Annotated in this window: 113 protein-coding genes and 1 tRNA gene (1 of these 114 running past the window's edge); 40 read left to right on the forward strand and 74 right to left on the reverse strand. The window is 40.3% G+C overall.

Annotated elements, in window-relative coordinates; genetic code table 11:
• Nucleotides 1-167: 167 nt before the first annotated feature.
• Nucleotides 168-962 (reverse strand): CDP-diacylglycerol--serine O-phosphatidyltransferase, encoded by a 795-nt coding sequence (gene pssA / locus J3L16_RS00005; protein WP_207610818.1) that lies wholly within the window; start codon nt 960-962, stop codon nt 168-170.
• 228 nt (nt 963-1,190) lie between these two features.
• Here pssA and J3L16_RS00010 point away from each other — a divergent pair, with 228 nt between their 5' ends.
• A complete protein-coding gene (locus J3L16_RS00010) occupies nt 1,191-2,048 on the forward strand; it encodes a hypothetical protein (RefSeq protein WP_207610819.1) in 858 nt (285 codons plus the stop codon).
• An 85-nt stretch (nt 2,049-2,133) separates the two neighbouring features.
• A complete protein-coding gene (gene prsT, locus J3L16_RS00015) occupies nt 2,134-4,908 on the forward strand; it encodes an XrtA/PEP-CTERM system TPR-repeat protein PrsT (RefSeq protein ID WP_207610820.1) in 2,775 nt (924 codons plus the stop codon).
• On the opposite strand, the gene clpB is transcribed toward prsT, so the two are convergent.
• Nucleotides 4,905-7,472, reverse strand: a complete 2,568-nt coding sequence (clpB, locus tag J3L16_RS00020; protein ID WP_207610821.1) for an ATP-dependent chaperone ClpB — start codon at nt 7,470-7,472, stop codon at nt 4,905-4,907. The two genes, prsT and clpB, sit on opposite strands and share 4 nt — an antisense overlap.
• 214 nt (nt 7,473-7,686) lie before the next feature.
• Here clpB and J3L16_RS00025 point away from each other — a divergent pair, with 214 nt between their 5' ends.
• The 5 genes from J3L16_RS00025 to J3L16_RS00045 all read left to right on the forward strand — a co-directional run bounded on the left by J3L16_RS00025 (nt 7,687) and on the right by J3L16_RS00045 (nt 12,367).
• Complete coding sequence (locus J3L16_RS00025) at nt 7,687-8,997, forward strand: response regulator (RefSeq protein WP_207610822.1); 1,311 nt, start codon at nt 7,687-7,689, stop codon at nt 8,995-8,997.
• Between the two features lie 18 nt (nt 8,998-9,015).
• A complete protein-coding gene (locus J3L16_RS00030; RefSeq protein ID WP_207610823.1) occupies nt 9,016-9,561 on the forward strand; it encodes a heme NO-binding domain-containing protein in 546 nt (181 codons plus the stop codon).
• A 3-nt stretch (nt 9,562-9,564) separates the two neighbouring features.
• Complete coding sequence (locus tag J3L16_RS00035) at nt 9,565-10,494, forward strand: ATP-binding protein (protein ID WP_207610824.1); 930 nt, start codon at nt 9,565-9,567, stop codon at nt 10,492-10,494.
• Between the two features lie 162 nt (nt 10,495-10,656).
• Entirely contained in the window at nt 10,657-11,526 is an 870-nt protein-coding gene (locus J3L16_RS00040) for an SDR family NAD(P)-dependent oxidoreductase (RefSeq protein WP_207610825.1), read from the forward strand.
• A 115-nt stretch (nt 11,527-11,641) separates the two neighbouring features.
• Nucleotides 11,642-12,367 (forward strand): helix-turn-helix transcriptional regulator, encoded by a 726-nt coding sequence (locus J3L16_RS00045; RefSeq protein ID WP_207610826.1) that lies wholly within the window; start codon nt 11,642-11,644, stop codon nt 12,365-12,367.
• Here the strand turns inward: J3L16_RS00045 and pgeF are convergent.
• Nucleotides 12,347-13,105, reverse strand: coding sequence for a peptidoglycan editing factor PgeF (gene pgeF, locus J3L16_RS00050; RefSeq protein ID WP_207610827.1), 759 nt, complete (start codon nt 13,103-13,105; stop codon nt 12,347-12,349). The genes J3L16_RS00045 and pgeF overlap by 21 nt on opposite strands.
• Nucleotides 13,083-14,069 carry a 23S rRNA pseudouridine(1911/1915/1917) synthase RluD gene (gene rluD, locus J3L16_RS00055; protein WP_207610828.1) on the reverse strand — a complete coding sequence of 329 codons (987 nt, stop codon included), beginning with the start codon at nt 14,067-14,069 and terminating at the stop codon, nt 13,083-13,085. The genes pgeF and rluD overlap by 23 nt, the downstream gene beginning before the upstream one ends.
• 157 nt (nt 14,070-14,226) lie before the next feature.
• On the opposite strand from rluD, the gene J3L16_RS00060 reads away from it, so the two are divergent.
• Nucleotides 14,227-14,991, forward strand: coding sequence for an outer membrane protein assembly factor BamD (locus J3L16_RS00060; protein WP_207610829.1), 765 nt, complete (start codon nt 14,227-14,229; stop codon nt 14,989-14,991).
• Nucleotides 14,992-15,072: 81 nt separating this feature from the next.
• On the opposite strand, the gene flgE is transcribed toward J3L16_RS00060, so the two are convergent.
• The 6 genes from flgE to J3L16_RS00090 form a co-directional block, all read right to left on the reverse strand.
• Entirely contained in the window at nt 15,073-16,464 is a 1,392-nt protein-coding gene (gene flgE, locus J3L16_RS00065) for a flagellar hook protein FlgE (RefSeq protein WP_207610830.1), read from the reverse strand.
• 13 nt (nt 16,465-16,477) lie between these two features.
• Nucleotides 16,478-17,164: a flagellar hook assembly protein FlgD gene (locus J3L16_RS00070; protein ID WP_347564619.1), complete on the reverse strand. Its 687-nt coding sequence runs from the start codon at nt 17,162-17,164 to the stop codon at nt 16,478-16,480.
• A gap of 25 nt (nt 17,165-17,189) precedes the next feature.
• Nucleotides 17,190-17,612 (reverse strand): flagellar basal body rod protein FlgC, encoded by a 423-nt coding sequence (gene flgC, locus J3L16_RS00075; protein WP_207610831.1) that lies wholly within the window; start codon nt 17,610-17,612, stop codon nt 17,190-17,192.
• A gap of 2 nt (nt 17,613-17,614) precedes the next feature.
• Nucleotides 17,615-18,013 (reverse strand): flagellar basal body rod protein FlgB, encoded by a 399-nt coding sequence (gene flgB / locus J3L16_RS00080; protein WP_207610832.1) that lies wholly within the window; start codon nt 18,011-18,013, stop codon nt 17,615-17,617.
• A gap of 92 nt (nt 18,014-18,105) precedes the next feature.
• Nucleotides 18,106-18,939, reverse strand: coding sequence for a CheR family methyltransferase (locus J3L16_RS00085; RefSeq protein ID WP_207610833.1), 834 nt, complete (start codon nt 18,937-18,939; stop codon nt 18,106-18,108).
• A gap of 9 nt (nt 18,940-18,948) precedes the next feature.
• On the reverse strand, nt 18,949-19,869 hold the full coding sequence (locus J3L16_RS00090; protein WP_207610834.1) for a chemotaxis protein CheV: 921 nt from the start codon (nt 19,867-19,869) through the stop codon (nt 18,949-18,951).
• Between the two features lie 177 nt (nt 19,870-20,046).
• Between J3L16_RS00090 and flgA the strand changes: the two genes are divergently transcribed.
• The 3 genes from flgA to flgN all read left to right on the forward strand — a co-directional run bounded on the left by flgA (nt 20,047) and on the right by flgN (nt 21,623).
• Nucleotides 20,047-20,745, forward strand: a complete 699-nt coding sequence (flgA, locus tag J3L16_RS00095) for a flagellar basal body P-ring formation chaperone FlgA (RefSeq protein ID WP_207610835.1) — start codon at nt 20,047-20,049, stop codon at nt 20,743-20,745.
• Between the two features lie 103 nt (nt 20,746-20,848).
• Nucleotides 20,849-21,178, forward strand: a complete 330-nt coding sequence (flgM, locus tag J3L16_RS00100) for a flagellar biosynthesis anti-sigma factor FlgM (RefSeq protein ID WP_207610836.1) — start codon at nt 20,849-20,851, stop codon at nt 21,176-21,178.
• Nucleotides 21,179-21,197: 19 nt separating this feature from the next.
• On the forward strand, nt 21,198-21,623 hold the full coding sequence (gene flgN, locus J3L16_RS00105) for a flagellar export chaperone FlgN (RefSeq protein WP_207610837.1): 426 nt from the start codon (nt 21,198-21,200) through the stop codon (nt 21,621-21,623).
• A gap of 23 nt (nt 21,624-21,646) precedes the next feature.
• On the opposite strand, the gene J3L16_RS00110 is transcribed toward flgN, so the two are convergent.
• Entirely contained in the window at nt 21,647-22,129 is a 483-nt protein-coding gene (locus J3L16_RS00110) for an LPP20 family lipoprotein (protein WP_207610838.1), read from the reverse strand.
• A gap of 149 nt (nt 22,130-22,278) precedes the next feature.
• Here J3L16_RS00110 and J3L16_RS00115 point away from each other — a divergent pair, with 149 nt between their 5' ends.
• From J3L16_RS00115 to smrA, 3 genes are all read left to right on the forward strand, one after another.
• The gene (locus J3L16_RS00115; RefSeq protein ID WP_207610839.1) at nt 22,279-23,445 is read left to right on the forward strand and encodes a flagellar assembly protein T N-terminal domain-containing protein; all 1,167 of its coding nucleotides are present in this window, start codon (nt 22,279-22,281) and stop codon (nt 23,443-23,445) included.
• 40 nt (nt 23,446-23,485) lie between these two features.
• Nucleotides 23,486-23,561: transfer RNA gene (locus J3L16_RS00120), tRNA-Arg, on the forward strand.
• Nucleotides 23,562-23,581: 20 nt separating this feature from the next.
• Entirely contained in the window at nt 23,582-24,163 is a 582-nt protein-coding gene (smrA, locus tag J3L16_RS00125) for a DNA endonuclease SmrA (RefSeq protein WP_207610840.1), read from the forward strand.
• Between the two features lie 29 nt (nt 24,164-24,192).
• Here the strand turns inward: smrA and J3L16_RS16365 are convergent, their stop codons facing one another.
• Complete coding sequence (locus J3L16_RS16365; RefSeq protein WP_278252724.1) at nt 24,193-24,327, reverse strand: hypothetical protein; 135 nt, start codon at nt 24,325-24,327, stop codon at nt 24,193-24,195.
• 152 nt (nt 24,328-24,479) lie between these two features.
• Nucleotides 24,480-28,379 (reverse strand): phosphoribosylformylglycinamidine synthase, encoded by a 3,900-nt coding sequence (gene purL / locus J3L16_RS00130; RefSeq protein WP_207610841.1) that lies wholly within the window; start codon nt 28,377-28,379, stop codon nt 24,480-24,482.
• Between the two features lie 53 nt (nt 28,380-28,432).
• Between purL and mltF the strand changes: the two genes are divergently transcribed.
• A complete protein-coding gene (gene mltF, locus J3L16_RS00135; RefSeq protein WP_207610842.1) occupies nt 28,433-29,806 on the forward strand; it encodes a membrane-bound lytic murein transglycosylase MltF in 1,374 nt (457 codons plus the stop codon).
• A 226-nt stretch (nt 29,807-30,032) separates the two neighbouring features.
• Here the strand turns inward: mltF and tadA are convergent, their stop codons facing one another.
• Nucleotides 30,033-30,545, reverse strand: a complete 513-nt coding sequence (gene tadA, locus J3L16_RS00140) for a tRNA adenosine(34) deaminase TadA (protein ID WP_207610843.1) — start codon at nt 30,543-30,545, stop codon at nt 30,033-30,035.
• A gap of 160 nt (nt 30,546-30,705) precedes the next feature.
• On the opposite strand from tadA, the gene J3L16_RS00145 reads away from it, so the two are divergent.
• A complete protein-coding gene (locus tag J3L16_RS00145) occupies nt 30,706-31,632 on the forward strand; it encodes a GGDEF domain-containing protein (RefSeq protein WP_207610844.1) in 927 nt (308 codons plus the stop codon).
• Here J3L16_RS00145 and tilS read toward each other — a convergent pair.
• The 20 genes from tilS to J3L16_RS00240 all read right to left on the reverse strand — a co-directional run bounded on the left by tilS (nt 31,541) and on the right by J3L16_RS00240 (nt 53,657).
• Entirely contained in the window at nt 31,541-32,977 is a 1,437-nt protein-coding gene (gene tilS / locus J3L16_RS00150) for a tRNA lysidine(34) synthetase TilS (protein WP_207610845.1), read from the reverse strand. The genes J3L16_RS00145 and tilS overlap by 92 nt on opposite strands.
• Entirely contained in the window at nt 32,964-33,920 is a 957-nt protein-coding gene (gene accA, locus J3L16_RS00155; protein WP_207610846.1) for an acetyl-CoA carboxylase carboxyl transferase subunit alpha, read from the reverse strand. The genes tilS and accA overlap by 14 nt, the downstream gene beginning before the upstream one ends.
• A gap of 34 nt (nt 33,921-33,954) precedes the next feature.
• Nucleotides 33,955-37,419 (reverse strand): DNA polymerase III subunit alpha, encoded by a 3,465-nt coding sequence (gene dnaE / locus J3L16_RS00160; RefSeq protein WP_207610847.1) that lies wholly within the window; start codon nt 37,417-37,419, stop codon nt 33,955-33,957.
• 5 nt (nt 37,420-37,424) lie between these two features.
• Nucleotides 37,425-37,997: a ribonuclease HII gene (rnhB, locus tag J3L16_RS00165; protein ID WP_207610848.1), complete on the reverse strand. Its 573-nt coding sequence runs from the start codon at nt 37,995-37,997 to the stop codon at nt 37,425-37,427.
• Nucleotides 37,991-39,166 carry a lipid-A-disaccharide synthase gene (gene lpxB, locus J3L16_RS00170; protein WP_347564627.1) on the reverse strand — a complete coding sequence of 392 codons (1,176 nt, stop codon included), beginning with the start codon at nt 39,164-39,166 and terminating at the stop codon, nt 37,991-37,993. Before lpxB ends, rnhB begins: the two co-directional genes overlap by 7 nt.
• Nucleotides 39,166-39,936 (reverse strand): acyl-ACP--UDP-N-acetylglucosamine O-acyltransferase, encoded by a 771-nt coding sequence (gene lpxA / locus J3L16_RS00175; protein ID WP_207610850.1) that lies wholly within the window; start codon nt 39,934-39,936, stop codon nt 39,166-39,168. Before lpxA ends, lpxB begins: the two co-directional genes overlap by 1 nt.
• A gap of 1 nt (nt 39,937) precedes the next feature.
• Entirely contained in the window at nt 39,938-40,387 is a 450-nt protein-coding gene (fabZ, locus tag J3L16_RS00180) for a 3-hydroxyacyl-ACP dehydratase FabZ (protein ID WP_207610851.1), read from the reverse strand.
• 141 nt (nt 40,388-40,528) lie between these two features.
• Nucleotides 40,529-41,038 (reverse strand): OmpH family outer membrane protein, encoded by a 510-nt coding sequence (locus tag J3L16_RS00185; protein WP_207610852.1) that lies wholly within the window; start codon nt 41,036-41,038, stop codon nt 40,529-40,531.
• Nucleotides 41,039-41,065: 27 nt separating this feature from the next.
• Entirely contained in the window at nt 41,066-43,537 is a 2,472-nt protein-coding gene (bamA, locus tag J3L16_RS00190) for an outer membrane protein assembly factor BamA (RefSeq protein ID WP_207610853.1), read from the reverse strand.
• Nucleotides 43,538-43,594: 57 nt separating this feature from the next.
• The gene (gene rseP / locus J3L16_RS00195) at nt 43,595-44,932 is read right to left on the reverse strand and encodes a sigma E protease regulator RseP (RefSeq protein ID WP_207610854.1); all 1,338 of its coding nucleotides are present in this window, start codon (nt 44,930-44,932) and stop codon (nt 43,595-43,597) included.
• The gene (gene ispC / locus J3L16_RS00200; protein ID WP_242698572.1) at nt 44,925-46,127 is read right to left on the reverse strand and encodes a 1-deoxy-D-xylulose-5-phosphate reductoisomerase; all 1,203 of its coding nucleotides are present in this window, start codon (nt 46,125-46,127) and stop codon (nt 44,925-44,927) included. Before ispC ends, rseP begins: the two co-directional genes overlap by 8 nt.
• Before the next feature lie 2 nt (nt 46,128-46,129).
• Nucleotides 46,130-46,999, reverse strand: coding sequence for a phosphatidate cytidylyltransferase (locus J3L16_RS00205; RefSeq protein ID WP_207610856.1), 870 nt, complete (start codon nt 46,997-46,999; stop codon nt 46,130-46,132).
• A 6-nt stretch (nt 47,000-47,005) separates the two neighbouring features.
• A complete protein-coding gene (uppS, locus tag J3L16_RS00210) occupies nt 47,006-47,776 on the reverse strand; it encodes a polyprenyl diphosphate synthase (protein WP_207610857.1) in 771 nt (256 codons plus the stop codon).
• Between the two features lie 6 nt (nt 47,777-47,782).
• The gene (gene frr, locus J3L16_RS00215) at nt 47,783-48,340 is read right to left on the reverse strand and encodes a ribosome recycling factor (protein ID WP_207610858.1); all 558 of its coding nucleotides are present in this window, start codon (nt 48,338-48,340) and stop codon (nt 47,783-47,785) included.
• A 15-nt stretch (nt 48,341-48,355) separates the two neighbouring features.
• Nucleotides 48,356-49,093, reverse strand: coding sequence for a UMP kinase (gene pyrH / locus J3L16_RS00220; RefSeq protein WP_207610859.1), 738 nt, complete (start codon nt 49,091-49,093; stop codon nt 48,356-48,358).
• Nucleotides 49,094-49,208: 115 nt separating this feature from the next.
• Nucleotides 49,209-50,081, reverse strand: a complete 873-nt coding sequence (gene tsf, locus J3L16_RS00225; protein WP_207610860.1) for a translation elongation factor Ts — start codon at nt 50,079-50,081, stop codon at nt 49,209-49,211.
• Nucleotides 50,082-50,109: 28 nt separating this feature from the next.
• On the reverse strand, nt 50,110-50,841 hold the full coding sequence (gene rpsB / locus J3L16_RS00230; RefSeq protein WP_207610861.1) for a 30S ribosomal protein S2: 732 nt from the start codon (nt 50,839-50,841) through the stop codon (nt 50,110-50,112).
• A gap of 265 nt (nt 50,842-51,106) precedes the next feature.
• A complete protein-coding gene (locus J3L16_RS16370; RefSeq protein WP_278252725.1) occupies nt 51,107-51,235 on the reverse strand; it encodes a hypothetical protein in 129 nt (42 codons plus the stop codon).
• A 126-nt stretch (nt 51,236-51,361) separates the two neighbouring features.
• A complete protein-coding gene (locus J3L16_RS00235; protein ID WP_207610862.1) occupies nt 51,362-51,826 on the reverse strand; it encodes a hypothetical protein in 465 nt (154 codons plus the stop codon).
• A gap of 124 nt (nt 51,827-51,950) precedes the next feature.
• A complete protein-coding gene (locus tag J3L16_RS00240) occupies nt 51,951-53,657 on the reverse strand; it encodes a hypothetical protein (protein ID WP_207610863.1) in 1,707 nt (568 codons plus the stop codon).
• Nucleotides 53,658-54,040: 383 nt separating this feature from the next.
• Here J3L16_RS00240 and J3L16_RS00245 point away from each other — a divergent pair, with 383 nt between their 5' ends.
• The 6 genes from J3L16_RS00245 (at nt 54,041) to dapD (ending at nt 60,864) form a co-directional block, all read left to right on the forward strand.
• A complete protein-coding gene (locus tag J3L16_RS00245; protein ID WP_207610864.1) occupies nt 54,041-54,196 on the forward strand; it encodes a hypothetical protein in 156 nt (51 codons plus the stop codon).
• A 140-nt stretch (nt 54,197-54,336) separates the two neighbouring features.
• Nucleotides 54,337-55,743 (forward strand): molecular chaperone, encoded by a 1,407-nt coding sequence (gene yegD / locus J3L16_RS00250; RefSeq protein ID WP_207610865.1) that lies wholly within the window; start codon nt 54,337-54,339, stop codon nt 55,741-55,743.
• Between the two features lie 109 nt (nt 55,744-55,852).
• A complete protein-coding gene (locus J3L16_RS00255) occupies nt 55,853-56,464 on the forward strand; it encodes a flavin reductase family protein (RefSeq protein WP_207610866.1) in 612 nt (203 codons plus the stop codon).
• Between the two features lie 118 nt (nt 56,465-56,582).
• The gene (gene map / locus J3L16_RS00260) at nt 56,583-57,377 is read left to right on the forward strand and encodes a type I methionyl aminopeptidase (RefSeq protein WP_207610867.1); all 795 of its coding nucleotides are present in this window, start codon (nt 56,583-56,585) and stop codon (nt 57,375-57,377) included.
• A 26-nt stretch (nt 57,378-57,403) separates the two neighbouring features.
• Nucleotides 57,404-60,043, forward strand: coding sequence for a [protein-PII] uridylyltransferase (gene glnD / locus J3L16_RS00265; RefSeq protein ID WP_207610868.1), 2,640 nt, complete (start codon nt 57,404-57,406; stop codon nt 60,041-60,043).
• Nucleotides 60,040-60,864, forward strand: a complete 825-nt coding sequence (gene dapD, locus J3L16_RS00270; protein ID WP_207610869.1) for a 2,3,4,5-tetrahydropyridine-2,6-dicarboxylate N-succinyltransferase — start codon at nt 60,040-60,042, stop codon at nt 60,862-60,864. The genes glnD and dapD overlap by 4 nt, the downstream gene beginning before the upstream one ends.
• 55 nt (nt 60,865-60,919) lie before the next feature.
• On the opposite strand, the gene J3L16_RS00275 is transcribed toward dapD, so the two are convergent.
• Nucleotides 60,920-61,363 (reverse strand): flavodoxin domain-containing protein, encoded by a 444-nt coding sequence (locus tag J3L16_RS00275; RefSeq protein ID WP_207610870.1) that lies wholly within the window; start codon nt 61,361-61,363, stop codon nt 60,920-60,922.
• Between the two features lie 2 nt (nt 61,364-61,365).
• Nucleotides 61,366-62,112, reverse strand: a complete 747-nt coding sequence (locus J3L16_RS00280; RefSeq protein ID WP_242698573.1) for a pseudouridine synthase — start codon at nt 62,110-62,112, stop codon at nt 61,366-61,368.
• Nucleotides 62,113-62,146: 34 nt separating this feature from the next.
• Here J3L16_RS00280 and J3L16_RS00285 point away from each other — a divergent pair, with 34 nt between their 5' ends.
• Nucleotides 62,147-63,145 carry a DUF3549 family protein gene (locus tag J3L16_RS00285; RefSeq protein ID WP_207610872.1) on the forward strand — a complete coding sequence of 333 codons (999 nt, stop codon included), beginning with the start codon at nt 62,147-62,149 and terminating at the stop codon, nt 63,143-63,145.
• Nucleotides 63,142-63,447, forward strand: coding sequence for a DUF3301 domain-containing protein (locus J3L16_RS00290; RefSeq protein WP_207610873.1), 306 nt, complete (start codon nt 63,142-63,144; stop codon nt 63,445-63,447). Before J3L16_RS00285 ends, J3L16_RS00290 begins: the two co-directional genes overlap by 4 nt.
• 593 nt (nt 63,448-64,040) lie before the next feature.
• On the opposite strand, the gene J3L16_RS00295 is transcribed toward J3L16_RS00290, so the two are convergent.
• Entirely contained in the window at nt 64,041-64,403 is a 363-nt protein-coding gene (locus J3L16_RS00295) for a DUF3192 domain-containing protein (protein ID WP_207610874.1), read from the reverse strand.
• Between the two features lie 184 nt (nt 64,404-64,587).
• Between J3L16_RS00295 and J3L16_RS00300 the strand changes: the two genes are divergently transcribed.
• Nucleotides 64,588-64,917, forward strand: a complete 330-nt coding sequence (locus J3L16_RS00300) for a hypothetical protein (protein WP_207610875.1) — start codon at nt 64,588-64,590, stop codon at nt 64,915-64,917.
• On the opposite strand, the gene syd is transcribed toward J3L16_RS00300, so the two are convergent.
• Nucleotides 64,892-65,428: a SecY-interacting protein gene (gene syd / locus J3L16_RS00305; RefSeq protein WP_207610876.1), complete on the reverse strand. Its 537-nt coding sequence runs from the start codon at nt 65,426-65,428 to the stop codon at nt 64,892-64,894. The two genes, J3L16_RS00300 and syd, sit on opposite strands and share 26 nt — an antisense overlap.
• Nucleotides 65,429-65,484: 56 nt before the next feature.
• On the opposite strand from syd, the gene queF reads away from it, so the two are divergent.
• From queF to J3L16_RS00335, 6 genes are all read left to right on the forward strand, one after another.
• Nucleotides 65,485-66,330 (forward strand): NADPH-dependent 7-cyano-7-deazaguanine reductase QueF, encoded by an 846-nt coding sequence (queF, locus tag J3L16_RS00310; RefSeq protein ID WP_207610877.1) that lies wholly within the window; start codon nt 65,485-65,487, stop codon nt 66,328-66,330.
• A 13-nt stretch (nt 66,331-66,343) separates the two neighbouring features.
• Nucleotides 66,344-67,858: a GGDEF domain-containing protein gene (locus tag J3L16_RS16495; protein ID WP_207610878.1), complete on the forward strand. Its 1,515-nt coding sequence runs from the start codon at nt 66,344-66,346 to the stop codon at nt 67,856-67,858.
• On the forward strand, nt 67,855-69,219 hold the full coding sequence (gene ppnN / locus J3L16_RS00320; protein WP_207610879.1) for a nucleotide 5'-monophosphate nucleosidase PpnN: 1,365 nt from the start codon (nt 67,855-67,857) through the stop codon (nt 69,217-69,219). The genes J3L16_RS16495 and ppnN overlap by 4 nt, the downstream gene beginning before the upstream one ends.
• Nucleotides 69,220-69,600 carry a DUF3192 domain-containing protein gene (locus tag J3L16_RS00325; RefSeq protein WP_242698574.1) on the forward strand — a complete coding sequence of 127 codons (381 nt, stop codon included), beginning with the start codon at nt 69,220-69,222 and terminating at the stop codon, nt 69,598-69,600.
• A gap of 13 nt (nt 69,601-69,613) precedes the next feature.
• A complete protein-coding gene (locus J3L16_RS16500) occupies nt 69,614-71,212 on the forward strand; it encodes an HDOD domain-containing protein (protein WP_207610880.1) in 1,599 nt (532 codons plus the stop codon).
• A 98-nt stretch (nt 71,213-71,310) separates the two neighbouring features.
• Entirely contained in the window at nt 71,311-71,619 is a 309-nt protein-coding gene (locus tag J3L16_RS00335; protein WP_207610881.1) for a ComEA family DNA-binding protein, read from the forward strand.
• A 29-nt stretch (nt 71,620-71,648) separates the two neighbouring features.
• Here J3L16_RS00335 and galU read toward each other — a convergent pair whose 3' ends face one another.
• From galU to J3L16_RS00375, 8 genes are all read right to left on the reverse strand, one after another.
• The gene (gene galU, locus J3L16_RS00340; RefSeq protein WP_207610882.1) at nt 71,649-72,536 is read right to left on the reverse strand and encodes a UTP--glucose-1-phosphate uridylyltransferase GalU; all 888 of its coding nucleotides are present in this window, start codon (nt 72,534-72,536) and stop codon (nt 71,649-71,651) included.
• On the reverse strand, nt 72,536-73,879 hold the full coding sequence (locus tag J3L16_RS00345) for a UDP-glucose/GDP-mannose dehydrogenase family protein (RefSeq protein WP_207610883.1): 1,344 nt from the start codon (nt 73,877-73,879) through the stop codon (nt 72,536-72,538). The genes galU and J3L16_RS00345 overlap by 1 nt, the downstream gene beginning before the upstream one ends.
• 16 nt (nt 73,880-73,895) lie before the next feature.
• Nucleotides 73,896-74,795, reverse strand: coding sequence for a glycosyltransferase family 2 protein (locus J3L16_RS00350; protein WP_207610884.1), 900 nt, complete (start codon nt 74,793-74,795; stop codon nt 73,896-73,898).
• Entirely contained in the window at nt 74,771-75,757 is a 987-nt protein-coding gene (locus J3L16_RS00355; protein ID WP_242698575.1) for a glycosyltransferase, read from the reverse strand. Before J3L16_RS00355 ends, J3L16_RS00350 begins: the two co-directional genes overlap by 25 nt.
• A gap of 205 nt (nt 75,758-75,962) precedes the next feature.
• Nucleotides 75,963-76,943: a hypothetical protein gene (locus J3L16_RS00360; protein WP_207610885.1), complete on the reverse strand. Its 981-nt coding sequence runs from the start codon at nt 76,941-76,943 to the stop codon at nt 75,963-75,965.
• A gap of 20 nt (nt 76,944-76,963) precedes the next feature.
• Nucleotides 76,964-78,970 carry a rhamnan synthesis F family protein gene (locus tag J3L16_RS00365; protein ID WP_207610886.1) on the reverse strand — a complete coding sequence of 669 codons (2,007 nt, stop codon included), beginning with the start codon at nt 78,968-78,970 and terminating at the stop codon, nt 76,964-76,966.
• 7 nt (nt 78,971-78,977) lie between these two features.
• Nucleotides 78,978-80,036, reverse strand: coding sequence for a hypothetical protein (locus J3L16_RS00370; RefSeq protein WP_207610887.1), 1,059 nt, complete (start codon nt 80,034-80,036; stop codon nt 78,978-78,980).
• Between the two features lie 166 nt (nt 80,037-80,202).
• A complete protein-coding gene (locus J3L16_RS00375) occupies nt 80,203-81,120 on the reverse strand; it encodes a glycosyltransferase (RefSeq protein WP_207610888.1) in 918 nt (305 codons plus the stop codon).
• Between the two features lie 95 nt (nt 81,121-81,215).
• Between J3L16_RS00375 and J3L16_RS00380 the strand changes: the two genes are divergently transcribed.
• Nucleotides 81,216-81,935 (forward strand): sulfotransferase domain-containing protein, encoded by a 720-nt coding sequence (locus tag J3L16_RS00380; RefSeq protein ID WP_207610889.1) that lies wholly within the window; start codon nt 81,216-81,218, stop codon nt 81,933-81,935.
• A gap of 11 nt (nt 81,936-81,946) precedes the next feature.
• On the opposite strand, the gene J3L16_RS00385 is transcribed toward J3L16_RS00380, so the two are convergent.
• From J3L16_RS00385 to J3L16_RS00430, 10 genes are all read right to left on the reverse strand, one after another.
• The gene (locus tag J3L16_RS00385; protein ID WP_207610890.1) at nt 81,947-84,646 is read right to left on the reverse strand and encodes a hypothetical protein; all 2,700 of its coding nucleotides are present in this window, start codon (nt 84,644-84,646) and stop codon (nt 81,947-81,949) included.
• Nucleotides 84,647-84,662: 16 nt separating this feature from the next.
• Nucleotides 84,663-85,502, reverse strand: a complete 840-nt coding sequence (locus J3L16_RS00390) for a sulfotransferase domain-containing protein (protein ID WP_207610891.1) — start codon at nt 85,500-85,502, stop codon at nt 84,663-84,665.
• A gap of 80 nt (nt 85,503-85,582) precedes the next feature.
• A complete protein-coding gene (locus J3L16_RS00395; protein ID WP_207610892.1) occupies nt 85,583-87,031 on the reverse strand; it encodes a hypothetical protein in 1,449 nt (482 codons plus the stop codon).
• A 395-nt stretch (nt 87,032-87,426) separates the two neighbouring features.
• On the reverse strand, nt 87,427-88,332 hold the full coding sequence (locus tag J3L16_RS00400) for a hypothetical protein (RefSeq protein WP_207610893.1): 906 nt from the start codon (nt 88,330-88,332) through the stop codon (nt 87,427-87,429).
• A 37-nt stretch (nt 88,333-88,369) separates the two neighbouring features.
• On the reverse strand, nt 88,370-88,963 hold the full coding sequence (locus J3L16_RS00405) for a prepilin-type N-terminal cleavage/methylation domain-containing protein (protein ID WP_207610894.1): 594 nt from the start codon (nt 88,961-88,963) through the stop codon (nt 88,370-88,372).
• A gap of 3 nt (nt 88,964-88,966) precedes the next feature.
• The gene (locus J3L16_RS00410) at nt 88,967-89,440 is read right to left on the reverse strand and encodes a prepilin-type N-terminal cleavage/methylation domain-containing protein (RefSeq protein ID WP_207610895.1); all 474 of its coding nucleotides are present in this window, start codon (nt 89,438-89,440) and stop codon (nt 88,967-88,969) included.
• Complete coding sequence (locus tag J3L16_RS00415) at nt 89,385-89,768, reverse strand: prepilin-type N-terminal cleavage/methylation domain-containing protein (protein WP_278252728.1); 384 nt, start codon at nt 89,766-89,768, stop codon at nt 89,385-89,387. The genes J3L16_RS00410 and J3L16_RS00415 overlap by 56 nt, the downstream gene beginning before the upstream one ends.
• Nucleotides 89,752-90,171 (reverse strand): type II secretion system major pseudopilin GspG, encoded by a 420-nt coding sequence (gene gspG / locus J3L16_RS00420; RefSeq protein WP_207610897.1) that lies wholly within the window; start codon nt 90,169-90,171, stop codon nt 89,752-89,754. Before gspG ends, J3L16_RS00415 begins: the two co-directional genes overlap by 17 nt.
• Nucleotides 90,172-90,186: 15 nt before the next feature.
• Entirely contained in the window at nt 90,187-91,377 is a 1,191-nt protein-coding gene (locus J3L16_RS00425; RefSeq protein WP_207610898.1) for a type II secretion system F family protein, read from the reverse strand.
• On the reverse strand, nt 91,374-93,059 hold the full coding sequence (locus J3L16_RS00430) for a GspE/PulE family protein (protein WP_242698576.1): 1,686 nt from the start codon (nt 93,057-93,059) through the stop codon (nt 91,374-91,376). The genes J3L16_RS00425 and J3L16_RS00430 overlap by 4 nt, the downstream gene beginning before the upstream one ends.
• A 112-nt stretch (nt 93,060-93,171) precedes the next feature.
• Here J3L16_RS00430 and J3L16_RS00435 point away from each other — a divergent pair, with 112 nt between their 5' ends.
• The 5 genes from J3L16_RS00435 to J3L16_RS00455 are packed head-to-tail and all read left to right on the forward strand — an operon-like array spanning nt 93,172 to nt 97,778.
• A complete protein-coding gene (locus tag J3L16_RS00435; RefSeq protein WP_207610899.1) occupies nt 93,172-94,104 on the forward strand; it encodes a hypothetical protein in 933 nt (310 codons plus the stop codon).
• Nucleotides 94,101-94,682: a hypothetical protein gene (locus J3L16_RS00440; protein ID WP_207610900.1), complete on the forward strand. Its 582-nt coding sequence runs from the start codon at nt 94,101-94,103 to the stop codon at nt 94,680-94,682. Before J3L16_RS00435 ends, J3L16_RS00440 begins: the two co-directional genes overlap by 4 nt.
• Entirely contained in the window at nt 94,675-95,127 is a 453-nt protein-coding gene (locus tag J3L16_RS00445; protein WP_207610901.1) for a hypothetical protein, read from the forward strand. The genes J3L16_RS00440 and J3L16_RS00445 overlap by 8 nt, the downstream gene beginning before the upstream one ends.
• Nucleotides 95,128-95,177: 50 nt before the next feature.
• Nucleotides 95,178-97,322, forward strand: a complete 2,145-nt coding sequence (locus J3L16_RS00450) for a secretin N-terminal domain-containing protein (protein ID WP_207610902.1) — start codon at nt 95,178-95,180, stop codon at nt 97,320-97,322.
• Nucleotides 97,323-97,328: 6 nt separating this feature from the next.
• The gene (locus tag J3L16_RS00455) at nt 97,329-97,778 is read left to right on the forward strand and encodes a hypothetical protein (protein ID WP_207610903.1); all 450 of its coding nucleotides are present in this window, start codon (nt 97,329-97,331) and stop codon (nt 97,776-97,778) included.
• Between the two features lie 12 nt (nt 97,779-97,790).
• Here J3L16_RS00455 and J3L16_RS00460 read toward each other — a convergent pair whose 3' ends face one another.
• The 6 genes from J3L16_RS00460 to wecA form a co-directional block, all read right to left on the reverse strand.
• Nucleotides 97,791-98,915, reverse strand: coding sequence for a lipopolysaccharide biosynthesis protein (locus J3L16_RS00460; protein WP_207610904.1), 1,125 nt, complete (start codon nt 98,913-98,915; stop codon nt 97,791-97,793).
• Nucleotides 98,916-98,968: 53 nt separating this feature from the next.
• Nucleotides 98,969-99,619, reverse strand: a complete 651-nt coding sequence (locus tag J3L16_RS00465; protein ID WP_207610905.1) for an ABC transporter ATP-binding protein — start codon at nt 99,617-99,619, stop codon at nt 98,969-98,971.
• Nucleotides 99,616-100,401, reverse strand: coding sequence for an ABC transporter permease (locus tag J3L16_RS00470; RefSeq protein ID WP_207610906.1), 786 nt, complete (start codon nt 100,399-100,401; stop codon nt 99,616-99,618). Before J3L16_RS00470 ends, J3L16_RS00465 begins: the two co-directional genes overlap by 4 nt.
• 29 nt (nt 100,402-100,430) lie before the next feature.
• On the reverse strand, nt 100,431-102,101 hold the full coding sequence (locus tag J3L16_RS00475; RefSeq protein WP_242698577.1) for a polysaccharide biosynthesis/export family protein: 1,671 nt from the start codon (nt 102,099-102,101) through the stop codon (nt 100,431-100,433).
• Nucleotides 102,102-102,195: 94 nt separating this feature from the next.
• The gene (locus tag J3L16_RS00480; protein WP_207610907.1) at nt 102,196-102,537 is read right to left on the reverse strand and encodes a hypothetical protein; all 342 of its coding nucleotides are present in this window, start codon (nt 102,535-102,537) and stop codon (nt 102,196-102,198) included.
• Nucleotides 102,538-102,549: 12 nt separating this feature from the next.
• Nucleotides 102,550-103,614 carry a UDP-N-acetylglucosamine--undecaprenyl-phosphate N-acetylglucosaminephosphotransferase gene (wecA, locus tag J3L16_RS00485; RefSeq protein ID WP_207610908.1) on the reverse strand — a complete coding sequence of 355 codons (1,065 nt, stop codon included), beginning with the start codon at nt 103,612-103,614 and terminating at the stop codon, nt 102,550-102,552.
• 412 nt (nt 103,615-104,026) lie between these two features.
• On the opposite strand from wecA, the gene J3L16_RS16130 reads away from it, so the two are divergent.
• Together J3L16_RS16130 and galE are read left to right on the forward strand one after the other, a co-directional pair.
• Entirely contained in the window at nt 104,027-104,302 is a 276-nt protein-coding gene (locus J3L16_RS16130) for a DUF6170 family protein (RefSeq protein WP_242698578.1), read from the forward strand.
• 11 nt (nt 104,303-104,313) lie between these two features.
• The gene (galE, locus tag J3L16_RS00490) at nt 104,314-105,333 is read left to right on the forward strand and encodes a UDP-glucose 4-epimerase GalE (protein ID WP_207610909.1); all 1,020 of its coding nucleotides are present in this window, start codon (nt 104,314-104,316) and stop codon (nt 105,331-105,333) included.
• 36 nt (nt 105,334-105,369) lie between these two features.
• On the opposite strand, the gene J3L16_RS00495 is transcribed toward galE, so the two are convergent.
• The 12 genes from J3L16_RS00495 to J3L16_RS00550 form a co-directional block, all read right to left on the reverse strand.
• Nucleotides 105,370-106,176 carry a VacJ family lipoprotein gene (locus J3L16_RS00495; RefSeq protein ID WP_207610910.1) on the reverse strand — a complete coding sequence of 269 codons (807 nt, stop codon included), beginning with the start codon at nt 106,174-106,176 and terminating at the stop codon, nt 105,370-105,372.
• Complete coding sequence (ccmI, locus tag J3L16_RS00500; protein ID WP_207610911.1) at nt 106,173-107,396, reverse strand: c-type cytochrome biogenesis protein CcmI; 1,224 nt, start codon at nt 107,394-107,396, stop codon at nt 106,173-106,175. Before ccmI ends, J3L16_RS00495 begins: the two co-directional genes overlap by 4 nt.
• Nucleotides 107,393-107,869, reverse strand: a complete 477-nt coding sequence (locus J3L16_RS00505; RefSeq protein ID WP_207610912.1) for a cytochrome c-type biogenesis protein — start codon at nt 107,867-107,869, stop codon at nt 107,393-107,395. Before J3L16_RS00505 ends, ccmI begins: the two co-directional genes overlap by 4 nt.
• Before the next feature lie 13 nt (nt 107,870-107,882).
• Nucleotides 107,883-108,458, reverse strand: a complete 576-nt coding sequence (locus J3L16_RS00510; RefSeq protein WP_207610913.1) for a redoxin family protein — start codon at nt 108,456-108,458, stop codon at nt 107,883-107,885.
• Nucleotides 108,455-110,452, reverse strand: coding sequence for a heme lyase CcmF/NrfE family subunit (locus tag J3L16_RS00515; RefSeq protein ID WP_207610914.1), 1,998 nt, complete (start codon nt 110,450-110,452; stop codon nt 108,455-108,457). Before J3L16_RS00515 ends, J3L16_RS00510 begins: the two co-directional genes overlap by 4 nt.
• A 3-nt stretch (nt 110,453-110,455) precedes the next feature.
• Nucleotides 110,456-110,932 (reverse strand): cytochrome c maturation protein CcmE, encoded by a 477-nt coding sequence (gene ccmE / locus J3L16_RS00520; protein WP_207610915.1) that lies wholly within the window; start codon nt 110,930-110,932, stop codon nt 110,456-110,458.
• A complete protein-coding gene (gene ccmD / locus J3L16_RS00525; RefSeq protein WP_207610916.1) occupies nt 110,929-111,153 on the reverse strand; it encodes a heme exporter protein CcmD in 225 nt (74 codons plus the stop codon). Before ccmD ends, ccmE begins: the two co-directional genes overlap by 4 nt.
• A gap of 1 nt (nt 111,154) precedes the next feature.
• A complete protein-coding gene (locus J3L16_RS00530) occupies nt 111,155-111,898 on the reverse strand; it encodes a heme ABC transporter permease (protein WP_207610917.1) in 744 nt (247 codons plus the stop codon).
• Complete coding sequence (gene ccmB, locus J3L16_RS00535; protein ID WP_242698579.1) at nt 111,898-112,575, reverse strand: heme exporter protein CcmB; 678 nt, start codon at nt 112,573-112,575, stop codon at nt 111,898-111,900. The genes J3L16_RS00530 and ccmB overlap by 1 nt, the downstream gene beginning before the upstream one ends.
• Complete coding sequence (gene ccmA, locus J3L16_RS00540; protein ID WP_207610918.1) at nt 112,572-113,201, reverse strand: cytochrome c biogenesis heme-transporting ATPase CcmA; 630 nt, start codon at nt 113,199-113,201, stop codon at nt 112,572-112,574. Before ccmA ends, ccmB begins: the two co-directional genes overlap by 4 nt.
• 111 nt (nt 113,202-113,312) lie before the next feature.
• A complete protein-coding gene (recA, locus tag J3L16_RS00545) occupies nt 113,313-114,338 on the reverse strand; it encodes a recombinase RecA (RefSeq protein ID WP_207610919.1) in 1,026 nt (341 codons plus the stop codon).
• A 125-nt stretch (nt 114,339-114,463) separates the two neighbouring features.
• Nucleotides 114,464-114,964, reverse strand: coding sequence for a CinA family protein (locus tag J3L16_RS00550; RefSeq protein ID WP_347564620.1), 501 nt, complete (start codon nt 114,962-114,964; stop codon nt 114,464-114,466).
• 80 nt (nt 114,965-115,044) lie between these two features.
• Between J3L16_RS00550 and mutS the strand changes: the two genes are divergently transcribed.
• Nucleotides 115,045-115,343, forward strand: the 5' portion of a protein-coding gene (gene mutS, locus J3L16_RS00555) for a DNA mismatch repair protein MutS (RefSeq protein WP_242698580.1). The gene runs 2,290 nt beyond the window's last position; only the first 299 of its 2,589 coding nucleotides appear in the window; its start codon is at nt 115,045-115,047; its stop codon lies beyond the right edge, outside the window.

The following is a 115,343-nucleotide window of genomic DNA, read 5'->3' on the forward strand; positions in this document are numbered from 1 at the left end:
TAAACCCAACTCGTTGAGTCATTTACCTGTCGAAGCGGAGGCGCATTCTACAGAATATATGGGAGGCGTCAACGGCTATTTAAGAAATAAATGACCAATTACGTTCAACCGCTCATTTGCTATACAATACGTGGGAAAAACGCCCAAAAAAGCCTCTAAATGCCTATTTATTTTAAATCGCTATCGTTTTCATCTGAAGAAACCGTCGTGCAGTCTACGTCTGATCCCTCTTCGTGATCGCCTACTACATCTTCTAAGGTTACTTTATCGACGGTTCTAAATGTATTAATGGGGCCCGCAAGTGCATATAAAGAGAAGACCAAGAATAAAACAAGCGCAGGTTCTGTTGCTACTATTACAAATATCAACATAACCACTAAAATAGCAACGAAGGGGACTTTCCCATTCCAATTCACTTCTTTAAATGAGTTGTATTTAAAATTACTCACCATAAGAAGGCCAGACACACAGGTAACAAGTGCAACTATATAGCTTACAGATAACGAATGTATGTCGTATTCAACGCCTACCCATACAATTCCGGATACTACCCCTGCAGCAGCCGGACTCGCTAACCCCTGGAAAAACCGTTTATCTTCGATCCCCACTTGGGTATTAAAACGAGCAAGTCGCAAAGCTGCCCCTGCTACGTAAACAAATGCTGCTAACCAACCTAACTTACCTAATTCAGCTAATCCCCAGTTATATACAACTAAAGCAGGTGCAACACCAAAAGACACCATATCGGCCATTGAGTCGTATTCAGCACCAAAATCACTTTGCGTATTAGTAATACGAGCGACTCTACCATCTAGTCCGTCGAACACCATTGCAATAAACACAGCTACAGCCGCAGCTTCAAATTGTCCATTCATAGACGACACAACAGCGAAGAAGCCACTGAATAACCCACCAGTGGTTAGTAGGTTTGGAAGAAGATAGATGCCTTTTCTTGATTGCATGAAATGTAATTCTTCAGTTGGTTAATATTCAAGGCGAAATATAACATAAGTTAAAACAGTAAACATTTGTTCAAGGCATTCTTTACTTTGTCAGTTTTTTTTACACACAATAACAATATTTTTTACAAAAAGTACATATCCAACTGATATAACTACATTAAATATTTGGGCGTAATTTTTGCTTATACTCTGCCAAATATACTATTCATTACTTAAATGGACCCCCCCATGCTGTTAAAAAATACGATAAAAGCTATCGCTTTTACATTGTCCACGGCTAGCTTTATGGCAAACAGTGCTGTTCGCGTTATTGATTTCGACACCGATAGTAACGGCAACGCTATTATAGCTGGTCAAGTCATTGATAATGAGTATCAAGATTTTGGCGTAACGATAAGTAGTTGCAACTATAATGATTCAGATCCTGACTCAGTAGTTGAAGGATGCTCAGCTGAGAACAGTGAGGTTGGAGAACAAACCCAAATCACCTACGATACAGTAGGTAATACCCGCATTGATCCTGACTTAGAATTTATCTTTGTTGATGGTGAATATGTTAGTAGAAGATCCAGAGAGGTTTATGACACTGACGGTTTACCCGACTCATTTAGCTCGCGTACAAATCCAGGTAACGTGCTTATTTTGAGTGAAGAAGAAAATGAGAGCTCAGAAGATTTTCTTACTGGAGATGCTATCAATGATCAAGGAAGCAGAGCAGCAGGTTATTTTACTTTTGATTTCGATTTCGCAGTTAACTTGGAATCTATAGACTTTTTTGATGTGGAAGACCAGTTAAATCAGAACATCGCTTTTTATGCCATTCAATTCTTCGACCAAAATGGCAATGAAATATTAGAAGATGAAGCGAATACTATCCCAATCTTAGAGGATGGTGAGTGGGTAAGAGTTCAATATGACATTATGGGCGTATTTTCTATTCGTGTTAATCTACCTGGTTCTGGTGCAATAGATAACCTAGCATTTAGCCCTAGTGAGCTTACACCGCCTTCAGAAGTTAGCGCGCCTTCGGCTGTAGTCTTGTTAATGGGTGCTTTTTTACTCATTTGGCGCCGTAAGCGCATTTAGGCAATAAGAGAAATGTAATAAAAGCGACGTGACCACGTCGCTTTTTTGTTTAAAATAGTAAAAATGAACCAAATAGAGCTCCGTTATGTCCCGCTATAAAACAAGCCTTCTTACCTTTTTATTTTTTACGTCTTTAGTATTTTCACAAGAAGCAGAGCATTATGAGACAGCACTGAATAGCTACAATCAAGGTGATATAAACTCAACTTATATTCATTTGCGAAATGCCTTAGATGAATCTCCCTCTCATTTACCTTCGAAGTTACTAATGGGGAGAGTGTTGGTAATAAAAGGTCGCTTTAATGAAGCTATAACGGAACTTAACGAAGCCAAAGAGTTTGGCGCTGATAAGAATTTAGTGAACCCTGTCCTCGCAGAAGCCTATCTCTACGCTAAACAATTTGAAAAAATACTTCCATTGACATTAAACGGCTTTGATAGAACGAATGAATTCGAGCTGACCTTAATCAAGGGGAGTGCCTACTCTAACCTCAAAAAACTTGATAAGGCATCTGAGCAATACGTCTATGCATTATCTTTATTCCCCAATAACTCCCGAGCGCTAAATAGTTTGTCAGCGCTTTATCTACAAACGGGTCAATTAGCTAAAGCAAAGACACTTATTACCAAGTCTATTGGTATTAATAAAAAGAATGCACGCACAATTCATCTACAAGGGCAATTAGCAAAGTTAGAAAGCAGGCCATTAGAAGCACTTACTTTTTTTGAAGCTGCTCATGCATTATCGCCTACTAATCCCATTATCAAACGCTCATTAGCCACTGCTTACTCTCAAATGGATGATGAAAGAGCAATAGACATCGTAAACGACATACTCGCGCAAACACCTGATGATCCACTAGCGCTGCTGCTTTTGGGTCGTTTACATAGTAAAGATAACGAAAATGAATTAGCCATTAGCGTTTATGAAGACCTTACTCAAAGGTTAACAGCCTTACCCGATGACTTATCAGTTGAACAAAACGAACTGTATTTCGTGGCTGGCCTTGCTTCTTATTTAACAGGGAATTACGAATCTGCCCTAACTAAATTTGAGCAATACAACTCGGTGAAACACAGCAACACCAATGCTTTGGCTTTGACAGCCGATACCTTAGTTAAATTAAACCAAGCTAAAGAAGCACAAATTTTATTAGAAAATAACTTAAACCTAGTGCGTGAAAACGAAAATTTAAGTTTAGCCTTATGTAATCTGTTTTTAGATAATGAAAAGACATTTAAGTGTATATCTTTGCTGGATAGCATCAAACGAGACGGCGTTGATTCAGTTAATGTAACTGTAATGCGAGTTCGCATTTTACAAAAGAACGAAAAATATGCTGATGCGTTGGCTTTGTTTACTCAACATTTTCCCGATCCCGATGCTGACCCATATCGTTTCATGTTTATTAACTTGCTTATAGAAAACAAGAAAATAGAGCAAGCGCTCAAACTCACTCAAGCGGTTTTGAACCAAGAGCCGGACAACTCCAGTTATCAATTACTATTAACCCAATTGCTCTACCAAAAGAAACAATTTAAAGAGTCTTTAGCACTCGCAGAAACATTCAATGCCCTTTTTCCAAAAAATCGAGCAGGCTTAATAGTTCTAGTAAAATCTCATCTAGCATTAGCAAATTATGCTTCCGCAGAGCACCTTGCTAAAGGAGTAGTCAACGAGCACCCCGAAGACACACGTGCTGCATTTTTGTTAGCCCAATCTCTTTTTTTTCAAAACAAACTTGAACAAGCACAAGACATATTACTTAGAATAAAAACCGTAGATAGCAATAACCCACTTCCTTTAGAGTTACTCGCTCGACTATATGTAAAACAAAATAACCTGCTATTTGCCAGAAAAGAATTAGAACAACTAATAAGAAAACACTTATTTGTTCCTGAATATCATATTGCATTAGCTAACGTATTCTACAAAGAAAGGAACATCGAAGATGCAATAAAACAATTGAACATTGTGCAAGGAATATGGGCAGATCAACCTCATAATCTAATTGAGTTGAGCCAACATCAAAACCAAATACAAGATTATTCAGGGGCCTATACGTCGCTAAAGCGCGCGGAAAAATTATCACCGGATAATAGTGCAGTTATTATGCCTTTAATAAGAAGCGCTTTGCGAGTGGATAAATTAGACGAAGCGTACAACTACGCAATTTCATTTGCTAAGAAACACCCTGATAACGTAGGCGCAAATATTCGCTTGGGCGAAGTATTAAATGCACAGAAAAAGTCATCTCAGGCCCAAAGTTACTTTTTAAAAGCGTTAGAGCTAGACAATAGGAATAAAACAGCAGCGGCACAGCTTTATCAAATAGCATTGAAAGGCGAAAAAGATTCAAAATTCGAAAATATCGCCAATACCATTTTGCAGAAAAACCCGTCTGCTTTTTTCGTGCGCCGATTGTTAGCTGATTATTTATTACAGGCTGGGGAAAACAATCAAGCCTTAGAGCATTACCTCACTCTTGCAAATAGTAATGAAATAATAGAAAAAGCGAATATAAACAACAATATTGCTTTTATTTATAGCCAAAGCAAACCTGAACTTGCTCTCGGTTATGCGTCAAAAGCCGTTGAAGAAAGCCATAACAACGCTGATTACATTGATACTAAGGGTTGGGTATTAGCCAAATTAAAGCGCTTGGATGAAGCTCTACCGTATCTTCGCCAAGCCTACGCTATTAATTCAGCATCACCGTCGATTCGATATCATTTAGCTTATACTCTATTCTATTTAGACCGAAAAGAAGAAGCCAAACAAGAGTTAACAGAAATCCTTAATTTAGAAGCCACTTTCCCTGAAAGGCAAGACGCCGAGGCCTTATTCAATCAAATTTAATTGATTTGGATAACGCCATCTGCGACATCGATTCTGATTATTTCACTATCTGAAAGGTATCCAGATAATAATGCTTCAGCTAGTTTGTTTTCTATTTGAGTTTGTATAACTCGTTTAAGAGGACGCGCGCCATACACGGGGTCGAAACCGGCATCAGCAATTAAATTTAATGCAGCTCCAGAGATCTCTAATTTATAGCCTTTATCAACAAGTCGGCTACGCAAGGAGGCCAGTTGTATTTTTGCAATGACTTTAATCTCCTCTTTTCCAAGAGGATGAAATACCACTAAATCATCAATGCGATTAATAAACTCAGGTCTGAAATGTTGACTAACAACCTCCATCACTGTGTGCTTCATTTTATCGTACTGGTCACCTCCGTGATCTTGAATAACATCAGAGCCTAAATTTGACGTCATAATAATCACGGTGTTTTTAAAATCCACTGTACGCCCTTGACCATCGGTTAAACGGCCGTCATCCAATACCTGCAATAGAATATTAAATACGTCAGGGTGGGCTTTTTCCACTTCATCCAATAACACTACGGAATATGGCTTTCGGCGAACTGCCTCGGTCAAATAGCCACCTGATTCATACCCTACATACCCAGGAGGCGCACCTACTAAACGACTCACTGAATGCTTTTCCATAAATTCCGACATGTCGATACGCACCATGGCATCTTCAGTATCAAATAAAAAACCTGCTAAGGATTTACATAGCTCCGTTTTCCCTACACCTGTGGGCCCAAGGAAAAGAAAAGAGCCTATGGGTTTGTCGGGGTCACCCAAGCCAGCTCTAGCGCGGCGAATGGCGTGGGATACTGCAGTCACTGCTTCTTCTTGGCCAACAACGCGGTTATGCAATACCTCTTCCATTTTAAGTAATTTTGATTTTTCGCCTTCTAGCATTTTAGCAACGGGAATACCTGTCCAACGAGATAACACATCGGCTATTTCAGTATCTGTTACTTTATTCTTTACTAGAATAGTTTCTCTACTCTCACTTTCCGCCACCCGCTCTAACTTTTGTTCTAATTCGGGAATTCGGCCGTATTGTAATTCCGACATTCGGCTTAAATCCGACGCTCTTCGTGCAATGTCTAAATCTAATTTCGCTTGCTCAAGTTCAGATTTAATTGACTGAGTACCTTGCATGGCTTCTTTTTCTTCAAGCCAAATAGTTTCCATATTCGCGTATTTAGTTTCAGCTTGTTCCCGCTCTAGCTCTATAATTTCAAGACGTTTATGACTAATTTCATCAGTCTCTTTTGCTAATGCTTGTTCTTCTAGTTTTAATTGAATAACTCGCCGCTCTAATTTGTCCATTTCTTCGGGTTTAGAGTCGATTTGCAAACGGATACTCGAGGCAGCTTCATCAATTAAATCTATGGCTTTATCAGGTAGTTGCCTATCACTAATGTATCTATGACTTAAGCTTGCTGCCGCAACAATTGCCGGATCAGTGATATCCACAGAATGGTGTAGCTCGTAGCGCTCTTTCAACCCTCTAAGGATCGCAATGGTGTCTTCAACCGAAGGTTCTTCTACCAGCACTTTTTGAAACCTGCGTTCAAGCGCCGCATCTTTTTCTATGTATTGGCGGTATTCATCTAGGGTTGTCGCCCCTACACAATGGAGTTCACCTCTGGCAAGAGCCGGTTTCAACATATTACCCGCATCCATAGCCCCATCACCTTTTCCAGCGCCAACCATGGTATGCATTTCATCTATGAAAAGAATAACGCGGCCCTCTTCTTTTGCTAATTCATTTAGCACCGCCTTTAAACGCTCTTCAAATTCGCCGCGATATTTCGCACCTGCCACTAAAGCGCCCATATCCAATGACAGAACCCGCTTATTTTTTAGTCCTTCAGGCACTTCATTATTAATGATTCTTAATGCTAACCCTTCAACAATAGCGGTTTTCCCGACTCCCGGTTCACCAATCAGTACTGGGTTATTCTTAGTACGCCTTTGCAAAACCTGAATAGTGCGACGAATTTCATCGTCTCTACCTATAACGGGATCGACACGGCCCTGCTCCGCTCGCTCGGTTAAATCTGTGGTAAATTTTTCCAAAGCTTGTCTGACATCTTCAGCGTTAGGGTCGGTCACCTTCTGCCCGCCTCTAACAGCATCAATAGCATCGCTAATTTTGCTTTCTGTAATAGCCAGAGAATTAAAAATCTCTCCTAATTGGCCTTTATCTTGAGTTGCCGCCAAAACAAATATTTCAGAGGTAATGTAGTCATCTTTGCGTTGCTGAGAAATTTTGTCACACAAGTTAAGGAGTACGCCCGACTGCTTACCAAGTTGCACATCTCCGCCAATACCTGATACCCGAGGCAATTTTTCAATGGCTTCAGACAAGGCCGAGCGCAACCCATTTACATTGATATTTCCATGATCGAGCACTGGACGTACTGAGCCACCTTGCTGATTTAACAAGGCTGTCATCAAATGCACAGGTTCGATATATTGGTGATCTCGTCCCAATGCTAGTGATTGTGCATCAGAAATTGCAACTTGGAATTTACTTGTAAACTTGTCTAACCGCATAACATAACCTTCAATCTTTCACTGATTAAATAATGGGTACCCTTTGGCTTATATTCAAGTAATAAACCTGACATTCGACAAATGCTTTTCGAATGTCAAAAGTTGCGTATAAGTATCAGACTGCTATACCTGTTAGTAAGGTGTATAAATTTTAAACCAACGCAATATCCCATTATTTAACTCTTTTATTAACAGAACAAATAGGAAGTTGTGAATGTTAGAAGGTGATACCACAGAAAAGGGCGCACATAACATTACTGTGCTTTGTGTAGACGACGAAAAGAATATTTTAAATTCCATGAAGCGTTTATTGCGAAAACAACCCTGTAACTTGCTTACTGCTGAAAGTGGTGCTGACGCGCTGGAGTTAATGCAAGCAAATAAAGTTAATATTGTTATATCTGATATGCGTATGCCTGAAATGTCTGGGGCTGAATTGCTTGAGCAAGTTGCCCAGGTATCACCCCAAACTTACCGTATATTATTAACGGGTTTCGCTGACATGGAATCTGTTATCGCGGCGGTAAATAAAGGGAAAATACATAAATACATGCAAAAGCCGTGGGATAACGACGAGCTTATCAGTGCAATTGAAGAAGGAATAGAGTCAGTTACATTAAAGGCAGAAAATCTTCGCTTGCAAAGACAAATTGAAGAACAAAACCAACTACTGAAACATTTGAATCTAGGACTTGAAGAAAAGGTTGGCTTAAGAACCAAACAAATCCGTACAGCAATGGCGCGAATAGAAAACAATAACAGCGCAACGCAACGAATGTTGTTTAACTTCATTGCCATTAATCCCTATATGGATGCCGGTTTTGCGAAGAACACAGCTCAACTAGCCAAAAAAATTGCTGAACACCTCGATTTAGACAAACAACAAGTTAGTGATATTACGCTGGCTGGTTACTTATGTGAAATAGGTATGCTAGGCCTAGATCCATCATTGGTTAAACTCCCGTTTTACCAATTAAATTACGATCAGCAAAAGTTATTTTTCAGTCAAATACAAATGGCCCAATCTATTTTGTCGCCAGCTCAGCATATGCAACCCATTGTCGAAATAATAATGAACCAGTATGAACAGGCTAATGGGACTGGTTATCCGAATAAACTCACCGATATACAAATTCCCATTGGGGCTAAGATATTGTCTATCGCAAGAGATTATTGCCGTTTTGCTTCCGGTAAATTAAGTGAAGAGCCCCTTGAAATCGAACTTATTCATGTAGAAATGAATAAAAGCCGTGGCGCTCGATACTCAGCGGATATACTGGACGTATTAATTGAAAATCCAGAACTCACTGCAAATACCGAAATAGAAAAGGGATACTCTCCTGATCAACTAGAGCCAGGCATGGTACTGAAAAACAACCTTCATACCGACAACCATATGCTCATATTACCTGAAGGCCATGTTTTCACCGACGCTTCAATAGAAAAGTTAAAAGCCTTTGAACGCAATAAACAACAATCACTTTCTGTGGTTGTTTTGGTTCAACCTAAATCCACCAATAGCTAAAATTAGAGGAATCTACTTATGCAAGGTACTATTTTTACCGCATTTTCAGAACTTGTAATTGAGCAACAAGGAATGGCAGCTTGGGATGACATGCTCGATAAGGTCCAACCTGCTTCAGATGGCATTTATACCAATGCGCAACAGTATGACGATAATGAACTATTTGCATTAGTTGGTGCACTTGCCGAAAAAACAGGTTTACCCGCTACAGATCTCGTGCGCGCATTTGGTCAGTACTTATTCGACAAACTCTACGAAAATATGCCTCCCAACGTAGGAAAGATTGATAATTTAAGGGATTTCCTTTTAGCAATCGATTCGGTAATACACGTTGAAGTAAAACGTCTTCACCCCAACGCGTATTTACCTACATTTGAATATGACGATACCGATGATGGTGATCTCATTATGTATTATGGTTCGAAGCGCAAACTATGCCATGCAGCGGAAGGCTTGATATTAGGGGCGGCAGCCCGTTTCAATCGAAACATTAATATTCTCCACCCAGAATGCCTTCACGATGGCAAAGACAGATGCAAATTAATCATCCAGTTTAAGGATTAATCTATGGATGACACATCAAACTATAAACGGGCTTATGAACGAGAGAAAAAAGCACGGGCGATGGCTGAACAGTTGCTTGATGACAAATCAAGAGAGCTCTATGCAAGCGTTCTAGAACTGCAAGACACAGTCAAAACACTTGAAAAAACCCAAGCGCAACTTGTTCAGTCAGAAAAAATGGCCTCTTTGGGACAGTTATCAGCAGGGGTTGCGCATGAAATCAATAACCCCGTTGGTTTCTCGTTAAGCAATATCACTACGCTACAAGAATATTTCGAGGCGCTTGTCGATTTAGACAAAGCCATTACTGATACAAGCTTGTCCGACAGTGAAAAAATTGCTGCGTATAATCAACTACGAGAAGAGCAGGACTTAGAATTTATCATTGATGATACACCAGAATTACTCAACGACACGATAACGGGCTTAGGACGTGTAAAAGACATAGTCGCAAACCTAAAAAAACTGTCACATCACGGCACTGAAACCTTTGAACCCTGTGATATTAACGAGTGTATAACCGATTGCTTAAAAGCCACAGAAAACGAATTAAAATATAAAATGACCGTCGAGCAACAACTAGGTGATTGTCCATTAATACCCGGTCAAGCAGCTGAAATAAATCAGATTTTTATCAATCTTTTTATCAATGCCAATCACGCTTGTGATCCCAAAGGCATACTCACATTAAAAAGCTACGCCAATAAAGAACATGTCATAGTCGAAGTGTCTGACAATGGCATGGGTATTCCTCAAGAGCGCATAACTAAAATATTTGACCCTTTTCATACGTCAAAACCTGTGGGCGTTGGCACGGGTTTAGGTTTATCAATATCACACGGTATCATGGAAAAACACGGTGGAAAAATATCCGTATCAAGTGAAGAAAATGTCGGTACCACCTTTACCCTCCATTTCCCTATAACCCCTTAAGGCGTGTTAATGGTTCCCGTATATGTTGCCTGAAGTGCAATTGCCCCCCTTTGCACTTTTTAGTTAGACTTGTTTATCAAATACGATTTTCTTTGCTAAAACGCGAACATTTTATAAGAAAACAACGTTCCAATAACCTAATACCCATTGTTGAGTGAATTCATGAGTAAACAGCTTGTTTTAATCACCGGCGCATCTGCCGGCTTAGGCCTAGAGATCGCCCGAGTCGTCATGGCGAGTAACCAATACCGTGTAGTACTAACAGCAAGGCCAAACTCAATGGGCCGATTCGCTGACGAGGGCATCTTTGAAAACGAAGACGTTTTGCTCCGCCCCCTTGATATTACGTCAGCGGACATGCGCGGCGAATTAATTGCCAGTATCGAAGCCCAATATGGCGGTGTAGATATACTCATTAACAATGCGGGCTTTACCTTCAGAGCCGTAGTTGAAGACGTGTCAGAAGAAGACCGTTTACAACAAATGAACACTAATTTTAGGTCGCCCATGGAGTTAATTCGGTTGTGTTTACCCAGTATGCGACAGAAACGACAAGGTAAAATCATTAATATTTCGTCGGTAGGAGGGCAAATGGCCATGCCTACAATGGCGGTTTACAGCGCATCAAAGCACGCGCTGGAAGGAGCAACGGAAAGCTTATGGTACGAACTCAAACCCTGGAATATAAAAGTCACCTTAGTTCAGCCTGGTTTTATTAATTCCAAAGGGTTTGAAAAAGTGCGAAAAACAGAACTGAGTTCTCTTTCTTCCAAAGAAACAAGTTCAGCTTACCACCAGCATTATATAAATATGGAAACCTTTATTGAAAAAGTTATGCACCTTACACCATCAACCTCTACCACCGTTGCCCGTAATGTGTTTAAAGTGATGCGTACTAAAAACCCCAAATTGCGTGTTGCGGGTACTTGGGATGCGGTATTTTTCACCTTAATGAAGCGTTTTATTCCTCAGCGTATTTACCATGCGATTTTGTATTATTTACTACCCAATATAGGTAAGTGGGGGAAATAAAAGCAAAAATTCCTGCATAGTCCCTTATATTCATCTTTTTAGTCATGGAAGAATACTCAAGACTACCCTAACCTTAGCAAGCCTTGTTAAGGCATAAACAAGAACGGAGTGATTTATGACACTGGGTAAAAAAATAAAACAATTGCGGGTTAAGAACAATTTTAGCCAGCCCGAATTAGCCGAGAAAATGGGGATTGAGCAGTCTTACTTATCTAAATTAGAAAATGACAAATCAATTCCTTCCAATGACATTTTTAATAGTCTACTTAATGCTTTTAACTTAAGTTTGGCAGAATTTTGTACTGATATGCCTCAAGGGGAAGAGCTAGACAGACTAAAACAAATCCCCGATATTGAACAATATTATCAACAAATAGAAAAACATAACCAAACCACTCAAAGGCAATTTTTGTATATCTCAAGTTTGTTAATTGTCTTAGCGGTTTCTGTTTTTTACATTGGCAAAAGTAAACTCATTTTTCCCGAAATCCAATATCAATACGAATCACAAGGGGTGTTATTTGAAGGAGAAACTGAGGAAATGCTAACCCGTTGGCAGCGATTTCTGACTCAAGAACAACAGGGCGATGCAGAATACCTTGATAAAAAACGTTTAGAAATGCGTGAACGCATTAATGAAACCCACATCAGTATGTTTAATTACATAGGCCCTAGTTTCACCCAACAAGTAGAACAAGGCACTAGGGTATATAAACATAGAAAGGAAAAAGAAGTGAAACGCGCCGTGAATGGGTGGCTGCAAGTACTTGGTGTATTTCTATTTAGTTCAGGGATTATGGGCTTTATACTAGAGCGTCGTTTATATGCCGTTACTCGATAAGCCAATGACTGAGACTTGTCTTCCACAGGATAACTCGTTGTCATGACTGCTTCTTCTAAAAGAAAAAAAGTTATCCTTATCTAAATAGGTACACCTATTTGTAAGGGAAACATTCGATACGCCTAGGTTCAACAGCTGCGTTTTTGCTACATATCCCAAATCGAAATGATATCGACCATTGGGTTTAGGTAAAAACGCAGATTCAAAATCACTAAAATGCGATTTAACTGCGTCATCCACTTCATAACACGGCTGACGAATAAAAGGCCCTATCCAAGCGTGAAGTTGCTCGGGTTGAGACTGAAAACACTTAACGGTATGACTTATTACACCTGATGCTAACCCTTTCCAACCGGCGTGAATTGCTGCGACTTCGCTGCCACTGGAATTCGTCATTAAAATAGGCACACAGTCTGCTGTCATCACAGCACAGAATATGTCTTTTTTTCTGGTGTACAGGGCATCACATTCAATAATATCGTCGGTGCAATGGTCAATTGAAACAACACGGTTGCTGTGTACTTGTTTCATCCATTGAATGTTATGACTATAAGGCAATAATGAGCGGTTTGTTAAAACACAATGCGTGTTATCGCCCACATGGTCGCCGACATTTAAACTTCCATATCCGTTATCACTTACTCCACCACGGCGGGTAGTAGAATAGGCAATAACGTGACTTGGTAGCTGCCAATCAGGGTAGACAAGTGGCAGTTTAGTCGAGATCATCAAGGCCATGTATCTGAGTATCTTCTCTCACTGCGTCTAACAAGTTGGCGAAATCAGATGGATAATCAGCGTGAAACCGCATTTCTTCTTTCGTCACAGGGTGAATTAAGGTCAACTGAATTGCATGAAGTGCCTGTCGGTTGAACCCGCGAAGGGTTTCAATAAAGTGCTCGCTAGCCCCTTTAGGTAAACGCGGTCTGCCACCGTAAACAGGATCACCCACTATAGGATGACGAATATGTGCCAAATGTACCCGTATTTGATGGGTTCTACCCGTGTCCAGTTTTAAGCGCAAATGTGTAAAGGCTCTAAACTTTTCAATAACGCGGTAATGGGTTACCGCCGGTTTACCCAGCTCTCGTACTGCCATTAATGTACGTTTGGTTGCATGACGGCCCATTGGCTCATCAATAACACCACCGGCAATAAAGGTACCTTGTGATATGGCTTCATATTCACGGCCCATGGTGCGAGATTGTAACTGTTCTACAAGATGGGTTTGCGCCGACAATGTTTTTGCCACCACCATCAGACCCGTGGTGTCTTTATCTAACCGGTGAACAATGCCCGCTCTTGGTACTTTATCAATTTCAGGGGCGTGAGCTAACAATGCATTTAGCAAGGTGCCCGACGGGTTCCCTGCTCCGGGATGCACTACTACGTCTTGAGGTTTATTGATAACAATGATGGCATCGTCTTCATAAACAATGTTTATGTCCATTTTCTCAGGCGCATGAGTAACTTCTTGCTCTAACTTAGCATCGATTTCAATGCACTCATCACCCTTCAATTTCTGACGAGGAATAATGCACACCTCACCGTTAACGGTAACCTTACCTTCAAGGATCCACGTTTTTAAGCGAGATCGGGAGTAGTCACTAAAGAGTTCAGCAACAACTTGATCGAGGCGGCCACCAAAGTGGTGAGGTTCAGTGTTTGCAGACAACTGAACTGAAATTGTTTCGTTATTCATGGAACCTTATTCGTTCGGCAAAATCTTATTATATCAGGTACTGCGCTTTGGCCCCAATTTGTTATGATTTTTTGTTCTACTTTGTCTCAGACCAAAATTAGCTTACAATTGAACAACTAGGGTCGCTATGCGCACTCATTATCTACAGGATTGATTCATGAAAAAACAATTTGCCCAGTTCAGCGGTGTAATTCTGCTTACCGCGACACTATTTGGTTGTAGTTCTTCCGATAAAGAACGCGTGGCAATATCTGCAAATTTAGATGCCCAGCAGATTTATGAAAAAGCAAAAACCAGTATGCGTACAGGTAACTTTAGCGCCGCAGCCCAACTACTCAGTGCATTAGATGCCCGTTACCCTTTTGGCCCTCTTTCCAACCAAGTGCAACTGGATTTAATATACAGTTATTATAAAGCTGGAGATACTCCGCAAGCCCTTGCAACAATAGATCGCTTTGTACGCCTGAATCCAAATCATTCAGACATCGACTACGCCATTTACATGCGTGGCTTAACCAATATGGAAGTCGATAAAAACCTGTTTCAAGATATTGTCTCTTTAGACCGCTCAGACCGAGACCCAACTAATTCAAGAGACGCCTTTGACGATTTTCGCAGCCTAATACAGCAATTTCCAGACAGTAAATATGCTGCTGATGCACAAAAAAGAATGCTGTATATTAAAACCCGTTTAGCAAAATATGAAGTTGCCGTAGCCCGTTTTTATATGCGCAGAGAAGCCTTCGTAGCCGCTGCCAACAGAGGCCGTTATATTATTGAAAACTACCCTGATACAGACCAAATTCAACAAGCCTTAGAAATTATGGTTGAATCTTATGACCAACTAGGTCTAGATGACTTAAAGAACAATGCGATGAAAACGCTTAAATACAACTTCCCAGATAGCTCTTTTATTAGCTAGCTCTTTAACTAAATCTTTCCATAAAAAAAGCCATAACACGTGTTATGGCTTTTTTGTATGTACTATGAAAACTCGTTAACGTTATCGAATGTTCAAGATAGTTTGGTTTAAGGTGTTGTTGACTTCCAGTGCTCTAGAGTTCGCTTGGAAGTTACGCTGTGCGATAATCAAATCTACCAGCTCTGCGGTTAAGTTTACGTTCGCCTGCTCTAGTGCAGATGAGTTAATCTCACCAAAAGTACCGGTTGTGGCTTCACCGGCTAACGCTTCACCTGACAAGATACTTTCTTGCCATTGGGTGTTACTTTGCTGTGTTAACCCCTGTTCATTAGCAAAACGCACTAGTGCAATTCGGGCAACTGGATCTGATGTACCATTAGAAAAGGTTGCTCGAATGAGGCCATCGGGGCCAATATCAATACCCGTTAAACGCCCTACTGGTAAACCATCTTGCTCCAAGGAAGTCACTTCAAAGGCTGAAGCGAACTGGGTCAATTCATTGGTAGATGCACCAGTCGTATCTAGGTTGAAATCGATGGTAATGGTTTGATTTGGATCAGAACCATTGGTCAAAATAGTGTTACCTAAAGCTTCTGTTACTAATGTAAAATCCGTCGAAGTCGCTCCGTTTGGAGATTCGATACCAATAAAATCACCACCTGCACTGAACTGTAGTTTTGCTGCGGAAACAAGATTACCAGTTGAACCTCCTACTGTAGTAGTAGTAGCAGGAGGAGTAGGAGAAAGATCCGCAGGCGTACCATCATCATTCGCTATATTAACTAGCTCATCATCGATAGCAACAGCAACAAACCATTCATTAGTAGCCGCTGGATCACTAATAAAATAAAAAGTCTGGACATGGCTATCACCTAAAGAATCAAATATAGTCACCGACGTTGCAGCATTAAACGTAGTGGGATCATCAGGATTAAACTGATCTGGGTCGAGGCCTGAATCACCCGCTGGTAAGTTAGCTCTTAAATCAACTTCTGTGGTGGCTGATGGTGAGCCTGAAGAGTCAGGAATAAGCACAGGTTCAGTAGTACTCAAGGCCACTGAAGCACTAGTACCATCGGCATTCACAGGAAAGCCAAGTAAATGGTCGCCTTGGGAATTCACCACAAAGTTATCGGAATCCAGTCTGAATTGCCCTGCTCGAGTAAAGGAAAAATCTTGTGAATCGAGTTCAGGTACGGTGGCAAAAAAGCCACTTCCGGTAATTGCTAAATCAAGGGCGGCGTCGGTAAACTCAAGGCTACCTTGAGAGAATTGCTGCGCAACATCTTGGGTTAACACACCATCACCCACTTGAGCTGAACCACCGGAAAGCAGGGAAGATGCGAATACGTCACCAAATTCGGCGCGCGATTCTTTAAACCCTACCGTGTTGACGTTAGCGATGTTATTCGCTGTTACATCTAAGTCTAACTGTGCTGCGTTTACACCACTCAGTGCTATATTAAAAGACATATTATTTCTCCGCTTAACTACCGATTTGGATTACGTTATCCAAGTTAACACTTGTATCGCCATCCAAATTAAGAATGACACCTTGGCTACTTGATGCCAGAGAAACACTCTGAACATGTCGATTAACAGCCACTGGAATTGTTTGGTTCTGATTGTTTACGAAACCTTGCGCCACCGCGACATAGTCTCCGTCAGCTACGGTATTGCCAAACTGGTCGGTACCGTCCCAATTAAACGAGATGTTACCTGCCGCTTGTGTACCTGCATCTATGGTGCGAACAATTTCACCTGCCGCATTTTGTATTGTTATGGTTAGGTCTTGGGTCGTTGTGTCGCTCACAATCACACCACTGAAACCTGAACCTTCAGATGAGTGACCCACACTGCTTTGAATTAACACATCTTGGCCAATAAGGCTTGATGCTTGCAGCGCTTGGTTAGATGTTATAGACGACGCAAAACTTTCAAACTGGTCGTTAAGTTGCTGAATACCTTCGGCAGTGGTAAAGGCTGTAGTTTGCGCAACTAACTGATCGTTATCTGTAGGCGATGTAGGGTCTTGGTTCGCCAATTGCTCTGTTAAAAGTGCAAAAAAGTCTTCTTGTGTTAGTGTTTGTTCGGTGCCGTCAACAACTTGAACAGTATCTTCCTGTACAAACAAGTTTGAGTCTAGGCCACCAAGTACGTTATTGATACTCACAGAAAATTCCTCACGTTAATACCGATTAGCGGCTTTGACCAAGTTGTAATACACGACGAAATATTTGTTTCGTGGTATCGGCGACTTGAACATTCGTTTCATAGGCTTTTGATGCAGACATCATATCTGCCATTTCTTCAACTATGTTGACGTTAGGTTTATATATGTACCCGTTTTCATCAGCCATTGGATTGTGCGGAGCGTACTCTATTTGCAACGGGCGTTCACTTTCGACGATACCCAAGACGCGCACTCCAGCGCCTTTAGTTTGTTTGTCGTTCGCTTCATTTAGTGATGTGCTAAAAACTGGATGGCGAGCTTTATAGGTATCGCCATAACTACTACTTACCGTATTAGCGTTAGCAATGTTACTAGCCGTAGTATTCAGTCGCACACTTTCTGCGTGCATACCCGTACTTGAAATATCCATTACATTAAAAAGGCTCATTATTATTGACCTCCAGTGATTGCTTTTTTCATACCCTGAAACTTACCGTCCAAAAATTGCAAACTTGCCTGATAACGCAAACCATTATCTAAAAATGCATTTCTTTCGGTTTGCACTTCAACAGTATTTCCGTCGCCAGTATCTGCTTGTTGTGGAATTCGGTATTGTTCGGTATAGCCAGTTTCAACACCACCAGACATATGCTTAGCATTTGTTCTAGTCAGCGAATTAGAGGAGTTTACTGTGGCAGATGTCATTGCATCTCTAAAGTTAAAATCTTTTGCTTTATAGCCAGGTGTATTGGCGTTGGCCAAATTACCTGCAATGACTTCCATACGATCTTCTCGTAGGTTTACTGCGCGCTGACTAAAAGCGGTAAGCTTATCTAAACTAATTGCCACGTTGACATCCTCTTTTTACTTAAGAGAAATGAAGCAATGAAAATGCCAACTTTTATTTTAACTGAAGAGTTAAAGCTAACCTATTGATTAAGTTAGTCTTTGAGCTTGTAGTACAAGCCTTTTTCACATCGGATCAGATTAAAATACGCATTAGCAGTACCTATAGATTCCGATGCACCAAGGAAGAGTATGCCGCCTTTGTTCAAAGAAGCGGCAAAGTGTTGCAGTATTTTTTCTTTCACTTCCGGTGAAAAATATATCAACACGTTTCGGCAAAAGATGACATCATATTTATTCGTGACTAAGTGAGTGTCATTTAAGTTGTGAACTTGAAACTTGATGAGTCTCTTCAATTCTGGTTTTACAATTGATTGACCGTCATTTTGTATGTCGAAAAACTGATTCCGCCGCTGAGGTGTTAAACCACCTCTAGATAGAGACAATTCATCGTACACCCCTGCGTTGCATTTTTCGATCATAGTTGTAGATAGATCAGATGCGACAATATCCATATTCATTCGTTGCGAAAGAGATTGCTCACAATACTCACTGAAGGTCATCGCAATGGAATAAGGTTCTTGACCCGATGAACAGGCTGCACTCCATATTTTTATGGGACGGCCAACATCGGATAAACTCGGTAAAATTGTTCGCTTTAAAATATCAAACGGATAGTTGTCTCTGAACCACAAGGTTTCATTCGTCGTCATGACATCGATAGCGGCATGAGTAATTTCTGCAGACTGTTGAGAAATAACACTAGAAATCAGAGCATTAATATCATCAAACTGAAATTGATGCATTAATGCTGATAAACGACTTCTCACCAAATAACTTTTATTTTCGCCTAAGACTATACCCGTATGACGAAACAAAAATTCAGAAAAATGAGCAAATTTCTGCTCTGTTATTTCCTTGTTTAACATTAGTTAACCCTAAGCTTTTAGCCATTTTCCAACAGCCGTTGCCAGCTCATCAGGGTGAAATTTAGCAATAAAATCGTCTGCGCCGACTTTTTGTACCATTGCCTGGTTAAATACGCCACTTAACGAAGTATGTAGCACAACGTGCAAATTCTTTAATTCAGGTGTATTTTTAATTTCTGCTGTTAAGGTATAGCCATCCATTTCAGGCATTTCAATATCAGAAACTAATACGCCAACTTTGTCGGTAACGTCACCTGTAGCTTCCGCAATCTCTTTCAAACGATTCAGTGCTTCTAAACCATTTTTAGCCATTTCTATTTCTAAACCAAGGGCCGTTAATGACTTTTTCACCTGATTTCTGGCTACGGAAGAGTCATCAGCAATAAATATAATTTTCTCACCCATATCGGATGTATCAATACTAGACGTAACGTCTTCGCTGACATCGGTTCCCAACGGAGAAATTTCATTAAGAATCTTTTCAACGTCTAGTATTTCAATTAGCTCATCTTCTACTTCGGTAACCGCCGTTAGATAACTCGCCCTGCCCGTCCCTTTAGGCGGTGGCATGATTGCATCCCAATTGGTATTGATAATACGTTCAACTGCGCCAACCAAAAAACCTTGCACCGATCGGTTGTACTCTGCAATAACAATAAATGCAGCAGATAAATCAATAATTTCTTTTCCGCCAGTGGCTAGACTTAAATCAATCACTGAAATAGTTTGCCCTCGAATATGAGCAACACCTCTGACTAAAGGATTTAATTTTGGCATAGAGGTTAGTGGTGGACACTGCAGCACTTCTCTAACTTTAAATACATTGATACCAAATCGTTGACGGCCATTTAATTTAAACAACAATAGCTCTAGCCTATTTTGCCCAACCAATTGGGTACGTTGGTTTACTGAATCTAAAATGCCTGACATACGAATAACCCTTGTTTTTTCGGCATGAACCTTGCCTGTATCAAATAATAATAGAACAACTGTGGGAAACAGCAAAAAAGTGACGTAATTTTGTCGTTATAAAGTATTGCTGGCTCCACACCTATACAATGAGTCTAAGATAATATGAAAAAATTGCCATGTATTCTGGGAATCGCATTGAGTAATATTTGCTTAAACACTAATGCGAGCATAGAAAGCGTACTAGAAAGTGAAACGTCTGTAATTGGTGTACATCAGCTCATTAGTGAAAATCTTTCAAACTATGTGTATGAAACAGTCATAGATTTAAATGGTTTAGAAGAAAATAGAAATATCCATGTAGAAACTTCAAGTATCGATCCTAGAATTAGTATTCCCGAATGTCTGGAAGGATTTCGATTCGATGTAAGTGAAAAAGAGATACTAAAAAATAATTTTTCTGTTCGCGTAGCCTGTGAAAGCCAAGATTGGTACACCTACACCACAGTTAAAGTTTCTTATACTCAATCAGTAGTGGTTACCAACGGTACGCTAAGCCCAAATACGGTTTTGACGAAAAGCCACCTAAGAATTGAAGAGATTGATATTTCAAACGTTCATTACACAGGTTACCGAAACATCGAAGAACTTATTGGTGCTAAGTTAAAATACCGAGTAAGAGATGGGCAAACAATTAAAACAAAAATGCTTTGTTACGTGTGTGAAGGCGATCGAATTACCATTGCAGCAAGACTTGGCGGTATGCAAGTGAAAACAACAGGGATCGCAAAAGAAGACGGCACATTAGGCGAAACTATTGAAGTAATGAACACACGTTCGAAGAAGTCAGTTTTTGCGCAAGTACACAGTGTGCAAGAAGTAATTGTTAGCCTCTAAACCTGTGCTACAATAAATTAGGTTTTTGAGTCAATAAGCATTAAAGATTTTGAAGCCTCGGCCGATACCCTAATTGAGGAAAGAGAGGAATTAGGTTTTAATTATGTCTATTAACAATGTAAACAACAATGGCTTGCCCAATCAGTCGGCGGTTGACAATGCTAGAAGCAATGCACAGCAAGCGCAAAATCAAGCGTCTGCTCAAAGTGCGGCTAGACAAACAGCGCAAGCACCTAGGCAAGACTCAGTATCACTAACCCAATCTGCGCAGCAATTAAGTCAAGTGCAGAAGAAAGGCGGTGATGCTCCTGTTAATCAGGAAAAAGTCGACCGATTAAAAGCGGCAGTTCAAAGTGGCGAGTATCAGGTAAATCCAGATACATTAGCATCTAGAATCGCGAGACTTGAATCGCAACTCTTTGGTAGTGAATAACGAGACGTAGTAGTTGGTAATGGAAACGGTAGAAGATTTACTCAAAACGCAACATGGTCAACTGACTGAAGTAGTTTCATTACTCAAAGAAGAGCTCGAACTTATTAGTAGACGAGAGCCTGATCTTTTATTAGAAGTAGTGCAAAATAAATCTCTATTACTAGACAAAATCCAGCATACAGACACGTTAATTGATAAAGCTTTGAAAGAACGTCCAACCCAAGATTTGAGCGAACTAGAAGAACGCATTTATCAAGTTGTAAATGATACCTTAGAACAATGCAAAAGATTGACGGCTATTAATCAAAAAGCAGTAGAGCAAAGTCAATTAAAATTAACTCATCTTCGCCAGCTTATTATGGACATGAGAGCCAGAGAGTCGTTAACTTATGACAAATCTGGAAAGCCTAAGGGCGGAACGCTAGGCAAAGGCATTAAAGCCTAACCACCACTCCACTCCTCAAGTAGTTAGTAGTACACCACGTTTTTTACACGCTGCGGTTTAGCGATAGATATATATAAGTCTTGTACAACACCCATATCTAACAGCATTTCTGTAACGTATGTGTCTTCTCCCACAGAATACGCTTTTACAACTTCAGCACCTTGAATAACACCATTCACAGATGCAGTTAGCTCGCTATTGTTTAAAACTAACGACCCCAAAGTCTGCGTACCATTTAAGTTCTGGCCATAGACTTGCTCAGCCAGCTCTCTGTATGCATCAAGTTTAGATGCACGCATTGCCATTAGCACCCTTTCTTCATCTGTCGCTCCTGGCTGAGAAGAAATAGGGGCATAACCTATGGCTTTAATTACCGGGAAGACTTGTGGGAACACAGTTTCATATTCCACTTCCTTATCATAGAAAAGCGAACAGCCGGTCATACTTACACTAATGCTCAGACACATACATTTTATTATCTTAGACTTTAAAAAATGTTCTAACATAACCCTTTCCCATACCAAGGTTTAACATGAATGAATGATTCAATGCGAAACTTGTGCCATACATTTTTATAACACAGAAAACTAGGTATTAAATATGCATAGTTCATTACCTAAGTTCGAAAATACACCTAAATGTAGGCCCCAACGCAATGATTTCGCTAAAACACAACAGAAAACTACTTATTGTTATCAGCATTTGCTGGGGCGCGCTTCTTTTTTCGGGGAAAACTTTTGCCGCTTGGTATCAGGCAGAAGGGCAAGCATTAGTAAAAAGTGGTGATATCAAAAGCGCTCGTAGAGAAGCTACCAATGAAGCGGTAAGGCAAGCGCTCCTTTTTTCTGGCGCATCGGTTAGTAGCACTCAAACACTAGTGAACGGACTGATGTCTAATGAAGCCATTCACGTAGATGCATTTGGAGAAGTGAAAAGAGTTGAGAAAGTAAAAGAAAAACGTCAAGACGGAATACTAAGCGTCACCATACGCGCTGATATTTTTCCTAAAAAATTAACCTGCTCGCAATCAGACCCTATACATTCACTTGTTACGTCAAAATTTCGGGTAAAGCACCCAGGCCAGTTACTTGCTGGGAATATACAAAGCCTCAATGGCGCGCTATTGCAACATTTTGAACAACTCGTTAAAGAAGAATCTAACGTAATTGATTTAGAAACGATCCTTCCTTTTACCCTAGATTGGAAATCCGGAGAAACAATAGAGCATGCGCTAGCACTTGGCCGCCAGCATAATGTTCAGTTGGCTTTATTTGGTGAAATAGAAGACACCAGTCTTATTACAGAAAAACGCGCTTGGTTTAAAGGCGGGGCTAAAACAAGTCGTCAATTTAGACTTAGAGTAGAACTTGTAGACACCATAAATGGCGCTGTCATTCACCAAGCCTATTATACCACCAGTGCAGTATGGCGTTATGGACACCATGAGTCTGTAAACCCTGTTTCGCCTGAGTTTTGGCAAAGTGAATATGGAGCCGCTATTCACGGCATGCTAATACAATTGGTAACAGATATGGAAGACGTTACTTCGTGCCAACCTTCTACAGGACGAATACTAAGTGTTGTAAATAACCAAGTGGTAATCAACATGGGTCGTGAACATCATCTTTCTGTAGGAGATGAAGTTACTTTATACCAAAAAAACCAGTTGTTTGATGAATTTGGCAGAAAGTATGTTCAATACAATGTGCATCCAGATAAATTACGGGTAGTCAGTGTAAATGTAGATAACGCCATAGTTGAGCCTGAATCAGGAGGGTTGTTGGGCAACATTCAACCAAATGATTTTGTTACCCGCAAATAGATCTTTTTATCAGCGTCACCTTCATTATAATAAAGGTGACGTCCCCATAGTTTAACTGGATAAAACAAGAGCCTCCTAAGCTTTAGATCTGCGTTCGAGTCGCGGTGGGGACGCCAAAATTCAGGAGCAACATACAATGTCTGAATATGACAACGAAGAAATATCGTTTTTTGAAGTGATGGGAGATGAAGTAAAGCCTCTAGCTCAAGACAAGATCATCGCTCATGATGCCAAACGACTGCTCGCAGACAAACAGCGCGTCGCTGCACGATTTGAAGAAAAACAAAAGCTCACCGTTCCTCTTTCTATGAATGCCGTTATACCAATCGAGCCTGAAGGTTACTTAGCCTATAAACAAGCAGGTATCCAAGATGGTGTTTATAAAAATCTTAGGCTAGGAAAATACGCCATTGATAACCAAATCAATTTATCTGGGCTTACATTAACAGATTCAGCACTTTCTATTTATAACGGAATACTTCAAAGTCACAAAAAAGGCGACAGGGCGTTAGTAATAAAGCACGGGAAAGGGCTAGACAGTAAACCATTCCCAGGCTTAAAGAAAAGCTATGTGAACCACTGGTTGCGGCAAATGCGAGAAGTTATTGCATTCCACACTGCTCAGCCTATGCATGGAGGATTAGGCTCAACCTATGTTTTATTAAAAAAACATCCAGATCAGAAACTGATAAATAGAGAAAAAAATAGAAGACGTTAAATTAAAAAAACCGCCTAAAGGCGGTTTTTTTAATTCTCGTTTATAGAGGCCTGTGTTTCCTGTGGCGACGAACTTGCTGAGCTACTAAATACAGCAGTAACAAACATAAGCACAACGGCAACAGCTACACCGGCTAATCCAAAACCTTTTGAAGAACGATTCATATTCGTCTCTTTTTATTACTTAGTTACGTCTAAATCCTTGCTCGCGCAGCACTTTCTTGTGCGATTACAACAATAGTAAAGCTAACGGTAAATAACAAGTATAAATTCATATTTTTGACACAAATATGTCAATTTAACGACAAAAGGCTATGTTAACCCACAAATCTTCGTGCATTTCGGAACATTCTCATCCATGGACCATCTTCAGACCACGAGTCATCACGCCATGAATTAGACACGGCTCTAAAAACCCTTTCAGGGTGAGGCATCATTATCGTACAGCGTCCATCCATAGAAGTAAGACCTGTTATTCCATTTGGAGAACCATTCGGGTTCGCAGGATAATGCTCTGTGACTTTCCCGTAATTATCAATATAGCGCATAGCGACTTGATTATTAGCCTCAACATGACGCTGGGTGTTTTCTGCAAATGCAGCGTGCCCTTCGCCATGAGACACTGCAATGGGCATACGCGACCCTGCCATTCCCGCTAATAATACTGACGGAGATTCCGTTACTTCAACCATGGCAACTCGAGCTTCAAAACGCTCAGATTGATTTGTTACAAACTTAGGCCAATGTTCAGTACCCGGAATAAGCGAACTTAAGGTTGATAACATTTGACAACCATTACACACACCTAATGAAAAGGTGTCTGAACGTTCAAAAAACGCTGCAAACCTTGCTCGTGCATCGTCATTAAACAAGATGGATTTAGCCCAACCTTCACCTGCTCCTAACACATCACCGTAGGAGAAACCGCCGCAGGCTGCCAAACCTTGCATATCCTCTAGGTTTTCTTTGCCAGAAATCACATCACTCATATGAACGTCTACAGGAGTGAATCCAGCACGATGGAACGCAGCTGCCATTTCACTATGGGAGTTAACCCCTTGCTCTCGTAATATTGCAATTTTAGGTCGAACACCTGTGGCAATAAACGGCGCTGAAATATCTTCATTAATGTCGTAAGTCAATGAGGCATGTAAGCCAGGGTTGGCTGAGTCTTTTTTCCCTTCGTGTTCTTGCTCGGCACACTCTGGGTTATCTCGAAGCTTTTGCATGTTGTACGTGGTGTGAGCCCACTCTAAACGCAATTCAGTTCTGCTATAAGAAAGAAGCGATTGATTATTTGCCGTGACTGAAATTCTGTCATCACCGGACAACCCACCAATATTATGTACACCTGTGATGCCATTTTCCATAAAGGCTTGCACAACACTGTCTACATCGCTATTAGCGACTTGTAACACTGCACCTAACTCTTCGGTGAATAGCACTTCCAGCGAGCTCGATTGCCCCACCAGACTAGAAATATCGATATTAAGACCGGTTTTACCTGCAAAGGCCATTTCACATAGCGTAGTAAACAAACCACCGTCAGATCGGTCGTGATACGCAATGACCTTGTTGCCGTTCAGCAAGGCTTGGCAACTTGAATGGAAGCCGCGAAGTAATTCAGGGGAATCCACATCTGGCGTTGTGTCACCTAGTTGGTTATACACTTGTGCAAGACAACTTCCCCCCATTCGATTCTGCCCTTGGCCTAAATCCACCAATAGCAAACTGGTTTCTGCTGATTCAGTGCGCAGTTGTGGCGTTACTGTTTTGCGTATATCGGATACAGGAGCAAAACCAGTAATAATCAATGATACCGGTGAGGTAATCGACTTATCTTCGCCCTCATCTTCCCATTTGGTTTTCATTGACATCGAATCTTTACCAACCGGAATGGTCAAGCCCAGCGCAGGACATAACTCTTCCCCAACCGCTTTTACTGCATCATATAGCGCAGCATCTTGACCATCTTGACCCGCTGCCGCCATCCAATTCGCAGACAGTTTAATTTTGGTCAAAGGCCCGACATTTGCGGCATTAATATTTGTTAGCATTTCACCCACAGCCATACGAGCAGAGGCGGCAGGATTCAAAATTGCAATAGGCGTACGTTCACCCATAGACATGGCTTCACCGGCATACGTATCAAATGCAGCAGCAGTCACTGCGACATCGGCCACTGGCACTTGCCAAGGGCCAACCATTTGATCGCGGCTAACTAAACCTGTAACTGACCTATCACCAATAGTAATTAAGAAGGTTTTTTCACCTACTGTAGGCAAGCGAAGTACGCGTTTTACTGCTTCTTCTAATGCAATTTCTGAGGTGTCAAAACTCTCTGCTGAAGGAGTTGTTCTAACAACAGAGCGGTGCATCTTAGGCGGTTTACCCAGTAATACATCTAGCGGCATATCAATTGGAGTATTGTCGAATTGGCTATCATTGAGCGTTAAATGCTGCTCTTCTGTCGCTTCACCTACAACGGCAAAAGGCGCTCGCTCTCGCTGACATATAGCTTCAAATACAGCCAAATTTTCTGGTGCGACCGACATAACATAACGTTCTTGTGATTCATTACACCAAATTTCTAACGGTGTCATACCGGGTTCGTCAGACAGTACATTACGTAATTCAAATTTACCGCCACGCCCACCATCGTTAACTAATTCAGGTAACGCATTTGATAGACCACCTGCACCAACATCATGAATAAACTGTATAGGATTATCGTCGCCTAACTGCCAACAGGCATCGATTACTTCTTGGCAACGACGCTCCATTTCAGGATTTTCTCGCTGAACTGAAGCAAAATCTAAATCTTCCGAAGACTGACCCGACGCCACTGACGACGCTGCGCCACCGCCCAGTCCAATATTCATTGCAGGGCCGCCGAGGACAACAAGCTTAGCCCCAACGGTTATTTCACCTTTTTCTACGTGATCACGGCGAATATTACCTAAACCACCGGCTAGCATTATCGGTTTGTGATAACCGTAACGCTGCCCGTTTTCGCCCACTCCATCTTGTTCGAATGTTCTGAAGTAACCTAATAGATTTGGTCGTCCAAACTCATTGTTAAAGGCTGCGCCACCTAAAGGTCCGTCGATCATAATGTCAAACGCGCTTACAATACGTGATGGCTTGCCATATTCAGCTTCCCAAGGGTGAGACGCATTGGGTATTTGCAAATTCGAAACACTAAAACCAACAAGTCCAGCTTTTGGTTTTGATCCGCGCCCTGTTGCACCTTCGTCACGAATTTCACCACCAGAGCCTGTAGCCGCACCTGGGTATGGAGAAATCGCAGTGGGGTGATTATGGGTTTCAACTTTCATCAAAATATCGATGTGTTGAGGCGCATAGTCATATTCTTTGGTGTCAGCATTGGGGTAAAAACGACCGGCAAATGCACCTTCCATTACCGCAGCATTATCGCTGTAGGCCGACAAAACGTGGTCTGGCGTAGTTTCAAAGGTGTTTTTGATCATCTTAAACAAAGACTTTTCTTGCACTTGTTGATCTATATCCCAACTCGCATTAAAAATCTTATGTCGGCAATGCTCAGAGTTTGCCTGTGCAAACATATACAATTCGATATCGTTAGGATTGCGTCCTAAACGTTCAAAACTTGTCGTTAAATAATCCACTTCATCATCAGCTAGAGCAAGACCCAAGGCTTCATTAGCTTGAGCTAAGGCTAGTTTACCGCGATTTAAAATATCAACTGACTGGAAACTATCTGGAGCTTGAGAAGTAAAGAGAACCGCTGCATCATCAATGTCATCAAACACTTGCTCTGTCATTCGATCATGAATGGCATTTTTCAGCGTTGCCATTTGGGTGGCACTTAACTCGCCTTCTACATCAAGAGTAAACAAACTCCCTCTTTCTATGCGCTTAACCCCATCTAAACCACAATTATGTGCGATATCAGTGGCTTTTGATGACCAAGGAGAAACCGTTCCTGCTCTGGGGGTGACGAAATAAGAAATGCTTCCTTGTTTTTGTTCTTTTTTTGCTGTGCCGTAAGTGAGTAATTTCTCAAGTACAGTGGCATCTTGATGTGAAAGTGCGTCAATTTCTGGCACTAATTCAACTAAATGTACATATTCTGTGTGAATCGCTTTCACTATGATGGTATCTTGACCCAGTTTAGCGATAAGCTTAGCAATACGAAACTCAGAGAGCGCAGAAGCGCCACGAACAACCAACATAGATGGATTCCTGAAATAAGCGTGTTTTGAACGGGCGCATTATAGAGCAAAACATGAAACTAAGTCACCCATACAAAGCGCTTCTTTGCATTTTCTTTTGCCTGATTTTTTTTGGCTGTAAGGAAGATGATAGAAGACAAGACGATACGTCAGTATCAATGTTTAAAAACGACCGTATCCGGGTTGGAACTGTGTACGGGCGTCAAACTTATTATATTGGTCCCAATGGCCCCACAGGTTTTGAATTTGAACTTGCAAAAGGGTTCGCTCAATACCTTGATGTTGAATTAGAAATCTTACCTTTTTTTAGTTTTGACGAACTTGCCACTCAACTGAATGACGGTAAATTAGACATTATTGCATCTGGCAACGCTTATTCAAAAGAACAAGTTAATAGTGGCCTTTTTCGATTTGGCCCTCAATATCAAACCATTAGTCATGAACTCGTCTATTTGCAGGGCCAGCCTAGACCAAGAAATGTATCCGATTTAAACGCGCCAGTCACAGTTGTTGAGGGTAGCTATAAGGCCGCTAGCCTACAAGCATTGAGCGAAGACAATATTGCCCCTAATATCGATTTAGTCAACGACCAAGATTCAGAAGAACTACTAGTCGCGTTAGCAAATGGTCAACTTTCCTATTCGGTTGCCAATTCAAACGAGCTCAGTATTGTTCGTCGACGTTATCCAGAAATCAGCATTGGCTTTACGTTAAAAGACGCATTACCCGTGGCTTGGCAGTTGTCGCAAGAAGGTGATGATACCTTGCAAGGTTTGCTTTTCGCTTACATGGCTGAAATAAGGGCCAACGGTGTAATGGCGAGACTTGAAGACAGGTATTTTGGCCATGTTAAAGACTTTGACTTTGTCGACACAAAGGCCTTTATTAAAGCCGTCGAAACCACACTTCCTCAATATGAAAGCATGTTTAAAGAAAATAACAGTGATATTGATTGGCGATTTTTAGCGGCTTTAAGTTACCAAGAATCCCATTGGGACCCAAAAGCGACGTCTCGCACGGGTGTCAGAGGAATGATGATGCTCACTCGCGATACAGCAAAAGATTGGGGGGTTGAATCTCGGCTTGATCCGAAACAAAGCATTTCTGGTGGTGCGCGCTATTTCTCAAGCTTGTCGAGTCGGATCCCTGCTCGTATTCAAAGCCCCGACAGAATTTGGATGGCACTCGCTGCTTACAACATAGGTTTAGGGCATTTAGAAGATGCAAGAGTGATGACTCAGCGTCAAGGTGGTAACCCAGATATTTGGATTGACGTAAAACAACGCTTACCTTTGTTACAGCAAAAACGTTACTACAGCGCAACTCGGTATGGTTACGCTAGGGGCAATGAAGCATTGAGCTTTGTAGAAAACATAAGACGGTATTACGATACTTTAGTGTGGTTAGACGAACACCCTGACAGTTAATTGACCTTAAAATGCAATTTAACTGTAATAAAACGGTCTTATTTATAAGGTTAACTATGCGAAATCAAGTAACCAAGCGGTTATTTAAAAAATAGGAAAACAACATTGAGAAATAATACAAGACGTAGAGTGTTACTAAAGCGCTTACATCAAAGGGTGTTACAGAGAAGAAAACAACACCAATACACTGAATCTGAGCTTGCTCAACTTCCATCAAGTTGAGCTTTTAACCTACGCTTTTACAAGCCCCTTCTACGCTACTTTCTATTCTTCTTTTTTTCTTTTCTTCTCTTCTTTTTTTAAAAAAAGAGGATAACAAATGACTACACTCTTCTTTAAGTACACCGGGTTCAACATCAATCTGATGATTTAACACTGAATGGTTGCAGATATCCATTACGCTGCCAGCTGCACCTGTTTTCAAATCAGATGCACCAAACACCAACCGCGATATACGAGAATGAACTAATAATCCCGCGCACATAGGGCACGGCTCTAATGTCACGTATAAGGTTGTATTTACGATTCGATAGTTTTCAAGTTTTTGTCCAGCTCTGCGTATCGCAACCATTTCGGCATGCGCCGAGGGGTCATTAAGCGTTATCGACAAATTACACCCAGACGAAATTAACTTGTCATTTTGTACCAGTATAGCGCCAACTGGAATTTCACCTTTTGATTGTGCGAATCTGGCCAGCTTCATTGCCTTGCCCATCCAGTATTCGTCTCTTTTATTCATGGCCTTTTGTTCCAATTATTTGTTCCAATTAATCGCTAAAAATAATCTGCCAAATTACTGACCCATAAATCAGGCACAGTTAATGCATAAACCAAACAAGTTAATTATATATCCTACGCAATAAAGTGGTCTAACTAAAGACCAAATTGGGAGAAGAGCAGTGGAATCGCCTACATCTAACTACACAGATACTATTCAAGAGTCGATTGTACCCTTTCACGCTCATAGCGAGCTAAACAGTGTGCAATTTATTAATGAATTACTCATGAAAATAATAAAAACAGTGGATGTTGAAGAATTAATAAACGTGTTTTTTTCTCATTTAAAACGGGCTTTACCGGTTAATTCACTTTCACTAGTTAGTGAAGACATAAACGTTTCTCATGGAAAACCTTATGTGTATGACTGTGAGATATCATTAAGCGTTATGTCCACAGTACATGAGTCAATTGTAATGCAACCCACTATGCGCTACAAATTTTCTCGTTGTATTTCTCGTACTGAAAATACGCTGTTAACCACGCTGCACGACACATTTTCGCACTCGTTAACTCATGCCCTGTGCTTTTCCAGATTAAGCCGTCTTGCGACTAAAGACGCGTTAACAGGCTTGGGAAATCGCGCATCGTTCAATGAAGACAGTGTAACAATTAAACGGACTTCACAGCGAAATCAAACCCAGTTCGGGCTATTGGTAATCGATTTAGATAACTTCAAATCTGTTAATGATAACTTTGGTCATGACGAAGGAGACAGTGTACTTATCGCCTTTACTAGTGTGCTTAATAGTTCACTTAGAGCAGACGAAAAAGCATATCGATTTGGCGGTGACGAGTTCTGTTGTTTACTCAACACTAATTCTCCGAAGATAATAGACAAAGTTGCTCAACGTATTATACGTAATGCGGCAAGTTCTCTCCTATTGAAACGGCACGGTGTCACCGTAAGTATTGGTGGAACACTATCCACTAAAAGTGAAAACACTATTCAAATATTCAAACGGGCTGATCGTGCTTTATATGACGTGAAACAACAAGGCAAGCATGGCTATTTGATGCACGAACATCAACCGATGATTGTCTCATAGTAGAGATCCCCATAGCGTGGATGAACGCAATAACAATGTCATTATGAAGTAAAGCAAGAGTATTTTCACGACACCAAGGTGGAACTTGCTTTTCTTTAAACAACTTTTTAACTCGTTTTCCTTTACCCTTACCTATGTTTAGATATTCTTGCGAGTTCACAGCCTTAACGTCGAACCTATCATCATTTAAGCCTTCATAGCTAAAAAGCAGCGAGTTAAAGTCAGTTTCACTACTTTTCTTTATTTCTGCGGTTATTCCCCACTCGGGTACATGAAAATGGCTTTCGCCTTGTAGCGACAAGGTTTTATCAAAAGACGAAACTGAAAAGAGAGAATGAATAGAGAAGGTATCCAGGTAAATACGGTTTGCAAACCGTCTCAATACCACACCAGAAAACATTAATTCAGGGGTTTTGTCTGAATTACTATGCAAAGCGGTTAAAAAACTAAGTAACTGAGCTTCGTGAGGCACCCTTACTTTGTGCAAACTACACCAACAGCGCAGTGTCTCAGCTTGCCACAACGGGCTTAACGATAAAAACTCAGTCAATGGAAGTGAACAGTCATTTACATTATTTTCTTTAAGCCAGCTTAATGCTTGTTCTTCAATAAGTTGGTTCTGCTGTGCACATAATCGAGCTGTTCTAGTCACCGCTTTGGCCATTCCTGGCCATCGTTCAGTTAACTGAGGTAATACTTCATTGCGCAAAAAGTTACGATCAAACCGGCTGTCTTGGTTAGACGGATCTTCAATATGTGAAACCTGATGATCCTGAATATAGGTTAAAATAGATGCCTGAGACTCAGCTAGCCAAGGTCTAATTTGCATTATACCGTCGACTTGTTGCAACTTTGCCATTGCGGACAAGCCTTTTGGCCCTGCGCCTCGTTTCAACTGTAATAATACAGTTTCTAGTTGATCATCTTCGTGCTGTGCTATCAGTAAAACCGCGTTTTTTTGCTCACAGTACTCTCTCAGCGCTTGATATCTTTCCTTTCTAGCATTCGCTTCAATACTCTGCCTAGGCCCTTCATCAACAGTGACCCGAATACCTTCATAGTTTATATTTAACTGCGCTGCAAAAGCTTCACAATGGCTAAACCAATGGTCTGCTTGTTTTTGCAATCCGTGGTGAACATGAACGAGTGTAACCTTATTTGCGACTTCTGGTATGTGGGCAATGACGTGAGCTAAGGCTGATGAATCTTTACCGCCACTGAATGCAACGACCCACTGAATATCATCAAGATTAGAGTCTAGCGTAGCGGCTGTATCAATAAGACATTGCCACAAGGTTTGTGGCAATGTTTGGGTGTGTTTAATGGTTGGTTTAACAGTATCCAAAAGACATTAAGCGTGTATAACGTTCTTCTAGTAGCTGATCTACAGGCAGAGACTGCAATTGAGCCAATTGCTGCTTAAGGGTTGCTTTTAAATTTGCCCCCATGCCAACATGATCGCGATGTGCTCCGCCTAGAGGTTCATCAATAACGGTATTGATTAAGTCTAGTTTCTTAATTTTATCTGCACTCACACCCATTGCTTCTGCCGCAATAGGGGCTTTGTCAGCACTTTTCCAAAGAATAGAGGCACAGCCTTCAGGAGAAATAACCGAGTAAGTACTGAATTGCAACATATTTACTCTGTCGCCAACACCAATTGCTAGTGCACCACCCGAACCACCTTCACCGATAACAGTGCAAATAATGGGTACCGTAAGTTGCGCCATTTCTTTTAAATTACGCGCAATGGCTTCACTTTGGCCTCGCTCTTCCGCACCCACACCAGGATAGGCTCCTGGGGTGTCGATAAGAGTGATAATAGGTAATTTAAAGCGCTCTGCCATTTGCATTAAACGCAGTGCTTTTCTGTAGCCTTCTGGTTTAGGCATACCGAAATTACGCTTAATTTTTTCTTTAGTATCACGGCCTTTTTGATGACCAATAACCATAACAGGCTGATCATCTAATCTTGCTAATCCGCCAACAATCGCTTTATCGTCGGCATAAGCTCTATCGCCTGCAAGTTCATCGAAATCACTAAAGGTGTTTTCAATATAATCCAGCGTATAAGGGCGCATAGGGTGACGTGCAACTTGAGAAATTTGCCACGCACCTAAATCGCCAAAAATTGTCTTAGTCAACTCAGCGCTTTTACCACGTAAACGTGTAATTTCTTCTTCCATACCGACATCAAACTCGCTGCCCTGATTAATCAGGCGCAGTTCTTCTATTTTTGCTTCTAGTGCAGCAATAGGTTGTTCAAAGTCTAAAAATTCTGTGCTCATTCTTATGTCTCACATAAAGCAATCGCGATTCTGTCTAATGATAGCAAAGCTTCACCGCAGATTCGCCTAAATGTTGTTTTAAATCATGAAGCAGTTGGTCTTCTGGCGTGATATACCATTTTGCAGACGTCATCAACTTCACTTCAGTGTCGGGATGCTGTACAAAAATCTCAATTGGGCAGCTTCCTCCTGTGTATTCGCTTAACAAAGCCAATAACACATCTTGTTTTTTATCTGTCCAGTAAACAGTATCGATATGAAGCGCCAGTGCCCTTGCATAATCTTCTCTTGCTTGAATGATACCTTGAACATGTCTGGCAGTGATTGTATTGCCACCGGAGTATTCATCAAAGCTGACCTGTCCTTTTACCACTAAAATTTTGTCAACTTGAAGCAATGCTTCAAATTCTTCAAAGGCATCAGGGAAAAAACGCACGTCCATTCGGGCACTTTTATCATCCAGGGTCATAATTCCCCATCGGCGCCCTTTTTTATTTGTCATGACTCGCACATCAATCACAAGTCCTACCGCAGTAGTCATTTGATCTTTTCGAGTCGGTCTAAGTTCGACTAACTTGCCGTCGGCATAGCGCACAATTTCATCTAAGTATTGATTGATTGGGTGACCGGTTAAATATAAACCTAAGGTTTCTTTTTCTCCGTCTAGCCATACTTTTTCAGGCCATTCGGGTACCTGCGCAAACGCTTGTTTAACGTCTTCAGGTTCAGTGGTTAACAACCCAAACATATCTGACTGGCCAAAAGACTCAGCTTTAGCGTGTTGTCCGGCAGCGGCAATCGCTTCAGGCAAGGTAGCCATAAGCGCCGCTCTGTGCGGCCCCAAGTTATCCATAGCCCCCGACAAAACGAGTTTTTCTAACACTCGTTTGTTCACCCGTTTGGTGTCAACTTTGGCACAAAAATCAAATAAATCTCTGAATTCGCCTTGTTGCTCACGAGCTTCAATGATGGCTTCAATTGGGCCTTCACCTACCCCTTTTATTGCGCCAATACCATATACAATATGACCATCGCTATTTACCGTGAATTTATAGCGTCCGGCATTGAGATCTGGAGGTAAGATAGTCAACTTCATGTTGGCGCATTCATCCACCAAGGTCACGATTTTGTCTGTGTTGTCCATATCCGCAGACATTACCGCAGCCATAAATTCAGCGGGATAATGTACTTTTAACCACAAGGTTTGATATGACACCAAGGCATATGCCGCAGAGTGAGATTTGTTAAACCCGTAACCCGCAAATTTTTCTACCAGATCGAAAATCCGCATCGACAAGGGGCCATCTACACCGTTATCAATGGAGCCTTGCTCAAAGGTGCCTCGTTGCTTGGCCATTTCTTCTGGCTTTTTCTTACCCATTGCTCGACGTAATAAATCCGCTCCGCCTAATGAGTAACCCGCAAGTACTTGGGCAATCTGCATAACTTGTTCTTGATACAGAATGATTCCATAAGTGGGGTCAAGTATTTCTTTTAAACTTTCATGTTGATATTCGGCATCAGGGTATGAAATGGCTTCTCGACCATGCTTTCTGTCAATAAAGTTATCAACCATGCCACTTTGCAATGGACCGGGTCGAAACAAAGCTACCAGTGCGATAATATCTTCGAAGCAATCTGGTTTAAGACGCTTGATCAGCTCTTTCATGCCTCGGGATTCCAATTGGAATACCGCTGTTGTATTGGCTTTTTGTAAAGAGCGGAAAGACGCAGGGTCGTCTATGGGTATGGTCGAGATATCAATGTGCTTGCCTCTGCCTTCGGCAATCATATCAATAGCCCACTGGATGATGGTTAGCGTACGTAACCCCAAGAAATCGAATTTAACCAGCCCAGCAGTTTCAACATCATTTTTGTCGAACTGGGTAACAGGGTTGTTTCCTTCATCATCACAATAAAGTGGTGCGAAATCGGTAATGGTTGTGGGTGCAATAACAACGCCCCCAGCATGTTTACCCGCATTTCGCGTAACACCTTCAAGAATTCTAGCCATGTCGATAAGGTCTTTAACCTCTTCGTCTTGATGATAAAGCTCTGGCAATCTTGGCTCTACATCAAAGGCTTTTTGTAAGGTCATACCTGGATCAGGTGGAATTAACTTAGAAATACGGTCAACAAAACCATAAGGGTGGCCTAATACTCGCCCTACATCTCGTACTACCGCTTTTGCCGCCATAGTACCGAAGGTAATAATTTGAGATACCGCATCACGCCCATATAGCTCGGCTACATGGTCGATAACCTCATCTCGCCTGTCCATGCAAAAATCGATATCGAAATCAGGCATAGATACCCGTTCAGGGTTTAGGAAACGTTCGAATAGTAAATCAAATTCCAACGGGTCTAGATCCGTGATATCCAGCGCATAAGCAACTAATGAACCTGCACCTGAACCTCGACCAGGACCAACGGGAACGCCATTGTCTTTACTCCACTGAATAAATTCCATAACAATAAGAAAATACCCAGGGAACCCCATTTGGTTAATAACGCCTAATTCTATATCTAAGCGTTCGTCATATTCAGGTCGCTTTTCAAGGCGCACACCTTCATCGGGAAATAACTTGAGTAATCGTCGTTCTAAGCCTTCTTTCGACACTTTGACTAAGAAGTCTTCAATTTTTAGGCCTTCAGTAGGAAAATTGGGAAGAAAGTATTCGCCTAATCTCACCACCACATTACATCGTTTAGCAATTTCAACGGTATTTAGTAGCGCTTCTGGAATATCGCTGAACTGCTCCGCCATTTCTTCCGCCGAACGCAAATATTGTTGTTCGCTATAATTTTTAGGTCTGCGGTTATCATCCAGTGTAAAGCCATCGTGAATACTGACGCGAATTTCATGGGCTTCGAAGTTCTCTCGCTTTAAAAACACCACTTCATTTGTGGCGACAACGGGTAAGTCGTTTTTTTCTGCAAGGGCTACTGCACGGTGAATATAATCTTCTTCTCCCGGCCTTCCCGTTCGAATAAGTTCGATATAATATCTGTCGGCAAAATAGGTTTGATAAAAATTAACGGCATCAGCGGCTTCGATTTGATTATTTTTAGTTAATGCGATGCCAAGATCACCGGCTCCAGCCCCACTCAGTACAATAATGCCTTCGTTGTGTTCTTTTAACCAATCTTGATCAATAACAGCCCTATTCGCGACAAAACCTCGTAAATACGCTTTCGAAATCAATAAGGTAATTTGTTTATAACCTTCGTTATTCATCGCCAATAACGTAAGGCGGAAAGGGGTATCTGGGTAATGCTCATTGATAACCCAAAAATCGCAACCAATAATAGGTTTAACGCCGTTGCTGTGAGCAGCGCCATAAAATTTAACCAAGCCACACATGTTCATCTGATCTGTAATAGCCACTGCGGGCATATCTAAGTCAGTAACCGCTTGTAGAATAGGCTTAACTTTGTTTAAGCCATCCATCATGGAATAGTCGCTGTGAACGCGAAGGTGAATGAACTGAGTCGTCATAAATCTTATTTTATTTGGGTTTCTAAGTAGCGCCTAACAGGCGCAAATGAACGTCTGTGACACGGTAGCACACCGTGCTCTGAGATGGCAGAAAAATGCGCTTTTGTTGGGTAACCTTTGTGTTTAGCAAAACCAAACTCTGGATGCATTTTATCCAGTTCTATCATGTCATTATCCCGCTCGACTTTCGCAATAATAGAAGCCGCAGAGATTTCCACATGAAGCGCATCGCCTTTAACTACGGCTTCAGACGCATAATGCCATTCAGGTACTCTGTTCCCGTCTACACGCACGAACTCAGGTACTATAGATAGGCCATCTACCGCGCGTTTCATCGCGAGCATAGTTGCGTGTAAAATATTGATCTCATCAATTTCAGCGGGCGTCGCTCGTCCAATACTCCATGCTAAGGCTTTTTGTCTAATTTCAATGGCTAATGCTGTGCGTTTTTTCTCTGTTAACTTTTTAGAGTCGGCTAAGCCATCAATAGGCTTGTTTGGGTCTAAAATAACTGCTGCTGTAACAACATCACCAATTAACGGCCCACGGCCTACTTCGTCAACGCCGGCAATCAACATAACGTGTTTCCTTCTACATCAGCTATTTTACCCAATACGGCTTGCGCTGCGGCTTCATCAGCATTGCATTTTAACGATGTATGTAAATCTTTAAATGTGGCAAGAAGATGGTTGGGCGCTTGCTGCAACCAAGGGGCTAATAGTGTTGATAGCTTTTCTTCGTTTACGTCTTCTTGCAATAATTCAGGTACAAGCTCTTGGTTTGCCAAAATGTTAGGCAAAGAAAAGAAACGAGGTATATATAATCTTTGCATAATTTTATGGGTAAGCCATGACATTTTATAGGCTACAACCATGGGCTTTTTGCATAGCATACCTTCAAGAGATGCAGTGCCTGATGCAAGTAAAAGTGCATTACTGGCAATCATGACTTCTCGGGACTGCCCTTGTACTAGTGTGACTTTTTTACGCAACGACGTTGGCGTTAATTCCACATTATTCAGAAGGTTTTCAATTTCGCTGTATCTATATTCGTTTGCGGCAGGAATAACAAATTCCAGATGAGGTTGCTGTTCTAACAGTCTCACCATGGTTTTAATAAATACAGGCAGTAAAGTCGCCACTTCACGCCGCCTACTTCCTGGTAAAACACCAAGGTAAGTTGTTTCTGCTGACAAAGACAGTTGCTTTCGAGCATTTAACGGATCAGGCTGAATGTCGATGGCATCGGCTAACGTATGGCCGACAAAGGTAAATGGCACTTTATACTTGTCGTACACTTGTTTTTCAAACGGAAACACTCCCATCACTAAGTCTGCGGCTTTCGCTATTTTGAAAATACGCTTTTCTCGCCATGCCCATACCGTGGGGCTGACATAATGTATGGTAGGAATTCCTTTAGATTTTAATGCCGTTTCTATACGTAAATTGAAATCCGGGGCATCAACACCCACGTAGACATCAGGTGGATGTTGCTCAAAGTGTGTAAGTAAATCCCGTTTAAGCTTCAAAATAGAAGGCAACCTGCCTAATACTTCAACCAGCCCCATTACGGACAAAGTCTCCATATCAAATAAGCTAGTAAAACCTTCGGCTTGCATATGGTGACCACCAATACCTTCGATAATCGCATTGGGGTATTTTTTACGTAAGGCTCGTATCATTCCTGCGGCAAGAACGTCTCCCGACGCCTCGCCGGCGACTACCGCTATTCTTAGGGTAGTCATAATTACCGAATGATGCCTCTTTGGGTATTTTTAAGAAAGGTTAGCAAGGTTTTAATTTCAGGCATTTCGCCCGCAGAAGAATCAATGATACTCATCGCAGAATCGAGTGTATTTCCTTCTCGGTACAACACTTTATAAGCACGTTTAACGGCTCGAACTGCGTCAGCACTAAATCCTCGTCGTTTCAACCCTTCAGAGTTTATCCCTTGAGGAATATGCTTAGTACCACTAACCATCACATAAGGAGGAACATCACGTAGAATAATACCACCACCGCCAAGAAACGAATGAGCACCAATATTACAAAATTGATGTACCGCTACGCCACCACCTAAAATGGCGTAATCGCCTACAGATACATGACCCGCCAATGTACCATTATTCGCAATAATGACATCACTGCCTACATTACAGTCATGGGCAATATGGGCATTGATCATAAATAGGTTATTTGAACCTATTCGCGTAATACCACCATCTTGAACCGTGCCGCGATGCGCCGTCACGCTTTCGCGAAAAACATTGTTATCGCCGATAATAAGCTGGGTTTCTTCGCCAGCGTATTTTTTATCTTGGCAATCTTCGCCGATAGACGTAAATTGAAAAAATACGTTACCTTTACCGATTGTTGTTTTGCCTTTTATGACAACATGGCTATGCAAGGTGCAATTATCACCAATGGTGACGTCTCCATCGATGAAGCAGTATGGCCCAATAGAAACATTGGTACCCAATTTCACATCGGCTGAAATAATAGCAGTTTCGTGTATCACACTAAATTTTCTCTTTCATCGCGCACATAAATTCACCAGAGCAGGCTTCTTCCCCATCAACACTGCACACACCTGAGAACTTCCAAATACCTCTTCGTTCTTTAATGAGTGTAATTTCCATATCTAGTCTGTCTCCAGGTACAACTGGACGCTTAAATCGCGCTTTATCAACACCTGCGTATAAATATAGACCATCATTTCGATTAATCGTTTTAAATCCCAGAATACCTGCAGCTTGTGCCATAGCTTCGAGAATCAAAACGCCAGGGAAGATAGGCTGCCCAGGAAAGTGGCCAGTAAAGCAAGGCTCATTGAACGTAATGTTTTTATAGGCCTTCAGTGACTTGCCAATCTCAAAATGAGTGACTCTGTCTACTAATAAAAAAGGGTATCGGTGTGGTAATACATCCAATATTTCTTGAATTTCAATTGTGGTAAGTGTATCGGTCAAGCGTCTCTCCATTGCCTTACGCGTCTAGCAAAACGAAATTTGCCGCTAGTAAAAAAAATACTGGCGGCAAACATACGCGTTTATGATCCAAAAACAAATCAGACCAACGGCGTTACAGTAAAATAAAATAATTACCGTGGTTTATTTATTTAATTGTTCTAGTACTTGTTTAGAAATATCGTGATTGTCTTTCACAAATACCGCTGCACCTGCATTCAATACAATATCATAATTTTCTTTTTCGGAAACAGCATCAATTGACTGACTAATAAGAGCTAAAAGCTTATTTTGTTCTTCTTGGCTACGTCGCTGTATATTTTGCTCTAAAGGCTGTGCTTTTTCTGACAACTGACGACGTACATCTAAGATTTTATCTTGGATTTCTTTCTTTTCAGCTTCGTTCATCGTCGCTGCGTCACGTTGTAAACGCTCTGCATAAAACTGCCCGTCTTTTTGTAACTGTTGAACTTCTTCAATTTGAGTTTTAAATTCTGCTTGAATAGCTGCAGAAATTTCAGCTGCTTGAGGCAAAGCTTGAAATATTCCTTGTACATCTACAATTGCTATTTTTTGTTCAGCAAAAGCTGGTGCTGCAAGTAAGCTGCTTCCTAGTATTGCGGAAGCAATAAATGTTCTTGATACGTTTTTCAAAAGTAACTCCTATCTTATAAATTCCAATTAGAACGTTTGCCCGATATTAAATGTAAAGAATCGCGCGTCATCTCCTGGACGGTCTTTTAATGCAGTAGAGAAACTAAACTGCAGCGGCCCAAAGGCTGATAGCCATTGCACCGAAATTCCTGCTGAAGCACGATACAGGGTAAAGTCAGAATAATCTAGTAACTGATCTTCTGAAACATTCGTTAATTGAGAAATTTCGGCAAAATCAAATTCTGTATCCCATACGTTTCCTACATCAAGGAATACACTGGTGCGAACCGTGTTATCGAGTTCAGCTGACACAAATGGCGTGGGTACGATTAATTCAACGCCACCTACGGCAATTGCATTTCCACCTAAACTACGCTGAGACAATTGAATTGCATCTGTTCCATTAGAACCAGGAATAATTATACCATCAGGCCCAGTTATCGCACCGGATGCAAAACGTTGTACCCCTCTAGGTCCAACTGTGTTGTTTTCAAAACCACGTAAGGTATCTGTACCACCCGCAGTAAAGTTTTCATTAAACGGTAAGACTTGCTCAATGCCATTCTCACTTCCATATCCATTACCGTAACCTAAGCGAAGACGAGCTAAAACGGTCCAACGCTGATTTCTAGTCAATGGGAAATAGAATTTAGAATCCAAAACGGCTTTAAAGTAATTAACATCTGAATTTGGTGTGGTAACACTAAAAGAAGCACTTTGAGATGAGCCCGCAGTAGGGAATACACCTCTGTTTAACGTTACCCGAGACCATGCAACCGTTGCCAAGAAGCTATCATAATTAATTGCCGCATCTGGGTCGTCTTCATCAACAAATTGTTCAAAGAAACGGTCTGTTTGAATAAATTGAGTTCGGTTTCTTAGTTCAGTCGCAGCATAAGATAAACCAAAGCTAATTCGATTGAACTCGTCTATAGGGTAACCAATAGTCGCCCCTGCAGAAAAACTGGTAGAATCAAATTGAATAACACCGAAGCTACCACCATCAAACTTACTGTAACTAATAGAACCACCTAAACTAATACCGTCGATGGTAAAATAAGGGTCGGTATAAGACAGCTGAATTGATTGTTGAAACGACACAGTATTAATGTTTAATCCAACACGCTTACCTGTACCAAGGAAGTTATCTTGTTGAATACCTGCATTTAAACTTAAACCCGTTCTGTCACCAAAACCCACACCCGCATTAAACGAACCCGCCGGTTGCTCTGTAACATTAAAATTCACATCAACTTGGTCTTCTTTGCCAGGGATCCTCACCGTATCAAATTCAACGTTTTCCATGTAGGTCAAACGAGAAAGCTGGTTTTTAGAAGACTCTAAAGAATTATTCGACAACCATGCACCTTCAAGTTGAGATACATTTTGACGCAATACTTTATCAGCAGTGACCTTGTTTCCAGAAAAGTTGATACGCCTTACATAAATACGTTTTCCAGGCTCTACAGACAAGGTTAGCTTAACAGTTTTATCTTCATCGTTAATTTCAGGAATGGTTGTTACCGTAGGGTAAGCGTAACCAAAACGCCCCAAGTATCGGCTGATAAAATCTTCTGTATAAGTCACTTCAGCCTGATTATAAAGCTCGCCTTTAGTTAGAGGTAAAACTCGGCGAATGTAATCTTCATTACCCAGTAAATCACCAATAACCTCTACGTCTGAAATAGTATATTGTTCGCCCTCATTTACATTTAGCGCAATGTAAATACCAGTACGCTCTGGGGTAACTGAAACTTGAGTGGAGTCCAGAGCGAAACGCAAGTAACCGCGATCTAGGTAGTAACTTCGCAGCGTTTCAACGTCACCGTTTAATGTTTGTTGCTGGTAACGCGTTTCACTAAAGAAGTTCCACCACGGCTTTTTGAATTGCAACTCAAATTGGCTAAGGAGTTCTTCATCAGAAAACTTCTCGTTACCAACAATATTAATTTGATCAATTTTAGCCGCATCACCTTCTTCAAAAAGAAGTTTAAGGTCAACCCTATTTCGAGGTAGTGGCGTTACTATTGCAGTAACATTAGCATTGTATTTACCAATACTGTAGAAAAAGTCTTTAAGGCCGTTTTCAATTGACGTCAGAACGGTTTTATCAAGAGGCTCGCCTATTTTGATGTTGTTACCATCTAGACTTTCTTGAAGCTGTTCGTCCTCGATATCATCATTGTCCTCAAACACAATGTTGCTGATAGTAGGACGCTCTTGAACTCGAATAATCAAGGTGTTTCCATCTCGCACTACTTGGATGTTTTCAAAGTGCGTGGAAGAGTATAAAGAACGAATTAATTGTGTGGTTCTAAAAGCATTTAACTCGTCGCCAACTTGTACAGGGATAAACGTGAGTGCAGCACCTAAGGCAACCCGTTGCAAACCTTCAACGCGGATGTCTTCAACTTTAAAATCGTATGGGTTATCGCTAGATTGTGCAAAGACGTTCGTTGAAAGCAAAAGTCCGATTGCTGCTGTTAATTTTAACTTCATTTATTTTTTTTCTTCCTGGACGCGTTTGCTATAAGCGCGAGTTTCATTTTGCCTATGTTACGACAACCTTGCTATATCGTTGAATATGGCGATGCCCATCATAGTAAATAAGATGACTGCACCTATACGAAAGCCTATTTCTTGAACTTCATCAGACACAGGCCTGCCTCTTAACCACTCAACAATAAAATACATCAAATGCCCCCCATCTAACATGGGTAAAGGCAACAAATTAACAATTCCCAAATTGACACTAATTAATGCCATAAACCCGAGAAAATACACTAAACCAAAATCAGCGCTCGTTCCTGCCCCTTGAGCAATGGAAATTGGGCCACTTAAGTTTTTAACCGATACATCGCCAAAAATAACCTTGCCAATCATATCCAGGCTAAAGGTCATTAAGCGCCACGTTTTCAAAACCGCGGCACCCGCTGAATCAAATATGCCATAGCGGTCAATGAACAACATATCTTCAGGCCAAGGATCTGTTTTAGGTCCAACGCCTAAATAACCTCGAGCACCCGACGACGTTTCTACACTGTCTAACGTCACGGAAAGTGTATTTAACTCTCCTTCTCGTTGTAATAACACAGCAATAGTTTCGCCCGGCTTAGTTGATAGCGCTGTAACCCAATCTTGCCAGATCGCTATCTTATCATTATTTAGCGCAATTAAAACGTCACCTTGTAGGATACCTGCTTTTGCCGCTGGACTATCAGGTGCTACTTGTGCAATTTCAGTATACGCTTTAGGGCTAAAAGGCACTATGCCTAAGCTTCTCAAAGAAGAGTCTTTTTCTGGGTCAAAGTTCCAATTTTGTAGATTTAATTGATACTTTTTCCTTGTCGTTTCAACGAAAAGACGGTCATCGCCAATAGACGCGACCAACTCCAAATTAGCACTGTTCCAATCTTTAATACTGTGATTATTAATTGCAATAATTTCTTCGTTAGGCTGTAACTCAGCTTGAGCGGCTATAGAATCGGGTAAAATATTACCAATAACCGGTTTGACGCTTTGCACACCAATTAAAAACATAAAGTAAAGAACGAAAATGGCGAAAATAAAGTTGATACCAGGGCCGGCCGCAATGATCGCCATGCGTTGATAGACAGACTTGTTATCAAAGGTTTGGTCTAACTGTGAGGAAGGCACATCATCAATACGTCCGTCTAGCATTCGCACGTATCCGCCTAGCGGAATAGCCGCAATAACATATTCGGTGCCGCTTTTAGATAGCTTACGCCAAATCGGTTTACCAAAACCAATAGAAAAGCGCGTGACAAACACACCACACTTACGGGCAACATAGAAATGTCCCCATTCATGCACAGCAACAAGAATGCCCAGCAAGACGATGAATGACGCTAAGTTCCAAAAAAAATCAAACACCTTGTTGTATCTCTTCTACGATTTTCCTAGCAATCATTCTTGCTCCGTTATCTTGTTCTAACACACTTTCGAGTGAGTAAACCTCTGAGGGTTCAATTCGATGTAAGGTTTCTTTATTAATTTTTTCAATTTCTGTGAACCCTATACGTTTGTTAAGAAACGCTTCAACTGCTATTTCATTGGCTGCATTGAGTGCTGTTGTTGCGCTTTGCCCTTCTCTTTCCGCTTCAATAGCTAAATACAAATTAGGGTAACGCGCCTTACAGGGTTTAGAAAAGGTAAATGCAGAAAGAGACATAAAATCTAACGGTTCAACACCGGCTTGAATTCTTTCTGGAAAGGTTAAACCGTGGGCGATGGGTGTGCGCATGTCAGGATTTCCCATCTGAGCTATAACTGATCCGTCAATATAGCGTACCATCGAATGGATAATGCTTTGAGGGTGAAGCACTATTTCAATATCAGCGCCCTGTACACCAAACAACCGACACGCTTCAATGAATTCTAGGCCTTTATTCATCATAGTTGCAGAATCAACCGAGATTTTTTGTCCCATGGACCAATTCGGGTGGTCACACGCCTGCTCTACTGAAATTAAACTAAAAGACGTTAAATCACGCTCTCTAAATGGGCCTCCAGAGCCAGTTAGCAAAATACTGCTTATCCCAGAGTCACTTAAATTTCCGTATTGATAATCGTGAGGTAAGCATTGAAATATTGCGTTATGTTCGCTATCAATAGGTAAAATAGTCGCATTGTTTTGGTTAGCTATGTCAATTAATAATTGACCAGACATCACCAGCGATTCTTTATTGGCTAAGAGTATTTTTTTACCCGCTTTAGCAGCAGCGAGCGTTGGTTTTAAACCTGCAGCCCCGACAATAGCAGCCATCACTATGTCCACTTCAGGTGCACTTGAAACACTCTCCAATGCATCTTGGCCGCAGAGTATTTCAGCATCGACGTTTAAATCTGAAGCAATTGCTTTTGCCTCTGCGTAGTCTTCTTCTTTCGCTAACACTACGTATCGGCTTCCACATGCTTTTGCTTGTTGCATCAGCAGTTTGACTTGAGAACATCCAGTAATCGCAAATACTCGAAAACGCTCAGAATGGCGACTAACAACGTCGAGGGTGCTTTTACCAATAGAGCCCGTCGCACCTAATACAGTAATCGTTTGAACTAATTGTTCCAAGTTTACGCCATCCACATTACGTAGCAAAATGCGAACACAGGAAATGCTGCAGTTAAACTGTCTACTCTATCTAGCACACCACCATGACCTGGTAGTAACTTTCCACTGTCTTTTATTCCAGCGCAGCGTTTAAACATACTTTCATTCAAATCGCCCAATGCACTGACTGCAACAGTAACTGCCCCAATAGTGAGATGCAGCCAAATTCTCGATGGGTCTACTTGGTAATGAAGCGCGGCAAACGCAATAATTGCTGTAGACGCCATAACACCGCCAGCCAAGCCTTCAATGGTTTTGCCAGGTGATACATTAGGTCTAAGTTTATGTTTGCCAAATTTAACACCGACGAAAAACGCACCGATATCCGCGGCCCATACAATTCCCAGCACATAGAAAATCAGTGACGCGCCATAGAAAGGGTCAACAGCATATAGGCTATTTCGCAGTGCAATAACTGCAACCCAAGTAGGAATAAGAGTTAACACGCCAAATCCGCCACGAGCGACCCAGCTTTTACACCAAAAACCAATATACTTGGGGTAGGCAATGATCATGCTTAATGAAATACACCACCATACACAAGCCAAACCTAAAATAATTGTATAAAGCGAAATGAGCTGACCTTGCTGCCAAATATCATCGATTGGTACTGTGACAATAAGCAAAACACATAAACTAAATACACCGAGCATATAGCCAATTTTGTGAATGCGATTGCTGATGCCTGAAAGACTCGCCCATTCATAAGCACCAATTGCAACAACGCCGGCTACTGCCCATTCAAATGCATATAATGGTAAAAATAGAATAGCGATTAAAACCGACGGCGCAAGAATTAAGGCAGTAATTATCCGCTTTTTCAAACTACTCATAGCACCTTAATCCTGCGACTCATTGGTTACCTGTTCGCCGGTTAAGCCAAACCTGCGTTGGCGACTAGTGAAGCATGCTGTTGCTTTATCAAATTCTGCTTCGTCAAAGTCTGGCCACAGGGTTTGTGAAAAATATAATTCTGCGTAAGCGCACTGCCATAGTAAAAAGTTACTGATACGATGTTCCCCACCAGTACGAATTAACAAGTCTAATTCTGGTAAGCCTTCCGTAGACACATGTTTAGAGAAAAGCTCTTCTGTAATTTCGTGAGGGCTAATGGTTTTATCAGATACGTCTGCAACAATAGATTTACAGGCATTCACTATATCCCATCGCCCACCGTAATTAGCTGCTATATTCAGTACCAGATCTGAATTTTCAGCAGTTAATGCTTCTGCCTTTTCAATTTTAGCAACTAACTTATCATCGAATTTAGAGGTGTCGCCAATCACTTTCAGCCTCACCCCATTTTTTTTCATGCGTTTCACTTCACTGTTCAGTACAAGGCTAAACAAGTCCATTAACACGCCAACTTCTTCTTCAGGACGATTCCAATTTTCACTGCTAAAAGCAAATAAGGTTAACGATTGTATTCCATTAGTACGGGCGTAACGCACTGAGGCTCTCACCGCGTCAACACCCGCTTTGTGGCCAAATGTCCGCAACTTACCTTTTTGTTGAGCCCAGCGACCATTTCCATCCATAATAATGGCTACGTGCTTAGGCATAACATCATTGTCGCTCACTTCGGGATTGTGCAAATCACTTTTAACCATAAATGACTAAACTTCCATTAACTCAGTCTCTTTATCACTTAATGTAGTGTCGACTTTTTTGATAAATCCATTGGTCAGCGTTTGAATATTTTCTTCTGCTGCGCGACTCTCGTCTTCACTTATTTCTTTTTCTTTAAGCAGTTCTTTGATATCGCTGTTGGCATCGCGACGTATATTGCGAATCGCTACACGGCCTTGTTCAGCTTCATTTCTAACTACTTTAATAAGATCTTTTCTACGCTCTTCTGTAAGCGGTGGTAAAGGTATGCGAATAGCAGTGCCTGCGCTCATAGGGTTAAGCCCAAGGTCCGACTGCATAATCGCTTTTTCTACTGCTGCAGATACGCTCTTATCAAAAACAGTTAATGCCAATGTTCTGCTGTCTTCAGCGATAACATTTGCGACTTGCTTAAGTGGTGTATCTGAACCGTAATAAGGCACCATAATGCCGTCAAGTAAACTAGGGTGTGCACGCCCGGTGCGAATTTTACTCAATTGGCTTTTAAGGGCACTAATGCTTTTTTCCATGCGCTCTTGCGCATCTTTTTCTATTTCGTCAATCACAGTTAATATCCTGTTTTAATTGGTAAAGTTCTCAGCGTGATCAATAAGGGTGCCTTCATCTTCGCCTAAAATAACACGTTTCAAGCACCCTGGCTTATTCATGTTAAACACGCGAATAGGCAAACTATGATCTCTCGCTAAAGTGAAGGCTGATAAATCCATCACTTTCAATTCTTTTTCTAATACTTCTTGGTAGGACAACTCGCTATACAGTGTGGCTTCAGGGTTTTTGACTGGGTCATCACTGTACACACCGTCTACCTTAGTCGCTTTAAGTACTGCATCGGCTTCAATTTCTACGCCTCGTAAACACGCTGCTGAGTCTGTGGTGAAAAACGGATTCCCAGTACCCGCAGAGAAAATAACAACTCGGCCTGATTTTAACAAACTAATTGCTTCGGCCCAATTGTATGCATCGCACACACCATTTAGAGGAATGGCAGACATAAGCCGAGCATTCACAAAAGCTCGGTGTAGCGCATCACGCATGGCCAAACCATTCATAACAGTTGCAAGCATTCCCATGTGGTCGCCTACAACGCGATTCATGCCTGCTTTTGCAAGACCTTCTCCACGAAACAAGTTACCGCCACCGATAACTAAGCCCACTTGAACGCCCATTTCAATAATATCTTTGATTTCTTGCGCCATGCGGTCGAGTACTTTGGGATCGATACCGAACCCTTCGTCTCCCATTAGAGCTTCACCACTCAGTTTGAGAAGAATACGGCGGTAGGCTGATTTGGGTGTCATATGTACTTTCCTTTATTATCGTTAAGGTGTTGGACGTTTAGCTATAAAAAAGCACCTTCGAAGAGGTGCTTTAGTGTAACGAACTATTGACTATCACAAAAGGATATCGCGAGATTTATTTCTTCGCAGCTTCCATTTGCGCAGCAACTTCTGCTGCAAAATCTTCAGATTTCTTCTCGATGCCTTCGCCAACTTCAAAACGTACGAAGTTAACTACATCAGCGCCTTTACTTTTCAGTAAGTCACCAACAGATGTTGAAGGATCTTTAACAAAAGGCTGTCCAGTTAGGCTGATTTCGCCAGTGAATTTCTTCATGCGGCCAACAACCATTTTCTCTGCAATTTCAGCTGGCTTACCAGACTGGATTGCAATTTCTACTTGGATAGCTTTTTCTTTTTCAACAACTTCAGCTGGAACTTCTTCAGGCTTAACGAATTGTGGGCTAGCAGCAGCAACATGCATTGCAACGTCTTTTGCTAACTCTTCGTCACCGCCATTTAGAATAGCGATTACACCAATACGTCCACCGTGTACATAAGCACCAAGATTGTCACCGTCAACAGTAAGTACGCGACGAGGTGAAATGTTTTCACCAATTTTAGCAACTAAGGTATCACGAGCTTCAGCAACGGTAGCACCGTTTAAATCAGCAGCATTAAGTGCATCAATATCGTTTAGATTATTCGCAGCGGCAACGTCTAATAATTGGTTACCAAAGCTTAAAAAACCTTCATCACGTGCAACGAAATCAGTTTCACAGTTAAGCTCAAGCATTGTCGCTTTGTTGCCACTAACTTTCGTCAAGATAACACCTTCAGCGGCAATACGGCCCGCTTTTTTGGCTGCTTTAGCTTGACCTGATTTGCGCATATTCTCAATTGCTAACTCGATGTCACCATCAGTTTCAACTAAGGCTTTTTTACAATCTAACATTCCAGCGCCAGTGCGCTCACGTAACTCTTTTACGAGTGCAGCAGTTACTGCCATTTTAAACTTCCTCAATCAAATAATTAGATTATTCAGCAGCTTCAACGAAATCGTCTTGCTCTGCTTGTACTTCAATGTTGTTGTTACGACCTTCGTTTACTGCATTAGCAGCTGCATCTAAATACAACTGAACAGCACGGATCGCATCATCATTACCAGGAATGATGAAATCAACACCATCTGGGTTAGAGTTAGTATCAACAACACCAACTACAGGAATACCTAAGTTACGCGCTTCAGTTACAGCGATGTGTTCGTGATCTGCATCAACAACAAAAATACAGTCAGGTAATCCGCCCATATCTTTGATACCGCCTAAGCTGCTTTCAAGCTTAGTCATTTCACGTTGAAGCATAAGCGCTTCTTTCTTAGTAAGCTTTTCAAACGTACCGTCTTGGCTTTGTTGCTCAAGCTCTTTTAAACGTTTGATTGATTGACGTACTGTTTTCCAGTTAGTCAACATTCCGCCTAACCAGCGCTTGTTAACATAAAACTGGTCACACTTCTGTGCTGCATCTTTTACTGCATCACTTGCAGCACGCTTAGTTCCAACAAATAAGATTTTGCCTTTTTTAGACGCAACACCTGAAATGTAGTTAAGCGCACCGTTGAAAAGGGGTACGGTTTTTTCTAGGTTGATGATATGAACCTTGTTACGAGCACCAAAAATGTAAGGTTTCATTTTTGGGTTCCAGTAACGAGTTTGGTGACCAAAATGTACACCAGCTTTAAGCATGTCACGCATTGACACGTTCGCCATAATAATTTCCTCTTGGGGTTAGGCCTCCATATACCCCAAATATCGATTTCCCAGTGCAAATTCGTTGCAGCGGAAACACCCCGACATTCAGTTGTAGTATATGTGTGATTTAAATTAATTTACTCAAAAGAACACAATGTTCGATTTGAGCGCGCGCTTTATACCATGACTAGCGCACGCTTACAATGAAAAATAGAAAATAGAAGTGAGAAGTGTCTGAAATGGACTACCTATTTTTATAACGTTATTTAACATATAGGTTCGCTTAGTCAGACTCTTTCGGAATAAATGAAAGCAAAATAATGGCAAAGGTTACCAAAAAAGTAACCAAACTATTCACTCCACCAAATAACAATGTAGCAAAGACAACTGACACAACAGAGGGTAACGCCAAGAACACTATTCTTTTAAAACTAATGGCTAACCGGTACCTCTCTCCACAGGATTTGCACGACAATTTTTTTGAAAACATCGATTTAAAATAAGGTAATTTATGGTTACAACTAGGGCACTTCATGTTTCATTCCATTTCAAAATCAAAAGAATGTGCCGAAGAGTACTGTTCAAGCAACTCAATTGTCTGTGTTTTACTAATATCATACTCTCGAATATTGAGCTCGGGAAACATAGCTACACCTGTTTTACCCTTTTTAAATTGAAAATGTAGCTTTTGTAATCTTAAATCAAAAAATATACTGTCTAAATCGCACCAAGATGCAGTATGCGAAATATCTGGAGAGCCAAAAGAGATTGATGTATCAGACACAAACAATGTATGGTCTTCTGTTTGCTTTGCCTTCAATAGCCGTGTTGCTATCATTATAGGAACTAAAAATACTAATACAAAACTAAGAACTGCTTTTGATTTATATGTACCTATGCCATTCACTATAATGTCAACCACTACATAAGCTGACATTATAAAAATAATGCCCAAAACCACCATTTCCCATACCAATTGTTTATAAGATCTTTCAAATTTCATAACTAGTTCATTTCCAATATAATGAAGGCGCTCTTTATCAGAGCACTCATATTTTATCCAGGTAATCGCTAGTGGCAACTATGAATTCATTGAATTTTAAAATTCACACTGTGATTGTCAGTAGCTAAAATTTATTGAAGAAAGGCTTTGCATTGATGATAGTTATATCCTGACGCTTTCTTAGTTCTTGGAGGATCCAATACTTATGACCTGCGCCGTAAGTAATAACAAATCGCTTACCTTCTCCACTATGCTTGTTAAGTGCTTTATCAATATTTGCATAATGTGCTTCGTTAATTGTTTTCCAGCCACCCGTACCAAGATCGTCGTTAAAGTATTGCTGATACGGCCCGCCGTAACCGTCTTTAATAATCTCGTCATATTCATTGCTGTGTATAAAAAGCGGATCATCACCACCAGCTGCTTCCAATTTTTCCCCCATTAACTTTATACTTTGCTGATATTCTTTCCATTGTTCTGTTCTAGCGGGGTCTTTAGCGATGCGTGCAAGCGCCCCTCGACGAAAGTCATTCATGTGAGTATTCCAACCAGCGGTAGGAATAATGGTAAAATCCATATCATTGGTTCGCGGATATAACATCCCTACATACTCAGCAAAACGCTTAATTCTGACTTCGCGAATTTCCCCATATTTGGCCCAGTCAGCTTGTGCTTCATCGAATCTATTTGGTGGCATTTCAGTTAATACATAGTCTGGATTAATTGCACGAAATGCTTTATCTAACCTATCTAAACCATAGATTTCACTGGTATTGTGGCCACCGTGGATCAGACCTAAAACAATCACTTCGTTTTTCATTGTTGGTAAGGTTTTTTTAGGTGCTGCGGGCAAAGGAATAACACTCAATGTGTTGCTGATTTCATTCGTAACATACAAGGTTCGTTCTTTTATGCGCATTACAATAGGTTGCTTTCCTACAATAATGGAATCGATAACTTGCTCTTGAATTAAATCGATAACTGAAATTGTATCTCCTCCAGCATTGTTGACGTAAGCGTACTGACCATCAGGACCAGCAACAACACTAAAAGGCCGACTACCAATACCATCGGTTATTTCGTTAACAACTTTAAAACTTGCCGTGTTGATAAACACAACTCTGTTGTCACCGCCACACGCAACCATATAGCTGACTTCATCTAAGGTTAGAGCTCCGCCTTCAGGTTTGGAACACACAGGCACTATGGCTGCTAATTTGTCATTCAATAAGTCGTACACTGTCACTGTGCCGTCTGTTCTGTTAGGAATAAACGCAAGAACGCCATCAGAAGTAATGTGGGCAGGGTAAGGGTTTTTACCTGTTGAAATATGCTTTATAGCGTGTGTTTTTGTATCGATGAAACTAAGACGATCTGCAAATTCACTAGTAACACTGATAAGGTTAGTGTCAGAACCATATTTTCCCGAAAACAAACTGGGGCTTTCACCCACATCGTATGTATTAATAACCTCGCCTTCGTTATTAATGCGGCTAATCACCGTTCCTCTAAAGGCTGTCACTAACCAATCATTTTCAACTCTAATTAAATCTAATGGAACGCCTTTAATTGGAATGGTACGAATTTGTTTACCAAGCGTTAAATCAATAACACCAATATTGTCGCTACCTGCATTCGCAACATATGCCATATCGCCTTCAACGCGAATACCATGGGGCGCTTTTCCTAGTTGAATGGTTTGACTTACTTTAAACTGATAAGAAGAACTTTTTAGCGCATTATCTGCGCTGTTGTTCGAAGTTTGCGAACAACTCACTAATGCCATCAAACATACAACAGCGAATAGCGCTGACCTTAAAATTAAACGCATAGTATTCCTCAGTTTAGACAATCAATTTAACAATAAGAGCTAGATGATGTTGTACGGCATTATAGACAGGAGCAAAGGCAGTAAAATCAAAATCGTATTTACTCGATACGAGTGGAATATTGCACACATCAGAGTTAAAAATAAACTGTCAAACTGAATAAGCTTGTAGTGCTGTGTACGGAATTTTTTCCACTTATTACACAACCCCGATGTAAGGACTGAGTACCTATCCAATTATGTGTAACAGCCTTTACATTCCTACCTTCTGTACGGTATTCCCTTTCACTATTTTTGTTTAAGCTAGGTTTCGAATAAGGATGTTCTTATTTCAATCACGTTTTAGTTTTAAGGCGTGTTTATTAAAAATACAAAAGGAGCAAAATATGAAAGAACTAACGAATCAAGACAAAAAAACTATCAGTGGTGGCCTTCAATACACCAAGGCAGCACAACATGACTTATCATTTTTAAGACGACTTATCCCAAGCCCGCCACGCACACAACCTGTAGAGCCACCTAAGTTAATTAGCCCATTCTAATGAGAATATAGAAGAACATTCGCGAGTAGTTCCTGCCTATTCGCAAATGTTTAAATTTCTTCTATCCCGCATTTCCAATAGACGAGGAGTAGCTTAAAATACCTTGGAAATTTTTTGTCTATCTCCTAGGAAACCTCTCTATGTACGCTGGCCTCGATTTCGGCACATCAAACTGTTCTATTGGCACTATGGTCGAGAACGAACCCACACTTATACCCATAGACGGGGGGCGTACTCGGTTATCGTCCTGTCTTTTCATCGAACGTGAAGTGATTAAGCCTTTTGATGTGGCGAGATCTGACTTGATGAGTCGAGTAAGCACTCTCGACAGCGCACAAAACACCGAAACCTTAATCAGTATTGCCCGTAAGCAAATGCAAGCAGAACATAGAAACAAAGCAATTAGCTTTAAGCAAGCAGCTAGTATTGTTGATGCACTCAAATCAAACGGCGATGTTATTTTTGGTGAAGAAGCTGAGCTCACTCATATTGATGATCCCGAAAGTGGCTTTTATGTAAAATCGCCCAAGTCGTTTTTAGGCGCTGATATTAATAAAGACCAGCAAGTGGTGTTTACTCGTATAGTTGAAAAAATGCTGGCTCATATTAAGCAAGAAGCCGAATCAGTCAAAAACGAAGAATTAAATGACGTTGTTATTGGCAGGCCAGTTAATTTTCATGGCTTATTAGGAAATGACGGTAACGAACAAGCTTTAGCTATTATTGGGGAGGCTGCTCAAACCGTAGGTTTCAAGCATGTTGAGTTCTTGATGGAACCCGTTGCAGCAGCTTATGATTATGAGCGCCAATTAACAACCGATAAAATGGTACTTATTCTTGACCTCGGAGGGGGAACCACAGACTGCTCAGTGATAAAGCTTGGGCCTAGCTATTCTCACCTTGAGGACAGACAAAATTGTATATTAAGCCATACAGGTAGAAGAATTGGCGGGATTGATTTAGACAACAAACTGGCATTAATGCAGTTTATGCCTCATTTTGGTAAGGACGCTGTGTTTAAAACTGGCCTCCCCGTTCCAAGTACCTTGTTTAGGCAAGCGGTGTCCGTGAATGATGTTGGCGCGCAACGTGATTTTAACCTTGTGCGTACGGGTCGTGAAATTGAAGACTATTGCTTGCGTTCAAACGACACAAGACTAAGGCGACTTCAGCAATTAAGAGATGGCAAGTTCGGACTTCGTGTCAGTCGCAGTGCAGAACAAGCAAAAATAGATTTGTCTGATAACACCTTAGTTGATATCCCCATGGATTATATAGAATCAGGCTTTGATATTTCAGTGAGTCGCGACGCATTAGCAGAATCCATTGCAGATGAACTGAGCAAATTCGAAATGTTAATGCACGAAGCAATACAGCAAGCCGGCGTCCAGCCCGATGTGCTTTATGTAACAGGTGGTACCGCAATGTCTCCCGTAGTTCAACAATGGATAAATGGCGTTTTTCCAGGAATGCCTATTGTTGTCGGTGACCATTTTGGTAGTGTTACATCAGGGCTAGTAACTCAAGCCGCTCGCTTGTTTAAATAATGATGCGCATTAGAAGGGGTAATAAAGCCCCTTCTAACGTTAAAAATACATTGCCTAAAGCTGAAGAATAACAGATAGTTAGGTCTATTATTTTTTAAATAACGCTGCCATGAACCTAAACCTATCTAATTTTTCTAGCACTGACGTTTATCACTTAATGACTCAAACTATCATCCCTCGCCCTATTGCTTGGGTGCTAAGTGAAAACCAAGATAGTTCATTGAACTTAGCCCCTTTCTCCTATTTTAATGCCGTTTGTAGTGATCCCCCTTTAATGATGTTATCACTCACCCAAAAACCTAACGGTGAAACTAAAGACACAGTCACTAACTTAACTGTCGGGAATTATTGCGTTATTCATATTGCTCATGTAGGCCAAGCTCAAGACATAACGGCAACTGCAGCGAACCTCAACTATGGTCACAGCGAAGTCACTGAAAACAACATTCAACTAGTAGAACAAAAAAATTGGCCTTTGCCCCGTGTGGAAAATGCCCCTATTGCCTATTTGTGTAAAGTGCACAGCACAACAACTATAGGGAATACCTCACAGCAGCTTATATTTGTTGAAGCAAAAGAGCTATGGGTAGATAACAACGCCACCAAAGAAGAGAACGGACGAATTATAATCGACGCTAAAACAATTAACCCTCTAATTAGGTTGGGCGCGAATCAATACGCCGATTTGGGTACTGTCTTGAGTAAAGCTAGGCCAAAATAATTGGACACAGTTTATACTCGCACCTATACAAAAACACTCTAAATCGCTACCATATGCACCGTTTTGAGATTAACGAGCGGTAACGCTCTGGATTATACCAATAGGTATGGAGTAGGTTTTGGGCGCAATTATAAAAACGGTTGAAGAAATTGAAAAGATGCGAGTCGCAGGTAAACTGGCGGCAGACGTGCTGATGATGATTGGTGAGCACGTCAAAAAAGGCATAACAACCGACGAACTGAATACAATTTGCCATAATTACATTGTTGAACATCAGGACGCCATACCCGCCCCTTTAAATTATGGTCATCCACCTTTTCCAAAATCTATTTGTACATCAGTGAACCATGTTATCTGTCATGGTATTCCTTCTGATAAAAAACTAAAAGACGGCGACATTGTTAATATCGATGTAACTGTTATTAAAGATGGGTACCACGGCGACACATCGAAAATGTTTGTTGTTGGAAAACCCAGTATTCTTGCTGACCGTTTGATAAAAACTACCCAAGAATCACTCTATAAAGCGATAAAAATAGTGAAACCGGGAGTTCGCTTAGGCGATATCGGTCATATTATTCAAAAATTTGCAGAATCTCATGATTATTCCATTGTTCGCGAATACTGCGGTCATGGAATTGGTGCGACCTTTCACGAAGAACCTCAAGTTGTACACTACGGTACACCCAATACGGGCGATGTTCTTGAAGCTGGCATGTGTTTTACCATAGAGCCCATGATCAATGCAGGCAAAAGACATTCTAAAGTATTGCCCGACAACTGGACTGTAGTGACGAAAGACAGAAGCTTAAGTGCGCAATGGGAGCACACTTTATTAGTTACGGAAGACGGCGTGGAAATTTTAACCCTTCGCGACGAAGAAGATATCGATAGAATCATCCGTCATAACTAATCACCCCGACCCAATGAGTGCTTATATTGAACTTAGAATCTCTTGTAGACCAGGTATTACAACTCGATAGCATTAGTAACCTTGGGGAATGGAAATCCTTAGTATCAGATAGCTATCTATGGCTAAACGAAAATTTATGCTTACTTCCTATCGAAGACTTAGTGACAGGAAGGGCAAAGTTTGTCGATGCGCTTTTGCAACAAGCATGGCAAATTACCGGCCTTATCTCTGACGATAACGTAACTCTGTGCGCGGTAGGCGGATATGGAAGAGGTCACTTACAGCCCTACTCCGATATTGACCTTCTCATTGCCAGTAAAAAACGTTTAAGTAAAGGGTCTGAAGAGAAAGTGAGCCAGTTCATTACTTTTCTTTGGGATATACGTTTGGACATTGGCCAATCAGTTAGAACAATCAAAGAGTGTATTGCCTTAGCTAAAGATGACATTACTATAGCCACTAACTTAATAGAACTTCGCTTTCTTTCAGGAAGCCAACCTATATACGATGATTTGTGGCACAGGGTTAACAACAAACATCGCAGAAGTAGTAAAGATTTCTTTTTAGCTAAATACAAAGAACAAAAAGCACGCCATGCTAAATTTCATGGTACTGCGTACAACTTAGAACCAAACATTAAAGAAAACCCTGGCTGCTTACGAGACATTCAAACCATTGGCTGGGTTGCAAAGCAGCATTTCACTGAACTAGAAGGAACACAACTTGTTACCCAAGGCTATATGACTCAAGATGAGCATAGTGAATTGGTTGAGTGTAGAATGCACCTTTGGAAGATTCGCTGTGCATTGCACTTGGTCGCAGGTCGCAGTGAAAACCGACTATTATTTGATTATCAAACTGATGTTGCAGAAAAACTAGGCTATGGAAACGAAGGTAAAAAATCGGTAGAAACCATGATGCGTGGCTTCTTCCGTATAATCAGTCGTATTCATGAGTTGAACCTCATGCTTCTAGACCGTTTTCAAAGCGATATTCTCAATAAGAAAAAACGCGACATTTGTTATATTTCTACTGATTTTGAACGTGTTGATGGCCTTATTTCGCCAAGGCATGACAATGCATTTCCATCGCCTGAATCCCTACTCGATTTTTTACTCGTTATTGCCGACGCAGATAACATTGAGGGTTTAAGTGCAGATTGTATTCGCCAACTAAGGAATGCCAGACAAGCATTTCAGTCTGAGTATTATTGTGAAAGACCAGACTGCAGAGATAAATTCCTTGCCTTAATGAAGCATCCACACTTCTTTGATAAAGCATGGGACATTATGCATGAATACAAAATTATTCAGCATTATTTGCCGGCTTGGGATCAAATTGTAGGCATGATGCAATTTGATTTGTTCCACGCCTATACCGTTGATGAGCATACTCATCGCTTAGTAAAACACGTTAATGCCTATTTTAACCCTAACGATAACCGATTTCCTCGTTGTTCTCGTATTGTAAAAACAATGGAACACCCTGAAGTCTTGTATATGACAGCGATATTTCACGATATCGCAAAAGGAAGAAACGGCGACCATTCGGTATTAGGCGAGCAAGACGTTCGCGACTTCTGCCAAAGCCATCAAGTCAACAAAGAACACGAAGACATGATTGCTTGGCTGGTTAGAAATCACTTGTTGATGTCAGTCGTAGCACAGCGTCGTGATATATACGATCCAGAGGTTATTCATGAGTTTGCCTCGGCAGTAAAAAGTCAAAAACACCTAGACTTACTTTACACCTTAACGCTAGCTGACATTAGAGCCACCAATGACAACTTGTGGAATGATTGGAAAGGCTCCCTACTTCGCGAACTCTACTTGATGACCAAACAAGCGTTGGATAATGGTCTACGTTGCCAAGCGACATTAGATGAAAGAGTAAGTTTACATAAGTCCAAGGCGCTGGATTTACTCAATGAACACAACATAGAAATTAATGCAATCGAATCACACTGGGCACGCTTTAATCAAGACTACTTTAGCCGTTTTACGCCTGCGCAAATAGCATGGCATACTGAACAAATACTGAGCTGTCACGATTGCGACAATGATGCTTTGCTAGTCTCGGCGAATGAACACAGTGCAAAAGGCGGCACAGAGTTATTGGTATACGGCAAAGATAGGGTTGCGATGTTTGCGCAAATAGCTAGCGTTGTGGACAACGGTAACTGCTCTATCCATGATGCCTATATTACTGTGACCGACGACGGTTATGTATTCGACAGCCTATTAATTCTAGAGAATGATGGACAACGAGTAACGTCAAAAAGTCGCATTAACGAACTTGAAAAAGCCATAAAAGAACAAATAAATAAGCCAGGACGCTCGCACACCAATACACGCAGAATTTCACGACAAATGCGCCAATTGGATGTACCAATTAAAATTCGATTTTACTCTCGCGGTGACGAAGCGACCCTAGTAGAATTAGAAGCGCTTGATGCACCTGGAATGCTCGCAAAAGTAGGTCACGCATTGGTTGATTGCAACACAACGTTAAAGCTTGCAAAAATATCAACCATAGGTGAGCGAGCAGAAGATGTATTTATTGTTACAAATGCAAATGGGCAAGCACTAAGCCCTCAAGAACAGGTTGCTCTTAAGCAGCAATTGAAATTTAAACTCGAACAACTTGAAGATATCTCAAACTCATGAACGAACTACAAACGATTATAGAAAGTGCTTTTGAACAAAGAGCAAACATTACTCCTTCTAGCGCATCACCAGAAGTTGTTGATGCAGTAAACCAAGCTTTTGCAGCTTTAAATAGCGGAGCCGCTAGAGTTGCAGAGAAAATTGATGGTGAGTGGGTTGTTCATCAATGGCTTAAAAAAGCGGTTTTACTGTATTTTCGTCTGCACGACAATGCCATCATTGACGGTCAAGAAACTCAGTATTTTGACAAGGTACCCTTAAAATTCAGCGATTACACCGCAGAGCGTTTTGCTGAAGAAGGCATGCGTGTAGTACCACCTGCGACAGTAAGAACTGGCGTATTCGTAGGCAAAAATGTTGTATTAATGCCATCTTATGTGAATATCGGTGCTTACGTTGGCGAAGGCACTATGGTTGATACCTGGGCGACAGTAGGCTCATGTGCTCAAATCGGTAAAAATGTTCATTTATCTGGCGGTGTAGGCATTGGCGGTGTACTTGAACCTCTTCAAGCAAACCCAACTATTATTGAAGATAACTGTTTCATTGGCGCTCGAAGTGAAATTGTAGAAGGCGTTATCGTTGAAGAGGGCGCAGTTATTTCTATGGGCGTTTATATTGGTCAAAGTACCCGTATTTATGATCGTGAAACTGGCGAAATTCACTACGGTCGAGTGCCTGCGGGTTCAGTTGTTGTGCCTGGTACCCTGCCTTCATCTACCGGTGATTGTCAGTTATACGCGGCAATTATCGTGAAAAAAGTAGATGCTAAAACCCGTGGAAAAGTAGGTATTAACGAATTATTAAGAAGTGCTGAATAGTAGCAAATAAGAATGAAACTAGTTAAATCTTAACTAGTTTCATTCATTCCCTTTGTTATAACAAAGGAATTAACGTCTCTAGCCAAGTTGCTACATCAGCTTCTGGATCTAACGTTTCTAAATCATCCACTTCAAGTAACGGCACAAGAGCTTGCGCTTTTAGGCTTTCTAACAAATTAAATACGGTTTTTCCCGCGCCACAAAACGAATCTCCATAGCTACTGTCTCCCATAGCCACAATTGCAAAACGCTTTCCTTCAAATGAGGGGGTTTGCCCTTTGATATCGTCGATGACCCATTCCAAGTTAGGGGGTAAATCACCTTGCCCCGTTGTTGAAGACACGACCAAAATAACGTCGGCATCATTAAAGTCTTGAACGCTAGGTTCTTCAATAAGGCTTGCTTTAATGTCTTTAGACTCTAGGAAAGATTGCGCACTTTGCGCTACGTTTTGTGCATTTCCGTACACAGAACCATAAAAAATACTAATTGAAGGCATTGTCATTCCATCTGTAAATAGCAATTGTCGTCCAAACGAGACAAACAATCGCTAAAGTTAGGTGATAGTGGTGATGTTATCATAATGTTTGCCCCTGTTTTAGGGTGTTCAAACGCAAGTTTAGTACAAGTTAACAATAAATTCTTACACCCTAAGTGTTGTCTCGCAATCTTATTTTGAGCACCGTCGCCGTGGCTGGTATCACCGATTATAGGGTGGCGAATATGGGCTAAATGCCGTCTTAACTGATGTTTTCTGCCAGTGTGTAGCGATAAATCTATTAAACTGTATCGCGTGGTCGCATAGCGCTTAGTCGCTAAAGGCGCTTCATATTGGTTGCGCACTACATAAGAACTCATTGCCGTTTGCACAATATTCTCTTTTTTATTCGCTTCAGCTAATTTGTCAGCTTGATATTTCAAGCTGTAGTCTATATATCCATTACCGTGCAACCAGCCTCGAACGAGTGCTTTGTATTGCTTATGAACTCTATGCTCCCATACACTTTGCATTTGCGTCACAATGCCTGGGTATAGAGCGAATAGTAAAACGCCTGATGTCGGCCTATCAAGTCGATGTATAGGGTAAACATAGGTGCCTAAAGTGTCTCTCACATGCTGCACTGCAAAATCCGTTGCGTGGGGGTCGAGAGGGGAACGATGCACTAGTTGGCCGCTTGGCTTATTTATCGCTACTAACCATTCATCTTGATATAAAATATCAGCGGGTTGTTTTGATTCGATTTCCAATTTTATATTTACTCCTAAAGGAATAATCTTAACTATGGCACATAATACCATTGATTCGCTGTCAGAATTCTTACTACATGCAGGAACGGAATATTCGGTATACGACTTAAGTCGAGGAATCTATCAGTTAGAACCTCAAAGGTTTCTCAACATTGAAAACGGTATCGAACCTTGTCCCTCACCTCGACAAGGCAAAGCTTGGTTTGCCGTATCTTTTTCACAAAGTAAGAAAATACAAGACAGTGAACATTATCTTTGGTTTATTTGTTTACCCATTGATGAAGAAAGCAGAATAATTCCTGCATCGAGAAACCATTTTTTACAAACCATTATTGATGCATTAAAAGCCGACCCAGCACTGACTAAAGGGTTACCTAACAACCCTTATGTTTTTACTCCATCAGAAGTCCAACGTGGTCAATTAGTTGCAAAACTAAATGCTGTAGATAGCAACTCACATTTACACATTGATCCCGTATTAGCCTATGTTCGAAGTCCTGGAGCAATAGACTGGCAAAAACTCGTTACCCAAGATATTTATTATGCCGCAGCTTGTATTAATACCAATACGAACATCACTACTATCCTGATTAAACATTGGCATTTACTCGCCACTCAATTTAAAGTCACCTTACTTCAAGCGCTGGAAACTGAACAACTCAATGCACAATTGCAGCAATTTTTAATAGATGAGTTACAGAAAAATAAAGTTTTTGATGACGCCATTTTGTATTTACAAGCGCTCAGTTCACAAACAAAAGTTATCGACCTACAAGCGCTACTGGTGTCTATACTTACCGATAATACCAAGCTTAACGTGAACGTATTAACGCTAGTGGCAAGTCGGCATTACACACAGTTTACCCCTGCCGTATTACGGTTATTTTTAACTGCGTGTATTCATCTTGATGAACAAGGAAGCCACCAAGGAGAGCTATTTGCAGGCTTTTATAAAGATTTAGTAGCAATACCTGCATTAAGACAAGAAACAATACACTTTTTACGCGTTTTACAACAAAGAGAAGCACAGTGACATTACTTAATTTAGTTCTATTTTTTATTCTATTACTTGTTTGCATGCTGTTTTGGCAAAGTAGAGGCATAGCTGAAGCGGCTATGAAGCACGTAAAACAGTATTGTGATAAAAATGGGCTACAAGTCATTAGCGTTTCGCTGCAAAAAAGAAAAATAGCGTTAGTCCAAGGTAAACCTGGGTGGAATTCAACGTATCAATTTGAATTTTCTGGCAATAAAGAAGATACCTATACGGGTAATATAGTCTTACTCAACAAACACGCCAAACACATCGACGTGCCTGCTTACAAAGTAGAGTAGCGCAAACAAAAAACGATGGCATAAGCCATCGTTTTCGAAACGCAAATATCCTTTTCAAACATCCATGTGATACTTAGTGTCCTTACTCTGTATCGTCAAATCCTTATATCCATTTAAATGTGTTAATCCAGTAACACGTCCTTATCCTTTACTCCATTTATAGCAAAACATCCTGCTTTTGCATTGGCCATCCACGCCTTGTCCTTAACATCCTGTTTTATCCTTTCCATTTATCATTAAATCATTTAATGATGCATCATCAATGACGCAGTCCGTGTCATCCCTAACGGCTTCCTTAGCATGTCGTGTTTCCCTGTGACGCAGTCTATATTACTCAGTTCGACACACGGCGTAAGTTAAAAATATAGAAAAATGTGACAAAAAAAACATATCTAACTCGAAAAAAAATGATAAAAGCAAACTAATCAGTAACTTAAATAAAAATAGACTGAGAGGAAATTGTGAAGATTTATAGCATTTCCTACGCAAATGTAGGATATGTCTTACAAACGCTGAGGCAAATTTGATATATGAATAAGACGAAGAGAGGGAGCTTTGAATAAATTATCGACAACCCTCTCACAATAACACGTTTAAAGATTATTTAGCCCAAGCTCTCCCCATGCAGAAATCTGGTTATCAAGAAAGATAATAGGAGTGCATTCATCTTTCGTTGTTACTCCATCACTTTTTACTTTTTGTGTTCGGTAGTACAATACGCGAACAGCACCTTCATTAGTTTGCTTTAGTTCATCAAAATCAGCGACACCCATTTTTCGAGTCACACTTTCAAGTGAATCACCCAAATTCAAATTCGCTATATGATGGCGGTTATTTGTTTCTCTGTCTTCAGTATCAATACTGTATCCATGTTCATCGTCATCATGAACAGAAATAACACATCCAGACAACACTAACGGCGCACTCAAAGCACTAATTAATAATAACGTTTTCATTTTAATCCTTACTATAATAATTTTGTGTATATCGGTACAATGACAATCAAAAGACATGCCAAAACATAAACCACTGATAAATAAAGTGTTTTAAATCATGTAAATTGTATTTTGGCTAAAAACACTAATGAAATTAGTTAAATACACAAAGTGTTAGTAATTTTATTAAAATGAGTCGTTTACTATGCAAAACACACAAGATTTACTTAGGTTGTGCGAACAATTGTCAGCAAAAGGTTTAGCCCCGTCAGTGGCAATGTTAAGAGCAAAAGCCAGCGATACCCTCACGTTGCCACAAGCGATAAAAGTAATACAAAGATATAAGTCAGGGGAGCGAGCACAGGCAGTTGAAACTAAAAAGGATAATACTGAGCCTAAGCCTGATACAAGAAATAATTTGACACCAGAAGAACGGATCGAACAACTTGAAGAACAAAATAAACAGCTCAATGACAGGCTTCTAGCCATTGAGCACTGTCTTGCTGGGATTAGTCGACAACAAGACCCGAAATAAACTCAGGCAATGAATTTGCAAGCACTTTATGGGGTTCTCGCCCCACTTGCTCGAGTACAACTTGACCAAATTCATTATTCACACTCACTATTATATCATCTTCATCCGCTAGTCCTATAAATAGAGTCTCAGCTTGTTTTAAACGTCGTTTCATCAGCACGTGACCAATTAAGTTCTCTTGTAGAATAGCAAAGTCCTCTTCATTCCAAACTTGAAGTAACTCATAATTCTCACCGTTTGATCTAACAAACAAACTTTCGCTCCAGAAGGCTGTGTAGAATGCTTTTATATCAGAATGAAGCCTAATCTCTAAGCCTTCTTCTACATTGCTGAAGGATTGCTTTGGCTCTTGCACTTTAGGAGTCCAAATGACATTTTCGCCTTTCTGTATATTGGTATTATCAACACAAATAGATGGCCATTCAGGGTCATATTCTATTGTTCTTTTCGATTTAGAAGAGAGAGAAATAAATTTTTCTACAAACTCAGTCAGTGACTGGTGTACGTTCAAAGGATTTGCTCCTACAATAAAGTGGACGATTTTAAACAAATAATAACAATTTCTATATGACTAACACAGAGCAACCTAGCGACAACTCATTAAATTCCCTTTCGTTAGGGAAAATTACCGATTACAAAGACACCTATTCCCCTGAACTTTTGCAAGGCGTGCCCCGCACTCTAAGCAGAGAGCAAATTGGGCTAGAGTCTGATTTACCTTTTCAAGGTGTCGACCTTTGGAATGGTTATGAGGTGTCTTGGTTAAATAATAAAGGAAAACCTCAGGTTGCAATATTGCGCTGCTGGGTTCCCATAAATTCATACAACTTAATAGAATCAAAATCCTTTAAATTGTATTTAAATAGTTTGAATCAAAGTAAATTTACTGACTGGCAAACCTTAGAGTCTACATTATGCCAAGATCTATCCACTTGTGCTCAAGCTTCCGTTACAGTGACGCTTAACCCGTTAAACAGTGACTCAAACTTTAATGTGTACAATCCTAAAGGGGATTGCCTGGATGATCTGGATATAGAAATAGACACTTATTCACCCAATGCACAATTGTTATCTGCTAATACTTCTACTAAAGTAGAGGAATGTTTATATAGTGATCTATTAAAATCAAACTGCTTGATCACCCACCAACCTGATTGGGCGACACTGTATATTCGTTATAGCGGCAGTAAAATAAACCATGAAGGTTTACTAAAATATATTGTTTCGTTTCGTCAGCACAATGAGTTTCATGAACAATGCGTAGAACGAATATTTTGTGACATACTTAATAAGTGCAACCCTACTAAATTGACGGTTTATGCTAGGTATACTCGGCGCGGAGGGTTAGACATCAACCCGTTCCGTTCTAACTTTGAAACACTTGACGTAGATTTACGCCTTCCAAGACAGTGAGAGGTAGCAGTAAGTGGATGCACTTAAACAAAAAGCGCTAAAAAAATATTCAGATAATTTAGCTCAGCTCATTACTCGGTTATCTGCTTTTTATGAAGGAACAAACACTACCATTGATGCAGAATTAAAAATTCTCAGAGGCCACCTTTCAGGTAAACCAGATTTTAGTTTAGCCGCAGTGAGTATAAACAAGTTATCTCCTCTGTTAATGGATGGCGATCAACACGTACGACACCAAATTAAAAACAAAGTCGCAGACCTTCAAGCGACTGTAAAAAAAATTCAACAATTAGACCAAACTCCTGAAGAACTCAGACGTTCAATTGCTCAGCAGCTAACATCCCTTTCAGCTCCAACCACGTCATTAGAACAAATGTTTAGCCACTTATTCAGTGCAGTTTCCCTAGTAGAGACGTGTGTAAAGAGCAGTCATTTACCTGAAGGTAATAATGAGAGTAATTCTAGCGGGGTTGATGGCGCGGTCGACGAAGTCAAAACTGAGATTGTTTCTGAATTACTTCAGTGGGTTGATGTTTACGCAAGAAAAAAACCTAATGATACTGAACTCATTGAGTTAAAAACAGTGTTAGCAGAGGGCTTGAGCGAACAACAACTGCTAGAGTCATGCCTTGTTTTAATTCGAGTTATCATTAACGAAACCATGCTTGACGCATCGGCTAATGGTAAGGCAATACAGCGTATACATGCAGCCATCAATAAAACTGACAAACATGTGGCATCGAGTATCTCATTGTCGCAAAAAATAACGGAAAGGGATAACGCTCAAGTCGAACAAATAGAGGGTATCCTTGGCGAGTTTGATTCTTCATTAAAACAACAAAAAGATGTCGAAGAGTTAAAAACAAAAGCTCATGAATATATCGATCAAATCAGATCTGAAGTCCATGACAAGCATAAAATAAACAGTAGTGAACAAGAAAAGCTCATGTCTTTGTTAGTTGATATGCAGGCACAATTAACCAGCTTGCAAAAACAAACTCTGAGTTACAAAAAACGTTTGGTCGAACAAAAAAACTCTCTTTATACAGACCCTCTTACAGGCGTCCCAAATAGGCTTGCATACAACGAAAGAGCTGTAAAAGCCATGTCCTTTGCAGAAACGCAAAACGACCCCTTAGCATTGTCAGTAATCGACATTGATCATTTCAAGTCTATAAACGATCAATATGGTCACGCCGCCGGGGATAGAACTTTACAAGTTATCGCTAAAAATCTAATGAAAAATTTAAGACCCAACGAATTCCTTGCTCGCTGGGGAGGAGAAGAGTTTGCCTTGTTAATGCAAAATCAATCCGACAAAAACTTAAAAAGTAGGCTTGACGAAATGCGCGAAGAATTAAGTCAACTGCCTTTTAAATTCAAGCAAACCCCAGTGAAGATAACGGCATCGTTTGGCGCCAGTTGCTATAAAAATGGTGAAACGCTGCAACAGTTTTTCGAGAGAGCAGATAAAGCTTTATACAGCGCAAAAAAAACTGGCCGTAACCGTGTGATTATCGAATTATGAAAACAATACAGCTTAATCCAGTAGGCTGGATGAACCAGTTATCTCAAGTAGAGTTATCGCAGTTAGAAGATGCTGCAAATAGTGACATATACGATATGTTCCGCAACTGCTGCCTAGCTGTACTAAATAGTGGCGCTGATGAAGACGACGCTGACACACTCTTTGCCCCCTTCAAAGACTTCGACATCAAATTAGTAAGAAAAGAACGAGGGGTTAAAATTGAATTAATAAACCCGCCAGAATTGTCATTTGTTGATGGAAAACTCATTACTGGTGTTCACGAACACCTTTTCTCTGTGCTTCGAGACTTGTTGTATATGGGAAATAAATACGCATTTGATCACCAATCTTGCCCAGCAAGTGGGACTTTAGTAACAGACATGGTGTTTGATATGCTCAGACATGCCGATGCGTTAAGCACCAATAACACCCTTGATACTGTCGTATGTTGGGGTGGTCATTCCATTAACAAAACTGAATACAAATACACTAAAGCCGTAGGCTATGCTCTTGGCTTAAGAAACATGTCTATCTGTACCGGTTGTGGCCCTGGAGCGATGAAAGGACCGATGAAAGGCGCGGCCATTGGCCATGCAAAACAACGTCATAAATCTGGCCGATATATTGGCATTACAGAACCCAGTATCATTGCAGCTGAACCCCCTAACGCTATTGTTAATGAACTTATCATCATGCCTGATATTGAAAAGCGGCTAGAAGCTTTTGTGCGATTTGCTCATGGTATTGTTGTCTTTCCTGGGGGAGCCGGTACCGCAGAAGAATTGCTTTATCTTTTAGGTATACTGCTTCACGAAGATAACACAAATCAACCCTTTCCATTTGTATTAACAGGCCCTGCGGGAAGCGAAGGTTATTTTGAGGCAATCGACGAATTCATCGGTGCGACGTTAGGAAAGGAAGCTCAACAAAAATATAAAATTATCGTAGACGATCCTGATGCAGTAGCGGTGTATTTAGCGAAAAAAATGAAAGAAGTAGAGCAATTCAGAAGAGAACATGGCGACGGCTTTAGTTTTAATTGGACACTGAAAATTCCTACAGAATTTCAAATGCCTTTTATTCCAACCCATAGCTCCATGGCCGCACTCCCTTTACACAATGAACAACCTATAGGGAAAAAAGCCGCAGCATTAAGGCAAGCCTTTTCGGGCATTGTAGCTGGAAATGTTAAAGCTGAAGGTGTAAGGTTAATAAAATCAAAAGGGCCTTTTAAACTTACTGGCGATCCTGAATTAATGAATAGAATGGATACACTTTTAGCATCATTCGTTGAACAGCAAAGGATGAAGCTACCAGGTTCAAAGTATACTCCCTGCTATACTATCGATTCGAGTATGTAAATGATGCGAAGTTCTAGTGCCATTAAGATTATTGTAATTGGGTTTTCTGCTTATATTGCATTGACGTTTAGCGTCCTTACCTTTGTGCCAGATAAACCAGAAAATATGGGGTGGCAAGACCGAGAAGCATACAATAAAGTCCAAGTTGCAAAATTAACAATTGGAGCAACCAGGGACGAAGTTCTCGCGTTAATGGGCTCACCTGACATAACCGAAGCCAAAGAAACCAGCGATACGGTCGTACAAATTATGTTTTTTAGAACCCAACATGTTAAAGCTGATGGGTTAACAACTAAGGAAGAGTGTACTCCCGTTCTTTTTGAAGACAACAGACTTGTCGCTTTAGGTGAAAGTGCGCTAAATGAATATGAACAGAGTTAATTAGAAATAATTCGTGCCAGCTTTAGATAAATTTTCGCTTGCATATAAGACATTGCTTATTCAATTAGAGAAAGAACAGTATTCTCAAAGTATAAAAACTGCGCTTACCATTTGCAAAGAGCTCAACACATCAATATCACAACATCCTTTGTATGTTTTAGGGCTTTGTTTTTCTCGCATAAAAAATGAAAACGTAGAACACTTCAGTGCGTCTATCACACGCATTGTGACTTTCATTCACTTATGCAGAATAAATCAATACAATACAACGTCGTCATCTATTTTGTCGTCAGGCTTGCTACTATGTTATGCCACTCAACAGCTTGAAAGCACGGCGAAAGACGCCGCTACAAAGCACACCCTGAAAAGATTTGAGCACCTAGGTTACGGAAGCGCCGCAGATTTACTTCGCATCGCAAAATTACTCGTTTTACCCGATCCTGTTCGCTATTTACCTCAAGTACGGTTAACACATTGGCAGTGGCTAGCGGTAAGTGTATCGGTGTTGCTAACAAATTCTGGTAAGCAACGATGGCAATCCAATATTACTCGTTTATTTTATGTTACCCCTAATTGGTTGCATAATAGTTTGCAGCATTTACTCATTTACCCGTCGTTACATATTCCTGGTACGCAAGTCGAATTTAAAAGTGAAAAATACTGGATACTCTGTAATCACGGTAACAACGTAATACTCAGTAATGGTAAAGATCATGTAGAGGCTAACCATGAAAGCTGCGTTCCAGTGGTTAACTATGATTTCAACAAACAGCTCTTCAGCGAAGCTCTACGCACCTATGAAAACGAAAATATCTACCCTTTAACCTATAGAGTAGATAGACCCCCTAAGTCACTATTACTGATATTGAAACAGTGCCAGCAGTACAACATTGATATTGACGAATTAACCCAACGAATAGAGAAGGAACCGAGTTTCTCTCGGTTCATGTGTGAATCTGCAACAAATAGCAATAGGTTAAAAATATCAGTCTCTTCCGTAAAACAAGCTATCATGACTTATGGAACTGAGCGCCTAGGCGATATGTTAACAACCCATGCGTTATTTGAACGTCTCACGCAAAATAGTTTTCCCTTAAAAGATGCATTTATTAGCCATGTGACACTCAGCATGGAAATAGCCGCTTACCTAGCCAAAGAAACACAATTAATATTACCGCAAACAGCTAGCCTTCTAACCTTGCTGTGCCACTCTCCTTTATTTACAAATGCAACAGTAAAAAACATAACATCGTGGGAAACGGTGAACGTTGAACAGCATGGTTTCAAACACCTAATAAAAGAAATACCAATAGACGATTTACGGACCGCGTCAATGAACCTTGCTAAAGCATGGGGAACATCTCCGGCTCATATTACAGCGATGAGTCGGGTGTTAACTGATAGTAATACCCCAACATCTTCTTCGTCAGCAATTATTCAACTGTCATTAGAATGGTCTACAACCATTCGTCATGGCTCTTTTAGCCACACTCGCCATTCGACACCTTATGAAAAAAAGCTCAGTAAATACTTAGGTGTTACTTTGTCGTCCAAAGCCACTTGTGTTCACGGTCTTTCTGAACTTCTCTATTGTAATTTAGTAAAGCGCTAATAAAAAACTGACCTTTTTCGATACTCGTATTTGTGTAACATCGCGATACAGTAATAGTGGATGCAGGGGGCATCATTTAACTAAAAAAGGAATACAGAATGAAAATTGTAAACTCTATTCTATTTACATTAATATTAGGAACAGCTTCAACATTCGCTCAAACGGCACCTGTAAGCGTTTCTAATGAAACAACAGCACCAGAAGCAAGCGAGCTAAAGGTAAACATTAACAACGCTGACGTATCTACTCTAGTCGCCCTACCGGGTATTGGACAAAGTAAGGCTGAAGCGATTGTTCAATATAGGCAAGAAAACGGGTCTTTTACTCAAATTGAAGAACTCAAACAAGTAAAAGGTATTGGCGATAAACTTTTTGCTAAGTTACTTACGCAAATAAGCATTAATTAAAAAAGGCTCTTACGAGCCTTTTTTTACTATTACAGTGATTTTAAATACTCGGTAAATTCGTCGCCCAATTCAGGGTGTCTTAACGCATATTCAACATTCGCTTTCATATAGCCTAGCTTACTTCCGCAGTCATGACTTTTACCTTTCATGTAGTAAGCGTCAACTTGCTCTAGTGCCATTAATGAATCAATAGCATCCGTCAGTTGAATTTCTCCACCAGCACCCGGTAAGGTTGTCGCCAGTAAGTCCCAGATTCTTTCAGACAACACATAACGACCTACAACAGCCAGATCAGATGGCGCATCTTCCAGTTCAGGTTTTTCTACCATTTTATGGATTTTTGCTGATTCACCTTGAGCTAATTCAGCACCATCTAAATCCACAATACCAAACTTCACAACATCTTCTTGAGCAACCTGCTCAACCATTACCTGGCTAACGCGAGTTGTGTTAAATTTAGCAACCATATCTGCCAAGTTGTCCTTTTTAGGATCACTTGCAACATCATCAATAATGACATCCGGTAATACAACAGCACAGGGTGCATCACCAATCAAAGGACGAGCACATTGTATTGCATGACCAAGTCCACTTGCATGGCCTTGACGCACATGCATGATAGTCACATCTTTTGGACAAATTGCTTGCACTGCTTCTAAAAGTTGACGCTTAACACGTTTTTCTAACGTTGCTTCAAGCTCAAAAGACGTATCGAAGTGGTTTTCGATACTGTTTTTACTCGCATGTGTAACAAGAATAATTTCTTTAATTCCTGCTTGTACACACTCAGATACCACATACTGAATAAGTGGCTTATCAACAACAGGCAGCATCTCTTTTGGAATTGCTTTAGTGGCTGGTAACATTCTTGTACCTAGACCAGCAACTGGGATAACTGCTTTTTTAACTTGACTCATTACTTATTTTCCTTAATTGATAATCCACGACCAATGGCATAATAATCGATACCATAATCATTCATACGCTCTGGCTCAAATAAGTTTCTTCCGTCAAAGATAACTGGCTCAGACAGCGCGTTTTTAATTGCTTCAAAATCAGGCGCCCGAAATGCTTGCCATTCAGTACATATAACTAAGAAATCAGCTCCTGAAAGTGCTGCTTCTTTCGTCCCAACCAACTTCAAATCGTCTTTCGTGCCGTATATACGTTGTGTTTCTTCCATTGCTTCAGGATCATATGCCTGAACCGATGCCCCTTCAGACCATAATTTTTCCATCAATACACGGCTTGACGCTTCGCGCATATCATCGGTATTTGGCTTAAATGACAAGCCCCATAATGCAACGGTTTTACCTGACAATTCACCATCAAAGTGGCGCATAATATAATCAAATAATTTTTCTTTCTGGGAATAATTTACGGCTTCTACTGACTCTAAAATACGTGCTTTATAACCAACCTGATTTGCGCTTTTTACCAAAGCTTGAACGTCTTTAGGAAAGCAAGAGCCGCCATAACCACAGCCTGGGTAGATAAACTGGTATCCAATTCTTGGATCAGAACCAATCCCTCTACGTACATTTTCAATGTCAGCACCAAAGCGTTCCGCTAAATTAGCCATTTCATTCATAAAGCTAATTTTTGTTGCTAACATACAGTTTGCTGCGTATTTTGTTAATTCCGCACTGCGAATATCCATTGTAATCACCTTGTCGTGATTACGGTTAAATGGCGCGTACAATTCTCTAAGTAGCTTTTCAGCCCCTTCGCTATCAGTGCCTAAGATAATTCGGTCTGGTCGCATACAATCGTTAACCGCCGCACCTTCTTTTAAGAATTCAGGGTTAGATACGACATCGAACGCTACACTTTTATCCAATGATTTAAATGTGTCTGTTACTTTCGCTTTCACTTTGTCCGCAGTACCAACGGGAACTGTAGATTTGTTAATAATCACCTTTTTATCTTGCATGAAGGTGGCTATAGTTTCCGCTACAGCAAGCACGTATTTAAGATCTGCGGAACCGTCTTCATCAGGAGGAGTCCCCACCGCAATGAAAACAACTTGTCCGTGTTTAACTCCGGATTCTGCATCAGTGGTAAATTGCAATCGGCCAGATTCAAAATTACTCGTTACTAAAGGAGTAAGTCCTGGCTCGTAAATCGGAATAATACCTTTTTCTAACTTGTCGACTTTGTCTTGATCAACATCAACGCAAACGACATCATGACCGACTTCTGCTAGCACTGCTGCTTGAACAAGCCCTACGTAGCCTATTCCAAATACCGTAACTTTCAATGTTATCTACCTTTTATTATTTCCAATTGTTATCAAACGGCCCTGTTTTGTTCCAAAGCCCATCCCAAATACCTTTGAGCATAAATGAGATACGCAAACGTTTTTGTTTTTGGCAAAGCCCATTAAGCAAAAACTTTGGTATCATCAAACCTAGGTTCCTTAACTTCCAATAAAGTGGAACATAGTTTCTACGTACAAGCAAAAATATATTCCTATATTGATAATACAAGCGTACCGGAGAACCTACTCGGTATTCTATCCCGGCAAAACTATTTAAATAATCACCTATCCTGTGGCGCATTATAACAGTATTAGACTGTCCAATTTTCAGCGAGTGCTCTTGAGCCCGCCAACACCATTCATGATCCACTGCATCGATAAAAAGTCCAGTTTCTTTGAAACCAACTTTAGGCAGCAATGCCAAATTAATCAACATACCAGAAGCTATAATTTGCCTAACAATATTTCCTGATTCATGCCGCTCTATACATTTATCAATTCTAGGTTTAAGTAAAGTATTTGAAAATTCGCATAAAACACTTGGGCCTATAGCAAGAATATCTGACTGGCTTTCGAGATGTAATCGTTGCATATCAGTAAGTAAACGACTTACAAAATCCGACTCTATTGCGCTGTCTTGATCGAACAGAACGCCGTAATTGCATCCATTTTTGAGCAACACCTCCAAACCATGATTCTGCGCGCCGGCAATACCAATGTTGTCAGGGAAGTGCATTAAGGAAATTTTTTCAGATGATGCCTTCGAAATAGGGCAAGCGACGGGGGAGTTATCAATCAAGCACAGAGTATCAACTTGCACAAGTAGTCGCTCTACAAGGCCTGAAATCATGCTTTTACTAGGGTTATAAAGCACAATGACTGCGCCTACTTTTAGTGTTTTGTTAATTTGTCCCATAGGAACCTATCAACTCTATACGCAAGTTTTACAACCTTCAGCGGCATACTCCGTAAAAACAAAACAATAAACGCATACAAAACATTGGTTACAGAAAACCGGTTTAATTTTTTCATTGTATAGAACCGTGCTCTGAACTCGCTAAAAGAGCGCTTAATCCCTCTTCGCTTATAAAATTCATCAACACGACGAAACAATAATAAATTCGATTCTAGATTGCTAAATTTACACCCGTCTGCAGCCAAATCAGCCCACAAAAAATAGTCTTCTGTTATGTTCAACCCAGACATGTAACGAAACCCCTTCGAAAATACATCATACCTAATCATGACAGTCGGATGGTTTAACGGGCAACGTTTGGGTAATAGCTTTACAATAGCATCATGAGATAAGGGCAGTTTACGCTCTCCAATTATTTTGCCATTTTCATCAATCTCAGACAACGCACTACCTACCACAGAGATATCATCATGCGCGTCTAAAAACTGCTTTTGAGTTTGAATGCGGTGCTTTTTACTGATGTCATCGGCGTCCATCCTAACTAAATATCTAGGTTCGACTTCAGCACTCAATTCAATAATGAAATTCATGCATTCGCTCAAACCGACATTATGCTTACCAAAAATCAATACTATACGGCTATTGTCTTGAGCAACATCAAGTAAATATTTTTTGCACGTATCGTCTATAGGCCCATCTACAACGATATAATATAAAAAGTCTGTGAATGTTTGCGCAAGCATACTTTCAATTGACTGACTAACCCAATCTAATCTGTCCTTTTCGTACACTGCCATGGCAATAACCACGTCAACTTTATGAAAAGTTTGATTCGGACTAGCTAAAGAAAAATGACTTACCAACGGAAAGAAGCTCCAACTATCTTTTTGAATATAAAGAGCACCTAAAAAATAGTATTTTGCTCTAAAAAATGCATCGCAACGGTACCAGAAAAAAAACAAAAAATCTTGATTATCTTACTAACTTAAATTTCATTCTGATGTTATTTTGAAAAAAAACATGTCTAAAAGGCTATACATGACTGGCCTGCCAAATACATATTTGCATGGCTATTCTCAATAATCATTTCAACATTTTCGTTTCAACGCGTTGCCACATTGGGGTTATTTTCTGAACGGCTATTTTCCAATCAATGAGGTGAAAACATCAAAGCTTGTCTCGAATAAATGCTGAAATATCATTCAACGCCTTTTGTGCGCTCGCAGTCAAACTCCATTCATCAGATGTAATATTGAGTTTTGAAAGTGTTGTATGAGGCTCATAGTTAACAATATTACTTTTGTATTTATCAACCATCACAGCTTCACCGCGGTTATCAATAAAATAGTTCCCTACCGTAATAGCTCTACTAAAAGACAAAATTAATGCTTTCAACTCACCTAGGCCTAATGTGTTAAGTGTGTCTATATTCTTCAAATACACACTTCTCACATTACTAGATACATCTATAGATTCTGCTTTTAGACGACAATTAATAGCTCTAATGACTTCTATATCTGCCAGACCCATTGACGCATTTCTTGCATGTTTATTGTGACTCACACTAACAAACTCGTCATTCCAAGAAAGCTGTGCGGCCTTAAAAAATTGTTGCAACAAATCACCATTTTTTGCAGAGGCATCAAAGTCAACAATATTGATATTGTCTTTACCGAAAACATGAGCAAACATATTTAACTTTAAATCAGCTGACAGCATTTGGCTTTGACCCGGCCTTGCAAGGTGGTCGTGGTAATAAGAGAAAAACGACTCAGTCCCACCATGTTTAATCGTTTCTTGCCAAATCGAATACAGCTTTAAACTTGCTCGTCTCCAAGAATGCAATATAACAATTTGCTTATTGGTTATAACCGACTGAAAATATTCCCAATGTTTTCGTTCTAATGAAATAAAGTCTTCACTAGAAACAATAAAATCATGTGGCTCATTAAAAAAAGCAATGTCATCTTGTGACAGGCTTTGATCGAAAATAAGCTGTCGTAAAGAGTGATGACCAAAAATACTCAAAAATCGCTTGGGATAAACCACATTTTGCTTGAATAGCTCAGCGCGGTTGTCCAGTAAAAATTTTTGAATCATTGTAGACCCCGTTTTATGAGGCCCTACGTGTATATATAATTTATTCATTTACAACTACTTTCGCCTGTTTAATCGCCGTGGAATGGATAACGTCCGTGATTTGCGATCAGCCGTCCCCACTTTAGAATTGTCTCTTCGTCCATTATCTCATTGCTCTTCATTTTTGGCAGTGACATTCCAGACGACGTCCATTTGTCCACTGGGTTCAAAATATGTAAATTCTTCAACCCATAATCTCCACAAAGTTGCGCATCTGACCGCACGTTATCCCCCACATGGACAAAAGAACGTTTACCGCCTTCGACCAAGCTTGCAATGTGCGACCACATAGTTCCAGCATCTTTGCGCTTTTGCATTGCGCTAGAAACAAACAACCTATAACCAACAGCAACACCAATTCTTTGAAGCATGTGTTCAATTTGCTTCTCGGTATAATAGGTATCGCTAACTAACCAAATTTCACTTCCAGTATCTGCTAAATGCGTCAACACAGAAACCATTTCGTCTTTAGGTAAAATCATTTCCAGATCGAACTGGAACTCAAGCTCTCGATAATTTGAGCACTCTTCATACCCCCACCCAAACTGATGGCCTAAGTAATCGTAGATATCAGTAATACTCACGTCTCCGACATGCCCTTTTTGCTTTCTTAGCGTCAACTCCGCACTATTGCGCAAACTAACAAAGGCATCGGCTGAACTCACGAGGTGCTCATTTGATAAATACTTACCTAACAAATATTTTGCGTAGTCAGGTTCTGTATATTCTCTTCGAAGTAGGGTATCAAAAATATCAAATGACACAATTTCATGCCCACTTAATTCTCTTTTAAAATGCTCAACAGGTTTAGCGTAGCCAATATATTTATAAGATGAATCGAGAGTAAATGAAGCCGAAGGAGGGTAATAATAAAACTGTTGGTAGTGGTTCTTTTCAACTAATAAGCCTAATACTCTTTCTAACGCATGCAACCAAGAACCATCATTGGGTAAAGGTTCTTCAGGGAAATCTTCGTAAGTATAAGAAGTCTCTAATAGTTGTTTTATTGCTTGAGGGCGTGCCCAAAACATACCACCTACAGGATAGCTAACAAAATCATCGTCAATTTCAATCCCCCAATCATTGCAAAATCCCTGAGCAAACCTTTTATTACATGTCCAATGATTCACCCACGATGGCATCATATGGAAAGTTGTAGGGTAATACATACCAAGCTGTTTGTTTTCGTTAAACAACTTCAATACAGAACTAACAACATGATTGTCATTAAACAAAAACTGGTTCAAATAGTCGAACCACTGTGTTTGCTCTCGCCCAGAATAGAGTGATTTTTTGGAATGCAAGTGACAAATCAAATCATAGTCTAAAAGTTGTTCATTAAATTCAACCAACATAGGACCAAAGTTACGCCCACGGTTAGGTGCAGCAGCAATGGTTAGCTGATTTACATTAGCAATATCGGAAAACGCATTTTCTATATCACTAATGGGAATATCTTTAGATGCAGTAACATATACATCGACACCACAAGGAAAAGAACGCAAACCTTCAGCAAATCGTTCAACAAAATCGGCATAGAACACGTGCAAGCAAATCGCTATTTTTTGCTCATTCCAACCACTATGATCATTAGCACTAATAAGCGATGTCGGGTGCCATTTAGAATGCGTTGGATGCGTCTTGCGCTTTTCAGCTAAACCGTGAATAACATAATGTAACAAAGGACTTTCTGAATTCAGGTAGGTGTCAATATGGTGGCGTTGATATGCTTCAGTATCGAAATTTGGTGAAGGTGTTACATTTGAAAATGTTGCTTTGAAACAATAGTCTTTAAAGGCTTCAAAGTCGCTATTAAATTCACCATATCGTGCCTTGTACCATTCAGGGCAAAACAAGTCTAATTCCAATGCTCTTTTAAAACCATGGCGAAGTGTATTCTCACCTTCGGATACGGGTTCTTTTTCTATACTCTCAGCATCGTTTACTTCTTCAGCATCGTTTACTTCTTCAGCCCCGCTAACTATGCGCTGGTTATATTTATTTCCTTTCAAAAAGGTAGAAATCAATTTTTTCATACTGAACTCAAATCCGAAACAATTGGAGAGGGTTTACATTGCCATTGCCTGAAATAGCATCATCTACATCAAATAGAGGCCATACGTCTTTGGGAAAAAAGTGCCGACTAAAAGCATAATGCTCAAACAAGGTTTCTATTTCTGTGCAACTAAACCTTAATCCGTTAGAGAGGTTGTGCACTATATTATCAATTGCCCCGTCAAAAATACGTTCTAAGTCATGAATACTACATTGTGGATTTGATTTTCTGCCAAAATAAAAATTAAATAATTCGCCAGAACCCCCTATTCGCTTTTCTATGTCGATAAATTGTCCATTTGGCGACGTCAACAAAGATTCAAATAATAAGGAGCGGTCTAACATGGTATAACCGTCCCCCATTTTTACTCCATCCTTAAACACAGATTTCATAAAAATGGTATTCTCGTTCACCCTCTGATTACCTTGCTGTGTGGTAATAAAATAAAGCGCTGAACTATTCATTCCCACCAAATACGTTAATAGCTTTTGGATTGTTCCTGAGTACCCAATGTCCACTAAAAGAGGCTTGCTCCCAGCATTTAACCCTAAGGTCTGCAAATATAATAAATAGGCTTGTTTTGAAGGCTGAATAAGGTCATTTAGCTGTGAGTGGTATTTATTTAGCAAGTCTTCTAGTTTTGACGATCCTTCAGGTAAACAGCATTCAGATTCCAGTTCTTCAACGGAAAAAATTTCATCTACTTGACGTAAAGTAAACCCGTAACGGCCCATAAGAAGCTGCTTAACCGTTCCAGCATATTTTGTATTTAAACTTAAGCTTCTGGCATTTTTGTCCGTAATAGTAATTCGGAACAAGAAACTTCTAGAGGCAAGTAAATAAAATCGATTGCGCTCTTCGGCCAACCCTTTATCCACTAGCACTTGGTAGGCTTTACTAAAAAAGTATCCTTCTCTGGCTAAAAAAACTATCTCGCTGGGATCACTTAACTCGATTTCAGTTAGCAAGTTAAAAAAATATTCGCTACAGATAGGGCCTAAAAAGTTATACCCAAATTCGTAAAGTGAGGTTGATCTACTTGTCATATTCCTTAGCTTTTTAAGTATTATTATAAGAATGCTATTTTCCGATATGATAGCACTCTTCAATTCTATGGCATATGACTTATCATACTCAATTTCAACGAATATGAATCAAACGGCTAAAGCCAGCACTATGCAATTAACGATAAAAACAAACCCAAATTACTAGCTATTTCCACAAGGTATCAAGTTCATCAAGAAGAGCCAAATAGGCTTTGCGTTCAGTCTGTAATGTATAACTTGCAGCCAGTTGCCTTCCGAACCAACGTTTCATAATATAAAGCGGACTAGCTAAAGCTTTCATTGCTGACTCTATTCCATGAATACAACTGGCAAACTCTAGCTCGCACTGGGTCGCATTCACTTGAGGCTTCATATACTCTTCATTAGCAACACAATGGGGAACCACGGCCCAATGGGAAAGTGCCATTGCTTCTATTCCCGGCAAATAAAATCCCTCTTTAGCGTTTGGTAGCACTAGGCTGATTTTACTGCTCGCCATTCCATCAAGTACTTCATGTTTGGGCACATATTCACTATGTATTTGCACACGGTATTGCTTTTTTTGTGCCCACTCACCGATACGTTCAGCAAGCTCGGGTTGCTTATTACCTAATATATAAAGGTCGTTTTCTTTTCTTCTATTAATTTTGGGAATGTTATGTCCCATACGAATCACTCGACAGGGGCCATTAGCATAAGGTTTGATGGCTTGATAAACTGCATCTGAAACGCAAATTCGAACGGCTTTATGCTGTAAAAACTGAAACAAGGGGTGGTCTTTATTCCCATGCCGAACATGTTGAATTAAATTAAGCTTAATTTGATCTTCATTAAACTCCCGGCTGTACTGACGCCAGTCCATGCCCGCAATAAATGCCACATCTGCGTCTTGTGGACGGTAACTGCTTTGATAGTTTAGTAAGGCTATATTTTCAAATAATTGAGACTCTATTGGAGACTGGTTGTCTAAATACAAACTCGCAGAAGTATTATCTTTAGATAAAGTATGTTGAATGTAATCTGCGACTTTTTGATGTCCACCTGTGTAGTTATGATATTGTCGATAAAATGAATACGAACGCATGTGTTAATCTTCCATTAGTCTGTTACTAGGTGACATCTGTGCACTTTATAGATATGTTAACGCCCATACAAATTTCTATGACTAGTTTTAAATAAGTGATTAATTTACATATACTCGGTGTACAAAAGGCAGGCACAAGCGCACTTGCGAGCTTTTTAGATCAACACCCCGACATTTATGTTGTCGATGGAAAAGAAGCTCATATCTTCGACCATCCTACATTTCATAAGCAAGCCAATAAAGCACGGCAGGCGCGGTTAAAATACGATGAAAAATTGTCGAACTATCAAGGTGAGCCCATAATTTGTGATGCCACGCCAATCACTCTTTTTCGCGAACATTATCTAAAACAATGTATTGAATACAACCAAAATGCTAAATTCATCGTGATATTGAGAAACCCATTAGACAGAGCTATATCTCATTACACCATGTCAAAACAACGTGGAGTTGAAAAACGAACTATGCTGATGGCCTTTTTATTAGAGCCTTTTCGACTATTCCCTCATTTAAAAGTGCAATCGTGGCCATTCGATAGCCCTGCCCGCCATTTTAGTTACTTGAGTAGAGGCTTTTACCAACGGCAGCTCAAACGCCTGTATCAAAGCGTGCCTCATGACAATGTTTTTGTTTGTCACCAAGCGTCTCTTCAAAATGAACACTCGCAAACATTGAATCAATTATTTGATTTTTTGTCGTTAACGCCAGTCTCTATCCCGCAAGAAACCGTGTTTAAATCTACTTATAAACGCGGTCACTGGAGTGACTGCTTTGCCCGCTTATATGCAAAATGTGTATTCTTTCTAATTCGATAAAAAGCTAATGACTATATTTCATTAACAGATTTAGCGTTCAAACCATGTTTATCCAATAACATAGGCAAAGCAAAAAAGAACTGCTTCCCATATTTTTCATAGCCTTCAACCTCAACAATTTTCTGTAGATGCTGAGGGTTATAACAAAACATATTACCCGCTGGATGAAGAAAACAAGACGTATCAGAGCTATATTCTGCCGTTTTTTTAAGCTCTACATATTTGCTAATGGCATGCGCCCCAAGGTCACGAGATAGAAGTTCAGTGTGATACGGCGGAACAACTAAGGCTAATGAGCTATGGTGTTCCAATGCGTTAAACGCCTTAGTTAACGCCCCCTCATCACCCAACCAAGACCAATAGGCTAACAAATGCTCTGACTTGACTCTGGGTACCGACACTTCAGAGTCTGTGTGTAAATACAATACCGATGAGTAATCAATCAATTCACTATTGAAACTCAGTAGCCAACGCTTAACTTTTGGGGCCGAAGCTGGAAAACAATGAACTTTACACTTAGTTAAGTTGCACTTTTCCAGTATTAGCCTCACCTCCGATTCCAATTTAAAACAAGTAATAATAAACAAGTCAGCTTCTATAGCAGCTGCATAAATGGCATTCAACAACTGACGAAACAAATCCAAATTTGCCACATCAATAATAATCCCGTGCCCGTGAGTTCCCTGTTTACGTTTAAATTGTGGGTAGTTCACAACGGCGTTGGGCTCAGTAATACCAATATTGCTTTGCACCACATCTGCAGGAAAAATACTTTTCCACTGCTTGTAAATGTAATGCTGCAACAAAGGGTGAGATGCTTTAGGTATATTTTTAAGTCCATCGGTTAACCAAGAAGCGTTATCTCTCAAAATAAACGCAGCAGCCCTATTACGTATATCAACACGCTCCCCATATTCAGCATCGACACGACCAATTTCGACGATTTTTTCGTAATCGCCAATATATTCTATTGTTAAATTAGCATGCTTCAAATGCTCGTTTTGAACCAGACTTTTTTTTCTATTTTGCAGTTCTCTTTGGCATCTCAGTGCAATTGGATTTGGTCGCTTTTCATTCTTGTTCAATGCCTTTGAAGTGTATTGCTGAGCCTCTACAAGATTATCAAGAAACAAGTTAACTTCAGCAAGTCTGGCAAGAATAGGCACACTGTTGGGGCGTATAGCATCACCTTGTTCAAAACACTGTAGCGCTTCTTTACCATTGCCGTCTTTTCTATAAAGATCACCTAATCTCATTAGGGTGTCAGCGCTGTAGTCATAGCGAAGGGATTTAATCAAACAAAACTCAGACAGATACGTTAAATTAAATTCAACGGCTAAACTCGCAAGCTTTTTAAAAGGCTTGTCGTCAATAAATACTCTAAACAATAAAATCTGAGTTATTAATATTTCTGCGCTATCAGTGGGCTGGCTTTCAATAAAAGAAACAACGTCATCAATGTCTATTTCTAATATATTGAATTGCGCTTTATCTGGCGAATATTCAGCAACGGGTCTGGTAGAAAACGGGTTGTCCTGAACTAATTCGTCATCGGTTAGATTCAGCCAACTGGGTTGTTGTTCGCAGTATTTGTTCCACTTAACTAGGTTCCAACTATTCGATGCCAAATGCATCGCGCGCATTTTAGATAGCTTGCTAAACAAGAAAAAATTAAATTTGTGTGTAATTTCAGATAAAGAATCGTAATCGTCTACAGAGCCAAATGATCGGCTCATAAAACTTGCAACTAGTTCGCAGGTTAAATGGTTAGGATTGATTTTTGCTGCAAAATCAAGCAGCTCATTCCAAGTTAGTCCATTAAATTCAAGCTTGCGTAAAGAAGTATCGTCGTGCTCTAGCGAACTCGTATTTATCACCGGTACCCAATTATGACTCAAGGTTTCAGCGCTAACGTCGACAGACACATCAGAAGTAATTTGAAGCTGCGCCCATAACTCATTACATTGCGTAATTATGTCAGGGCTAACGGATTGCATCAGTGCACTTGGAATCGATTTTGTAATTAACTCTGGCTTAAAGTGGCTTGAACTCAGCATCTCGGGTTGCAATTGAATTTTAGGTGCAAGTTGCATAATCGAAGCATTATCATTTACAAATGCCTCTTGAGAAAACAGTAGACTATTGCGCCCATGTAATTGGTAAAATTCCAAAAGGCGTCGGTTTGTTGCCAACCACATATTAAACACCATTTCTGGTTGCTTAAAAAAACCAAAATTAAGTTTGTTTGCTTTCAAAGGCTGAGGAGTATTAACAAGGAAGCGACTGGCCCTAGATAAAATAGAATTAACACAGGCTGACCAATGTCGATATACAAAAACATAGCGTAATTCATTATTAGTCGACGCTTGCCAATCATCTAAATAAAAAACAGCCCTTGGGTCTTTAACGCCATAATACCCAGCTCCATTTGACGCTTTACCGTCTAAATAGTCTCGGATGTTATCTGAAAGCCAACTGGGTTTATATAATGGTACATCGCCAGTATAGCGCCAATCAGTACCATTAACCGCAAACACCCTGTCATGAAGTTTAACAATAGGCATATCTTCCACATGCCCCAAAGGGTTGCTGAACGTGGCACCCATCAACTCATCTCCCATCTTCACTCCACCTTGAGCAAGAGATTGAGCAACCAGTGATGTTCCACTTCTATGGAAACCGGTACAAAGATAAAAAGTCGATGTGCTCATAAAGTCGTTTAGCTTATTACAAACCGTGTTTAGCATATGCAGAGGCTATTTCTTCAGTAGAATATAAATGCCCATAATCTGCAGCAAGTAATTTTGATTTAATCGATAGAATTTCTGCATAGTTTTCTTCAGAAAAATGCCTTTCTGGCGTACAAAGCCTCTTTTCTTCTAACCTACTGGCTGACGCCACAAATGGGCATTTTTGTAAAACCATACCATTCGATGCAATAATATCTTCATACCGAATAATAGTTAGATGGGCTTCAGTGCGCTGCAAATACTGTTTTAAAAACCACTGATAAATTGCCCACTGCCGGTCAATTCGATTGTTAATCCCATTCAGTTGTTCTTTTAGTATTGAATCGAACCTTTCACCTCCTGGAATTCTCCCCCTATTTACAGGCAAATCTACGGTAAGCCAAGACAAAATAACATCCACAGGATTTCGCACAATGGCAAGCACAGAATAATGGGTCAATAAAGCTGGAAGCAAGGCGGTAAACATTGCATTTTGTTTAACAAAAAGATGCACATCATCATCCACCGTTTCAGACAACGCAATCTTCCCTCGACGGGCAGTAACCAGCCTTATACCGTCTTTTTTTATTTCACCAATGGGGTTGTCAATATGTAAGCCCCCATTATCACCATGTTCGAACGGCCGCCCTAACACTAGCGATTGTTTTAATGCTGATATGCTCGACATAATATCAGCTACGGGCTGCGCTGCAGAAATACTGTTAGGTAAAATTGGCTCATGTAAAGCCAATGTGTTGGGAATGGAATTTAATAATTTACAGCACAAGGTTGTACCAGACCTAGGTATTCCAGTCATTAAACAAATAGGCGTATTCATGTTCAATAGTTCGTTATAACTCAATAAGCAAAAAAAAAGCCTTCATTAAGAAGGCTTTTTTGAATCAAAGTTAACTAAAATTAGTTAAGGATGATTGTATCAGTTTCACCTGAGTTACGGTTTACGATTTGAGTAGCAGCTGAAACTTCACCATCAGCTAATTCAACATCAAGAACCGCTGCAACACGGTTGCCACCAGTAATTTCTACTAGGTCAACAGCACGAATTAAAGTAACTTCGTTAGGAGCTACAGTACCTGTAGCTACGTCAGTACCTTCAACTTCAATACCGTCTTCAGTGTAGAAAGTAAATGAGTATGCTGCTTCTTCAACACTTGTGTTAACAATGTAAATACGTTGGTTGTAATCAGCAAAGGTAGTAACGAACGGAATTTCAATAGTAGTTGTATCATAAACTACGCTTCCCGCGTCATCACTGTATTCTACACCACTAGTTACGCCTTCAACAGTTACAGTGTAGTTACTACGTTGAGCTACATCACCGTCATCTTCATCAAAACCAGCACTCGCACCTGCAACAGCTGCAGCATCTGCTATGTTTACGCAGAAGTAATAGGCAGTAGCAGTAGGAGTTACTGTTGAAAATACAAGTTCAGATTCAGCATCGTTTAACGTACCAGGCACTGCAGTTCCAGCAGCACAAGTATTTACAGTGTTCAATGTAAACTGACCCGCTGAAAAATCACCAGAAATAGTTAAATCAGCACCAGCTGCTACTAAATTGGTAATTCCGAACGCTGCACCATCTGGTTGAATAGTGTTAGCAGCAACAAGATCAGAAACCGTGATAAGAGCAAGACTAGCTAACTCACTATTACCTGTAATCGAAGTTGCTGTTGAAAACTCTAAGAATCCAGATTCTACTGTAGCAACCACTTCATCTGCATCTGTAAAGCTACCATCTGCGCCACTTGCAAATTGGATGTAATTAACTGCACCAGTGTTAGCCAATGTCGCAGCAATGCCATCCGCTGTTGTTTCTGCGCCGCTATTTGCTAAAAGAGCATCAGCATATAAACGATATTGAGCTGTAACTGTACCAGCCGTAGTTGCATTAATAGTAGCAGTTGCAACAGTTAACTCTGCATCAAGAGGGATACCAAGCGCCGAATCAGAAATTTCAAAAATAACGAAACTTTCACCTACGCCACCACTAGATAAAACAGCATTAAAGTCAGTGTTATCGTAAACGCCTGCTTCGTTTAAGGCACTCAAAGCTGGAACTGATCCGAATTCACCGTTAACAAGGTCAACACGAACGAATCTTGTGTCACTTAAACCTACAGAAAAACCAACATCAAATGTGATATCTGTAGCGTTTGCGCCACCAGTAGTTGTGATAGGTAAAAAACCATCAACAAAATCAGTCGCGGTGAACGATTCTGTAGCAACAGTTAGAGTACCGATAGGAGATGCGGTAGTTCCCGCAGCATCAATAGTAACAGTGGCTGATGCACCACCAGTGAAAGCAACGGCAACTGCTGCTGCTAATATTTTTTTGTTAAGCATGTAAAACTCCTGCAAGAGTAACTATAGTTTTTGTTTGTCATGGCGTGTGCCACCTAGTCCTGGGTGACAATACACCTGACGACCCTTAATAAACTACAACACAAAGTCGTAGTTATCAACTTTTTTAATAGCAGTTTTATTAGAAATAACACTTATTTACTGAATAAGTTGATGTGGTAATTTGTAGCATGGCTTGGCGGCTCACGCAAACTTTTACCTTCTTATTTTAAAAATAAATGTAAAAGTTATTGTTCAGGTACCGTTTTATGGGCGCTGAGTCAATAAAGCTAACTATTTGTGAGTACATAGAAAGCATACAAAACGGTTAATTAGCAAACAATGATTCTTATTGCTAACCGTTTATATTCTTATATGAAGTTTTTATTAAATGATCATTAGCGAGCGCGCAGCGTATAAGGGGGAAGCTGCCCTTTGTTAACTTCAACTTCAAAACGTATGGCTTCGCTGTTATTTTCCACTGATATAATGGTGCTGTCGCCCCCTAATAACGAATAATAATCTTCGCTAATGGTGCGTAAACTAGGTTCAATGTTAATTGCCACGTTACGGGTAGTGAGCCAATTTGCCTGAGCTCGTTCTGATGCAATTTTAACCGCCGAATTGGGAAACAATAACGCCCATAAGGACAGAGGAATAGAGTTTAGACTTAAATTGCTGGTTCTGCGCACTGTGCAATAAGGCAAAAATGCGTCGATCAACGCAGGCTGATTACGCCACGCTAGTACCTTATTCAGTTCGCCGCAATGCTGAAATAAGTAATTAGTGGGGGCTGTTAGGCTATTTTTCGTGTACAAACTCGCCTCAGCTCCTGCTGGCCTGCGCCAATCATCTTCGTCAGCCCAATCGGCAACACCTTGTATTAATGCGCTTTGATTTGCATAGGAAACCGACTTTTGTTCTAACCACTTAGTTAGCCAATAAGGAAACGAACTGTTTAGTGGCAGTAACCCCGCTGTGTTTTGTAATGAATATCCAAGTCCGTTGTCTTCTTTATACACAAAGCCGTCTTCGCGAAGTTCATCTCCCGTTGTGATATTAATAAAATCCCCATCACTAGATCTCAAGTTACCTTGTTCATTTGCCCCTGTGCTAATGCCCGCAAATGTGCGCCTGCCTGTTGCAACATAATAGAGTAGCTCTTGTGACTTACCATGTACTTGGGCGATGTCTGCCGCTCTATCTTTTGCCGATTGTGCTAAGGCAATACGAGTTTCTAACAGACGTGCAGCACTGCTTACCAGCACAGTCAGTACAATGGCAATAACAAGAACTGCCAACAAAACTGCCCCTTTCTGTAGGCGTATAGAAGGCTTGTTTTTATGGCTCAAATTCATAAACTCCAAACACAGGTAGTTCAACGGGAATGTCAGCTTGTACTGGCCTTCCTACAACACCTGTAACAATAACCTGATTGCTATTCACTATGGCAATAGCCTTAGGCAATACCCCTGCATCACTGATTAATTCATTACTCCACTGACCATTAACTTGATATGAAAACAATAAAGGAAATTCACTTTCATAAATAACAAAAGCTTCATTGAGTAATTGGTCTTCAAACACCAAAAGCCAACGAGATTTCTCTTGTTCTATGGTCCAACGAATCACCCTGGGTATTTGGTCGTCGGAATTTGGTGGTAAAAACGTGGTAAATTCTACTTCATTTTCGCTTCCCCAAATCATGACTTTTTCAGGATGCGAAAGTAACGCGCCTTTCACACTGTTGGCAAACCACTGCAAAGGCAGTTTTGCTTTGTCTATTGCCAGTTCTGAAGTGCTTAATTTAGAAAAGTTTTGCCATGTCGTTGTTAAGCCTTGGGAGAGCAACACAGATGTAGACGCCACAATAACTAATACAACCAACATTTCGATTAATGAAAACCCTGCATTAGGCTTTATATTTTTTGCCATCATTCAGAAAACCGGTTTAAACGCATTAATGTCTATGTAGTTAGGGTCGGGCCAATAGCGCACAGATTGGGTTTCGATGGATGTAATTAACACACCATCTAAGAAGATATTGGCGTTAATATGAAACAGCCCAATGATCCAAGCAGGTTGCCGCCGGTAACTGGCATCATCGCTTCGGCGTATAGTATTTGATTGCCATTCAATCACGTAGTCATCGATGGCCATTTCACCATTTTGCACTTGAGATAAATCTTCGAGTTCAATTCGGCTAATAAATTCGTTGACCGCAGCAGGTAAACCAACTGTAGAGCGAATACGTTCCGTAGACACCACAGCAGTACCAAACCAGCCCCAAACCGTGGTAAACACAATCGACAAAATCACCAAGGCCACTATGGCTTCAATCAAAGAGAAACCGCGATTAGTTTGGTAAAAGGGGCGATACACTACATAGTGGCGCATTAACCTGATACTCATATTGCTGTGCCCCTTGCACAATAGATAGTTGCCCACCTAAACAAAAACCGTTGGCTAAAACAACAATGGGGCGTGTTATTTGTAATTCTGCGTCTACCGACAGTGCGCTAGCACTATCAACAACAACTTTTTGATTTGTCAGTTGCGCTTTTAAAGGCAGTAACGCAAGCTGTTCAGCTAACTCTTTTCGTTGTATTGCAAAACGTCTTGACGACAAAGTGCTTTCCAGTGATGGCACAACTGCCCCTGTAATTAATCCCAGCAAGACTAGCACCACCAATAGCTCAATCATGGTGAAGCCTTTATGCTTATTAACTATTGGGCACATAACCTATATCAGTGTTAAGTTCTTCACCACCTTCTGCTGAGTCTGCCCCAAAACTGTATAGATAAAACCCCTGCTGTGCACTGCCCTCTTTGCGATATTGATAAGGAAAATTCCAAGGGTCTAAAGGAATATTCTCATCGAGATAAGGACCTGCCCAGTAATTTTCAGCGTTTGATGGCGCCACTTGTAAGTCATCTAACTTTTCGGGGTAGGTGCCTACATCAAGACGATAGGTTTGCAGTGCCAGCTTCAACATTTTTACTTGAGTTTCAGCGGTACGCACTTTTGAGCTATCGACTTTACCAAAAAACTGTGGCCCAACTAACCCAGCCAGTAGTCCTAAAATAACCAACACAACTAATAATTCAATCATGGTGAAGCCGCGTTCAACGTTTTTTTTCATAACTTTCTCTTTCTTTTATATTGCAATATCAGTGGAAGCGGTAATTGCCAACACAATACCTAAAATCATCACTCCAATTAACACACCCACAATTAAAATCGCTAATGGTTCCATTAAAGTTAATACTTGTTTCATTCTTCGCTTACAGGATTGATCGTGCAACCGGGCTACAGCCGTTAACATTTTAGCTAGTTGCCCCGTTTTATCTCCAACAGCAACTAAGTTTAGCGACGTAGAGGGCACTAACCTGGCCCGCGCAAGAGCATCTGAAAACGTCACCCCAGATTCAATATCAGAGATCATGTTCATTGCCCGTTGTCGTCTTTTAGTATAATCGCACGAAGACGCAGCCAATGTTAAGGCATTAATCAAACTAACTTTCGTTGACAACATTGCGGCGCTGAGCGATGACCACTTTGCAGCATCTTGTTCTTCTAGCCAAGGGCCAATGACCGGCGCTTGAATTAACATATCCATACTGATTCTTTTTACCGTTTTATTGGAAAACACCGCAACTAAAACAAGAATAACTCCGCCAATAGTACCGAATATCAACCATGGCGAGTCATTTGCCATTTTTCCTGCACTCAACACCCAATAAGCCAAAAGGGGTAAGGGTTTATCATCATTTAACAAGTGACTAAATTTAGGTACCACCGCGAAGAAAATAATTAACATTGCCGCAATACCCGAACCAATAAGTACCATTGGGTAGGTAAGTGCACTTTTTACATCATTTTTTACCGCTTGATCGTAACTCATTTGCTCTGAGGCACTCAATAAAGCTTCGGCTAAGTTCCCCCCTAATTCGCCGGCCTTAACAAGTTGAGCTACGTAATCTGGAAAAGGTAAGGATGACTTCGAAATCGCATCAAAGAAGCTCCCCCCCCCTTCAATATGTAAAGCAATATTAGAAAATCCTTTAGACAGCTCAATATGTTCTTTATTTTGTGCAAGTGCTCTTATTGCATCAATTAACACCACACCAGAACTGGATAATGTAGATAACTCTTGTAACGGCAAAACAAGATCGTCTTTTTTAACTCTACGCCCTTTTTTCTTGCTGTTGTCTAAAGTAGTTAAACTAAAAACATCTATTTTTTGTTCACCAAGCAAACGCACCGCTTCTTGTTCGGTCAACGCTTCTATATCGCCTTCTACCCTTTGGTTAGAGGCTTTATCTACGCCACTGTAATGAAATTTCATGATTCGTCATTTTCGATGTTACATACCCGAAGCACTTCCTCAACACTGGTTATGCCTCTTGATGCTTTCAGTAATCCGTCATCCAGTAACGAGCGTGCTCCCCCGTCTCGAGCAACTTGTCGAATGTCTGCCACTGGTGCTTTTGATGAAATTAATTCTCGTAGTTCTGCCGTCATAGTTATCAGTTCATAAACACCTATCCGTCCTTTATACCCACGGCCGTGGCACTCACTACAGCCCACGGGTTTTCTCCAATTTCCATTTTCCATTGCAGTAATAAACCCAGGAGCTTCCGTTGGCTCACTGCAACTAGAACAGAGTTTTCGCACCAAACGCTGTGCTTGAACACCTTGAATAGTAGCAGCCACTAAATAGGGCTCGACACCGATATCCGATAAGCGCGGGAAAACAGAACATGCATCGTTAGTGTGTAAGGTAGATAATACTAAATGGCCCGTAAGAGACGATTGCACCGCTATATCAGCGGTTTCTTTATCTCGTATTTCCCCAACCATAATAATATCGGGGTCTTGGCGAAGAAAGGTGCGCAAAGCCTTGGCAAAGGTATAGCCTATGTCTGGCCTTGCTTGTACCTGAGTAATACCGTCAAGTTGATATTCGACTGGGTCTTCCACTGTCAGAATTTTTTCGTTTCCAGTTTTAAGGTCGGCAAGCAAGCCGTATAAGGTGGTTGATTTACCCGACCCCGTAGGACCCGTCACTAATACAATACCGTTGCTCAATTGCCCCCAATTGCGAATGGTATTTAAATGGTCATCTTCAAACCCTAGCGATTGCAAACTTAATTCGTCTCGCTGTTTTGGCAGCAAACGCATAACAATAGATTCACCATGTACATCAGGGGCAGTTGAGAGTCGCACGTCAAAGTCACGGTTATTGGCTCTGGTGCTAAAACGGCCATCTTGTGGAAGGCGCCGTTCAGCAATATCCAGTTGCGATAGCAATTTCAAACGAGATGCAATAGCTGGGAAGCGAGTCATAGGTTGCTGCATGAATTCCAGCATTTTACCATCGACGCGAAAACGCACTTTCATACTTTTCGCACCCGCTTCTATATGAATATCAGACGACTCAGCTAAAATAGCCCTTTCTATAATACTGTTGACTAAATTTACCACTGGCGCTTCTTCTGCTAACGCGGCTAAGTCAGTATTTTTTTGACCAAAAAGTTCCGAAACCGCCCTTTCTCTGGACAAATCATCTGAAACTGACGCCATCATGGCTGGAGTTAATAAAAGCTGTTGTATTTTTTGTTCTGGAGGGAGCAATGTTTGAATAAGAGATACGAGAGATTCCTCAACAGGCCAACCACAGAATAAAGCTATTTCTGTTGATTTTTTTAACGGGAAAATGGCATGTTCAATACACCAATCTATATTCAACTCGAATTCAGACACTGTAGACATAACATCTGCTGATAATGGGCATTCGGTCACATTTTGTATCAGAGGCCATTTCATGACCGAAGAAATGCCATGATACAAGGTGTCTTCGCCACATAAACCGAGCCTAGTAACCGCTGATGTTAACGAGCATTGCAACTCTTTTGCCGTTTGCTGTACCAGCTCTAGGTTATTTGCTTCAATTGCGCCAGAGGCAATAAGGTGGTTTACAATCACCATTTCGTCGTGTTCTAGATTTATAAGCTTGGTGTTATTCAAAATTTACTCAAATTTCATTTCTTTAAATCAACAATAAAAAGAAGACTTTAACCTAAAGCCTGTAATCGGGTATATTACACTATACAGTTTTAGAATAAGAAGCGATTTTAACTTGAGTACCCTAAGTCGAACCCCAATTTCGGCATTTTTCACGCGTATTTTACTTTTTATTGACGCTGCATTTTGGCCAAATGATCATAAAGCAGATTCAAGCACCTATACGTTTTTTCAATATAAAGGCTTTCCAGCAGAGTTAAAACGCTCTGAGGTTAACCATTGGGCTGCATTGCAGGCTAAATTGCTTAATCCGTTTAAATCTTCTCATTCTTATTTTTTTATTAGTACCCATGGCGTACATATTTGGTTTAGTAAAACTGAAATAAACGGCATTCCCGAAACTGCGTTACAAAACACATTAAAAGATGGCACGCATTTGCTTAAAGGCGAGCAATTTTTATATAAACAACAGTGGCAAGATGGCGTTATGACATCCTGCATTGTAACGCCAATGGAACACGACAGCTCTTCAACAGCGCATATTGATATTTCAAACCTACATTGGGCAACGCGTAGAAAAATAGACAAGGTCATCGCTTCACCTTTTTCTTGGGCCTGTGTTGTCGCATTTTTATTTTCAATGGTTTTAACTTGGGTATTAATTAGCAGTGTGTCTTATGGCGTTCAACGAAGCAGTTTAGAGAACAAAATCAATAACGCCTCTTCAGCATTAAATTCAAAGCTAAATCAAGAAAGCCAAGTTAGAGCGACTATACAAGCATTGACGGCCTTACCAGCATGGCGCAAAGAGTATGGTTCCTTTCCCGAAGCCTATGGCATTGTGGCAAGTAGCCTGCTAAAAAATGGTTCTTTTTCACCTAATAACATTCGCTGGCAAAACGCCGTTTTCGAGTTAGAGTTTCAGTCTGACGATATGAATTTACCCGATTTAGTGTCGTCATTGGAATCTAGTGATGAAGTAGAAAACGTCAATGTACGTCCTCACAACAATGAAAACACATGGGTGTTGGAGGTCACATTAAAATGAGTACCTTATCAAAAATAACCTCGTCGTCGTCATTTAAAGAACTCCAAGCCAATGTGCGTTTACAATGGTTGATACTAGCTGTGTTTAGTATTTTATTGTTATCACTTTCCGACACATTATTGTCGCCTCTTGCGGAAAAAAAAGCAGAAGTGCAACAACAACACTCGTATCTAAACAGGTTGTCTAATTTAGAAGAAACCAATATTGATGAGAAGAATATTGATAAAATCAATGACAGCCTAAGTAAACAATTAAAACACTACAGTACAGCATCCTCGTTAAGCAACGCAGAAGCAAGGGCTTTAGAAAGTGTTGAACGAGCATTAAGGAAATCAATACAGCGTATTAGACTGAACTTAATTGGTAGCGAAGCTATCAATATGGGTAACCAGACGTTCTGGAATGTAAGAATAGATGTTAGCGGAAAGATTAAAAACCAAGAGGTTATCTCTTTTTTAAATAAAATTGATTATAAAAAGCAAGATTGGCGCATATCTTCTGTGCAATATTCACCGAAATCTACAGGCTCGTTGAGTATAGTCATAGACGTATTATATATGGAGTCTAAAGATGAATAAGCGCCTTATTGCAGGTTGTGTAGTCATTTTTCTTATTGTTATTAGCACTTCTTTTGTTTCATCTTTATTAGGGCGAGGCCAAGGTAATGCAGCAGAAAATACAATTATTTTTCCTGACGGTACTCAAAATCAGTATTTTGATTGGGTGAGCGTTTTATCAAAAATGCCAATTTACCAGACTGAGAAAGAGAAAGAGAATGAAAAATCACAACAAAAAACGGAAAAAATAATTTCTTTGGCAGACGCAAAATTAGTTGCAATAGTAAGCGATCCCCCTAAAACGGCAATGCTATTGACACCGGACAGTAAAGAATTGTCTCCTGTAGCCATTGAAATAGGTGGAAGTTGGCTAGACAACTGGACGCTAAAAACGATTAATACTGATCATATTGTGTGGCAAAATTCGGTTTCCGATGAAACCCAAACACAATATTTATACGAATAACTAATGGGATCAAAAGTGAAGCTGCGCTTTACAGTTGGACAAGTAAACTTATGAAAAAACACACCTCAATGGGTAATGTGCTATTACCGTCTGCACTTACACTAACCTTGTTAATGGGGTTAACAAGCTGCGCAACCAGTAAAGGCCCCGCTTTCGAAGCGGCAAAAAAAGATAATGAATTGTTCAACAGCGTATTGAGAAAACCTACTCCATTATCCGATGGCGAACAAACCTTAAAAAACAGTACTTCAGAGTCTTCTGATAGTTCTGGTTTAACAATAAAAGCAACTCCAAAACCCACGGTAGAACAAAGCGAAGTGTATGCCGCCAATACTATCGTACCCATATTGTCTGATAAAAAAGTAAGCCGCGTTGCATTTAATGACTTAACCGTCAGTGCCTTTATAAATGAAATGTATGGTAACCAATTGGGTTTGAATTTCGTACTTGAACCAGGATTAAAATCGGCAAAAGACTTAGTTACCCTTAGAATAGCTGAACCTTTAAGCCAGCGCGATGCGTATCGCCTTGCCACCGAAAGCTTGCGCTCTTATGGCGTAAGCACATCGTTAAAAGATAACGTATTACACTTTTCGTATACAGGCTCTACTGGGAACGACAGTATTCCATTGCTTGTCAGTGGACGCGCTTTACCTGATGTACCTTCTACCAGTCGTTCAATCATTCAACTCTACCCACTAAAAGCAGTGAGAGCGATAGCTGCAAAATCACTTTTAGTTCAAATGCTTCCAAGAAAATCTATTGAACTTCAGGTCGATAATGAGTTGAATACACTCATTCTAATAGGGCCTAAAAACATTATTAGCCAAGCGATAGCCGCAGTTCAGCTTATCGATAGGCCGTCGATGGAAAATATGCATAGCGCCATTTTGCAGCCTACGTTAATTACAGTAACGGATTTAACCAATAATTTAGAAAAAATACTTACAACTGAAGGCTATTCAGTTAGTCAAACAAAAACAAGCTCAGCAATTCGGTTACTTCCACTCGAAAGTTCAGGGCAGTTGATTGCTTTTGCGCAATCGAAAAATATTCTTGACCATATTATCCAATGGGCTAAAACCTTCGAAACAGAGAAACATAACTCTGTTGAAAGTGGCCTATTCAGTTATCAAGTGCAAAGTACCCAAGCAACTCACATAGTAGAAGTTCTCAATAGCTTAGGCGTCGCTAATTTTACGTCACAAGATACGTCAACACCTATATCAGACCGTGCGGCCGCACCTCGTACAAATACTCGTTCATCAAGTAATCCGCAAAATAGGAACTCAAATGGAAGTACAAAAGGTAAATTCGCAGTAGATGAACAATTAAATACTATTTTATTCAGTGGCAGTGGTAAAGATTGGTTGCAATCGCTAGACGTTATTAAGCGATTAGACAAACCCGCACCATCAGTTTTGGTTGAAGTTGTCTTGGCCGAAGTCACCCTAACAGACGGGGAAAACTTTGGTATAGACTGGTTAAGAAATACCACTGTCGGCAATTCAGAAATCACCTTTGGCACAGGTTCAGGGCTTGAACTTGGTACATCGGGGTTTAACTTTGCTTTAAATAACGCAGGTTCTACCTTTGCAACGCTAAATGCGTTTTATCAAAATAACCGAGCTAATATACGATCTAGACCAAGAATAATGGTAAAAAGTGGTGGCAGTGCATCGATTGATGTCGGAAATGAAATACCCATTGTCACGTCAAATAGCTCGAGTGTAACAGACGCCGATGCATTACAAGTAAATAGTATTTCTTATAGAAACACCGGTGTTATTTTAGACATCACTCCTACAGTTCATGCATCTGGCTATGTGGATATAGAAATATCGCAAGAGCTAAGTGAAGCTGCCGATACCGCATCAGGTATTGAAGATGCGCCCATTATATTAAATAGGCGAATTGAAACAACGGTAACGTTACGAGATGGTGGTTCTGTATTATTAGGTGGTTTACTTTCATCCACTACCAGTAAAAATAGCACAGGTGTGCCTGTTTTAGGAAAATTGCCGCTTATTGGTCAGTTGTTTCGCTCAGACGGCAATGAGCAAGTTCGTACCGAGCTTATGATAATGGTAATCCCTTATATTATTAATTCACCTGAAGAGGCTGAGGCCCTTACTGACGAATTACAAAAGGCACGTATTGATGCCCTTACTAATGACACTGTTCCACAAGAGTAGAAAAATATGAATATTAAACGCGCCTTAACGGCACTATTAGTTTTACCCTTTAGCTTTCATGTATCGGCAGATACAGCAATTGAACACCATGGCTTTGAATGTGCTGACGCAATCGTAAACGTTATTCCAATGCTAGGCCGAGGGAATAATTTCCCTGAGTTTTTAATTAACGATGTAGAAACCGAGCTGAAGCGTCAAAATAAACATGCAGAAGTCACGAGCTTAACCTGTGACGGCAAGCCTGAATTAAAGGGAACAACGAAACCCGTAACCATTAACGGAGAAACTAAAAGTTCATTGTCTTCATTCACTGCAACATTTCCCTTAACTGTTCTAGTAAAAGAACCTAAGCGAACTGTTACATTAAAAGTGAATCATATTTATTTCGTAGATGGCATGGATTCAGGTACGCCCCAAAAGGTGACTCAAACTTTTCAAGTTCTAGAACAAAAGTAGCGCTAACTCGCGCTACTTTAATTCCCTCACAGTCTCTACAATTATTCTCACAATTCCAAATAGCATACAATTTAGTACTAAAAACAGCAGTAAATTATAGGTGACTCTAGGGTATTTTGTTTCTTCAGGCAGTGTGGGAGACTCTACCATTACAAGGTACTTTAGCTGTCTATAAGCTTCAATACGAGATTGTTCCATAGAGACTAATGACGCGGTATAAGCTTGTAAAGCAAGTTCTACATTAACTTTATAACCACTAAATTTAGACAGTATTTCATTGACCCCATTAGGCGAAGTTGCCAAATCACTTTCAGTCGCGGTTCCCACAATCATTCTTTGTCTTTCATTTTCCAGTTGCTGATTTAAGCCAACCAAAGTTTGCTTAACTTGCACTACAGGTGCGGCATATTCGCTCATGCTAGTCAGTAATGTAGCTAACTCGGCCTCCTTCAATGCTATTTGACCATCTAAGCCACTGGTAATTTGTTGTAACGCGGCACTTTCGGCTAAAGGATCAATCAAATTATATTGTCGCTGAAATGACAATAGCTCGACTTTCGCTTGCTCTAGCTTACTTTCAATAGCGCTATGCTCTTTTTTAATAAAATCAAGTTTCGCCTCAGCTAAATCATACCCTATTTTATTGATAAACCACTCTGCTCTATCTCGAATAACCTGAGTCATTTGTTGTGCAAATTCAGGTGTGAACCCCTGAACCTTTACAGCAATAACTGATGACTTTTCATCAATATCTATATCAACGTGGTCTATGTAAAAATCTAATGTCTCTTCATAAGTTGCAGAAGACGGTAAACGGCTGAATAGATCGATGCTAGAATCGCTGTAATGGCTATCAAAATCTACTGTGGATTTTATGTATTGCAGCATATCGTTAGAATGAATGAATGCTCTTACCAGCTCAGTATCGTTTTGCGTCACACCACCAGAAAAACCAGAAATGAGTAACACAGCAGGATCTAAACTCCCTCCACTACTGGGCTGTTGAACCAACAACTGAGTTTGGCTCTCATACCGCTCAGTTGCGAATAACACTTGGTAAATCGAATAAATAAGGAAAGGCACAACAACAAAAATAACGAAGGGCTTTTTCAGCCAATGGTACAATAATTCTTTCATTTCTAATGACATTCCTTACTTACGCAGTTTGATTGTAAGTACATTGTATTAAATTATAAATTTTCATAGTAACTGATCCCATCTTCAATGGAGCGAAAGAACTGAAGTTTTCCTCTGTGTAACACAATAGCGCTATCACAAAATGCGCGTAACTCATTCAATTGATGGCTTACCATTATCACATTTGCTGTTTTAGATTTGGCTAAGAGCTGTTGCTTTGCTTTTTCCTTAAAAGCCTTATCGCCCACTGCGGTAACTTCGTCAATTAAATAGGTATCAAAATCGATCCCCAATGAACATGCAAATGCCAACCTTGAACGCATACCACTAGAATAGGTTCTTACTGGTAAATCAAACTTAACACCTAAATCAGAAAATTCGGCAACTTTGTCCACATACTCATCAAGATTATGAACGCCATTAATTCTTCCAATAAAGCGGCTATTCTCCAATCCTGTCATTTGAGCATGAATACCCGTTGATAAAGCAACAGGCCAGGATAAGCTCAAATCGGTACGTATTTTTCCTCGGTTAGGGTATTCGCTGCCCGCTAATAGTCGAAATAACGTTGATTTACCTGCTCCGTTAGAGCCCAATAAAGCAATATTAAATCCACTAGGAATATCAAATGATAAGTCTTTAAATACGTACTGCTTACCTTTTGATGAGCGGTAATATTTTGTTATTTTCTCAAGCTTAATCACTGACTAACTGCCTGCTTCCAAAAGCGCTGATAAATAAGCAAGGAAAAAAATACAGACACTAAAACACAGATAAACAGATAATAACTGCTCACGCCCACTTTTCCATATGAATCGTATGATGCGAAACGGATTAACTCAATACCGTGCAGAATAGGGTTCCAATCCAATAAATACCAGTATTCTTTAGGAATATCTTGCAATGAAAAAAAGACTCCTGATATAAAAAACAGAGGTCTTGTAAGCATCGTCTCTAGTTTTTTTATTTCAGGAACAAACAAATTTGCCACACCAAATATCAAGCCTAAACTTAATGAAAGAAACCAGATTTCAATAAAGATAGTGATTGCGAAAAGAGGATCTTTCATTTCGAAATCCATATCGATAAAATAAATAAACATGTATAAGCAAAAAGCGACAACTAACTTAACGAACAATTCGAAAATACCGCTAGCAACGACTGCACTAATAGGCTGAACTTGCCTGAATGCAAATAATGGCTTTGCCCTTTTTATAGAATTTGATGCAGCAGAAAAAGTTTGCAAAAAAAGCTGCATCAGTACCAAGCCATAAGACATGAATAAAAAGGTTGGAATACCGTGAGTAGAACCACCGTCCAGCTTGCCTCGTAATGTCGACAACACAAGAATAAACAAAACAGGCTGAACAATTGCCCAACTTAAACCTAGTCGGTCGTTAAATCCTATTCGAATTTCACGAACGAAAAGTGCAAAAATCACATCAAGCCATATTTTAACTGGACTTCTTTTAGTAATGGCACTCATTTCATTACTTAATACAAACTATCATGGATTTAATCAGTAGCAACATTAGCTGCAACTGCGATTTGGAAGATAATCTGTGTAATGTCTTTCACCGCCTGCAAGATTTTATTATCGACTTTAGGTAATACGAGAACTTGATCACCTGGCTGTAACTCTAGGCTTGAACCTTGACCTAGCCAATAAGAACCATTCGATGTTTCAGAAAATGCTACCAAACCGTTTGCGTGAATAATAGCCACTCGACTTTTATTTGCTCGTTCTGTAAACCCACCTACTGCAGATATGTAATCAGATAAAACTGCGTCTTCCCTATACACAATCGCTTGAGGGATCAGCACTTCACCTGAAATTTGGATTAAGTCAGTTTTCTCGGGAATAACAATTTCATCACCATCTTCTAGACGAATATTTGCTGCCACACCGTTATTTGTCACAACGACTTTTCCTAGAGGTTCGACTTCTTTAGCTCTTTCTATAAATTGTGTAATTAATTGAGCCTCTTGAATTCTGATCGCAGCCTCTCCTTCGGAAGAAGCTGGGGCGGTCAATACACTTCTTTCTAGGCGATAGAGGGAATCACTTAGCAACTCAGCTTGCTGTTCAGCAACACTTTTTCGTTTTATATAAATGGAATCAATGGCGGCATGCTCTGGGTTTACCTCTATCAAAGACAACACGTCTTGTAATCGAGCATCTGGCGTTACCGCGTAAAACGACGGTCCTAAATAGCTGCCAGAAACGCTTACACTAAGAACTTGAGGCCTGATGTCGTTATTAAATAAAACACTATCACCATCTTCAATTTTGAACGACTCAAACTCTGAAATAGATAAATACACCGATACAGGGTTTCCATCCCTAATCCCGGAAACGGCAACATGACTCGCTTCAACAAAAGGTAAGGCATAGTTCATAAGTTGAATTCCACTAGACTCATCCGCTGATAATTCAAAACTAAATGGGTTTTTCGCTGTCCCCTCTACATTCACAACAGAACCTTGTTCAGCAACCAACAACACATCATTATCTTGGAATGAAAAAGGGCTGAGTTTGCCTAATTTCAAAAATTCATATAAATCATACGATTTAACGAGAGTATCGTTTCGCAATACTTGAATTTTTCTGTAGCTTCCTCTTAGTGGGTCAATTCCACCAGCTCTTTTTAAATAGTGCAGCACAGAATCCGACGATAACCCAGCATATTGTCCTGGCTTCGAAACTGCACCTGTAACGAAAAGGCCTACTGGTGTCGCCGTCAATAAATTAATGTAAATGTTTACATTTTTTGTATAAACACGCCTAACTTGGTTTGTCACTATTTGATTCAATGAGGCGGCAGGAATGTCACCAACCTCAACTGGGCCTACATTAGGAATAAAAATATTCCCTTGGGTATCAACTGTGAGCACTTGAGCAAAATTAACCGCACCCCACATTTGAACAGATATTTTATCGCCCGTTGTAACTAGGTAATTAGGGTTTATGCCTGATTCGCGGCTTGACTCAATCCCACTGTTAAATAAATTAAAGCCGAAAGGGTAAACCGCATTTTCATCTTGTGCTGGTAAGCTACCTGGCTGCAACGGTGAAAGCTGGCCCGTTGGGCTTTGTATATATTGATCTAGATTTAAGTTTTGCGATGGCGTTAGCTGCCCTGGTACTTGACTCGCCAGTTCAGCCCGAGTTTGTTCCTGAGCCAAGCAATTGATTGAAATAAAAAGTAGTATACTTAATGGTAGGAAGCTTTTTTTTATGTGGAAGAACGTTTGCTTAAAAACGTGAAAACTTTTCATTCTAAGTTCCGAATTTTGTCAACACCGAAGGAATAACTCTCCAAACACCGGTTTGAAGGTTCGCGCATAATGTCACTGGAGTAATAGTATCTGTAGAGGCAATACTATGCCCTGAACCACAACGCTCCCCAAATGCAGAGAAATATGTGCCAGTCAATTTATAGGTAACACCATCAAGGTGTATTTGATTTGAGTCTTTCGCCTTCTCTAATTGAACTGTTTTTTTAACTTCAGATGAAGTACTTACTTCAGCAGAATAATAATGAGTAGAATTACACGCTGAAAACAAGCAGCTTAGTATGAGAATTAAAAACGCTTTTGAGACTTTAACATTTAACAACATGATATTACCTATCTACGTTAAGATTTTACTCTTAAAAAAACGCAGTACTTTCCATACATTTTGGATAATAACGCTATAAATAAATAATAAGCCAATAAACCCCCAAAACATATAAGCTTCACTTACCGCAAATATCTCTCCAACAATACCGATAAGCGCGAATATTGCCCCAATAACTAAGATACCTATCAAAGCCTGGTTAGAACTGCAGCCAGCACGCATAAAGATATTGTGTAAATGCTGTCTATCAGGCTGTAACACTGATTGTCCTTTACGAGCTCGACGATACATTATTGCTGCCATATCCATTAAAGGTAAACCTATCAACCATACAGCAGTAATCGGGCGGATTTGGGCTTCTTGACCTTGAGTGAATTCCACAAGTAACCAGACTATTGTAAGTCCAATAAACATGCTCCCAGAGTCACCCATGAATATTTTATTTCCTTTAAACCCTTTAATATTCAAATTAAACGCCAGAAAGGGAATTAATGCAGCAATCACTATCATAGGGGCCATAATAGACGCACCTTGCCCTACGATTAACAAAAGAAATGACAGGGATATTAAAACAATTAAGCTCATTCCACCTGCTAAGCCATCAATACCATCAATCATATTAAAAGCATTAATCACGCCAACAACACAAACTAATGTAAAAATATAACCAAATGCGCCTAAATTAGCGTCGCCAAACCCAGTTATATTACCCAATGATGTAATATAATTTTGTGCGGCCCAAGCCATTATGGCCGCTACACCAAACTGGCATATTAAACGCCCTTTGGCGCTTAAATTAAACCTGTCATCAAGCATCCCAAGTAACACAATAAATGCCGCTGCAGTAAAGAATAGAGGATCATTCTTCAGCCATACATCAGTTAGAAAGCTACTTACTAATATTGCGACAAACATGGCAAAACCGCCAGTCAGAGGTACAAGGCCAGTGTGCTGCTTACGACAGCATGGCTGATCAACCAACCCCCATTGATGAGCAATGGGAGTCATAACAAGAAGCATTACAAATGCCACACCAAAGGCGATCATTAATGGAGCAAGTTCTAGGTAACTAAACATTTATACGATGTCCATGTAAGACTTTTCTCTAAAGTCCACTTTTTTTATAATTAGATACATTAATCATATAACTTTATTATTATGCGCTTCGTTAAAAAGCACTTGATTCATTAAACGACTATATCGAAATTGTTTAATAAATTTAATTAAAATATGAATTTATAACTATATCGTCCGTATCGTATCAAAATTAATTAATTAATGTATAGCTGATACCTTTTTATTTTTCATTTAGTGGCAGCAACCTCTTGTAATTTACACAGGTTTTACAAATTCGACGTAAAAACAAACAATATCAATTAGTGAAAAGTATCATTTTAATGGCTAAACACTCCCAGCTGCGAATAGTTCGTATAGCGAGTATCATCTCGTTCGTCTACAATAACGTTTAATAGTTACTATTATAATCATTATGGCAATTTACTTTACGACAAGAAATATCCCGAAGTTGAAAGGGTTGAGTTTACAAGCTCGCATTGAGTGTATAACTAAAGCGAGTAAAAAGCTCACAGTCCCAGAGAAAACATTTTTGAATCTACTTAAATTAATGGTTTTAGTACCTGCATTTTTACTAGTGCTTCGAGTGAGTACAGATTGGACTTCATTACTATGGGTAGCTCTTATCATCTTACTGTACCCTTTTTTCATTAAACCTATGCAATATTCGATTGCAGCAAAATACTTATAAAAGGAAATTGTGTGAAAACAATATTGGTTACCGGTGGCGCAGGCTATATAGGAAGTCATACCGTACTACAACTACTTGAGCAAAGTTTTAACGTAGTCGTACTCGATAACTTAAGTAATTCACATCCAGAATCCCTGAATCGAGTTGAAAAGCTCACCAAAAAGAAAGTGTCTTTTATTGAAGGTGATATCAGAGACGAAAAATTATTAGAGGCTATCTTTAGTGATACAAAAATCGACGCTGTTATTCATTTTGCAGGTTTGAAAGCTGTCGGCGAATCCGTACAAAAACCATTAGATTACTATCTAAATAATGTCTACGGTACACTTACACTTTGCACAGCTATGAAAAATGCAGGAGTTAAAAATTTAGTTTTTAGCTCTTCAGCAACCGTATATGGCGATCCTGTAACTCTTCCACTAAGAGAGGATTTACCCACAGGTACCCCTACAAATCCTTACGGTATGTCTAAGCTCATGGTAGAACACGTTCTGACCGATACCTTTAAATCTGATAACGACTGGAATATTGTTGTTTTAAGATATTTTAACCCAGTTGGTGCTCACGAATCCGGAGAAATAGGCGAAGATCCAAATGGTTTACCCAACAACCTCATGCCTTATATTTCACAAGTTGCATCGGGCAAGCTAAAGCAGTTAAGTGTTTTTGGCGACGATTACGACACAATAGACGGTACTGGGGTAAGAGACTATATCCATGTTGTTGACTTAGCCAATGGGCACTTAAAAGCAATTGAGAGGCTTAAGGAAAAACAAGGGTTAGATATATACAACCTTGGAACAGGGCAAGGTTACAGTGTACTTGAAATGATTAACGCCTTTGAATCGGGAAGCAATCAAAAAGTCTCTTACACTATATCACCACGACGCAGTGGTGATGTGGCTTCCTGCTATGCAGATTCGTCCCTTGCAGAAAAAGAACTAAATTGGCAAGCTAAACTCAGTTTACAAGATATGTGTACCAGTACTTGGAAATGGCAATCGGCCAACCCTAGTGGCTACAAAAAATAAGCTTAGTAAATAAAAAAGGAGCTTAACGCTCCTTTTTTATTGCTGCCCTTCTTCTAAGAAAGCTTCAAATTCATCGAAGTCATCAAGCTGCTCCTCATCCAAATCAGGGTCTTCTAACTTGCCATCAGAGACTTGAAAAGCCTTGTTTTGAAAATACGCATTTTTCACAAAGGCATAATCATCTGGTGACTGAAGCAACTGATCTTCTTGAAGAATAAGAGTCGCTCTGGTTTCTAATGCAACAACCACAGTTCGTATTATCGCCGTACTGCCATCTAAAATGGTAAGTGGATAATAAAAATTATCGACCGTGTCTCCGGCGATACCGCGCACGTCATTAGGCCCAAGTGCTGGAGTCATGACAAAGGGTCCGTTTGGCACGCCCCATACTCCTAGCACTTCATCGAAATCTTCATCTTGGCGGCTTAAGCCCATTTTGTCGGCTATATCAATCAGCCCTGCCAACCCCAATGTACTGTTAATTGTAAACCTAGCCAAGCTATCTAGACTGTCTCCGCCTTTGCCTTGAAGCGCGTTGTTAACGACATTACCGGGTTCTTCAAGGTTTCTAGCTGCATTTAGCAGCCCTGTTCGCGCAAATTTAGGCATTACTGTGGTATAGGCAATAGTTGCGGGACGTATTAAATAACGATCTAGGATATTCCAATTAAAATCCCAAACTACCCTATTAATGGGCTCAATTGGATCTCTAGGGTCGCTTTGGTTTTGTTCTACATTAGTGTCAGCTGTACTATCACCCTGCTGCTCTGAATGACGAGTTGTACACCCGCCTATTACAAGTGCGGTGATGAAGACCAATGATATAGTTAAATTTTTATTCACTCTATTACCTTATCAATCAAAATAGTATGTGTGCTATCTGATATTCTGTTTGTTATTACTAACGTCCCTTGTATGTCACCACTTTTTGTAGTTACATCTTGAGTAGCAGAAAGCCTAACCGTTACATTCACACTGGAGAAATCAGACAGCACTTTCTCAGGTATCATTGCGTTATCATCGGTAAGTGTTACTTTAACCGGAAAATCGCCAATTCTTAGTCGCTTTACTGCAATTGGCAATCCAGACGTTAAATTATCTGGCCTCACGAACACTATCATATGACCGTCTAAAGGCACTTTATTTTTCATATTTTGTGATAAATGAACCGATAGCGTTAAACTTTTCGGCACCTTAGGTAAATTAGCTTCACTGTTATGTATACCGAGTTGAGTATCTAAACTTGCCTTAATAGGGCTTTTCGAATCTAATTTATTTCTCACTTTCAAATAAAATGGCAAAGCAACCTGAGTTTGGCCTAAGTCCGCAGAAGCCACAGCCATCATCAGATTAAGACTGTTATCATCATGATTCAGACTTAATAAGTATCTCAATTGTTTTTGCGCCAGTCTTACGTTCTGCTCAGAAGATGTCATCATTAATGCTTGAACATAGCTAACTCGAATAGCATTGTTATTTGGCTGAATATCTAATGAACGTTCAAAAGCGGCAATCGCTTCATCCGCTCGACCTAAGGATAAATGTAGTTTTCCCAAAAACATCCAACCTTGGGCATCTTTAGGCTCATCTTTTAATTTTAATCGAATCGCAAGAGCAAGGGTTTGAATATCATCAGGAGTAAGACCGCCTGACTTTTCTGGTGAGAGTAGCTTTTGGCTCAATATTACCGTGTTTTCATTAGCTTCTGTCATCATTTTAATTTCGGTAAGATGATGTACTTTGAAATACACAGCACTCGATATTCCAAGAGCAACAAAAAGCCCGACGAACAAAATAGGAAACGCTGTATTTTTCCGTAACGATACATTGCTTTGTTCCTCAATTAATGCCAGCTTTACCTCATCTGTAGCACTAATTAAATCGCTTTTGCTAATAAGCCCTTCGTTAAATTCACGCTCCATCTCTGATAAGCGTCTTTTAACTAAAGCAGTGTTAGTCACTTCATATTGTTCATCTCTTTTATTCTTAAATAAAAAAGGCAAAGACACAGAGAAAATAAGCACACATGTCAGTACTAAAATGAAACCTAAGAACATGTTCATTGTTCTTTTTCCAACCCTAAGAGCGAATTGGCTTTTTCTATTGCCAGTGCTTTATTTTTTTCAACTGATTTTCTAGAACTTTCGTTAGATTTACTTTTTTTCACATAAAGAAAACCACAAAAACCAAAAAAAACAAAACTTAGAGGAATCAACCAAAGCAATGCAGTCACAGCGTTAAGCGGAGGTTGATAATATACAAAGTCGCCATACCTCGCCTTCATAAATAAAACGATTTCATCCTCAGACATCCCCTCGGATAATAACTGATGCACTTTACGGCGCATATCGCTAGCTATCATTGCATTACTATCGGCAATATTCTGGTTTAGGCATTTAGGACACCGCAGATTTTCAGTTAAATGAATAAAGCGCTTATTCAGCTGAGGATCGTCAAAGCTATAGCTGTCTACTGCGGCTTGTGCCAAAGAAGCATAAAATAGGATAAATAATAGGATACAACCTAGTCGTTTCAACAGACTATTCTCTTTATTCCGCTTCTAATACTGTAATTGCAGGTTTCAATTTAGAGACCCACACATTCTCATTCACATCCCCAATATGATGCCAACGCACCACGCCTTTTTTATCAATTAAAAAATGCTCTGGGGCACCAGTAACACCTAAGTCTAGAGACAGGTCTCGTTTTATATCTAGAATGTGAAATTTATAAGGGTCACCAAAACGATTAAGCATTTCATAGGCTTCTTTTTGCACGCTCTCAATGCTTCTAGTACCAAATTCTGGGTCGAGCTCCTGATCGTAATACAAACCAATAATACGCACGCCTTCTAAATCAACTAAATCCGTTAAAAAAGGCAATTCCACAGCGCAAGTTATACACCATACTCCCCACACATTTAGTAAGGTTACTTTTCCGTCAAATATATCAGGCGTATGTATAACCGTTGAGTCATATAAATCAGGTAACTTAAAATCAGGGATTGGATTACCAACCACGCTTGAATTAAGTTCTTTTGGGTCGGAATACAGTCCTTTTAATAAAAAAGCCACTCCGCCAACAAATAAAAATAAGGGTATAGCAAATAAACCTATCTTCTTCATATTGTCTTTGCCTTCTCTGATCCTTTAAGTGTACGTCTAGTGCCAGTATTTTTTAATTTCTTGGCGAGACGATATCTTTTATCAACAATAGAGCAAAAGCCACCTAACGCCATTATCGCAGCCCCCAACCAAATCCAAATAACAAAAGGCTTAATATAAATTCTTACAGCCCATGAACCATCGTCCAAGGGTTCTCCTAGGGCAATAAAAACATCTCGAATAAGACTAGAATCAATGCCCGCCTCAGTCATTGGCATTCCTTGAACGGGGTAAAACCGCTTCTCAGGAGTTAAGGTTGTAACCGACGTTCCTTCGCTTTTTACTAAAAACTCACCAACATCCGCTGAATAGTTAGGGCCTTTTGACGCCGATACTTTATTAAAGGTAAATGAATAATGCGATAATTCAACTGTTTCTCCTGGGTACATTCTAACATTACGCTCTAAATCATAATTACTGACTAATGTAATGCCGATAACCGAGACCGCAAAACCCACATGACCCAGTACCATTCCCCAATGACTAGATGTAAGTCTCATTAATCTTTCTAACGTAGAGCCTTTATCCATTGCATCAAGGCGTTGAAGAACCTCCTGCACAGTGGTAATAAAAATCCAGCAACACAAAACTAGACCAAGACCTGCCATATAGGTAGGTTGGTCATAAGTAAGATTAATTAGAACCCCTGCACTCAAAGATAAGCCAAACGCAGTTAGCAGTGTATTTTGCAATTTTTTTGGTGACTGCTGTTTCCATTTCGACAGTGGACCAAGTCCTAATAAAAAGACAAAAGGCACAATCAACAACACAAACATTTGATTATAAAACGGAGCACCAACGGAAATGCTTCCAAGCCCCATTTCTTTGTGCACTAAGGGTAAAAGCGTCCCTAAAAGTACCACTAAAGTCGCAGCACATAAAAACAGGTTATTTCCTACTAGTAGAACTTCCCGAGAAAACAATGTGTAACGCCCATGACTCTTTAAAGCGCCAGCTCTAAAAGCATAAAGCCCTAATGCCGAACCACTCAAGACAACGAGTATCCCCAAAATAAATAAGCCTCTGGCTGGATCACTAGCAAAAGAGTGAACCGAAACAATGACACCAGAACGCACTAAAAACGTCCCTAACAGACTTAAAGAAAATGCTGAAATCGCCAGTAACACAGTCCAACTTTTAAACACTTTTCGTTTTTCAGTTACTGCTAAGGAATGCATTAGTGCAGTTCCCACTAACCAGGGCATAAATGATGCGTTTTCAACTGGATCCCAAAACCACCATCCGCCCCAACCTAATTCGTAATAAGCCCACCAGCTACCAAGAGCGATACCTAATGTTAAAAAGGACCATGCCGCAATTACCCATGGGCGCGACCATCTAGCCCAAGTGCTATCGAGTTGCCCAGAAATCAAAGCTGACACTGCAAACGCAAACGCGACCGAAAAACCTACATACCCCATATATAACATAGGAGGGTGAATGATCATGCCAAAGTCTTGTAACAAAGGGTTCAAGTCTCGACCATCAACAGGAAAAAACGGCAACAAGCTTTCAAAGGGGTTCGACGTCAGTAGCATGAACAAATAAAAACCAATTGCTATAGTACCCAATACGGCTAACACCATAGACACCATAGCTAAAGGAATACCTCTGCTAAAAATAGTAACAGCAAGCATCCATGAAGACAGCATTAAAACCCAGAGCAAAAAAGAACCTTCATGCCCCCCCCACACCCCGGTAATTTTATAAGGTAATGGAAGACTTGAATTAGAATTTTGTGCAACATACGCCAGACTAAAGTCATCGGTAATAAAAGAGTAAGTCAAACAACAATAAGAAATCAGGGTAAATGTGAATAACCCAACCGCCAATGGCTTGGCCATCATCATTAATTGCGCGTTGTTGGTTTTTGCACCCCACATTGGATAGATGGCCAGTAAAATGGAGACCAATAGAGCAAACGTTAAAGAGATATTGCCTATTTCTGCAATCATGAATTAACGCCCATTTATCTCATTTACAACGTCAGGTTTAACGTGTTTTATACCTTTTAATGACTCAGCCAATTCTGGCGGTAAATAGTTTTCATCGTGCTTAGCTAACACTTCATCAGCGACCACAGTTTTAGCGTCAGTGAGTATACCTGTGGCTATAATGCCTTGCCCTTCTCTAAACAAATCAGGAAGAATACCGTCAAAGCGAACCAAAACCTGTGGCCCTGTATCCACCAAAGTAAAGGAAACCGCTAGAGAATTTGGATCTCGATTTACTGAATCAGGTACCACCATGCCACCAATGCGCAAACGTTGACCCACTTGTGGAATTTGTCCATTTTTCCCATTCACTATTTCAGATGGAGTATAAAAAAGATCTATGTTTTCACTTAACGCATACAGCATTAAACCGACTGCGCCAGCCACTAGGGTAATTGCAGCAATTGTCATGATTAATCGTTGTTTTCTTCTAGGAGTCATAATGAAGTGCTGCCATTTTCGCTCTGTTTGTGCTGCTGACTGTCTTTAATTCGCTGCTGCCTTTTCTCGTTTTTAATTAGCAATTGTTTTAATTGTTTTGATATGAAAAATGTATGAATGACTAAAAAAACCATCGCGAATATGAAAATACCAAAAGAGCACCATACATACAGCCCGTAGCCTCCCATAGACAAAAAATCACTCAATGAGTCAAATTGCATACTAGTTTTTACCTTCAAACAAAACGTGCTTAACCCAAGGTCGATGAATTTCTCTTCGTACTATTTCGTTTTTTAATCTTAAGCACACAATACCTGCAGCAAAAAGACTAAATCCAAGTAAACACACAAGTAAGGGCCATAACATCTCAGGTGCAATTGAAGGCGATTCAAATTTACTAATGGTGGCACCTTGATGCAAGGTATTCCACCACTCTACGGAAAAATGGATTATAGGAACATTGACTACACCTACTAATGCCATTACGGCGCTGGCTTTTCCGGCAAGCTGTTTATCCTCAAAAGCAGCGTATAGCGCCATGACGCCAAAATACAAAAATAGCATAATGAGTTCAGTGGTTAATCGCGCATCCCATACCCACCATTTTCCCCACATAGGTTTGCCCCAAATGGCGCCGGTGATCAATGCTATAAAGGTCATAACAGCCCCCACGGGAGCCAACGCGATCACACTCATAAATGCCGTTCGCCATTGCCACACCAATCCCACTAAGGCGGCCACTGCCATAGTGGTGTATATCCCCATAGAGAGTAGCGCCGCAGGCACGTGGATATAGATAATTCGAAACGCATCACCTTGCTGGTAATCTTTTGGCGCGAAACCCAGCCCCCAAATGCAACCAATTAGAATGAGTACAAACGACGGCCATAAAAAGAACGGCCATAGGCCATTGCATAAAGTAAACACACGTTCAGTTTTCGCGTATGAATGTAACCATTTCCACATTAGTCTTGACTTACCTTTAAAGCGTAGGCAATTGCAAATGGCGCAATTGCAGAGGTAAATAATAGAATTGAACCCATGATAGCAAGTTGTTGTAAATAAGGTAATTGGGCTGATGCATTTTCAATAGCCGCAGTAGCAAAAATTAATAATGGAATAAACACAGGTACGAGTAGCAATGACAATATTAGTACGGCATTTTTTGCTTTTAACGTTAACGCAACGCCAATAGCGCCCAACATAGATAAAACCGGAGTACCTAGGAGTAACGTTAACAACAATACCAGCATACTATGACCTCCAACATTAAATAACAATGCGAATATGGGCGTCATAATCAATAGAGGCACAAAAGTAATTAGCCAATGACAAAACACTTTACCGAACGTAATTAGTGAGAGTGGGATCCCACATAGGAGCATTTGATCTAGAGAGCCATCAATAAAATCATCGCGAAATATACGCTCTAAGCTGAGCAATGTACTCAATATAGCGGCAATCCAGATAACACCGGGGCCAATACGACTCAAAAGTTCTGGAGATGGACTAATGGCAATAGGAAAAAGGGTAACGACCATAAGTATAAATAGAAGAGGCTGAAGTACTTCCCCTCGCTGTCGAATAGCTAGAATAAACTCCCTTACAATCACCCCTTGATAAACACGATTAACCAAATTCAAAACCGGTACTCCATTGCGAATTTCCGTATTTTTTCATGTAGCCTCAAAGGCTGATGTGAGGTCAAAACTACAGTCCCGCCCTGCTCAACGAAAGAATGAATTCGCTGATTTATGACATCAATACCACTTTTATCTAACGCCGTGAATGGCTCATCTAACACCCATAATTTAGCATTAGGCTTTAACCATAAACGGCTTAGAGCGACTCTGCGCTGCTGCCCAGCTGAAAGCGCATTAACAGGGATATCATCCACTCCGGCTAGGCCTAATTGCGATAATACCCGCTCAATTTCATCACTATTCCCTTCAATACCCTGCTGTTTTAACCAAAAGAGGGTATTTTCAACTGCTGTTAACTGGCCATTTATGGACGACTTATGGCCAATGAACACCAGTATTTTATGGAGCATCTCAGGATTTTCAGTAAGGGGATTTCCTTGTACGTATATCTCACCGTTAGACGGTAACGCTAAACCAACAAGAATGCGTAATAAGCTGGTTTTACCGGCTCCATTTTCACCGACCACATGTACAATTTCACCTTGAGTAACATCTAAATTTAGATTTTCAAATAGAACTCTGTCTCGTTTTATACAAGTAAGTTGGTTAGCGGAAATTAAATGCATTGTCAGTGAGTATAAAAAATAGCGAGGGATGAATATAACACATACAAATAAAAAAGCCCGCAGGGCAAGCGGGCTACAAAGTGGAACGGGGAAGTTCCTATTGCGAAAAGGTTATTCTTTGTCTTCTTCCACATCTTCAGAAATGGTTTTAGACAATAAAAGCGCGTCGCGAATACGCCCTTCTAGTTCATTGGCTATTTCAGGATTCTGGCGCATAAAACGTACAACGTTTGCTTTTCCTTGGCCAATTCTGTCGCCGTTATAGCTATACCAAGCACCGGCTTTCTCTACAAATTTCTGACTTACACCTAAATCGATGAGTTCAGCTTCTTTACTGATCCCTTCACCATATAAAATTTGGAATTCAGCTTGTTTAAACGGTGGCGCAACTTTGTTTTTAACAACTTTAACTCGCGTTTCGTTACCTACGATTTCATCGCCATCTTTAATCGCACCAATACGGCGAATATCCAGTCTAACTGAGGAGTAAAATTTCAGAGCATTACCACCCGTAGTAGTTTCTGGCGAACCAAACATCACACCAATTTTCATTCGAATTTGGTTGATGAATATACACAGGGTATTGGTCTTTTTAATGTTAGCTGTCAATTTTCGTAACGCTTGAGACATTAATCGCGCTTGCAAACCAACATGGCTATCGCCCATGTCGCCTTCAATTTCAGCTTTTGGTGTTAACGCAGCAACGGAATCCACAATCACTACATCAACCGCACCTGACCGCACTAGCATGTCGCAAATTTCTAACGCTTGCTCACCTGTATCAGGCTGAGAAACAAGTAATTCATCTATATTTACACCCAATTTTCCAGCATATATTGGGTCAAGGGCATGCTCCGCATCAACGAACGCACAGGTTTTACCTTTCTTTTGAGCTTCAGCAATAACTTGCAAGGTTAACGTTGTTTTACCTGACGATTCTGGACCATAAATTTCTACGATTCGTCCACAAGGTAAACCGCCTATACCTAAAGCGATATCAATACTCAACGACCCCGTTGAAATAGATTCAATATCCATCGCTTGGTTATCACCAAGACGCATGATTGTGCCTTTACCAAATTGCTTTTCAATTTGACCAAGCGCTGCAGAAAGAGCTTTTGATTTATTATCGTCCACGGATAGTCTCGTTTTATTTAAATGCTGAAAAATTCAATACAGTAAATGTACTGTATAGCCATACAGTTGTAAACAGTAAATTGAAGGTTAATGTTGAAAATCTTCATGCCCAAAGCATGACGAAGTTATTGTAGCGCAGCAACCAGACCTTGGTTGAGTTTCTCTAGCCCATATTGGATTGCTTGGCATCGAACGGCTTCTCTATCGCCTTTAAACAGCATCTTATCGCTATAAACCTGGCCTTTTATATAAAAACCGAACCATACAAGACCAACAGGCTTGGTTTCCGTACCTCCACCGGGTCCGGCGATCCCACTGACAGCAATTGCAACGTCAGCGCTAGCGTTTTTAGCCGCGCCATTTGCCATGGCCTCTACTGTTTGCGCCGATACCGCTCCATGTTCATTTAACACACTTTCAGGTACATCAAGTAAGGTCGCTTTTGCTTTATTACTATAAGTTACCCAGCTCTGTTCAAACCAAGTAGAGCTTCCCGCAAGAGAAGTGAAGGCATTTGCCACACCGCCCCCAGTACAACTTTCCGCTGCAGTAACCGTCCATTTTTGCTGAATAAGTAACCTAGCCAGTGTTGTAACTTGACGGGTATATCCTTCATTTGTAGACACTAAGATGAGTCTCCTGAGAATTGGTGGTACCATTAATCTAAATACTAACATGTGTACTAGAATACCCAAACCACCTACTTATGCCTAAGACATCACCTGATACTCATACACCTATGATGCGCCAGTACTTGGCGATAAAAGCAGAACACCCTTCCATACTTTTATTCTATCGGATGGGAGATTTTTACGAGTTGTTTTTCGACGATGCTAAACGGGCCGCATCGTTACTTGATATCTCGTTAACTGCCAGAGGTAAATCTGGTGGTGAGCCTATTCCAATGGCAGGTGTGCCTTACCATGCAGTAGAAGGTTACTTAGCCCGTCTAATAAAAATGGGCGAATCCGTTGCACTATGTGAACAAGTTGGTGACCCTGCAAC

Origin of the sequence: Alteromonas sp. 5E99-2 (genome assembly GCF_017368475.1) — a bacterium.
In the GTDB taxonomy this organism is placed as follows: domain Bacteria; phylum Pseudomonadota; class Gammaproteobacteria; order Enterobacterales; family Alteromonadaceae; genus Alteromonas_F.

Bases quoted from the DNA above. Each gene is read 5' to 3' on its own strand.
- J3L16_RS00445 (WP_207610901.1), top strand. From the start codon at position 94,675: ATGAATAAGCGCCTTATTGCAGGTTGTGTAGTCATTTTTCTTATTGTT.
- J3L16_RS00405 (WP_207610894.1), bottom strand. From the start codon at position 88,963: ATGGCAAAAAATATAAAGCCTAATGCAGGGTTTTCATTAATCGAAATG.
- rnhB (WP_207610848.1), bottom strand. From the start codon at position 37,997: ATGTTGATTGCCGGCGTTGACGAAGTAGGCCGTGGGCCGTTAATTGGT.
- J3L16_RS00335 (WP_207610881.1), top strand. From the start codon at position 71,311: ATGAAAATTGTAAACTCTATTCTATTTACATTAATATTAGGAACAGCT.
- J3L16_RS00045 (WP_207610826.1), top strand. From the start codon at position 11,642: ATGACACTGGGTAAAAAAATAAAACAATTGCGGGTTAAGAACAATTTT.
- J3L16_RS00300 (WP_207610875.1), top strand. From the start codon at position 64,588: ATGCAAAACACACAAGATTTACTTAGGTTGTGCGAACAATTGTCAGCA.
- gspG (WP_207610897.1), bottom strand. From the start codon at position 90,171: ATGAAAAAAAACGTTGAACGCGGCTTCACCATGATTGAATTATTAGTT.
- J3L16_RS00455 (WP_207610903.1), top strand. From the start codon at position 97,329: ATGAATATTAAACGCGCCTTAACGGCACTATTAGTTTTACCCTTTAGC.
- ccmA (WP_207610918.1), bottom strand. From the start codon at position 113,201: ATGCATTTAATTTCCGCTAACCAACTTACTTGTATAAAACGAGACAGA.
- J3L16_RS00255 (WP_207610866.1), top strand. From the start codon at position 55,853: ATGAACCTAAACCTATCTAATTTTTCTAGCACTGACGTTTATCACTTA.
- tadA (WP_207610843.1), bottom strand. From the start codon at position 30,545: ATGAATAAAAGAGACGAATACTGGATGGGCAAGGCAATGAAGCTGGCC.
- rluD (WP_207610828.1), bottom strand. From the start codon at position 14,069: ATGAATAACGAAACAATTTCAGTTCAGTTGTCTGCAAACACTGAACCT.
- J3L16_RS00025 (WP_207610822.1), top strand. From the start codon at position 7,687: ATGTTAGAAGGTGATACCACAGAAAAGGGCGCACATAACATTACTGTG.
- pgeF (WP_207610827.1), bottom strand. From the start codon at position 13,105: ATGGCCTTGATGATCTCGACTAAACTGCCACTTGTCTACCCTGATTGG.
- flgE (WP_207610830.1), bottom strand. From the start codon at position 16,464: ATGTCTTTTAATATAGCACTGAGTGGTGTAAACGCAGCACAGTTAGAC.
- bamA (WP_207610853.1), bottom strand. From the start codon at position 43,537: ATGAAGTTAAAATTAACAGCAGCAATCGGACTTTTGCTTTCAACGAAC.
- prsT (WP_207610820.1), top strand. From the start codon at position 2,134: ATGTCCCGCTATAAAACAAGCCTTCTTACCTTTTTATTTTTTACGTCT.
- ccmD (WP_207610916.1), bottom strand. From the start codon at position 111,153: ATGCAATTTGACTCATTGAGTGATTTTTTGTCTATGGGAGGCTACGGG.
- J3L16_RS00390 (WP_207610891.1), bottom strand. From the start codon at position 85,502: ATGAATACGCCTATTTGTTTAATGACTGGAATACCTAGGTCTGGTACA.
- J3L16_RS16365 (WP_278252724.1), bottom strand. From the start codon at position 24,327: ATGAATCGTTCTTCAAAAGGTTTTGGATTAGCCGGTGTAGCTGTTGCC.
- yegD (WP_207610865.1), top strand. From the start codon at position 54,337: ATGTACGCTGGCCTCGATTTCGGCACATCAAACTGTTCTATTGGCACT.
- flgN (WP_207610837.1), top strand. From the start codon at position 21,198: ATGGAAACGGTAGAAGATTTACTCAAAACGCAACATGGTCAACTGACT.
- J3L16_RS00085 (WP_207610833.1), bottom strand. From the start codon at position 18,939: ATGTTAAACAAGGAAATAACAGAGCAGAAATTTGCTCATTTTTCTGAA.
- mltF (WP_207610842.1), top strand. From the start codon at position 28,433: ATGAAACTAAGTCACCCATACAAAGCGCTTCTTTGCATTTTCTTTTGC.
- J3L16_RS00275 (WP_207610870.1), bottom strand. From the start codon at position 61,363: ATGCCTTCAATTAGTATTTTTTATGGTTCTGTGTACGGAAATGCACAA.
- purL (WP_207610841.1), bottom strand. From the start codon at position 28,379: ATGTTGGTTGTTCGTGGCGCTTCTGCGCTCTCTGAGTTTCGTATTGCT.
- ccmI (WP_207610911.1), bottom strand. From the start codon at position 107,396: ATGAACATGTTCTTAGGTTTCATTTTAGTACTGACATGTGTGCTTATT.
- J3L16_RS00375 (WP_207610888.1), bottom strand. From the start codon at position 81,120: ATGCGTTCGTATTCATTTTATCGACAATATCATAACTACACAGGTGGA.
- J3L16_RS00115 (WP_207610839.1), top strand. From the start codon at position 22,279: ATGATTTCGCTAAAACACAACAGAAAACTACTTATTGTTATCAGCATT.
- J3L16_RS00410 (WP_207610895.1), bottom strand. From the start codon at position 89,440: ATGAGTATCAGGTTAATGCGCCACTATGTAGTGTATCGCCCCTTTTAC.
- J3L16_RS00460 (WP_207610904.1), bottom strand. From the start codon at position 98,915: ATGAAAGAATTATTGTACCATTGGCTGAAAAAGCCCTTCGTTATTTTT.
- J3L16_RS00060 (WP_207610829.1), top strand. From the start codon at position 14,227: ATGAAAAAACAATTTGCCCAGTTCAGCGGTGTAATTCTGCTTACCGCG.
- J3L16_RS00325 (WP_242698574.1), top strand. From the start codon at position 69,220: ATGATGCGAAGTTCTAGTGCCATTAAGATTATTGTAATTGGGTTTTCT.
- J3L16_RS00360 (WP_207610885.1), bottom strand. From the start codon at position 76,943: ATGAATAAATTATATATACACGTAGGGCCTCATAAAACGGGGTCTACA.
- J3L16_RS00030 (WP_207610823.1), top strand. From the start codon at position 9,016: ATGCAAGGTACTATTTTTACCGCATTTTCAGAACTTGTAATTGAGCAA.
- J3L16_RS00415 (WP_278252728.1), bottom strand. From the start codon at position 89,768: ATGTGCCCAATAGTTAATAAGCATAAAGGCTTCACCATGATTGAGCTA.
- wecA (WP_207610908.1), bottom strand. From the start codon at position 103,614: ATGTTTAGTTACCTAGAACTTGCTCCATTAATGATCGCCTTTGGTGTG.
- clpB (WP_207610821.1), bottom strand. From the start codon at position 7,472: ATGCGGTTAGACAAGTTTACAAGTAAATTCCAAGTTGCAATTTCTGAT.
- J3L16_RS00010 (WP_207610819.1), top strand. From the start codon at position 1,191: ATGCTGTTAAAAAATACGATAAAAGCTATCGCTTTTACATTGTCCACG.
- J3L16_RS00205 (WP_207610856.1), bottom strand. From the start codon at position 46,999: ATGAGTAGTTTGAAAAAGCGGATAATTACTGCCTTAATTCTTGCGCCG.
- J3L16_RS00285 (WP_207610872.1), top strand. From the start codon at position 62,147: ATGGCACATAATACCATTGATTCGCTGTCAGAATTCTTACTACATGCA.
- J3L16_RS00370 (WP_207610887.1), bottom strand. From the start codon at position 80,036: ATGACAAGTAGATCAACCTCACTTTACGAATTTGGGTATAACTTTTTA.
- J3L16_RS00450 (WP_207610902.1), top strand. From the start codon at position 95,178: ATGAAAAAACACACCTCAATGGGTAATGTGCTATTACCGTCTGCACTT.
- J3L16_RS00480 (WP_207610907.1), bottom strand. From the start codon at position 102,537: ATGTTGTTAAATGTTAAAGTCTCAAAAGCGTTTTTAATTCTCATACTA.
- J3L16_RS00395 (WP_207610892.1), bottom strand. From the start codon at position 87,031: ATGCTTAACAAAAAAATATTAGCAGCAGCAGTTGCCGTTGCTTTCACT.
- J3L16_RS00235 (WP_207610862.1), bottom strand. From the start codon at position 51,826: ATGAAATTTGAAAGATCTTATAAACAATTGGTATGGGAAATGGTGGTT.
- pyrH (WP_207610859.1), bottom strand. From the start codon at position 49,093: ATGACACCCAAATCAGCCTACCGCCGTATTCTTCTCAAACTGAGTGGT.
- rpsB (WP_207610861.1), bottom strand. From the start codon at position 50,841: ATGGCGAACGTGTCAATGCGTGACATGCTTAAAGCTGGTGTACATTTT.
- flgC (WP_207610831.1), bottom strand. From the start codon at position 17,612: ATGAGCCTTTTTAATGTAATGGATATTTCAAGTACGGGTATGCACGCA.
- J3L16_RS00110 (WP_207610838.1), bottom strand. From the start codon at position 22,129: ATGTTAGAACATTTTTTAAAGTCTAAGATAATAAAATGTATGTGTCTG.
- J3L16_RS00470 (WP_207610906.1), bottom strand. From the start codon at position 100,401: ATGAGTGCCATTACTAAAAGAAGTCCAGTTAAAATATGGCTTGATGTG.
- smrA (WP_207610840.1), top strand. From the start codon at position 23,582: ATGTCTGAATATGACAACGAAGAAATATCGTTTTTTGAAGTGATGGGA.
- J3L16_RS00365 (WP_207610886.1), bottom strand. From the start codon at position 78,970: ATGAAAAAATTGATTTCTACCTTTTTGAAAGGAAATAAATATAACCAG.
- J3L16_RS00295 (WP_207610874.1), bottom strand. From the start codon at position 64,403: ATGAAAACGTTATTATTAATTAGTGCTTTGAGTGCGCCGTTAGTGTTG.
- pssA (WP_207610818.1), bottom strand. From the start codon at position 962: ATGCAATCAAGAAAAGGCATCTATCTTCTTCCAAACCTACTAACCACT.
- tsf (WP_207610860.1), bottom strand. From the start codon at position 50,081: ATGGCAGTAACTGCTGCACTCGTAAAAGAGTTACGTGAGCGCACTGGC.
- J3L16_RS00510 (WP_207610913.1), bottom strand. From the start codon at position 108,458: ATGAAGAAGATAGGTTTATTTGCTATACCCTTATTTTTATTTGTTGGC.
- uppS (WP_207610857.1), bottom strand. From the start codon at position 47,776: ATGGTTAAAAGTGATTTGCACAATCCCGAAGTGAGCGACAATGATGTT.
- ccmE (WP_207610915.1), bottom strand. From the start codon at position 110,932: ATGACTCCTAGAAGAAAACAACGATTAATCATGACAATTGCTGCAATT.
- J3L16_RS00385 (WP_207610890.1), bottom strand. From the start codon at position 84,646: ATGAGCACATCGACTTTTTATCTTTGTACCGGTTTCCATAGAAGTGGA.
- J3L16_RS00240 (WP_207610863.1), bottom strand. From the start codon at position 53,657: ATGCGTTTAATTTTAAGGTCAGCGCTATTCGCTGTTGTATGTTTGATG.
- J3L16_RS00530 (WP_207610917.1), bottom strand. From the start codon at position 111,898: ATGTGGAAATGGTTACATTCATACGCGAAAACTGAACGTGTGTTTACT.
- J3L16_RS00245 (WP_207610864.1), top strand. From the start codon at position 54,041: ATGAAAGAACTAACGAATCAAGACAAAAAAACTATCAGTGGTGGCCTT.
- dnaE (WP_207610847.1), bottom strand. From the start codon at position 37,419: ATGACGACTCAGTTCATTCACCTTCGCGTTCACAGCGACTATTCCATG.
- J3L16_RS00440 (WP_207610900.1), top strand. From the start codon at position 94,101: ATGAGTACCTTATCAAAAATAACCTCGTCGTCGTCATTTAAAGAACTC.
- flgM (WP_207610836.1), top strand. From the start codon at position 20,849: ATGTCTATTAACAATGTAAACAACAATGGCTTGCCCAATCAGTCGGCG.
- J3L16_RS00040 (WP_207610825.1), top strand. From the start codon at position 10,657: ATGAGTAAACAGCTTGTTTTAATCACCGGCGCATCTGCCGGCTTAGGC.
- J3L16_RS00090 (WP_207610834.1), bottom strand. From the start codon at position 19,869: ATGTCAGGCATTTTAGATTCAGTAAACCAACGTACCCAATTGGTTGGG.
- accA (WP_207610846.1), bottom strand. From the start codon at position 33,920: ATGAGCACAGAATTTTTAGACTTTGAACAACCTATTGCTGCACTAGAA.
- queF (WP_207610877.1), top strand. From the start codon at position 65,485: ATGACTAACACAGAGCAACCTAGCGACAACTCATTAAATTCCCTTTCG.
- J3L16_RS16130 (WP_242698578.1), top strand. From the start codon at position 104,027: ATGGCAATTTACTTTACGACAAGAAATATCCCGAAGTTGAAAGGGTTG.
- J3L16_RS00425 (WP_207610898.1), bottom strand. From the start codon at position 91,377: ATGAAATTTCATTACAGTGGCGTAGATAAAGCCTCTAACCAAAGGGTA.
- J3L16_RS00515 (WP_207610914.1), bottom strand. From the start codon at position 110,452: ATGATTGCAGAAATAGGCAATATCTCTTTAACGTTTGCTCTATTGGTC.
- ppnN (WP_207610879.1), top strand. From the start codon at position 67,855: ATGAAAACAATACAGCTTAATCCAGTAGGCTGGATGAACCAGTTATCT.
- dapD (WP_207610869.1), top strand. From the start codon at position 60,040: ATGAACGAACTACAAACGATTATAGAAAGTGCTTTTGAACAAAGAGCA.
- galU (WP_207610882.1), bottom strand. From the start codon at position 72,536: ATGAGTCAAGTTAAAAAAGCAGTTATCCCAGTTGCTGGTCTAGGTACA.
- J3L16_RS00035 (WP_207610824.1), top strand. From the start codon at position 9,565: ATGGATGACACATCAAACTATAAACGGGCTTATGAACGAGAGAAAAAA.
- J3L16_RS00350 (WP_207610884.1), bottom strand. From the start codon at position 74,795: ATGGGACAAATTAACAAAACACTAAAAGTAGGCGCAGTCATTGTGCTT.